The following is a 101,332-nucleotide window of genomic DNA, read 5'->3' as shown; positions in this document are numbered from 1 at the left end:
ACCAACCTAGAAGAGCCGACCGCGTGCGCGTCCTCACATCTCCCACAACACGTCGAAACCTCCACCACACAAGGGGAACCCCGCCGATCAACCCGCCTCGATCACCCACACAAGCGTGAGGAGAGGCTTCTATGTTCGAATCGTTGGAGTCGAAGGCTGTTGGGTACGGCAGCCGCGACATCCTGAAGGCCGTGGACGGGTTGAAGCGTGCCCGGATCGCGGTCGCGAACGAACTCCTGGTCTGGGTTGCAGCCTGGGCGGATGCGCATCCGGCGGAGTCGATCATGGAGACCGGGCCCGGGTTGGCGCGGGCGGTCCGGCCGGGCGGGGAAGGCACGCCCGCGGTCAACGATCTCGCGATGGTGGAGTTGTTCGCGAAGCTGGGCAAGAGTACGGGTTCCGGGATGTTGTTCCTGGGTGATGTTCTTGATCTTCGTCATCGACTGCCACGATTGTGGGCGAAGATGATGGGCTGTGAGGTGGAGGAGTGGCAGGCCCGGCGGGTCGCCCGGATGACGCACCGGCTCTCCCAAGATCAGGCCGGTGAGGTGGATCGGGCGGTGGCTTGGTTCGCCGGGACGCAGCCGCCGGGGAAGCTCTTTGATGCGGTCGAGGCGATGATCTTGCGGATCGATGCTGATCGGGCTCGGGCGGAGTATGAGGAGCGGCGTAGGCAGGTCGGGGTGTGGAAGTCGCAGACCGACGACAACGGGCTGAAGGGCGTGTTCGGCAGGCTGGAACCGTTGGCGGCGGAACGGTTGTATGCGCGGGTGCAGGAGCTTGCCGATTGTCTGAGTGAGGGCACTGCTGATGAGCGGCGTGCTGAGGCGTTCGGATTGTTGGGTGATGCCGCTGCGATCACCAGGTTGCGGGCGAAGCGGCGGCAGCCAGAGTTGTTCGATGAGGAGTTGGCCGAGGCTGTCGCCGCGTTGACGCCGGGTGACGAACCCCAGCTGACGATCGAGGAGTCCGACGTCCATCCAGCCCTCCGGGATCGTCCGGCCGCGGTGGATGTGGAGTCGGTGATCTTCGAAGCCGCGGTGGAACGGCTGGTCGAGAGGTTGGATCCGAAGCTGCTGGTCCCGACCTCGACCGTGGTCGTCCACATCTCCGCCGAGGACCTCGCCCAGGGTGAGGGAGTCTGCCGGGTGCCTGAGATCGGGCCGACCCTGAAGAGTGTGGTCGGTGGCTGGCTACACCATGATCGCGTGATTGTGCGTCCGGTGATCGATCTGAATGATGCGCCGCCGCCAGTGGATGACTACGAGATCCGGACCGGCATCGTGATCATGCGATGCTGCACTGTCCAGGGAGCGTGTTCCCGTGGTCGACCGCGACCCGGAACCTCGACCTTGACCACACGGACCCGTACCGACCGAACGGTCCACCCGGCCAGACCCGAGTCGAGAAGCTCATTCCGCTGTCGAGGACGGAACATCGCGCAGTCACTCACGGTGGTTGGCGACGCCGAAAACCGGACCCGACCACAATGATCTTCCGCTCACCCCACGGCCACGTGTATCTGACCAACCGCACCGGCACCCACGATCTTGGCGCCGGCCCGGTCGCCCACGCCCTCTGGTCCGCTGCCTGACCAACCCTCCGTGCCCTGAGCCTGTCGAAGGGCCAAGCCGGATCGCGCCTTGCCCTCGACAAGCTCAGGGAACGTGTTGCCGAGCGGTTTTGTTGGTGCGCGTAAGCCACCAGCGCCTAGCGTTTGGTCCTGCAATCAAGTCCAGCTCACGAACCGCGCCGGCTCGTGATCTTGGTGCTGGACCAGTCGCCCCGACCTCCGTCCCGCCTGATCAAACCTCCGTGCGGTGTTGCCGAGCGGCTTGTTGGTGGGTGCGTAAGCCGCCAGCGCCGAGCGTGGTCGTGCAGCCAGGTCCTCTCGCGAACTGCGCCGGGACTCGTGATCTTGGTGCTGGCCTGGTCGTCTTCCACTCCCTGGTCTGCCACCTGGTCAACCCTCGGCGCCCTGCGCCGGTCGAAGGCTAAGCCGGATCGTGCCTGGCCCTTCGACAAGCTCAGGGAACGTGTTGCCGGACGGCTTGTTGGTCGGTGCGTAAGCCGCCAGCGCCCCAGCGTTTGGTCGTGCAGCCAAGCCCATCTCGCGAGCCGCGCCGCACTCGTGATCTTGGTGCCGGCCTGGTCGCCCACCACCCCCCGGTCCGCCACCTGAACAACGCTCAGCGCCCTGAGCCTGTCGAAGGGCCAAGCCGAATCGCACCCTGCCCTTCGACAAGACCCAGGGGCGTTCCGCGCGGCTTGCTGGGTGGGTGCGTTGGCCGGTCGGCCACCGGTTGGATGCTGACCGAAATCGACGGGGATCGACCCAGGCCGGCCCGATCGCGAGGTATCTCGTGGGGTCGCCGTCGATCTCGGACATCCCAGACTCGGCGGTGACTGATCGTGCGGCCGCATCCCTCTCATCGTGATCTTGGTGCTGGACCAGTTGCCCACGACCTCTGGCCCGCCCGATCAACCCTCCGTGCCCGCCCTGAGCCCGTCGACAAGCTCCGGGCCGTCGTTGGCGAGCGGCCTGTCGGGTTGGTGCGTTGGCCGGTGGCGTCTGGCGTTGACCGTGCGACCACATCTTCCTCATTGACGGTGCTCACGCTCGTGATCTTGGTGACGGGCCGGTCGCCTACGCCCTGCCGGGTCGCGGCCTGGTAGGCCTTCTGCGCCCTGAGCCTGTCGAAGGGCCAAGCCGGATCGTGCCTTGCCCTTCGACAAGCTCAGGGGCCGGTGGCGATCGTGCGGCTACATCTTCCTCGCCTATCGTGCCGGCACCTGTGATCTTGGTGCGGCCTGGTCGCCCACCCCTGGCATCCCTCAGCGCCCTGAGCCTGTCGATGGGCCAAGCCGGATCGTGCCTTGCCCTTCGACAAGCTCAGGGAACGGGTTGCTGTGTGGTGCGTTGACCACTGGTTGGGGATGCTGACCGAAATCGACGGGGATCGACGCAGACCGGTCCTATCGGGAGGTGTTTCGTGGGGTCGCCGTCGATCTCGGACATCCCCGACTGGACCGATGGAGCACGGCGGTGATCGTGCGACAGGCCACAATCAGCGTCGAGATCACCTGCGCCGCCCCGACAGTGATCGCAGACAACGCGCCCACGGGCTACCGGCACGATCCAACGCATCTCGGCGCCCGGGGCGAATCACGACCGCCGACCCGGGCAGCTACGAGTCAGCCGCTCCACGCCTACTGTCGATTCAGCGCCCCCACAACGATCCCGGGCACAACCCCTAACGGGCTCGGCCGTAGACGAGATGGACCACGCCGGAGTCGAGTGCGGTGGAGTCGAGCAGTGTGAGCGGGACGGACTTGCTGTCGCCGAACAGGGTCTGGCCGCGGCCGGCGACGACGGGGTGGAGCAGCAGGTGTAGTTCGTCGGCCAGGCCCTGCTCGACCAGCCAGCGGACCAGGGTCGGGCTGCCGGCCGTGCCGAGGTTGGTGTCGGCCTTCAGGCTGGTCAGTTCGGCGGCGATGTCGCCGTTGATCACGGCCGTGTTCTGCCAGTCAGGCTCGGTCAGGGTGGTGGAGACGACGTACTTCCGGGAGCCGTTCATCTGCTGGGTGATCGGGTCGTCCGGGTCGGCGTCGGGCCAGTAGGCCGCGAACTCCTCGTACGTCTTCCGCCCGATCAGGGTGGCTTCGGCCTCGCCCATCAGTCGCCCGACGATCTCGCCCATCTGGTCGTCGAAGTACGGGAAGTGCCAGGTGTCGGGGTCTTCGGTGACGCCGTCCAGCGAGATGAACAGACTGGCCTTGAGGGATCCCATGATCATTCTCTCCTTGATCAACCGGGCGGCGGGCGCCCGGCTTGTTGCGCCGTGACTGGGTTGTTCCTCGAGACTCCCCGCGGCGTGACCGGGCGGGTAGTGATGAAAGTCAGGAGCGTCGGCGGCCTTTGCGTGGGACGATCCTGGAATGCCCCCGACCAGCCAGCGCGATGCGTTCGACGAGTCCGCCGCGATCTACCTGTCGGCGCGGTCGCCGTACCCCGCCGCACTGTTCGACGACCTGATCGCCTCCACCGGCCTCCGGCCACCGGCCGAACTGCTGGAGTTCGGCGCCGGCCCCGGCACGGCGACGGTGGACCTCGCCCGTCGCGGGTTCAAGATCACCGCCGTCGAGCTCGGCCCCAACCTCGCCGAGCAGGCCCGGCGCAACCTCGCCGCCTTCCCGCTGGTCACGGTGACCACCAGCAGCTTCGAGGACTGGGAACCGCCGGCCGGGGCCGGCTTCGACCTCGTCTACTCCGCCAATGCGTGGCGCTGGTTCGATCCCGAGCTCCGCTGGTCGAAGGCCGCCAAGCTACTGGCGCCGGGTGGCTGGCTGGCGGTGTTCGGCGCCCGGCACGCCTTCCCGGACGGCTACGATCCGTTCTTCGACCAGCTCCAACCCGTGTACGAGGAGCTCGGCGAAGGGGCGATCGACTGGCCGCCGGCGCCGCCGGGACCCATCAACGGACCGCTGATCGAGGAAGCCGAGTCGTCCGGATCCTTCACCGTAGTCGCCGACCGGCGGTATGTCTGGCCGGTCGAGTACGACGTCGACGGCTACCTCGCCCTCCTCGGTACGTTCGCGAACCACCTCGTCATGGAGCCGGCGAAGCGTGATCATCTGGAGGCTGAGGTCAGGCGCCTGTTCGCCGAGCGGCCCGGCGGTCGGGTGACCCGGCACTGGGTGTCACAGCCCGTCCTGTTCCGCCGCCAGCCAGCGCCGTAGCCGAGACGCCCAGTGCCGGTGCCGGCCGTTGCCGCTGTGGAACCCGGCGGCCGACAGCAGGCCGTAGAGGCCCTGGTACAGCCGGACCCGCGCGGCGAAGGCGTCGTCCGTCGCCACGTGTTCGGCGTACCCGGCGTGGAAGGCGGCGGCCTCCTCGGGCGCACCGTCGAGCAGGCTGCTGTTGATCTTGATGAAGTCGTACGCGGCGTCCCATTCGCGGACCATCTCGAAGTCCAGCAGGACCGTGGCCTTACCCTCGACGAGGAAGTTGCCCGGGTGGAGATCGCGGTGGACCAGGCGGGGCTGGTGCACGGTCGAGAGCAGCGCCGGTGCCTCGTGCTCGATCCGCGCGGCCGTCGAGTCGGCCAGCCGCCGCTCGTCGCCGTCGAGCCAGGTCAACTCGGCCAGCACCTCGTCGAGGGCCGCGCGGAAGACCTCGGCCCAGGTGCCGTGGGCCTGCCCGGTGTCGTCGCGCAGACCGTCCCGGGAGCCAATTCGATGGCGTGCAGCCGACCCACGATCCGCCCGAACTCCCGCAGCAGCTCGGACCGCTCGTCGCCGGAGAGCCGCCCGATCACCGTCGACGCCTCCGTCCCGGCGGCATGGAGCAGCACCGAGAACTGGCGGCCGCCGAGCGCGGCACAGGAGTCCTCGAAGACGAGGAGTTCCGGAGTCGGGAACCCGTCGGCCCGCAACAGCCCCATCGTGTGGACGTACGTCGCGAGCTGCTCCGGATCCTCCTCCGGGATCAGCCGCACCTTGGCGACCACGGGCCCCGCGTCGCTGTCACAGAACCAGACGTCGTTGGCGTACCCGTTCAGGCGTCGAGGCCTTCCCTGCAAGGAGATCGCGGGGCTCGCCGCGGCCAGAGCAGCCGTCATCGCCGCTTCGTCGACCGTCATCCCGCGATCCTGCCAGCCGTGGCGATCGGCCGCACCCGGATTTGTCCCGTCGCTCGGGTGCCGGGCCTTCAGGAGGTCGCGTAGCTGATCATCAGCGCGCCGCCCGCAAACCTCTCCACGCCTACGAGCCGGAGATCCGTGCGTCCGTTCAGGTTCTCGAACAGGTGGCTGCCCTCGTTCATGATCACCGGATGGACCAGGATCCGGTATTCGTCGACCAGACCGGCATTGGTCAGGCTCTGGACGAGCTTCGGGCTGCCGAAGGTGATGATGTCGCCGCCGTCGCCCTCCTTCAGTGCCCTGATCCGCCCCTCGACGTCGGGTCCGGGGAATGACGTCGCCGGTTCGTGCTCGCCCCAGCGGAGGCTCTCCTGCGTCGTCGCCGTGGTCACCACCAGCTTGGGCAGCGTGTTGACCAGGTGGCCGATGCGGAGGGTGACGTCGTTGACGCCGGGCCAGTCCTTGACGCCCGGCCACTTCCGCTCCAGGTCGCGATACGTGCCGCGGCCGAACATGATCGTGTCGACCCCTTCGAAGGAGGCCAGCAGGGCGTCCAGCGACTCCTCGATGCCGGGGTGCGCCCACTGCATGAAGTCGGTGTCGTCGCCGGACGGCGGTCCGGTGACGATGTTGTTGGCGGTGCTGTGGATGGACACGATGATCTTGCGCATGGTGTTCCTTTCTGGGTACGGATCCGGGCGCTCACGACCGGTGATCATGAGGCTGCCGTAGCCGTCGAGCCGGCACCGCGTGCGGCTGTCACGGAATCGCGAGCAGTCTGCAGGTCGGAGATCGGCGGATCCCCGATGTGGCGTGTACGCCGTACCGTACTATGTACGGCGCAGGCGGTCCAGGCATTCCCGGGAACTCGTCAGAGGGCGCGGAAAGGGGCGTCAGCGCAGGGCGGAACTGATCTCGGCGGCCGCGGCGATGGTGTCGCGGGCGAGCTCCTCGGTCATCGGATCGATCCGGTACGAGGGCCCGGACAGGCAGATCGCGCCGACCGGGCCACCCTCGGCCCCGGTCAGGGCGACGGCGATCCGGGACACCTCGTCGCCGTGCTCGATGGTCGCCCAGCCGCGCTGCTGGGCCCGCTCGATCTGGCCGGACAGCTCCCGGCGCTCGGCCGGCGACAACCGATGGTGGGCCGCGGCCAGCGACTCGCGCATCAACTGGGACCGCTCGCCGTGTTCGACCACGGCCAGGACGGCGACACCGACGGCGACCTCGTGGATCGGCCGCGGCACCATCGGGATCTCGGTCCGGACGGCCTTGCTGGTCTGCAGATAGTCGAGGAACAGCATCTCGCCGCCGTTGACCACCGCGAGGTGGATCGCCTCGTCGTGTTGATCATGAAGCTGCTCGAGTCGGGCCCGGGCCAGGCCGGCGAGGTCGAGCACCCCCGGCCGGCGGTGGGCCAGCTTGCTCAGTCGCGGCGTGGAGAAGTAGCGCCGGTTGACGTCCTGCCGGACATAGCCCGCCTCGCGCAGGGTGGCCAGGATCCGGGAACTGCTGGACTTGTCCAGCCCCAGCTGGGCGGCGACCTCGGTCACCGTGGCGCCGTCCTGGCTGGCCTGGGCCACCAGTTCGAGGGCGACCAGGCCGCGCCGCAGCGACGACGTCGCCCGCCCGTCCTCCACTGCTGCCATCGCTCGTGTCTCCTGGTGGTCCGACCCTTGACAGGCTGCGCCCCCGCTGCGCAGGATTAATCAACAGCGTTGCATTCTGCGCAACTCCCGTCAACCGAGGACTCCTCGATGCTGCCGTCCTATGAAGAGATCGTCGCCCTTACACCGTTGTGGGAAGGGGAGCGGTCCGACGACGGACGTCCCCGGGTTCCCGATGATGATCTTGAGGTGCTCGCCGGGGCCACCGCCGAGCACGCCTGGTCCGTTCTTGATCACGCCGGCTATCCGCGGCAGTACGTCGGCAGCTGGGTGCAGTCCCGGCCGGGCCGCCCGTTCGCCGGCCGGGCCCTGACCTGCGGGTTCGTGCCGTTCCGGCCGGACCACAACGAAGCCGTGGTACGCGACGGCCGGGACCACGGCTTCACCGAGGGTGGTCGGCAGAACACCTGGGTGATCGAATCGCTGGGCGCCGGCGACTGCCTGGTCGCCGACATCTTCGGCAAGGTCTTCAACGGTACGGTCGTGGGCGACAACCTCGGCACGGCGGTGGCGACCCGGACCGGGGTCGGCGCCGTGATCGACGGCGGCGTGCGCGACCTGACCGGACTGCGCGAGCTCGACGCCAACTTCTACTTCCGCGACACCGATCCGTCGCCGATCCGTGAGGTCGTGCTGAACACGGTCAACGCCGCGGTCACCATCGGCGGCGCCACCGTGCTGCCCGGCGACGTCGTGCTCGGCACCGAGCTCGGGGTCACCTTCATCCCGCCGCACCTGGTCGCCGCAGTCGTCCAGGAGAGCAAGAAGACGGCCCACCGGGACCGGTTCGGCAAGCTGCGGATCTCGGAGCGGGTCTACACCACGACCGAGATCGACACCGGCACCTGGGCCGACCACATCGAGGCCGACTACGCCGACTGGACCCTCGCCCATCCGATCTGAGGGCAGCCCGATCTGAGGGCCAACCCGATCTGAATCCTCAACGAGAGAAGGAAACCCGCCATGACCACCGTCGGTTCGGGCGTTCCCGTGCTGAGCGAGGACAACGTCAACACCGCCTCTAGGCCCAGCCAGCTGCGGATCACCGATCTCAAGATCGCCAACCTGGTCGGGGTGCCGTTCCCGTCCACGATCATCCGGCTGGAGACCAACCAGGGCCTGGTCGGCTACGGCGAGGTCCGGGACGGGGCCAGCGCCAGCTACGCGTTGATCTTGAAGAGCCGGATCATCGGCGAGAACCCGTGCAACCTGGACAAGATCTTCCGCAAGATCAAACAGTTCGGCGCGCACGGCCGGCAGGGCGGTGGCGTCTGCGGGATCGAGATGGCGCTGATGGACCTGGCCGGCAAGGCCTACGGCGTTCCGGCGTACGCCCTCGTCGGCGGACAGTTCCGGGACCGGGTCCGGTGCTATGCCGACACCCCGAGCGAGGCCGACCCGGAGCGGATGGGGGAGCGGCTGCGGGAGCGGAAGGCCCGCGGCTTCAGCATGCTCAAGATGGACGTCGGGATCAATCTGATCAAGGACGTGCCGGGCGCGCTGATCGCGCCGCCCGGGGCCCTGACCGACAGCACCACCATGCACCCGTTCACCGGGATCCAGGTCACCGACGCCGGGGTCGAGGCGATGGCCGGCTACGTCGAACGGGTCCGCGAGATCGTCGGGTACGACATCGCGCTGGCCGCCGACCACTTCGGCCACATCGCGCTCGACTCCTGCATCCGGATCGGCCGCGCCCTGGAGCCGTACACGCTGGCCTGGATCGAGGACCTGATCCCGTGGCAGTTCACCGACCAGTGGCGCCAGTTGACCGAGGCGGTCGCGGTGCCGACCTGCACCGGCGAGGACATCTATCTGACCGAGAACTTCAAGCCCCTGTTGGATTCCGGAGCGATCCGGGTGGTCCATCCCGATCCGGCGACCTCGGGCGGGATCGCCGAGACCAAGCGGCTGGGCGACTACGCGGAGGAGCGGGGGATCGCAATGGCGCTGCATCTCGCCGCGTCGCCGGTCGCCACCATGGCGAGTGTCCACCTGGCGGCCGCGACGTACAACTTCCTGGCCCTGGAGCACCACGCGGCCGACGTGGAGTTCTGGAACGACCTGGTGACCGGACTGCCGAACCCGATCATCGCCGACGGCCACATCGCGGTGCCGGAGACGCCGGGCCTCGGCTTCACCGACATCAACGAGGAGCTGTTCGCCGAGCACCTCGACCCGAGAGCACCGGTCCTGTTCGCCGACACGGCCGTGTGGGACAACGAATCCGCCCATGATCGTCTCTGGAGCTGACCGATGAAGATCGCTGAAGTCGTACCGGGAGCCGAGGTCGGCGGCACGCTGTCCCAGCTCGTCGCGCAGGCCGGCGTGGAGGACGCGGTGGGCACCCTGCCGCCGGTGGCCCGGCTGGACTCCGGTGGCGGCGACGCGCCCTGGGACTACCTGCCGATGCTGCGCCTGAAGGACCGGTACAACCAGGCCGGCTTCGATCTCGGGGTTATCGAATGGCGGCCGCCGCTCAACCTGGCCAAGCGCGGGCTGCCCGGCCGGGACGAGGAGATCGACGCGGTCTGCACCTTGATCACCAGCATGGGCAAGCTCGGCATCCCGGTCTGGTGCTACGAGTGGATGACCGACCGGAACTGGGTCCGCACCTCCACCAGCACCCCGTCCCGGGCCGGCTCGGTGGTCACGGCCTTCGACCGGACGGCGTTCGAGGCGGGGCCGCCGCCGGAGCTGGGCGAGATCGCGGAAGATCAACTCTGGGAGAACCTGGAGTACTTCCTGCGCCGGGTGATCCCGGTGGCCGAGGATGCCGGCGTCCGTCTGGCCATGCACCCGGACGATCCGCCGCTGTCGCCGCTCGGCGGGGTGGGCCGGATCATGTCCAGCCTGGACGGCTACCGCCGGCTGCTGCAGACCGTGGACTCGCCGATGAACGGGATCACCTTCTGCCAGGGCAACTTCCGGCTGATGACCGATGATCTTCCGGCCGCGATCGACGAGCTCGGTGCCGACGGCAAGATCTTCTTCGTCCACTTCCGCGACGTCGAGGGCACCGTCGAGAAGTTCACCGAGACCTGGCACGATGCGGGGCCGACCGACATGTACGGTTGCGTCAAGGCGTATCGCGACATCGGGTTCGAGGGCCTGATGCGGTGTGATCACGTACCGACGATGTATGGCGAACCGCTCTCCGACGTGGGGTACGGCACCCTGGGCCGGCTCTTCGCGATCGGCTACATGCGCGGACTGATCGAGGCCGCGGGCAAGGAGACCTGATGCGGATCATGATCACCGGCGCGGCTGGCCGGCTCGGCCGCCGGGTGGTCGATGCGGCGGCCGCGGCCGGGCACTCGGTGATCGCCTGCGACCGGGAGGTGTTCGAGGCCGGGCCGCTGGTGCAGTCGGTGATCGCCGACGTCACCGACTACGACGCGGTCCGCGGGTTGCTCGACGGGGTGGACGCGGTGATCCACCTGGCCGCCTGGGCCGGGCCGCAGCCCGGTTGGCCGCGGACCCACCACGACAACGTGACGGGCTCCTACTCGGTCCTGCTGGCGGCCGCTGAGGCCGGCGTGACCAGAGTCTGCGCGGCGTCCAGCGTGAACGCGATCGGCGGCATCTACAGCCGCACGCCGCGGTTCGACTACTTCCCGATCGACGTGGCGCATCCCACCTACGCCGAGGATCCGTACAGCCTGTCCAAGTGGATCCTGGAGGAGCAGGCGCGCTCGCTCGCCCGGCGCTTCCCGTCCCTGTCGGTGGCCAGCCTGCGCTTCTCGGCGATCATGGAACGCGAGGCGCGGGCCGCCCATATCCAGCGCAACGAGGCCGCCGCGGCACCGGACCTGTGGGGCTATTCGCCGCCCGACGCGTGCGCCGAGGTCTGCCTGGCCGCGCTGACGGCCGACGTCCGGGGCGCCGAGGTGTTCTATGTCGTCGCCGACCGGACCGCCAGCGAGGTGCCGAGCGAGGAACTGGCGCGACGCTACTTCCCGGACACGCCGATCCGCGGCGATCTGTCCGGCCAGCGCGGTTTCTACGACTGTTCGCCGGCCCGGGACCGGCTCGACTGGACGTCCTGATTCCCTGCCCCGGTACGGATCCGGGCGATCAACCCGACCGTCCGGGGCCAGCGGATCCAGACGATCACCGCGACCACGACGAGCAGACCCACCGGCAGCAGCCAGGCGCCGCCGACGACGAACTGGGTCAGCACCGCCCCGATCATCAGCAGGCCCAGGCAGAGCGCGGCCAGGCCGGACAGCGGCGGAACCAGCAGCCCCACGGCGCCCAGCAGTTCCAGCACTCCGGTCAGGTAGCGCAGCCAGTCACCGGCCCCGATCGCGTCGAAGGTCTCGACGCTGACCGCGGAGCCGGTGAGCTTGCCGAACCCGGTGAACAGGAACATCGCGGCGGCCAGGACCTGCAGGATCCAGCCGACGACCGAGACCGGGCGCGGGCGGGAGGACTCGGAAGCGGTAGCCATCGAGCCGTTCTACCAGCAGGGAATGACGGGAGCCCGAACGTTGATCGTCAGCCGAGCGAGGTCTTCAGGTCCGCCAGGATCCCGTCGGCGGCGATCACGCCGATCCCGGTCATCCAGATCTCGTCGGAGATCAGGTAGACCCGTCCGCTCTTGACGCCGTTCAGGGTCTGCCAGAGCGGATCCTTCAGCAGCCGATCCTGCTCGGCGGTGGCGTCCGGCCCGTACGCGGTCACGTAGATGATCTTGCCGTCCGCCTTCGGCAGCTCTTCGGCGCTGATCTCGGCGAACCGCCGGTCCTCGGCGCCCTTCAGCTGTTGGAACTCCGGCCGGGAGACGCCGGCCAGCTCGAGCACCGAACCGGAGAAGCTGGTCGGTCCGTAGATCCGGATGCCGCCGTTGATGAACCGGACGATCGACGCCTCGGCCTGGGCACCGTCGACCTCGGCACCGGCGGTCTTCGCGTCCGCCTTGAGTTGATCAAGGAGTTCCTGGCCCTGGTCGGCCCGCCGCAGCGCGCTCGCGTCGAGCAGGAAGTTCTCCTGCCAGGTCAGGCCGACCAGCTCGGTGAACACCGTCGGCGCGATCTGGGACAGCTGGTCGTACAGGTCCGGGGTGCGGAACTTGGAGCCGAGGATCAAATCCGGCTTCAGGCTCGCGATCTTCTCCAGCTCCGGCTCGGCGATCTTGCCGACCGTCGGGACGGCCTTGATCGTCGGGCCGAGGTAGGACGGCTGGCCGCTGTCCAGCGAGATCGTGCCGACGAGCCGGTCCTGGAGCCCGAGGGCGCAGACGGTGTCCAGCTTGTCGCTGTCCAGCACCACGATCCGCTGCGGGTCGTCCGGGACGGTGGTCGATCCCATCGCGTGCTCGATGGCCGTCGGTCCGGCGGCCGGGCGGGTCTCGCCGCAGACGTCGTCGCCGGGCGCGGTGGTCGGGCCGAGCCGCTGCGGCGCCGGCGCGGCGCCGGACGGCGTGCTGCCGCCACTCCCGCAGCCCGTGGCCAACAGGGCCAGGCCGACCATGATCACGACAAGCAGGCGCAACGGGCGCATCGAGGGTCCCCTTCTTTTGGTTAGGCAGACCTTAACTCAGTGGATCTGAAGGGGTTGACACATCTCAGCACTAGATTGCTAGCATAGTAGCCATGGTTGCCGACAAGCCGAGCAAGGTTCAGTTCAACGTCTACCTGCCGCCGGAGCTGGTCCGCCGGTTCAAACACCAGGCCATCGATGAGGGGCGCAGTCTGTCGGCCGTGGTCGAGACCGCGCTCGAGGCCTATCTGACGACGAAGAAGGGACAGTGATGATCACCGTGACCGAGCAGAACAAGGTTGCCGAGCCGGCCTTCGTTGCGCAGGCGTTCCGGTTCTCCGACGAGCCGGCCGCGATGGCGCGCTTTCTGGAGGCGCTCGGACTCGGCGTCCTGATCAGCAAGGGCACCGGTTGGTACGACCTCCGCGGCCGCAGCGGATCCGTCGCCCTGCACGCCTCCGGCGACCGCAGCGATTCCGGCGCGCCGGGCGGCCAGACCGGGCTGGTCATGGTCGCACCGGAGGCCAGGGCGGCCGCCGAATACCTGAAGGGGCAGGGGCTGGAGACGACCGTCTGGGACGAGTCCTTCGGGGTGCAGGCCACGGTCAAGACGCCCTTCGGCGGCGGGCTCTCGATCAACGAGGAGCAGAACGACCTCTACGGTTACGAGCGGCACGAACTGGGCGATCCGAAGCCGGGTCCGATCGACGTGGTCGTGGTCTTCTTCACCAACGACCTGGACGGCGCGGCCCGGTTCTTCGACCGGTTCGGGTTCCGTGCCGACGAGGACGGTTCCGAAGATCATCATCACCTTCGCAACGGCGACCGCGGCGTGATCCTCCTGCATCGGGCCGACACCGAGGAGCAGGAGGGTTCGGTCGGCCTGAGCTTCGAGACCGACGAGCCGCTCGAGGCGGTCGCCGACCGGCTCACGGCGGCCGGCTATGCACCGTCGCTCCTGGATGCCCCACGCCGGATCGCCGTGACGGATCCGGACGGCCAGCTGGTCGAGGTCTGGCCGCCCGAGGCTTCATGATCACCAGGCGTAACTGATCAACTCCGACAGCAGCTCGTCGGCGTCCACCGCCAATCCCTTGCTGACGAACCAGTTCGCGACATTGCGGCAGTCCCGGGCCAGGAAGTCCATGCCCTGGGGGTTTCCGACGATGTCGACGACCTGGGGGAGGTCGATGATCACGACCCGGTCCTCCGTGGCCAGGATGTTGTACGGCGACAGGTCCCCGTGCGCCAGCTGGCGCGAGGCCAGCACACGCATGGCATCGGTGAGCTGCTGCCAGAAGGCGGCCAGCAGGTCCGGGTCCGGCCGGGCCTGGGCCAACCGCGGCGCCGGCCGGCCCTCCTCGTCGGTGATCAACTCCATCAGGATCTCGGTGCCGTCGAGTTGGATCGGGTACGGCACCGGGAGGCCGGCCGACCAGAGGTCGCAGAGGGTGCCCCATTCGGCGGCGGCCCACTGACCGGCCTCGACGGAGCGGCCCCACTGGCTGCCCTTGGCCATGGCCCGGCGGTCCCGGGTGTTCCTGATCTTGCGTCCCTCGACGTACCCGCTGTCCCGGTGGAACTGTCGGTGATCATGGGATCGGTACCGCTTGGCGGCATGGAGTTCGACCCGGTCGTCGGTGGCCCGTTCGACCAGGTGGACGTCGGCCTCCTTGCCGGTCTTGAGGATGCCCAACTCGGTGTCGATCGCCATCTCGGTGATCACCCAGTCGGGCAGGGGTTCGGGCCCGGTCAGGACGCCCATCTCGTCGTAACGAGACCAGCGCTGGTCGGCGGGCAGGTCAGGCTTGGCCTCGAAGGTGAAGTCGAAGCCGTAGTCCGTTGCGGACCGTGGTTCGTGCATGGGTAGGTGCTCCTGTGCTGAGGGTGATGATCACGAGGGCGTGATCAAAGGAGGCGATGGACATGTCACGCCTCCTTCCTCAGGCACCGGGCCGCTCCCGGCACGCACGGGCACTTGCCGGTCGATCGTGACCGATCCGCGTCCGGCCTGGCAAATGATTTCTCTCGCGCGCCGCCCGTCGTCGCCGCGGTGATCGACTTCTTGACGCTCGCCAAAATCCTCTGTTACGGTGAAACCGGTTTCTCGCTGGATCGTTTCAACGTCAGATGATCTTCATACAGAGGGGTATGGGATGGGCGGAATGCGTCAGCTGTTCTCGGGTTCTGTGGTGCCGTCGGCAGGCCGGCTGTGGTTGCCATTGCTGCTGTGTTTGGCGCTGTCCCTGGTGCTCCTGCCGGGTTCGCCGGCTCGCGCCGAAGAGGACGCGCTGCCCGCCTTCCCCGGTGCCGAAGGGCTCGGGGCGTTCGCCCAGGGCGGTCGCGGCGGCGAGGTCTACCACGTCACGAGCCGTGACCTGACCGGTCCGGGCACCTTCCACGATGCCCTCACCACGGCCGGTGACACCCCGCGCACGATCGTCTTCGACATCGGCGGGGAGATCGCGATCCCGCAGATCATCGTGCGGGACAAGTCGCGGATCACCATCGCCGGGCAGACGGCGCCGGGGGACGGGGTGACCATCGCCGGCAACAACATCCGCTTCCACGACAGCAGCGACATCGTCATCCGGCACCTGCGGTTCCGCAACTCCGACCAGGCCGGCGACGACACGCTGTACCTCGAGGACTGCCAGAACGTCATCATCGACCACTCGTCGTTCTCCTGGGGCAGCGACGAGGTGCTGTCGATCAAGAGCAAGGACTACGACCACCCCCGGTCGAAGAACATCTCCGTGCAGTGGTCGATCGTCTCGGAGGGTCTGCTGACCCATTCGATGGGCGGGCTGGTCGAGATGAACACCATCTCGATGCACCACAACCTGTACGCCCACAACAACGACCGCAATCCGAAGACCAAGGGCCCGATGGACTTCGTGAACAACGTGATCTACAACTGGGGCGACTTCGCCTACGTCGCCGGCGGCGAGTCCGGCACCAAGGGGTACGGCAACGTCGTCGGCAACTACTTCATCGCCGGCGCGAACTCCACCGAGCCGCAGTTCGGCGTGTTCCGCGGCAACGAGAACTACCAGGTGTACCTGGACGACAACCGGATCGACGGCAACGTCAACCAGGTGCTGGACGGCGAGGATCCCGGCGCCGGCCTGATGGAGTCCGACCGGCCGAGCGTCGTCGTCGACGAGCGGTTCGCCTACCCGCCGGTGCACACCGAGTCGCCGGAGTCGGCGTACCGGAATGTCCTCGACCATGCCGGTGCCTCGCTGCAACGCGACGCGGTGGACCGCCGGGTGATCGCCGGGGTACGGCATCAGACCGGCGTGATCATCGACCAGGAGGGCGACGTCGGCGGGTTCCCGGAACTGGCTGCCGGCTCAGCGCCCGCCGACGCCGACCGCGACGGGATGCCCGACGGCTGGGAGACCGCGCGCGGGCTCGATCCGAACGACGCGTCCGACCGCAACGGCGACGACAACGGCAACGGCTACCCGAACCTCGAGGAGTACCTGAACGAGCTGGCCGAGCCCGGCTTTCCCGAGGGCTACCCGCTGGCTCCGGTCCCGTGGGACGGCGAGCCGTTCGACCCGCCGGTCCCGCCCGCTGAGGATCCGGCACCGCGGCCCCCGCTGAACGGCGAGGTCGCCCGCAGTGTCGTGGTCAACGACACCTCCGCCAACGGTGCGGTGAGCGCCACCAAGTGGTCGCTCGAGGCGAACCTGCAGGCCGGCGACGTGACCCACGGGGACCGGACCTACCGCTTCGCCGACATCCCGGCCGACCTGCGCGGCGCGGAATGGATCAGGTCGGCGAACGAGTCGCGGGGTGCCACGAACGACGACCTGGTGAGCTTCCACGTCGCCCGGGACACCGACCTCTATGTCGCTCACGACAGCCGGATCTCGTCCCGGCCGGACTGGCTGACCTCGGCGTACGAGGACACCGGGGCGGTGATCACCGACGACCAGCCGGTGAAGTACGCCCTGTTCAAGCGCAGCGTGACCGCCGGGACCCGGGTGGTGCTGGGCCCCAACAGCGGCGGCTCGACGATGAACTACTTCGTCGTCCTCCGGCCCACGGCCGAGGACTCCGAGGTGGCGACACCGACCGCGGTGAGCGGGGAGATCGGCGGCGGCACCGCGAGTCTGCGCTGGGATCCGGTCGCCGACGCCACGGCCTATGTCGTGTACCGGTCCTCGCTGGCGGAGCCGTACCCGCGGTCGGTGGCGACCACGACCGAACCGGCGTTCGAGGAGCAGGACCTGACCGCCGGAGTGCCGTACAGCTATCGGGTCTCCGCGGTGAACTCCGGCGGGGAGTCGGCGCCGTCCGAGCCGGTGGACCTCAGCTACGACGACGGCAGCGCGCCACCGGCGACGCCCGGCACCCCGACGGCCGAGCCGAAGAGCTACTCGGTCGGCCTGAGCTGGCCCGAGGTCGACGGTGCGGTGGGCTATGCCGTCGAGCGGGCCGGTATGGACGGCGAGTTCGCGGTCATCCATCGGACGGACGGGACCCGGTTCTCCGACACCGCGGTGGAGCCGAGTACGAGCTACCGCTACCGCGTCATCGCCCTCGGCGCCGGCGGTGCGTCGGCGCCCTCCGAACCGGTCGGCGCCACGACGAACGGCCCGTTGGAACTGCCGGCCAAACCGGCCATTCCGCGGGTGACGGAGATCGGGCACTCCACGGTCAGCCTGGCCTGGGACGCGGTCACCGATGCGCAGACCTACCGGGTGCAGCGCAAGGCCGACGGCGCCAGTGACTTCACCGAGATCGGGTCGGTGACGAAGACCGCGTACGTCGCCGCGGCCCCGACGTCGGCCACCGGCTACAGCTACCGGATCGTGGCGGAGAACGAGCGGGCCCGGTCCGAGCCGAGCGACGCGGTGCACGCCGCGCTGCCGCGGCCCGCCGCTCCCGCAGGCCTCGCGGTCGGGCTGTCCGGGGAGACGTTCGTCGGTCTGATCTTCAAGCCCGGTGCGGGGAATCAGCGCCACGTGATCTACCGCAGCCAGGGCGGCGAACCGGCCGTCAAGCTCGGCACCGCGGGGGTGTCCACCTTCTACGACCGCACGGCGAAGCCGGGCCAGGAGTACACGTACACGGTCCGTGCCGAGAACGCGGTCGGCGAGTCCGATCCGTCGAAGCCGGTCACCGTCCGGGCCTACGCGGCCGGGCAGAGCGAAGCCGAACCGTGGGCCGCCGGCGAGTCCTACGGCAACGGCGCTCTGGTGCGGTACGAGGACCGGACCTGGGTGGCGTACCGGCGCACGGACGGGGAACGACCCGGCTCGGCGCGCGGGCCGTGGCAGGAGGCCGGCGAACTCGTCACCGGCGAGCTGGGGCTGCAACGCAGCTGGACGGCCAGCTGGCGCTACAGCGGGGCCGAGCTCGTCGCCCACGACGGCCAGTGGTGGCAGGCCCGGCGCCCCACCCGGAACGAGCGGCCCGGCGACGTCGGTGTCGCCTGGCGCCGGGTGAGTTAGCCGGCGGCACCCCCGGAACCGTCCGGGAACCGTTTTCTGAAAAGTCCCAGATCCTCGGGAACTCAAAGGTGAGAGAGGGAGCATGAGCGAACCCATCAAGAACGCGCTGAGTCGACGAAACCTGCTGGCCTGGGGTGGCGGCGCCGCCCTGGTCACCGCATCACTGAGCGGGTGCGGATTTCTGTCCACCGACCCCGACCGGCCCGGCGGCGACGCCGGTGACGGCGGCTCGGTCGACACCAGCGCCAAGGAGTCCCCGATGCTGGCGAAGAAGGTCGAGTCCGGGGACCTCGAGCCGCTGGCGGAGCGTCTGCCGAAGGAGCCGCTGGTGGTCGAGGCCGCCGAACTCGGCAGCTACGGGGGGACCTGGCGCGGCTTCACCCAGGGTCCCGGCGACACCGGGGCGATCCAGCGGATCGCCGGCTACGAACCGATGCTGCGCAAGGACCCGCTGGTGGCGCAGAACCTGCCGGGCGTCGCGTCCGCGGTGGAGGCCTCCGCGGACGCCACCGAGTTCACCATCCGCCTCCGTGAGGGCATGCGCTGGTCCGACGGCAAGCCGCTGACCGCCGACGACCTGATGTTCGTGCTGGAGGACGTCGCCGCCAACCCGGACCTGAACCCGACGCCGCCCGGCTGGCTCAGCCAGGACGGCAAACTGGCCAAGCCCGAGAAGGTGGACGACCTCACGGTCAAGCTCACCTTCCCGCAGCCGAGTGGCCTGTTCCTGGACCTGGCGACCCACTACATCGACCTGGTCGCGGCGCCGAAGCACTACGCGTCCCAGTTCCATCCCAAGTACAACGACCAGGCCGAGAAGGAGGCGAAGGAGGCCGGCTTCGAGACCTGGATCGACTATTACGGCGGCAAGGTGAACGAGTGGGAAAACGCCGACTGTCCGTCGCTGAACCCGTGGCAGGTCACCAAGCCGCTCGGTGAGGGCAGCACGGTCGAGCTGGAGCGCAACCCGTACTACTGGAAGACCGACCGGGAGGGGCGCCAGCTGCCCTACATCGACAAGCTCACCTTCGCCGTGGTGATGGATCCGGAGGTGATGGTCCTCAAGACCAGCTCGGGCGAGGTCGACCTGATGTACCGGCATGTCAATGTGCCGGCGAACAAGCCGGTCTTCGCCAAGAGCCGGGAGGAATCCGGCTATCAGATCGCCGACCTGACGCCGACGTCGATGAACACGATGTGCGTCGCGCTCAACCTGGCGAACAAGAACAAGGACCACCGAGAGCTCTACCAGAACAGGGATTTCCGGATCGGCCTCTCGCACGCCATCGACCGCGAGGAGTTGATCACCGCGGTCTGGCAGCGGCAGGGTGAGCCCTGGCAGGCGGCGCCGACGAAGGAGTCGATCTACTACGACGAGGAATTCGCCAAGCAGTACACCGAATTCGACCTCGACAAGGCCAACGAGCATCTGGACAAGGCCGGGATCACGGCGCGCGACGGCGACGGCTTCCGGACCCTGCCGAGCGGCAAGAACCTGACCATCACGCTCGACGTGGCGCAGGCGATGTTCTCCGAGTGGGCTGCGGCGGCGGCCATCATCAAGAACATGTGGAAGGAGGCCGGGATCCGGCTCAACGTCAACACGATCGACCGGACCCTGTTCTCCGAACGCGTCGGCTGGGAGGCCAACGAGACCGACGCCTGCGCCTGGAGCGGCGACGGCGGTGCGGCGGTGGAGATCGTCGAACCGCGCTGGTACTTCCCGTTCAGCAGCCAGTCGTTCTGGGCGACGCCGTGGGCGGAGTACTTCTCCTCCGCCGGGGCGGCCGGCGAGAAGCCGATCGCCGAGGTGCTGAAGCAGATGGAGCTGTACTGGGAGCTGGAGAAGACCCCGGACCAGAAGGGTCGCGAGGATCTCTACCGGCAGATCGTCGCCATCGCCAAGGAGCAGTTCTGGGTGATCGGGATCGCCTCGGCCCCGGCTCCCTATGTGGTGATCAGCAATCGGTTGAAGAACGTCCAGACGCCCGTCCCGGACACGCCGGTCTACTACACGCCGGCGCACGCCAATCCGCCGACGTGGTTCCTCCAGGAGTGATCAACTGATGGGACGCTATGTCCTGCGTCGGTTGCTGATCATGATCCCGACGCTGTTCGCCATCTCGGTCGCCTCGTTCATCATCATCCAGCTGCCGCCGGGTGACTATGTCTCGACCCTGATCGCCCAGTACGCCGCGCAGGGTGATCAACTCGACCAGTCCAGGATCGCGGCCCTGGAGCAGCGCTACGGGGTGAATCAGCCGATCTACGTCCAGTACTGGAAGTGGATCTCCAACATCCTGTTCCAGGGCGACTTCGGGCAGTCGTTCGCCTGGAAGAAGCCGGTGTCGGAGCTGCTGGCCGACCGGCTGCCGCTGACCATCGCCCTGTCGATCGGCACCCTGGTGTTCATCTGGGTCGTGGCGTTCCCGATCGGCGTGTACTCGGCGCTGCGGCAGTACAGCGTCGGCGACTACGTCGTCACCATGATCGGGTTCATCGGTCTCGCCACCCCGAACTTCCTGATCGCCCTGGTGCTGATGTATCTCGGGATGACCTACTTCGGCACCGGGGCGGGTGGGCTGGTGTCCCCGGAGTGGCAGGGGGCGTCCTGGAACCTCGGCAAGGTGCTGGACCTGCTCAGCCACCTCTGGGTGCCGTTGATCGTGTGGGGTACGGCCGGTACGGCGGGCATGATCAGGATCCTGCGCGCCAACCTGCTGGACGAGGTTCGCAAGCCGTACGTGACGGCCGCCCGGGCCCGTGGCGTGTCCGAGGTGAAACTGACCCTGAAGTATCCGCTGCGGGTCGCCCTGAACCCGTTCTTCTCCACCATCGGGTGGGTGCTGGCCGGCTTGATCAGCGCGGACGCGATCGTCTCCCAGGTGCTGAACCTGGACACGACCGGGCCGCTGCTGCTCGGTGCGCTGCGGTCGCAGGACATGTATCTGGCCGGGTCGATCGTGTTGATCGGCGCGACCCTGACGGTGATCGGCACGCTGATCTCAGACCTGCTGCTGGGCTGGCTGGACCCGCGGGTCCGGCTGGCCCGGCGCTGAGAAGGGGGTCCGACGATGACCCAGGCACTGCCCGGATATCAGGCCGAGCCGGCCGAAGTTGATCTTGCCGAAGGCAACGAGCCGGAGGTGGCGGTCGCCTCCCAGTGGAAGCTGATGTGGTGGTCGTTCAAGCGGCACCGGCTGGCCGTCGTCGGCGCGATCATCACGCTCTGGTTCTATCTGGTGGTCGTGTTCGCCGGCTTCCTGGCGCCGTACTCCGGAGATTTCTACAGCGCCGATCACGCCTACGCCCCGCCGCAGCAGCTGCACGTCGTGGACGGCGGCGACTTCGGGCTCTACGTACACCCGCTGACCGGTAAGCAGGATCCGAAGACCCTGGAGCTCACCTGGGCCGAGGACCGGTCCGCCAAGATCGAACTCGGACTGTTCGTCAAGGGTGAGGAGTACAAGCTCCTCGGGTTCATCCCGGGCGACCGGCATCTGATCGGACCGAAGGACCCGAACGCCCAGCAGCCGGTCTATCTGTTCGGCGCCGACAAGAACGGCCACGACATCCTGTCCCGGATGATCCACGGGACCGTGGTGTCGATGACCATCGGACTGGTGGGCATCGCCATCAGCCTGGTCATCTCGATCATCCTGGGCGGCCTGTCCGGATTGCTCGGCGGCGTGGTCGACACGGTGATCCAGCGGGTGATCGAATTCCTGATGTCGTTGCCGGCGATCCCTTTGTGGATGGCCCTCGCCGCGGCCGTACCGCCTTCCTGGGGGCCGTTGCAGCGCTACTTCGCGATCGTGGTGATCTTGTCCATGATCGGCTGGACCGGTCTGGCCCGCGAGGTCCGGGGCAAGTTCATGGCGCTGCGCGAGGAGGAGTACATCAACGCGGCCAGGGTGGACGGCGCGAGCCGGGGCCGGTTGATCTTCCGCCACATGCTGCCGCAGTTCACCAGTCACATCATCGCGGGGCTGTCGCTGTCGATCCCGGGAATGATCTTGGCCGAGACCTCGCTGTCCTGGCTTGGCCTCGGGCTGCAGCCCCCGGTGGTGAGTTGGGGCGTGCTGTTGCAGGAAGCCCAGAACGTCCGGGTGATCACCACGTCGCCGTGGATCATGATCCCGGGGATCGCCGTCGTGGTTGCCGTACTGGCGCTCAACTTCCTCGGCGACGGGCTCCGCGATGCGGCCGACCCGTACAGCTGATCAGCCCAGGTCCCCGACCCGGTCCAGGCTCAACGGAGGAGAAGGACTCATGGAGCGCGCAAACGACACGGTCCTGCGCATCGCCGGCATGAAGACCCACTTCTTCACCAGGGAAGGAGTGGTGAAGGCCGTCGACGGCGTCGACCTCGAGGTGCCGCGCGGCAAGACCGTGTGCGTCGTCGGCGAATCCGGGTGCGGGAAGTCGATCACGGCGCGGTCGGTCATGCGGCTGGTCGAGCGGCCCGGTCGGATCATCGACGGTTCGATCGAGTGGCGACCCGACCCGGGCACCGACTCGGTCGACATCACGAAGCTGGATCGCAAGGATCCGCGGCTGAGGGCCATCCGCGGTGGCGACATCGGGATGATCTTCCAGGAGCCGATGGCATCGCTGTCACCGATGCACACGATCGGTGATCAGCTCACCGAGGCGATCCGGATCCACCGCAAACTCGGCAAGGCCGAGGCTCGGCAGCACGGCATCGACATGCTGCGCAAGGTGGGCATCCCGCAGCCGGAACAGCGGATCGACAGCTACCCGTTCCAGCTGTCCGGCGGCATGTGTCAGCGCGCGATGATCGCCATCGCGCTGTCCTGCTCGCCGAAACTGTTGATCGCCGACGAGCCGACCACCGCGCTGGACGTCACCACCCAGGCCCGCATCCTCGATCTGCTCGCCGGGCTGCAGGCCGACAGCGACATGTCGATGTTGTTCATCACCCACGACATGGGGGTGGTGGCCGAGATCGCCGACGAGGTGGCGGTGATGTATCTCGGCCGGGTCGCCGAGCACGGCACCGTCGACCAGATCTTCGGTGACCCCAAGCATCCGTACACGCAGGCGCTGCTGCAGTCGATCCCGACGATGCGGGCCGGCGGGCGCCGGCAGACCCTGGCGGCGATCCGCGGGATGATCCCGCATCCGCAGAACCGGCCGGCCGGCTGCCCCTTCCACAACCGTTGTGATCATGCGATCAAGGACGTCTGTGATCAGAAGGTGCCGGAGCCGGCCGACTTCGGCGGCAACCACGTCGCCTCCTGCCACCTGTACGACCGGAACGGTGACCTGGTGCCGCTGGGGAAGCCGGCCCGTCGCGCGGCGGAACCGGCCGCGGCGACCGGGGTCCGGGTGATCGAGAACGAGCCGGTCGCCGGTGATCAGGCTGCGCCCGGTGGACCGGCGCCGGAGGAGGACGGGGCGCCGCTGCTGCAGGTGCGCGACCTGAAGAAGCACTTCCCGATCAAGAGCGGTGCGTTTCGCCGGGCCAAGGGTGCGGTCCGCGCCGTCGACGGCGTCACGCTGGCGATCCGGCCGGGGGAGACCGTCGGCCTGGTCGGCGAATCCGGTTGTGGCAAGTCCACCCTGGGCCGGACGATCGCCAGGATCCTGGAGCCCACCTCCGGCAGCATCGAGTACCGGCGCGGGGACGGCTCGACCGTCGACGTGAGCAGGCTGGGCGGGGAGGGCCTGCTGCGGTACCGCAAGGACGTCCGGGTGATCTTCCAGGACCCGTTCTCCTCACTGAATCCGCGGATGACGCTGGAGGAGTTGATCGGCGAACCGCTGCGGAACAACGGGCTGGCCACGGGCACCGAACTGCGGGATCGGGTCGCCGAGATGCTGAAGGTCGTCGGTCTGCGCCCGGAGTACGTGAAGCGCTACCCGCATGCCTTCTCGGGCGGCGAGCGGCAACGGATCAACATCGCCCGGGCCCTGATCACCCATCCGCGGCTGGTGATCGCCGACGAGGCTGTCTCCGCCCTCGACGTCTCGGTACGGGCCCAGATCCTGAACCTGCTCGGTGAGCTGCAGGACGCGTACAACCTGACCTATCTGTTCATCAGTCACGACCTGTCCGTGGTCGAACACATCTCGGACCGGGTCATGGTGATGTACCTGGGCAAGATCGCCGAACGGGCCGAGACGGCCGAGCTGTACCGGGCGCCGCAGCACCCGTACACGGAGGCACTGCTGCACGCGGTCCCGATCCCCGATCCGGCACAGCGCGGCTCGCGGCACGGCTATACGATCGCCGACGACCTGCCCGACCCGGCCAATCCGCCGGCGGGCTGCCCGTTCCACACCCGGTGCCGTTACGTGCAGGACGGTTGTACGACCCGGCTGCCCGAGCTCCGGCCGATCAAGGGTGACGGGCACGTCGCCGCCTGCCACTACAGCGAGGAGCTCGAACTGTCGGGTCTGTAGAACGGCGCCCCGTGGACTAGCCGGCGGCCGCCGCGGTGGTCTCATTGCAGACGAGTTCCCAGACGTGGCCGTCGGGATCGCTGACGTAGCCCATGTAGCCGCCGTCGGCCTCCCGGGCCGGCCCGGGGATCGAACCGCCTGCGCGTTCCGCCCCGGCCAGGGTCTCGTCCACCTCGCCCCGGGTGCCGATGGCGCAGGAGAACATGCAGGCACCCGGCGTCGGGGCGGCGACCACGTGCGGGCCGATCCGGTCGGTGTACGCCGCGTACTCCCGGACGTCCATCAGGAACAGCGAGAGGTTCGGCAGTTCGATGACGATCATGCCGCCGTCGATGTCGGACGTCTCGACCCCCAGACCCTCGCGATAGAAGCGAAGCGTGCGGTCCAGGTCCGTCACCGGGAGGGCGACGATGATCGTCGCAGGCTTCACGAGGAGGCCTTCGGGGCCTCGAGGTTCCACGCAGCGGCGTAATGATCATGAAGCCGCTGCCAGTCGTACTCGTTCGCGTCGGAGCCGACCACCCGTGCCACCGCGTTGCCGTCGACGTTGACCGTGAGCACGCTGAGGCAGATGTGCCAACCGCCGGCCATCAGGGGGCCGACCGCGGGGTCGCCGGAGAACCGTTGCTCCAGCGTCAGCTTGCAGCCGTCGGGAGCCGGGTCGAGGGTCCAGCGCATCATGTGAGCGCCCCAGCGGTGGATCAGCTCTCGCGGCGGATCGACCTCCAGCACCTCGGTGTCGGCCGGTTCGTCGTCCGGATACTCCCGGGACAGCGCCGCGCCGCGGTCGGTCAGGGCCCGGTCCGGCACGATCGGGGACCACTGCGCCAGCCGGTACGGCTCGGTCAGCCAGGGCCAGACCTGCTCCGGCCCCCGGGGCAGCGACCGGGTCATCGTGAGCACCCAGGTGTCGCCGTCCTGGTTGAGCGTCGCCGCGTCGAAGCCCGCGGCATCGATCGCGTTCTTGATCAGTTCATTCGGCATCGGATTGCTCCTTCTCCTGTTCCAGCAGTTCCGTCAGCCGGTCGAGGCCCCGCGACCACCGGCGGTAATAGGGCGTGATCCAAGCGATCACGTCGGGCAGTGGGCGGTCGCTGAGCCGGTAGACCCGGCGCGGGCCGTCGACCCGCACCGTCACCACGCCGGCGTCCCGGAGCACCTTCAGGTGCTTCGAGGTCAGCGACTGGGACAGCGACAGCCGCTCGACCAGCGAGCCCACGTCGGACTCCCCGGTCGCCAGGGCATCCAGTACGCGGCGGCGGGTGGGATCCGCCATCACCGTGAAGCCGTCCATGGCACGGACATTACTCGCTGTTCATATGAATAGCAAGGCATATTATTCGGATGCGGGATCAGTAGTCGAGGTCGTGACAGTGGAGCCCGACATCGAGTGGACCCGTTTGACCGCGATCCGGCGCCGAAAGCTGCCCTGATCGTCCACTCAGCGATGTGAACTTGCTGTGTCAGGGGTGGTGCTGGGCCGCGGCGGTTTCGATGGCGTCGTTGAGGATGAGCAGGTCGTCGACGAGGGATTCGGGATCGGTGGCGGCGCGCTCGAGGTCGGCGACGATGACCTGTCCGTCGGGGTAGCCGGTGGGGCAGGGGTAGGCGGTCAGTGAGGTGGGCAGCGGGTCGAGGTCGATGCCGTACGGAGCGAGGGACAGGATGCCGAGCCCGAGCGGCGCCAGGTCGACCCTCGCTCGCAGGGCACGGAACACCGATCTGGTGTCGATGCGGGCCTGGTCGGCGTTGACCGACGCAGCGGCCGTGCAGAGTAGCTCGACCAACCAGGCGGGGTCGTGGTCGGACAGGAGCTGGGCTGGCTGGTCGGGCCTCCGAGCCGAGAAGGTGGCCTGGCATCCGATGCTGCTGAATTGGGGGTCGTGGCCTAGCACTGCCCTCAGATTGATCAGTTGTCCGGCTTCGGAGTAGTCGGTCTCAGTTCCGCGGTCGAGGTAGGCCTGAACGACGATTCGTGAATCGGGATTTGGGCCGGCCAGCGTGCCGTCATCGTTGGTGTCCCGCATGGCTAGAAGTTCTTGTTCGACGCGGCCAAGGTCAGGCCAAAGGTCGACGTCCATTTCTTCATAGCTCTTCCAGGACAACTTCTCTCCGTAGGGCCCGGCCTCGACCAGGTCCGACAACGCGTCCATGAAGGCCTTCAGCTGTCGAGCCGATGCCGTCCAGTCGAGCACACGTTCGTGACTCAGTACCTGCAGTTTCCAGTCCTCCCTCGTCACATCCACTCCTTCGGAATCGGTACCCATTTCGCTCGAACCTTCCCACGCGTGCGGTCGTCGCTCTGGAATGCCTCGTCGAAGGCTTCGGCGGTCTCCCGTTCCAGGCACCACCACTCGATCGGCCTGCTCATCGCGGAAGTCTGCCGCTTTGCCTGACGCAGTTCACCGTCCAGGCCCGACTTCTCACTCTTGAGATTGGTCCAGAAGTCCTTGAACTCTCCGGTCTCCCCGTCGATGAACTGGGCGTAGCTCCCCTTGGCGTCGATTCCGATCTCGATCGGTTCCCCGCCGCGCACCTCGACGAGGACGGTATCCAACCAGGCTTGCCTGCCGCCGTTCTCGACCTTGTACTCATGGCCGACAAGACTGTCCCCGTGGTCGCGTCCCGACAACCGGGCGGCTAGCTGTTGCACGTAGATCTCGTAGATCGCATTGATCGTCCTGCCGAAGCTCCGACCGCCCGGTCCGGCCCACGTTCCGGTCGCAGTGGTCGGGCTGACCGGTTCGGGCGGGCTGGGGATGGTGGTGGCGACGGCTTGGCCGATGCCGGTGTGCAGGTAGATCAGCAGGGATCGGTTCGCCGTCGACACGAGGTCCTGCGCGGAGGTCAATTCTGTGTGTTCCTGGAGGAACGCTTGCAGGGCGGTTCGGCCGCCGGGGTGGCCGGTTCCGGCGAGTACGCCGGTGACGTGTTGGTGGGTCTCGCCGGCGCGTCGGGCGGCTTCGGCGAAGACCTGTGGGTCGAGGGTTCGGGTGGCGTCGTGGAGGAAGATCGCGATCCAGAGGAGTTGCGGGCCCTGGCAGGTGGTGGGTTGGCCGAGTTCGGTGTGCCAGGTGCCGTCGCCGGGTGGTTCGCCGGCGCCGTTGGTGCCGATCCAGTCGCTGACGCCGTGATGCCCGGCGGTCTGGCATTCGGCCGCCGCCGAAAGGTGGCGGGCTGCATCGAGATAGCCGGTGGTGGCCTGGGCGGGTTCGGTCCAGCTGGAGCCGGCGAGGGTGTCGGTGACGGCGGCCGCGAGTTGGTCGAGGCGGGTCCGGGCGAGGTCGTGCCAGGCGAGGGCGGGCAGGCCGTGCAGGGCGGCGCGCAGGGCGTCGGCCATCCGGTGCACGGTCGAGGACACCACGGCATTCTCCGGGCAGCCGCCCACGGCGATCAACGACCCGTCCGGTTGGGCTATCGTTCGGCAGGTGTCAGTTGCAGCAGACCTTGTAGCTCCCGTCCGACTCCGGGAGCGGTGACGAAAATGATCACTCGCATGACGGAGTTGTTCGTCCGGACCCTGCGTGAGGACCCGGCGGACGCCGAGGTGCCCAGCCACCGCTGGCTGGTCCGGGCCGGCTACATCCGGCGGACCGCGCCGGGCATCTACTCCTGGCTGCCGCTCGGCTACAAGGTGCTGCGGAAGGTCGAGGCCGTCGTCCGCGAGGAGATGGACGCGATGGGTGCCCAGGAGGTGCACCTGCCCGCGCTGCTGCCGCGGGAACCGTACGAGGCGACGAACCGGTGGACCGAGTACGGCCCGAACCTGTTCCGGCTGAAGGACCGGCGCGGCAACGACATGCTGCTCGGCCCGACCCACGAGGAGATCTTCGCCCTGGTGGTGAAGGACCTCTGCTCGTCGTACAAGGATCTGCCGCTGTCGCTCTACCAGATCCAGACGAAGTACCGCGACGAGGCGCGGCCGCGGGCCGGCATCCTGCGCGGGCGCGAGTTCGTGATGAAGGACTCGTACTCCTTCGACCTCGACGACAGCGGCCTGCAGAAGTCGTACGACGCGCACCGCGATGCGTACATCAAGATCTTCAACCGGCTCGGCCTGCAGTACGAGATCGTCTCCGCCATGTCCGGCGCGATGGGCGGCTCGGCGAGCGAGGAGTTCCTCGGCATCGCGGAGAACGGGGAGGACACGTTCGTTCGTTCGCCCGGTGGCTACGCCGCGAACGTCGAGGCGGTCCGGATCGCCCCCGCCGAGCCGATCCCTTACGACGACGCCCCGGCCGCCCACGTCGAGGACACCCCGGACACGCCGACCATCGAGACGCTGGTCGCGGTGGCCAACGAGCGGGTGCCCCGCCCGGACCGGCCGTGGCAGGCGAGCGACACGCTGAAGAACGTCGTGCTGATGGTCACCGAGCCGGACGGCAAGACCCGCTACCCGCTGGTGATCGGGATCCCGGGTGATCGTGAGGTGGACGCCAAGCGGCTGGAGGCGCAGCTGGAGCCGGCCACTGCGGTGCCGTTCGGCGAGGCCGACTTCGCCGCCCACCCCGGTCTGGTCAAGGGCTACATCGGCCCCGGCGCGCTCGGCGAGAACTCGGTGACCAAGATCAAATACCTGGTCGACCCGCGGGTCGGGACCGGCACCCGCTGGGTGACCGGCGCCGACCAACCGGGCAAGCACGTTTTCGATCTTGTCTGCGGCCGCGACTTCACCCCGGACGGCACGATCGACGTCGCCGACATCCGCGAGGGCGATCCCTCGCCCGACGGCTCCGGTCCACTGCACCTGGCCCGCGGCATCGAGCTCGGCCACATCTTCCAACTGGGCAAGAAGTACGCCGAGGCACTCGGCCTGCAGGTCCTTGATCAGAACGGGAAGCTGACCACGGTGACCATGGGTTCGTACGGCGTCGGGGTGTCCCGTGCCGTCGCCGCGGTGGCCGAGGACACCAGCGACGAGAAGGGCCTGGCCTGGCCGCCCGAGATCGCTCCGTACCGGGTGCACGTCGTGGCCGCCGGCAAGGGCACCGAGATCGCCGAGTACGCCCACGAGCTGGCCACCCGGCTGGACGAGGCTGGCATCGAGGTGCTGCTCGATGACCGCAACGTCAGCCCGGGTGTGAAGTTCGCGGACTCGGAGATCCTCGGCATGCCGACGATCGTCGTGGTCGGCCGCGGCCTGGCCGACGGCATGATCGAGGTCCGGGACCGCCGGTCCGGGGAGCGCTCCGACATCGCGGTCGCGGACGCGCTGGGTCATCTGCTCGCCCTCATTCGTGAGGGCAGCGCCGCGGACCTTCTCGTCTGAACCTTTCAGTGTTGCTTCACGACGGCCTCCAGCTGTCACTGCTCGGGGTCGCACTGTTGATCTTGGTCGCCTTCGCGGCCGGCTGGATCGACTCCGTGGTCGGCGGCGGCGGTCTGCTGCAGCTGCCGGCCCTGCTGATCGGCCTGCCGGACAGCCAGCCGGCGGCGATCCTCGGCACCAACAAGCTGTCCAGCGTCTGGGGTACGGCGGTCGCCTCGATCACGTACGCGATCAAGGTCAGGCCGGACTGGCGGACGATCATCCCGCTGGTGATCACGTCCGGCCTGGGCGCGGCCGGCGGCGCGATGGTCGCGCAGTACCTGCCGAAGTCGATCTTCACGCCGATCGTGCTGGTCGCGCTGATCGGCGTCGGGATCTTCACCTGGCGACGGCCCAAGCTGGGCATGACCAACGAGCGCAAGCACTCCGGAGCCCAGCACTACGGCCGGGCCGCGGCGATCGGGCTCGGCATCGGCTGCTACGACGGGCTGATCGGCCCGGGCACCGGCGCGTTCTTCGTGATCTTGCTGGTCAGCCTGCTCGGGTACGGCTTCCTGGAGGCCAGCGCCAAGGCCCGGATCGCCAACCTGACCACCAACATCGGCGCGATCATCGTCTTCGGGGTGCACGGCCAGCTGATCTGGCAGCTCGGCCTGGCGATGGGGGCCGCCAACCTGCTCGGCGGGCTGCTCGGTGCCCGGATGGCGATCCGTGGCGGGAACGAGTTCGTCCGCCGGGTGTTCCTGCTGGTGGTGCTGGCGCTGGTGATCAAGCTCGGCTACGACACCGTCGTGCAGTTCGTCCCCGGCCTCGGCTGATCATCGTCGCCGCCTCGAACCGGGGCACCAGGTCCGGTCAGCCCATCCGGCTGGTCAACGTCGATCGCAGCCAGCGTCCCGCCTTCCCGACGGCCTCGTCGGCCACCGGGGTCTTTCCGGCCCCCATCTGGAACGTGTGCAGCTGGCCGGCGTACTCCTCGAGCCGCACCTGCACCCCGGCTTCCAGCAGCCGGCCGGCCAGCCGGCGGCTGTCGTCGAGGCAGGCCTCCTCGGTGCCGACCTGGAGATAGACCGGCGGCAGGTCGCGGAGGTCGGCGTGGATCGGCGCGGCCAGCGGATCGTGCGGAGCGGCACCGGCGAGGTAGCCGGCGCCGAGCTGCCGGACCAGGTCGCGGGTGAAGAAGGGATCCGTGCCGGTGTCGTACGAGTCGCCGGTGGCCTCCAGGTCGACCCAGGCCGAGATCAGCATCAGCCCGGCCGGCGCCGGCAGTCCTTCGTCGCGGGCCCGGACCGCCAGGGCCAGCGCCAGCCCGGCACCGCAGGAGTCGCCGGTGACCGCGACCCGGGTCTCGCCCCGGTCGAGCAGCCATCGGTACGCCGCGGTGACCGTGTCGAGCTGGCTCGGGAAGACGTGCTCCGGGACCAGTCCGTACTCAGCGGCGAAGGTGGCGGCGCCGGCGGCCTCGGCCAGCCGGCCGAACAACCGCCGGTGGGTCTGGGTGGAGCCGCCGACGAAACCGCCGCCGTGGATGGCCAGCACCGCGGCGCCGGGCAGCGGGTCCGGCGGTCGCAGCCAGCGCCCGGCCGGGTCGCCGGTGAGCTCGGTCTCGATCGTGTCCGGGTCGGCGCCGAGGTCCTCCCAGACGGGATCCTGGCCGGCGGCGATCGCGGTCCAGAGTGCGCGGTTGGGATCTTCGGTCGTGGTCGTCATGAAGGTCAGACCGCGGCCCGACCGGGAAGGAATCGGTCAGGGCTCGACGTAGCCGGGCCAGCTGAGCAGCGGGCCGCCCCAGCCGGCCGCGGCCGTGCTGGTCGAGCGGAGGGTGGCGACGGCCAGCTCACGGTCCTCGGCGGAGTCGGCGGCGGCGACCCACTGGCCGCAGAACGGCAGCAGGGCGGTCTCCAGCGTCATGATCAACTTCGCCGCCGACGCCGGGTCGGTCGGCCGCACCGGGAGGTCGTAGGCCGGCGCCGCGGGCGGGACGTCGGCGGACGCCTCGACGAGTTCTTCGATCAGCCGGTCGCGCAGGCTGCGGTGCTCCCGCAGCGCGGTCGCGGCCCGTTCGAACCGGTCCTCGGTCAAGTGCCCGATCGCCGTCTGATAGCCGTACGCCACCGCGTGCAGCTGATCGACCATGGCCTTCCGGGCCTGCTCCGGCTCGACCGCCTGGACCGGGCGGTGCGGCCCCGGCTTCGGCGCCTTGGCCGGGCCGGCGCCCTTCGTGGAGGCGCCCTGCTGCCGGAGCGCCTGGCCGTACCCGTCGGCCGCGGCCGCGAGCGACGCCCAGAACAGCGCCGTCACCGACTCCGCGGCGGCGGCCCGCTCGGCGTACTGGCCGGCCGCGGCGGTCTCGCCTGCGGCGAGCTCCTTGAGACCGCCCGGCAGCGCCGCCTTGGTCGGCTTCGGGGTCGGCCGCGGGCTGCCGCCGGAGGTCGGCCGGCCGGTCGGTTCCGGTGCGGTGAGGGCGGCCAGGTGCAGCTGGTGGCCGGCCGCGGCGGCGGTCAGGATCGCGGTGAGCGGGCGGCCGAGGTCGTCCCCGCCGGCCTTCAGCAGCGACCGGGCCTGCCGGGCCAGCTGCTCCTCGACCTTCGCCGCGGCGGCGCCGCCGGCGAAGACCGGCGGCTGGGTCGGTGCCGGCTCCGGCCCCGTGGTCGGCTCGACCGGTGCCTTGGCGTCGCACCCGATCACGGCACCGCCGAGAACGCCGAATCCGGCCAGCAACACGGCGCGCCGGGGCAACGGTGGGTTCATCGGGTTGGTCCCCTGCGTCAGAAAACTACGGGTGTCATGGAACAATGCCTGGTCAGCGAAACTGCGGCCCGCATTATCGGCACTTCAACATATCAATCGAACGGAGCTGGGGGATGAAGGACGTCCACATCGAGCAGTTACTGACCCCCGTGCTCGCGGAACACGGCCTGGAACTCGAGGCCGTCGAGATCGTGCCGGCCGGCAAGCGTCGGCTGCTCCGGCTGGTGGTCGACGGCGACGGACCCGAGGGAACCGGTCCGTTGCTCGACGACATTGCCGAGGCGACCAAGGCCGTGTCGGCCACCCTCGACGCCGACGACGCGGCCGGCGCGGCGCCGTACACGCTCGAAGTCACGTCGCGCGGCGTCTCCCGTCCGCTCACCCTGCCCCGGCACTGGCGGCGCAACGCCGGCCGGCTGGTCCGGGTGAACAACGCCGACGGCACCGAAATCACGGGCAGAATCACCGAAGTCGAGGACGATCAGGTCCTACTGGCGACAGAATCGGAACAGATTTCGGTACGTTTTGCCGATATCGGTAAGGCGCTGGTTCAGGTCGAGCTGAATCGTGCCGAGGAGGATTGACGTGGACATCGACATTTCCGTACTGCGATTGCTGGAGCGGGAGAAGGACATCCCGTTCGACGTTCTGGCAGCCGCGATCGAGGAAGCCCTGCTGTCCGCGTACGACAAGACCGACGGCGCCGTTCCGGGAGCGCGGGTCGACCTGAACCGCAAGACCGGGCACGTCAACGTGATGGTCCCCGAGCTGGACGACGACGGCACCAAGGTCGGCGAGTACGACAGCACGCCGGAGGGCTTCGGCCGGGTCGCCGCGTCCACCGCGCGCCAGGTGATCATGCAGCGGCTGCGGGACGCCGAGGACGAACAGAAGTACGGCCATTTCTCCGGCGTCGAGGGCGACATCGTGTCCGGCGTCGTCCAACAGGGCAGCGACACCCGGACCGTGCTGGTCGACCTGGGCAAGATCGAGGCGATCATGCCGCTGGCCGAGCAGGTGCCGGGCGAGTCGTACTCCCACGGCACCCGGCTCCGGGTCTACGTGGTCTCGGTCCGCAAGGAGGTCCGCGGGCCGCAGGTCGTCGTGTCGCGGACCCATCCCGGGCTGGTCGAGAAGCTGTTCCGGATGGAGGTGCCGGAGATCGCCGACGGGACCGTCGAGATCAAGGCCGTCGCCCGCGAGGCCGGCCACCGGAGCAAGATCGCCGTGGTCAGCAACAATCACGAGGTCAGCGCGAAGGGCGCCTGCATCGGCCCGATGGGGCAGCGGGTGCGTGCCGTCATGCACGAGCTGAACGAGGAGAAGATCGACATCATCGACTACTCCCCGGACCCCGCGACGTTCGTCGGTCACGCACTGTCGCCGGCCAAGGTCTCCTCGGTCACCGTGGTCGACGAGAGTCAGCGCGCCGCGCGGGTCGTGGTGCCGGACTACCAGCTGTCGTTGGCGATCGGCCGGGAGGGCCAGAACGCCCGGCTCGCCGCCAGGCTGACCGGCTGGCGGATCGACATCCGCTCCGACACCGAGCCGGTCAAGGAACAGGCTTGAGCCCAGCGGACCGACCGCTGCTGCTCCTGCTCGCCGGGCGACCCGGCACCGGCAAGACCACCCTGGCCACCCGGCTGGCCCGCGAATTCGATGCCGGGTACGTCCGCGTCGACGCGATCGAGACCGCCCTGCTGCGGACCGGGACCGTCGCGCCGCCGGTCGGCCCGATCGGCTACGCGATCGCGTACGAGATCGCCCTCGGGATGCTCCGGCTCGGCCGCCCGGTCGTCGTCGACGCGGTGAACCCGGTCCCGGAGGCGCGGGCCGGCTGGCTGTCCCTGGCCGAGGTGGCCCGGCCGGTCTTCCTGGAGACGGTCGTCGCCGACCCGGCCGAACACCGGCGCCGGGTCACCGACCGCCGCCCCGATCTCGCCGGCCAGTCCGTACCGACCTGGGACGACGTCCTCACCGGCGACTACGAACCCTGGGACGAGACCCGGGACGGCCCGCGCCACTTGATCGACACCACCGACTCCGAACAGGCTGCCCGCACCGCTGTCCGTCTGCTGTCGACCAGTTGATCGGCTCAGCCGGCTCGCAGTTCGACGTGGAGGAGTGAGCCAAGCTCCGTCACCAGGGCACGGGCATGGACCAGATCGATCTCTCCCGGCACCGGTTCGGCCCCTCCGGTGCGAACTCCTTCGGCCAGAGCATCGAGAAGCAGTGAGCGGGCCAGGGTGGATTCGGGAAGGTGCCGGTCCTTGGCCGCCCGCGCGAGCTGTTCGTACTCTTCGTCGTTGAGTCGGACCTGCAAGGTACGGGTTCGCCCGTGCCCGCGGGTCATCCGCGTGCCGGGTCGGATCGGCGCATCGCGGTCGGCCTCGATCGCGTCGGACTCTTCGGTGAGCAGCTGATCGATGGTCTGTTTTCCCTTGGTCATGATCACTCCTGATCTCCGTACAGCCGAAGGTCGCGGTCCTCGGTGCGCCAGCCGTTGGCCCCATATTCCACGCCGTCCTCGGTGACCACGATCACCGTGACGACGTGGCCAGCCGTTTGGGACCAGCCGATGACTCTCGTGCCCTTGCCGGACCTGCTCGCCGGGTCGGGATCGATCACCAGCCGGTTGGGGTCCATGAGGGCTTCGTTGGCCATGATGACGCTGATCCCGTGTCGAGCCCGCATGTAGTCGGCTCGATGAGTCCAGTCAACATCGTCGAACATGAACGAACTATACTACAACGTAATACGGTCAGAAAGGGCGATCGCATGCCGTCGGCAATGTTCGAGCGCGCTACGGTGACGCGGTGAGTGATCCGGTTCGGACCTGCATCGGCTGCCGTCGGCGTACGGAGAAGCAGACGATGCTGCGGGTCGTCTGGTCCGACGGACGGGTGATCTTTGACGAGCGCCAGGCCGCCCCGGGTCGCGGGGCCTACCTGCATCCGGATCCGAAGTGTCTGGCCCAGGCGGCGAAGAAGCGCGCCTTCGGGCGGGCGCTCCGGATCGAGGGGATCGGCGCCGACCAGCTCGCCGGGCTCACCCTTCCGGCCGACTGACCGGGTTCCGACACCCGGGTCGCGCCGAGGGCACCCGCTTAGGCAGATGCGTACGCTTGGGCATAGAGTAAGTGCTCGGCCGTACGGCCAGCTATCACCTGCCTGCCCGAGACCGGGCGGGCAACCAGCCGAAGCGTGGGCCCTGAGGCACGTCGTGCACCGGGACACCCGCGTCGAACAGAAGGTGGGCTAACGCTCATGACCACTCGATGAGTACACCTCAATGAGCATGCACGACAACTAGCTGGTCCGCGCCTAGCCCAAGGTCCGGACCGAACGAGGAGAGTAGTGGCTAAGGTCCGGGTCTACGAGCTCGCAAAGGAGCTCGGAGTCGAAAGTAAGGTCGTCCTCAGCACCCTGAAGGACATGGGGGAGTTCGTCCGGTCGGCATCGTCGACCGTCGAGGCCCCGGTCGTCCGTCGGCTGACGGAACGACTGGCGAGCGAACAGCCCGCCAAGAAGGCATCCAAGAAGGCTCCCGCCAAGAAGGCGCCCGAGAGCCCGTCCAAGGAAGAGGCAGTGACGGCCAAGCCTGCCGTGCCGGAGGCGCCCGTCGAGGCGGCCCCCGCGCCTGTCACCCCGCCCGTCGAGGCGGAGAAGAAGCCCGAACCCGTTGCCGAGGCACCGGCTCCGCGTGCGGAGACGCCGCCGGCGGAGACTCCGGCACCGGCCCGACCGACGCCGGGTCCTGCGCCCGCGCGCCCCGAGAACCGCTCGGACAATCGCCCGGAGACGCGCTCGGACAGTCGTCCGGAAACGCGCCCGGACAACCGTCCGGAGACGCGGTCGGACAGTCGCCCGGACACGCGGTCGGACAACCGCCCGGACTCGCGTCCGGACACGCGGTCCGACGGCGCTCCGCGGGAGAACCGGCCTCGGCCGACCCCGCGGCCGGCCCCGGGTCGTGCGCCCGGTCGGCAAGAGGGTCGGCAGGAGGGTCGCGGCGACGGTCCGCGTTCCGACCAGCCGCGTCCGGGTCAGCCGCGCGCACCGCGTCCCGGCTCGACCGGCGGTCTGCCGGGCGGTGCCCGGCCCCGTCCGGGCGGCGGCGCACCGCGCCCCGGTAACAACCCGTTCTCGTCGTCCCAGGGCATGGGGCAGCCGCGCGCTCCGCGGCCCGGCCAGGAAGGCGGCGGTCGCCCCGGCGGTCCGCGTCCGCAGTCCGGCCGGCCCGGCGGTTCGGCTCCGGCCGGTCGCCCCGGTGGTGGCGGCGGCGGTGGCGTTCCCGGCATTCCGCGGCCGAACCCCGCGATGATGCCGAAGCAGTCGTCCGGCCAGCTCGGCGGCGCACCGGCCCGTGGCCGGGGTGGCCCCGGCGGCGGTGGTGGCGGCGGCGGTCGCGGCCGTGGTGGCGCTCCGGGCCGTGGCGGCCCGGGTGGCGGCGGTCCCGGTGGCGGCGGCGCTCCGGGCGGTCCGCCCGCCGGGCGTGGCGGTCGCGGTGGTCGCGGCGGGACCCAGGGTGCCTTCGGGCGTCCGGGCGGTCCGGCCCGACGTGGCCGCAAGTCGCGCAAGCAGCGCAAGCAAGAGTTCAACGAGATGGAGGCCCCGTCGCTCGGTGGCATCCGGGTCCGGCAGGGCGACGGCGAGAAGGTGCGGCTGGCCCGCGGCGCCTCGCTGACCGACCTGGCCGAGAAGATCGGCGCGGATCCGGCAGCCCTGGTGCAGGCGCTGTTCCACCTCGGCGAGATGGTCACGGCCACCCAGTCGGTGCCGGACGAGACGCTGCAGGTGCTCGGTACGGAGCTCAACTACGAGATCGAGGTCGTCTCCCCCGAGGACGAGGACCGCGAGCTGCTGGAGAGCTTCGACATCGAGTTCGGCGAGGACACCGGTGGTGAGGAAGAGCTGGTGGCCCGGCCGCCGGTCGTCACCGTCATGGGTCACGTCGACCACGGCAAGACGAAGCTGCTGGACGCGTTGCGCAAGACCAACGTGGTCGCCGGCGAGGCCGGTGGCATCACCCAGAAGATCGGCGCCTACCAGGTGTCGACCGAGGTCGATGATCAGGATCGCAAGATCACCTTCATCGACACCCCGGGTCACGAGGCGTTCACCGCCATGCGTGCCCGTGGCGCCAAGTCGACCGACATCGCCGTGCTGGTGGTGGCGGCCGACGACGGTGTGATGCCGCAGACGATCGAGGCACTGAACATCGCCCGGGCGGCCGAGGTGCCGGTCGTGGTCGCGGTGAACAAGATCGACAAGCCGGGGGCGGATCCGTCCAAGGTGCGCGGTCAGCTCACCGAGTACGGCCTGGTGCCGGAGGAGTACGGCGGCGACACGATGTTCGTCAACGTCTCCGCGATCACCCGCGACGGCCTGGACGACCTGCTCGAGGCGATCGTGCTGACCGCCGACGCGGCGCTCGACCTGCGTGCCAACGATTCGATGGATTCGCAGGGCATCTCGATCGAAGGTCATCTGGAGACCGGTCGCGGTCCGATCGCCACCGTCCTGGTGCAGCGTGGAACGCTCCGGGTCGGCGACTCGATCGTCGCCGGACCGGCCCACGGCCGCGTCCGCGCCATGATCAACGACGCCGGCGAGTCGGTGAAGGAGGCTCCGCCGTCGATGCCGGTCCAGGTGCTCGGCCTGACCGCGGTGCCCGGCGCCGGTGACTCGTTCCTGGTGGTGTCCGACGACCGTACGGCACGGCAGATCGCCGACCGCCGGTCCGCCCGGCTGCGTGCCGCGGCGCAGGCCGCCGGTGCCCGCCGGAAGACCCTGGACCAGCTGTTCGAGCAGCTGGAGAAGGGCGAGAAGCAGGAACTGAAGCTGATCTTGAAGGGCGACGGTTCCGGCTCGGTCGAGGCTCTGGAAGAGGCGCTGTCCAAGATCGACGTGGGCGACGAGGTCGCACTGCAGGTGATCGACCGCGGTGTCGGTGGCATCACCGAGACCAACGTCAACCTGGCGGCCGCGTTCGACGCGGTGATCATCGGCTTCAACGTCCGGGCCCAGGGCAAGGCGTCGGAACTGGCCGACCGGCTCGGCGTCGACGTCCGCTACTACTCGGTGATCTACGCCGCGATCGACGAGATCGAGGCGGCCCTGAAGGGCATGCTGAAGCCGATCTACGAAGAGGCCCAGCTCGGCCAGGCCGAGATCCGGGAGATCTTCCGGTCGTCCCGGGCCGGCGTCATCGCGGGCTGCATGATCACCAACGGGCTGGTCCGGCGCAACGCGTCGGCTCGCCTGATCCGCGACGGCGTGGTGCTCTCCGAGACCACCATCTCCTCGCTCCGGCGGGAGAAGGACGACGTCACCGAGGTGCGGGAAGGCTTCGAATGCGGCCTCACCCTCGCCAACTACTCGGACATCCGGGTCGGTGACGTGGTGGAGACCTTCGAGATGCGGGAGAAGGAGCGGGTGTGAGCTCGCCGCGGGTACTGAAGCTGGCCGACCAGATCAAGGTGATCGTCGCGGAGATGCTGGAGCGGCGGGTCAAGGACCCGCGGCTCGGCTTCATCACGGTGACCGATGTCCGGTTGACCGGCGACAGCCGGGAGGCGTCCGTCTTCTACACCGTGTACGGCAGCGCCGAGGATCGAGCCGGGACGGCGGCCGCGTTGCGGTCGGCAACCGGCCTGATCCGGTCCCAGGTCGGCAAGCAGCTCGGCCTGCGGTTCGCACCGACGCTGGCGTTCATCGAGGACGCGGTGCCGGAGACGGCCCGCCAGATCGACGATCTGCTGGCCCAGGCCAAGGCCGGCGACGCCGAGGTGGCGGAGCGGGCGGCCGGGGCCAGCTACGCCGGCGACCCGGATCCGTACAAGCACGCCGATGACGAGACCGAAGACGAGGGCTGAGGCCGGCGGCGCCTCCGGGACCACCGGCTCGGGCTTGGTGATCATCGACAAGCCTGGTGGCTTGACCTCGCACCAGGTGGTCGCCCGGGTGCGCCGGCTGGCCGGCACCCGCCGGGTCGGCCACGCCGGGACGCTCGATCCGATGGCGACCGGCGTGCTGGTGATCGGGATCAACCGGGCCACCCGGCTGCTCGGCCACCTCACCGCGACGATCAAGCGCTACACGGCGACGATCCGGCTCGGTGTCAGTACGGTGACCGACGACGCCGACGGCGAGGTGGTCGGCCGGCTCGGCGCCGTCGACCCGGCGCCGGACCGGATCGCGGCCGCGATGGCCCGGCTCACCGGCGACATCCAGCAGGTGCCCAGCGCGGTGTCGGCGATCAAGATCAACGGCGTCCGTTCCTACACCCGGGTCCGGGAGGGCCAGACGGTGGAGCTCGCCGCGCGGCCGGTCCGGGTCTCGGAGTTCGCCCTGCTGGACCGACGTGATCATCACGACGTGACCGGGCTGGCCCTGGTCGACCTGGACGTCGCGGTGGAGTGCACCGCCGGCACCTACATCCGGGCCCTGGCCCGCGACCTCGGCGCCGCCCTGGGCACCGGCGGGCACCTGACCGCGTTGCGCCGGACCGCGGTCGGCACGTTCACCGAGGACCGGTCGCAGACCCTCGAGTCCGCCGAGGCGGACGGGCTGCAGGTGATCGGGATCGATCAGGTCGCGGCCGAGCAGTTCCCGACCCGGACCCTGGACGCCGACCAGGCCGAAGCGGTCCGGCACGGCCGCCGGCTGACGGGGCTGGCGTTGCCGGCCGACCCAACGGCCGTGCTGGCCGAGGACGGCCGCTTCCTGGCGCTCTACCGGCCGGCCGGTCCGGACGCCGTCGCTGATGCCGTTTTCGTCGACTGACAGGACTCCGATGCCGTACGAGCCGCCCGAGGGCGCCCCGCGCTGGCAGAGCGCGGCCCATCGACTGGTCAACGCGACCTGGTTCCAGAACCTGATCGTCGCGGTGATCCTCGCGAACGCGGTCACCATCGGGATCCACACGTACCGCGACCTGCCGGCCGGGGTGTACCGGGCGATCGAGCTGATCGACTACGGGTTCCTCGGCATCTTCGTGATCGAACTGGTGCTCCGGTTCGTGTCGTACGGTCTCAATCCGCGCCGCTTCTTCCGCGATCCGTGGAACGTGTTCGACACGCTCGTCGTCGGCGCGGCCTTCGTGCCGGGGCTGTCCAGCAACACCACCGCGCTGCGGCTGATCCGGCTGCTCCGGGTGGTCCGGCTGCTCCGGCTGATGCCCGACGTGCACGTCCTGATGGACGGGCTGCGCCGCGCCGCCGGCCCCGCGGCGAGCCTGCTCGCGCTGACCGGGCTGCTCTGCTTCATCTACGCGATCATCGGCAACCTGCTCTTCGGCGACGTCGCGCCGCAGTACTTCGGCAACCTCGGCGAGGGCGTGCTCACCCTGTTCACGCTGCTCACCCTGGAGGGCTGGAACTCGGTGCTGTACGACCTCCGCGCGGTGTCGCCGTGGGGGCTGCCGTACACGATCTCGTTCGTCCTGATCGGCACCTATGTGGTGATCAATCTCGTCGTCGGCGTGGTGATCAACAGCCTGGACGAGGCGTACCGGAACCGGGTCGACGAGCGGGCCGAGACCAAGGACCTGACCGACACGATCCACGGTCTCCGCAAGGCCCTGGACGAGCTGGAGGCGAAGCTGGCCGACACCGGCCTGACGAAGGACGCGACGGTCGGCACCGACGAACTCCGGCATCGCTTCACCGACCACCCGATCGACCGGTCCCCGGCCACCGACGGGGCTTCAGGACAGGATGGGAGACTTACCGAGTGAGCGACGGCAGCGTCATCATCATCGGAAACTTCGACGGCGTGCATCGAGGTCACGTCGCGCTGATCAAGGCTGCGCGGGAGGCCGAGCCGGGCGCGAAGGTCATCGCCGTCACGTTCTGGCCGCATCCCTGGGTGATCCATCACCCGGAGCGGGTGCCGCCGCTGCTGACCACGCTGAACCGGCGGATCGAGCTGCTCCGCGCCGCCGGGGTCGACGAGGTCGTGGTCGTCGACTACACCCACGAACTGTCCCGGCAGACGCCGGCCGAGTTCGTCGACGGGACCCTCCGGCCGCTGGCGCCGGTGCGGATCGTGGTCGGCGAGAACTTCCGGTTCGGCCGCGACAACAGCGGCGACGTCGGCACCCTGGCCGACCTGGCCGGCGGTGACTTCAAGGTGCAGGTCGTGCAGCTGGTCGGTGACGCCTCCGCGCCCAACTCGGCGACCTTGATCAGGCAGGCGGTCGCGGACGGTGACCTGGAACGGTTCCGTGAGCTGAGCGATCAGGTGTTCCGGTTCTCCGGGGTCGTCATCGAGGGCGATCACCGCGGCCGGGAGCTGGGCTTCCCGACCGCGAACGTCGCCGTCGACCCGACGCTGGCCGTACCCGCCGACGGGGTCTATGCGGGTTGGGTGACCCGGCTGGACATCCCGTCGCCGCGCTGGCCGGCCGCGATCTCGGTCGGCACCAACCCGACCTTCGACGGTGTCGAGCGTCGGATCGAGGCGTACGTGCTGGACCGGACCGACCTCGAGCTGTACGGCATCGAGATCGCGATCGACTTCGACCGGCGGATCCGCGGCCAGGTGAAGTACGAGGGTCGCGAGGCGCTGATCGTCCAGATGCATCGCGACGTCGAGCAGATCCGCGAACTCCTCGCCGCCCAGCGGACCTGACCCGCCCGAGTGAATTTCCGCCGCGAGTAACCGGCGGAAATCCACCGACGAACGCGTGCCTCAGGCGGGCGGCAACCGCACCGTGACGATCAGGCCGCCGGCCGGTCGGGCGATCAGGTCCAGCGTCCCGTCGTGGGCGCGGACGATGCTGTTGACGATGGCCAGGCCGAGGCCGACCCCGGCGTAGTTTTCGGTCCGGGCCCGGTCGGTGCCGCGCTGGAAGGGTTCGAGGAGCGTGGGCAGCAGGGTCGAGGGGACCGGCTCTCCCGTGTTCTCGACCCGTACCACCCGGCCGTCCTCGTGCGCGGCGGTGTGGACCGTCACGGTGCCGCCCTCGGGCAGGTTGTGCACGATCGCGTTCTGGACCAGGTTGGTCACCATCCGCAGCAGCAGCGCCGCCGAGCCGACGGTCCGGCTCGGTTCGCCGGTGACCTCGAGCGCGACCTGGCGTTCCTCGGCGAGCGGCAGCAGGGTCTCGGCGGCTTCCTCGGCGAGCAGCGACAGGTCGACGGACTCGGTGGTGAAGAGCTTGCGGTCGCTCCGGTTGAGCAGCAACAGGCCTTCGGTGAGGTCGATCGCGCGGGTGTTGACCGTGTGCAGGCGATCGATCAGCTCGCCCTGATCCGCGGGACCGGCCCGGGCGACCTCGATCAGGGTCTGCGAGATGGCCAGCGGGGTCCGCAGCTCGTGGGAGGCGTTCGCGGCGAACCGCTGCTGCTCGGTGACGTGTGCCTCGAGCTGTTCGAGCATGCCGTCGAACGCGTCCGCCAGTTCGCGGAACTCGTCCTTCCGGCCCGGCAGCCGGATCCGGCGCGACAGCGAGGCGTCCGTGGTCTGCCGGACGGCCTTGGTGATCTGGTCCAGCGGGGCGAGCATCCGGCCGGCCAGGACCCAGCCGCCGAGCAGGCCGAACACGAGCAGGAACGCCATCACGATGCTCGCGGTCGGCAGCATCACGCCGACCATCAGCCGGAGCGCCGTCAGCACGTCGCCGTTGATCATCATGCGACCCGGGTCGATGCCGGTCGGGGTGGTGGCGACGCCCTCGGGTCCGTACCGGAGCAGCAGGACCCAGACGACGACGAGCACCATGAACCCGGCCAGCATCAGGAGGCCGGCGTAGCTGAGGGTGAGCTTGAGCCGGACGCTCAGACCGGGCCGTCTATCCATCGGCGGCGCCGGGGTCCCCCGGACCCGTGTCGATGCGGTACCCGACGCCGGCCACGGTGGCGATCACCCAGGGCTCGCCGAGCCGTTTGCGGAGGGCCGAGACGGTGATCCGGACGGCGTTGGTGAACGGGTCGGCGTTCTCGTCCCAGGCCCGCTCCAGCAGCTCCTCGGCGCTGACCACGCCGCCCTCCGCCGCGACCAGCACCTCGAGCACCGCGAACTGCTTCCGGGTCAGCGCGACGTAGCGGCCGTCCCGGTACACCTCGCGCCGGAACGGATCCAGCCGCAGGCCGGCGATCTCGCGCACCGGGGGCCGGCTGTGCACTCGCCGGCGGTCCAGCGCCCGCAACCGGAGCACCAGCTCGCGCAGTTCGAACGGCTTGGTCAGGTAGTCGTCGGCGCCCAGTTCGAACCCGGTGGCCTTGTCGTCGATCCGGTCGGCCGCCGTGAGCATCAGGATCGGCATCCCGCTGCCGGACGCGACGATCCGCCGGGCGACCTCGTCGCCGGAGGGGCCGGGGATGTCACGGTCGAGCACGGCCAGGTCGTACGAGTTGATCGAGAGCAGTTCCAGCGCGGTGTCGCCGTCACCCGCGATGTCGGCCGCGATCGCCTCCAGCCGCAGTCCGTCCCGGACCGCCTCGGCCAGGTAGGGCTCGTCCTCCACGATCAGCACACGCATGTCTGAAGCCTAGGCATCCGCGGCTATCGCGGACGTATCCGCGGCGGTGTGCCGTTCGCCGCGTCGGTGCCGCGGGTCCTCGCTCGGGTTCGCGTACAGGGGCGGGTTGCCGTAGCGGGCCGCCTCCGGCCGCAGCTCGAAATGCCACGGTTCGTTGCGGTAGACCCGGCACAGCCCGTACCGGGTGCCGTGCTCGGCCAGCCAGGCCGCGGCCGCCACCGGACCGACGTCGACCGCCTGGCCCGCCACGTGCGCCGACGTCTCGGGCGTCGCCACCCAGCGGGCCGCCTCCTCCCGTGACCCGAGCCGCTCGATCGCGTTCTCGAGCAGCCGCAACTGGCGCGCAGGGGACCGCCAGCCGCCGTTGATCCGGAGCCCGATGCCGTGCAGCGCCGCGGCCCGGGCGGCCCGGCGCAGCGCCTTGAGCAGGTCCCGGTCCAGCCCGCGCACCGCCGGTACGTCGGCGTACACCGACACCGACGTTCCGTCCGGGATCACGCCGTCCGCCTCGCCCACCACGACCTCGACCGTGGCTGTCCGTGCGCTCTGGTCCATGCCTCAACTGAAGCCGGGGAGCCGTTGTGGCGGCGTATCCGGTTTTCGATACGCGCACGATATTTCACTGCAGGGCGGCGGCCCAGTCGTGGTGCAGGGCGGTCAGCCGGGCGACCTCGTCGGGTCGTTCGGCGGCAAGATCATGCTGCTCGCCGGGGTCGCTGCGGAGATCGTACAGGCTGGTGCCGTGGCCCGGCTCGGCCCGCTCGACGGTCCGGATTCCCTGTGCCCGTGGGGATTCGCCGTCGCACCAGCGCAGCTTGAGCCCACCGGCCCGGACCGCCCACTGGAAGTCGCAGTCCCAGTGCAGGACGCGATCATGATCACCGTCGGCGCCGGCCAGTGCGGGACCAAGATCAACTCCGTCCGACTGGGCGACGATCTCGGGCGCCGCTCCGGCGGCTCCGACCAGGGTCGGCAGCAGGTCCAGCGAGCTGACCGGTGCATCGAGGGTACGGCCGCCGGACCAGTTGCCGCCCGGCCAGCGGACCAGGTACGGGACCCGGATGCCGCCCTCCCAGAGCGTGTACTTGGAACCGCGCAGCGGGGTGTTGTCGCCGTAGTTGCAGGGCGAACCGCCGTTGTCGGTCAGGTAGACCACGATCGTGTCGTCGGCCAGGCCGAGCCGTTCCAGCCGGTCTAGCAGCCGCCCGATCTCGCGGTCCATCAGCTCCAGCTGGGCCAGATAGTAGTCCCGGCCATGATCGAGATTCGGCGTGATCGAACCGTCGTACCAGTCGGCATAACCTTGATCATCCGCGTCGTGCCAGTCGGCCCGGACCGGCAGGCCACGGGCGGCCAGCTCGTCCTCCGGCAGCTGCCAGCAGAAGTTGTGTACGGCGTTGAACGCGATCATGGTGAAGAACGGCTGCTCGGACTCGGCCTCGATGAACGCGCCCGCCCGGCGGCCCAGCTCCTCGGTCAGAAACCCCTCCAGCTCGACCTCGGTGTCGCCGGTCAGCATCGGCTGCACCGCCATCCGCCAGCTCGCCTCGGGACCGTACTCCTCGACCGCCGCCGCCGAGTGGTGCAGGTAGTTGAGCCGGCCCTGCTGCTTCCCGGCCAGCCCGTAGTACGTCTCGTCGAAGCCGTGGTGCGGCGGGCAGGCCCGGTCGCCGACATCCTCCGGGCCGTAGTGCACCTTGCCGAAGTAGCCGGTCCGGTAGCCGAGCGCGCCGAGCCGCTCGGCCAGGCTCGGCAGATGATCACCGAACCGGGAATCGTTGAACCAGTGGGCACCCCAGCGCTGCTGGTAGTGACCGGTGATCAGCCCGGCCCGGGACGGGCTGCAGATCGGGGCACTGACATAGCCGTTGGTGCAGTCCACGCCGGTCGCCGCGAGCCGGTCCAGCGCCGGAGTGCGTACCTGTTGATCATGGCCGAGATAGCCGCGGTCGGCGTAACCATGATCATCGGAGACGATCAGGACGATGTTCGGGCGACCGGTCACAGTTCCTCCACCTCGAGTTCCTTGGCGATCCGCTCCACATCGTCGGTACGGAAGCGCGCCGGGCCGGGGATCAGGGCGTTCGCCGTGCCGGCCCCGGTGCCGCGCCGCAACGCCGTCGGCAGATCCGTGCCCTCGTCGAGCGCGCCGAGCAGCCCGCCGAGGAACGAGTCCCCGCTGCCGACCGGGAAGCTGCCGCGCTCCGGTGACGCCGCGACCCGCCAGCGGCCCTGCCCGTCCGTCGCGACCGCCCCGTGCTCGCCGTCGGTGATCACGACCGCGCCGCCGGTGCGCTGCCGTACCGCCTCGGCCCGTTCCACCAGATCGCCCTCCGGCGCCACCTCCAGCAGTTCGGCGGCCTCGTACCGGTTGATCTTGACCAGCTCCGGCCGAGCGGTGATCGCGGCTGCCAGCGCCGGTCCGTGGGTGTCCACCGCGACCCGTACCCCGGCGTCGGCGGCCAGCCGGACCAACTGGGTCAACGCCTCCGGCGGCAGGCCCCGCGGCGCGCTCCCGGTGATCGCCAGCCAGCCCGGCCGGCGGCCCAGCGACGTACCGAGTTGATCATGGAAGGTCTGCCAGACCTCCGCCGGCACCGGCTCCGCCCGTGGATAGAGCTCGGTCAGCCGGCCGGTGTCCGCCGCCGCGATCGACACGCAGGTCCGGGTCTCCGCCGGCGTCGCGACCATGATCACCGAGACCCCCTCGGCGAGCAGGCGCTCCGCGAGATAGTCGCCGGTAGCGCCGCCGAGCAGTGCCACGATCTCCACCTGCGCCCCCAACGCGGCGGCCGCCCGGGCCAGGTTGAGCGACTTCCCGCCCGCACACCGAACCACCTCGCCCGGACGGTGAATCGTTCCCGGCTCCAGCCGATCGACCAGATAGGTCAGGTCGAGCGACGGGCTCAGGCCGGCGACGGTGATCACGCGAGCACTCTACTCACCGCCGACCGGTGATCGCGTGGGTCTCGAACCGGCCGCGCGCCCCTTGCCTGGGTAGCGCGGCGACCGAACTCGCCGCCTACGTGCCGACGGGAACCGTGGCGGTCCGGGCGAGCAACCGCGGGCTTCCGAGCACCGAGGTCTGTCCCGTGATCAGTGAAAGCTGGTCGCCCTCCGGAGGGGTGAGGTCGCGAGTGGCACAGAATTGCACTTCAACGCGTTCTGAGATCGATTTCCCGTCGACCTGAGCGCGTTGAAGTGCAGATCTGTGTCACTCGGCCTCCGATTCCCGCTTCCGCTCCGCGCGCCAGCGCGCCATGGGTCAGCCGCGGGGCACGGGTTGCGGATACTCCGTGTGCCGGTCCTCGTTGAACAGGCGCCGGTAGAAGCTGAAGGTGCGCCAGGCGGTTGCCGCGTGGCGGGTCAGGATCCCGACGGCGACGGGCGGCAGGCCGTCGGGGAGGTCGCCCTCGGCACACCGCCGGACGAACTCGGCCCGGACTCGCCAGTCCTGGCCGGGGGCCTTCGGGTCGGGCACGCCGCAGACGGCGACGGCCAGCCAGTGCACCAACCGCTGGGCGGCGTAGTCGGCGTCGCTGGTGGCGATGGTCGCGAGGAAGTCGCGCTCCGGTTCCGTCACCTCGAACCGCGGCGAGGTGGCCAGCCCGAAGTCGGTGACGTAGAGCCGGTTGCCGCAGCTGCGCATGTTGCCGAGCTGCCCGTCCAGATGCAGCAACTCCCGGCTACGCAGGAACTCCGTGACCTCGAACAGCTGAGACTCGAAGAGCTCCGCCTTGGCGAGCGGATCCTCCCGCAGCCAGTCCGTCACCGGGTACGGCAGCAACTCGCTGAACAGGACGAGGCTGTGGGTCGCGGCGCGCAGTGCCTCCAGCCGGGCCCGTACGGCGGGCGAACCGTCCAGCTCGGCGACCAGGTCCTCCAGCTCCGCGGGGCCGGCACTGAGCGGCGGCCGGCCCGGCAGCACCCGCCAGTGGTGCAGCAGCGGGAAGGCCTGAGTCTCCCCGGCCAGCACGCCGTCGGTGATGATCAAGTTCGCGGCCAGTTCGCGCCAGGCGTTGAGTGACGGACCGCCGAAGCCGAACCGGGTGACGGTGGGTACGCCGAAGAAGAAGTGACAGACCAGCGGCAGGTCGAACAGGTTCGCCGTCGACCGCGGATGCGCCAGCTCCAGGTCGGTCAGTGGGATCCGCTTGACGAACACCGCGGCGCCTGCGACCTCGACGGCCGCCGATCCGCCGGGCCCGGCCAGCTCCGCGAGCTCGGCATCGCTGCGTGCGGCGAGGTGGTCGGAGACTGCTCGATGACGGATCCGCCGGGTCTCCCACTCCATCCCGTTGATCATGCCGGCGACGTGTTGATCATGGTCGGACCAGTGCCGCGAGTCGGTCGCGGGCGGTGGCCGGATCGCCCCACCAGTCGCCGCCGGGGGCCAGTTCGAGCAGCGGCCACACGGCATGGAAGGTCCGCGCCGCTTCGGCCAGGCCGGGGTCCGCGGTCTCCATCGAGGCACAGATCCGGTCCACCGTCTCCGGCCCGAGTTCGCCGTACAGGTGGGCCAGGTCGATGGCCGGGTCGTCGATGCCCAGGTCGCCGAGGTCGAGCAGCCCGGTGAGTTCGCCGTCCTCGGAACCGATCAGGTGATCGACCCGGAAGTCCCGATGGCAGAGGGTACGGATCCGGGTCCGGTCCTCCAGCAGCGCGAGCGCGGACTCCACCCGCCGCAACAGACTGTCGTCGAGCCGCACCACGGCCAGCGCCTCCCGGAACTCGCCGGTCGGATCGTCGCGGGGTACGCCGAGCGAGGCGGCCTCGTCCGGGCCGACGGCGTGCAGCCGGTCCAAGATCATCGCGATCTCGGTCGTCCGCCGGGGATCGGACCGGACCCGGTCGGGATCGAGCGGCGTACCGACGATCCGGCGTTCCAAGATCGCCGACGGCAACCCGCCGGCCTCCTCGATCACGGTGCCGTCGGCCGGCACCGGTACGCCGCGCCGGCGCAGTTCGGCGAGCAGGGCGAGTTCGTGCCTGCGGCCGCCGCGCCAGGTCCACGGCTCGGGGTGGCGGCGCGAGATCCGGAGTACCCAGCCGGGCCAGCCGTACGTCACCGTGCTGATCCCTTCGCCGATCAGCTCCGGTGCCGCGTCACCGAGCTCGGGCCGGCAGCGACGGGCGGCGGCCACCAGGTCGGCCAACGCTGCCGGGGTCAGGGTCGTGTCCCACCGAGTCACCCGCCGAACCTTACGCGGACCCGCCGGCGAGGGCGGGCCAGGCGGCCATCGCACCGTCGATGATCTTGTTCAGGTCCGCGATGCCGGCGCAGTCCCGGGCCCGGATCGAGAGTCCGTACAGCACGGTGGTGTAGAAGTCGGCGATCATCGCGGTGTCGGTGCCGGCGGGCAGGTCCCCGTCGGCGATGCCGCGGTCGAGTCGCTCCCGTACCTGCTCGACGGTCTCGGATCGCTGCTCCATCAGGAAGTCCCGCACGGACTCGCTCCGGGTCGTGTACGTGGAGCCGGCCAGAACGATCATGCAGCCGCGCGGGCCGTCGCCGGACGTGTAGGCGGCGGCGTTGTCGCGCAACATCGCCTCCACCGCCGCGGCCGCGGTCGGCTCCTCGGTCAGCGCGCGCGAGGTCAGCCCGCCCTTCGTCGCGCCGTACAGCCCGACCGCCTCCCGGAACAGTTCCTCCTTGCCGCCGAACGCGGCGTACAGGCTGGGCGAGTTGATCTTCATCGCCGCGGTCAGGTCGGCCAGCGAGGTGCCCTCGTAGCCGTGCTCCCAGAAGACCTCCATGGCGCGCTGCAGGGCCACCTCGCGGTCGAAGGCCCGCGGCCGTCCGCGCTGCGCCATGCTCCGATTCCTTTCTGTATCGATTGCTAAGAATAGCCGTTGACGGCGATGGGCGATCATGTCACGCTATTTATGTGTCAATCACTACAGAAACCTTGAATGCGCCCGTCCACGCCGATCTGACCGGCCGCACGGCACTGGTCACCGGCGGCAGCCGCGGGATGGGGGAAGCGATCGCCCGGGCCCTCGCGGCCGCCGGGGCCGACGTCGCCCTGACCTATGAGCGGAGCCGGGAGCGGGCCGAGGCGATCGCCGAGGAGCTCACCGGTTCGGGTCGGCGCGCGCTCGCCCTCGCCGCCGACAGTGCGGACGCCGACGCGGTCCAGGCCGCGGTGGATCGTACGGTGGCCACGTTCGGCCGGCTCGACATCGTGATCAACAACGCCGGGATCTTCCCGTACGGGCCGGTGGAGGAGTCCAGTCTCGAGGAGATCGACCGGACCATCGCGGTGCACGTCCGGGCGCCGTTCCTTGCCGTCCGGGCGGCGGTCCCGCACCTCGGTCGCGGCGGCCGGATCATCACCATCGGCAGCAACCTCGCCGAGCGCGCGGCCTTCGGCGGCATCGCGCTCTACGTGATGAGCAAGGCCGCGAACAACGGCCTGACCCGAGCCCTGGCCCGCGAACTCGGTCCGCGCGGGATCACGGTGAACCTGATCCAGCCGGGGTCGACCGAGACGGACATGAACCCGGCCGTCGGCGAGAGCGCCGACGAGCAACGCGGGTTCATGGCGCTCGGCGAGTACGGTTCGGTCGACGACATCGCGGCCGCGGTGGTCTTCCTGGCCGGTGACTCCGGGCGGCAGATCACCGGGGCCACGCTGACGATCGACGGCGGCGCGAACGCCTGACCGACCCGCCACCCGGCGGTGCGGACCGCCGGAACCTGGCCGCGATGGCGGTCGCGGCGGGCGGCCGCGTCGGATGATCATGGAAGCACCTGATGACCGAGGAGTGATCATGACCGACACCGATGTCGCCCGCCCGCCGTTCGATCCGGAGCTCGAACCCGTGCTCGCCGAGGTGCTCGGCGGTCAGCCTCACCTGGAGCTCACCGCCGAGACGCTGGCCGCGTTGAGATCCGGTACGACGTTGATCCAGCAACCCTCGATCGAGGAGCGGTTGGCCGGCCGTTCGATCGCGTACGAGGATCGCACGGTGCCCGGCCCGGCGGGTGAGCCGGAGATCACCGTGGCGATCTTCCGGACCACCCGATCGATCAGCGGACCGGCGGCCGGGATCTACCACACCCACGGCGGCGGAATGATCATGGGCGACCGGCTGATGGGCGTGGACGGCTTCTTCGACCTGGTCGAGGCCGGCGACGCGGTCGTGGTCAGCGTGGAGTACCGGCTGGCGCCCGACCATCCCGACCCGGCACCGGTGGAGGACTGTTACGCCGGTCTGCTCTGGACGGCCGACCATGTCGACGAGCTGGGCATCGATCCGGAGCGGTTGATCATCGCGGGCGGCAGCGCCGGCGGTGGGCTGGCCGCGGGCACGGCGTTGCTGGCACGTGACCGCAACGGGCCCCGGCTGGCGGGGCAGTTGTTGATCTGCCCGATGCTGGACGACCGCAACACCACGATCTCCAGCCACCAGTACGACGGCGTCGGGCTGTGGGACCGGCAGAACAACCTGTTCGGTTGGTCCGCGCTGCTCGGCGACGATCATCGCGGCCGCGACGACATCTCGCCGTACGCGGCACCGGCCCGGGCCACCGACCTGGCCGGGCTGCCGCCGGCGTTCATCGACGCCGGGTCGGCCGAGGTGTTCCGGGACGAGGCGGTCGACTACGCGTCCCGGATCTGGGCGGCGGGCGGCCAGGCGGAACTCCACATCTGGGCCGGCGGCTTCCACGGCTTCTCGATGGCCGCCCAGGCCGGGGTCTCGGTCGCGGCGGCCGCGGCGGTGGACTCGTGGCTGCGCCGGGCCCTGCGCCTGTAGCCGCCCGTCCGCTTCGGCACCGGGGTAGATTTCGATCACGATGCAGGAGCTGACGGGCCGGCTGATGTCGCTGGACCCGGAGGCCGGCGAGGGTCTTCGGGTCGTGGCGCACTTCGACGCGCTGGTGGATGCCCAGGTCGGCATCGAGGCGCTGCTCCGGGCCGCCGTGATGCTGAGCGGCTGCCCGGTCGGCTACGCCGACCAGTCCCGTGGGGTACGGATCGCCGCCGACGGCCGCCGTCATGATCATGGCCGGCAGCCGCCGCCGGACGCCTGCACCCGGGCGACGGCGGACGGTGTTGTCTGGCTCGAGCGGTACGGCGGCGGCCGGCACCCCACCGACGCCATGGTGCTGGAACGACTGGCGCTCGCGGTCGGGATCGGCGGCCGGCGGCGCCGGGTGGCCTCCGACCTGGACCCGCTGGCCGTGCTGATCGACCCGGAACCGACCCAAGGGGCGCAGCGGGTCGCGCTGGCCCGGCTCCGGTTGCGGCCGGACCAGCTGATCCGGCTCTGGGCCGTCCCCGATGATCATGAACCGCCGGCCGAACTGCCGTCGGTGATCACCGGCACCGGCGCGGCCCGGGCCCGGCTGGTGCTGACCGACGACCCGTCTCGGCTCGGCGGGCCGCGGCGAGCCGGCCGCGGGATCGAGGTCCCGGCGGTCGACGCGGTGGAATCGGCCCGGACCGCGCTGGTCGCGCTCCGGCTGGCCGGCGACCTGATCACGACCGTCGACGCCGAGTCACTGGGAGTGCTGGTGCGGCTCGCTGACGTACCGGATGATCATGGTGATGTCGCGGCCCTGGCCGAGTTGATCAAGGAACGGCCCTGGGCGGAGGACACCGTCGAGGCACTGATCAACACCGACAGTCTGCGAGCCGCCGCCAAGCTGCTCGGCGTCCATCATGCGACCCTGCAGGCCAGGGTCAAGACCGTGCAGGAGCGCCTCGGCTACGGACCGGACACGTCGCTCGGCGCGCACCGGCTGGCCGCCGCGTTCTTGATCAATCGCCTGCGACGGGGCTAGTGCTGCCGGCGTGTGCGAGCGCGCTGGGGGAGCGGCGGCCGACGATGGCCGGCGCCTCGCCGATCAGGGTGTCGTTGTCGATCGCTTCGATCATGAAGAGTGCGAAGTCCACCCGCCGGGTCAGGTTGCTGGCCAGCACCGGATCGCCCACGTGGCGGCTCCAGACCGGCAGGCCCTGGCTCTCGCCCTCCTCCAGGTCGCTGCCGCGGACGACCGTCCACCGGCGGTCACTGGCGAAGATCCGCCGGCAAGCCTCGACCTGATCATCGATCTCCACGGCGCGGGCCAACTTGGCGAGCACGGCGACGACCCGGAGCGCGGCCCGGAACCACCAGGAGTAGCGGTCCCGCCCGTCCTGGGAGATGTGCCAGCCGCAGGAGAAGATCAGCCGGGCGTCGGGCGCGGCATGATCGAGCACCGCCTGGGCGGTGCCGGACGAATACTGCTGCACGCCCCACGGGACCAGCACGGTCAGCACCGCGTCGCACCCCTCGACGGCCCGCCTGATCACCGCCGGATCGTTGGTCGGGCCGGGAATGATCGTGATCCGATCCGCGAATCGGGCCAGCTTCTCGACGCTGCGCTCCCGGCAGACGCCGACGACCTCGTACCCCCGGTCGAGGGCGTGCCGGACCAGGTATTGCCCGAGCTTGCCGGACGCGCCGACGACGCAGACCTTGCGGCGGTTCTCGTTCTTCATCTCCGTGCTCCTGACCTTGGGACTTACGATGTAAGTAAGAGTAAGCTTACGTCGTAAGTCAGCCGATCGGTAGGAGGGAACGCGATGGCCGGGCAGGCCGGACGAACCAGGGCGAAGCGGCAGCCGCTCAGCCGGACGCGGGTGATCACCGCGGCCGTTGCGCTGGCCGATGCCGACGGAGAGGCCGGGCTGACCATGCGCGCGGTCGCCGGCCGACTCGGCGTCGAGGCGATGTCGCTCTACAACCACGTCGGCGGCCGGGAGGACCTGCTCGACGGCATGGTCGACGCCGTCTTCGCCGAGATTGAGTTGCCGCCCGCGGGCTCGGACTGGAAGCAGGCCATGCGGGACCGCGCCATCTCGGCCCGGTCCGTGCTCCACCGGCACCCGTGGGCGGTAGGGCTGCTGGACTCGCGGAGCACCCCCGGACCGGCGACGCTGCGCCACCACGACGCGGTCCTCGGCGCCCTCCGGGCCGGCGGCTTCTCGCTGCCGATGGCCGCGCACGCGTTCTCGCTGATCGACAGCTACCTGTACGGCTTCGTCCTGCAGGAGTCCAGCCTGCCGTTCTCCGACCGGGCCGAACTGGACCAGGTGGCCGGCGCCATCCTCGACGATCAGCCGGCGGATGCGTACCCGCATCTGACCGAGTTGATCAACGACTATGCGCTCCGGCCGGACTACTCGTACGCGGACGAGTTCGAGTTCGGCCTGACGCTGATCTTGGACGCGCTGCGCCCCGACGGGTAGGTCCGGCGCTGCTAGCGTTGGGTCGGTCGCTCATCGTCGTCGATCCCAGGAAAGGCCCATGTCTCAAGCATTCGAACTCAGGACCGAGTTGTCCGAGCTCGCGGCTGTGACCGACCGCGCGACCGGTGACCTGTTGTCGTTCAAGCAGGCGATGGCCGAGCGGGCGTCCGGGGTCTTCGAGGCGATCGGCGGCACCGCCACCAACACCGACCGGGAGATCGTCCAGCTCCTCCAGGAAGCGATCAGGGCGGCCGACGGCGCCGCGGACGCGCTGGCCGCCGCCTCCCACGCCTGCTCCGACTACGCCAACCAGGTCTGATGGTCGGAAGTTGATCATGGCCTCGGACCTGGAACACCTCGTCGAGCAGCTCGTCGCAACCATCGACACCATCCCTGGGCACGTCGAAGGACTGCACCGGATCTCCCAGGAGCTCCGGCGGCGGGCGGGCCACGTGGTCGATCTGTCCGGGCGAAGTTACGAGGGCATGCACGTTGCCGACCTGCTCTTCCATGCCGCCCAGCGGTGTGACGATGCCGCGAACCGGGTGCAGCCCGCCTACACCAAGGGGCGCGACTGGGCCGTCGCCACCGTCAACAGAGCTGGTGGCGCAGGCGGAAGCGGCGGTACGGCACCCGTCGCCGACCGCCCAGCAGGCTCAGCTCCGGACAATGCCGCCGAGCCGCTGCACCTGTCGACCACCGACTCGAACGACAAACAACTCCTAGCCGATCCGCCGGCCAACTCCACGATCGTGGTTGACGGTCGCTTCAGCTACGACATCGATCACCTCGGCCGAGTGATCAGGGCCCGGGCCACTCTGGATGTCCGTGACGCGACCCATCCTCGGGACAAGGGTGCTCAAGGCAAGGTCCCTGGAAAGCTGCCTGGCGACCATGGCGGCCACCTCTTCGCGAGGATCTTCCGCGGCCCGGGTGACTTGATCAACCTCGTTGCCATGCATGGGGCGAAGGTCAATCTTGGGGAGTATCGGAGACTCGAGAACAAGTGGTCGAGTCTCATCACCCGGGGTATCCCTGTGGAAGTCGAGGTTGAGGTGACTTACCGAGAGGGTGAGATGCGACCCGCAGGCTTCAATGTGGTCTACAGGGCTGGAGACAAGACGTATCCACCAGAGTTCATCAGGAATCGCAAACCGGACCACAAGGAGTCGTCGTGACTTTAGGCGAGCAGGGTGCGTTGATGGACCTGATCGGCCGCGCGGCGGTCGATCAGGCGCCGCCCGGTTGGACGTGGATCACGATCGTGATCGACGCGATGGGGGACAGTGCACGTGTGGATTCGGTCGCTCACACCGATGAATCCGAAACGCCGTTCAACCTCGGTGGGCCTGGCGGGCTCGCGTGCCTTGACCTCCGCGAGGCGATGTATCGGCCGAAGGTTGGCACCTGGTACCGAGCGCATTTCCGTATTGACGTGAGTGGGCAACTCGCCAGCGACTTCGACTACGACAGCAGGCCCTATGATGCCGAGGAGGAAGGCAGCGCGGACGTTCGTGACGTCCTGCTGCACGATCACGAGATGTATCCGCGCGACAAGGAACATCTGCCCGACTGGCATCCCGCGAAGCAACATTAGCGAGAGCGGGAGTGGCGATGGTCCTTGCGGAGAACGAGGCGATCTGGTCTCCGCGTGGCGGTGGCCCCTGCAGCGGTTGAGTCATTAGTTCAGATCAGCCACGCCGGAGAAGGTCGGAGGCCTCGCCGATCAAGGTTGATATCAGCGTGGATGGGTTCCCGGTCAACCCACAGATCATCCGAAATCCGCGTCGGAGCATCTATCCTCGTGGCCTCCGGCCAAGGGGTAGTCAGGCCAGGCCGGCGCCGAAGGTCTCCATTCCGATCAGGGGCTTGATCGTCGCCGTCACTTCCTTGCCACAGAAGGCCTTGCGGAGAACGTCGCCGGCCATCAGGTTGCCCAGGGCGCCCATGATCATCGCCTGGTCCAGCGCCAGGTAGCGGCGGGCGATGGTGCCAGAGCGGACGGCGACCGCGTCGTAGAAGCCGCCGGGGCCGTAGCAGTCCAGGTCGTCGGCGATCTTGATCAAGTTCCGGTAGCCCCCGGCGAGGTCGTACGGCAGCGCCAGGAAGCCGGCGTGCGGCGTGACGACGCCGTCCCCGAAGGTCGTCGCCGGGCCCGGCGGGCGGCAGTTGCCGTAGCCGAGGTCGACGTTGCTCCGCTCGGCGTCGGAGTAGTAGCCGTCGGGGTTCAGGCCGATCGGGTCGACGCCGTACTCGCGATAGCCGCCGCCCGGTTCGCTGGCGGGGGAGAAGCCCCAGTAGCCGTAGTCGGCGTCCTCCAGTCCGTGCAGCCGGTGGGCTCGTACGGTCAGGGGGTGGTTGACGCCCCATGATCTTGGTGCCCAGCGAGCTTCGGGGACGAACAGGTCCGGCATCAGGGCCTCGAACATCGAGCCGCCCCAGCCCGGCACGACGAGCGAGTTGCGGTAGGGGTAGGCGCCTTCGAAGACGTCGATGCCGAGGTAGTTCCTGGTCCGGCCGACCGGCTCCTGTTCCTGCCAGTCCCAGTCGCAACCGGCCGGGAAGGTCCGCCAGGTGGCGAAGTAGTGCTTGGCCGGCACCTGGCCGCGGGCGATCGCCAGGTAGGAGGTGATCCGGGTCTCCGACACCGTCGTGTCGTAGTGGTTCACCGTGTAGTGCACCGGGGTGCCGGTGCCGAGGTAGTCGCCGTCGACCCACGGCTTGTCCGGCGGCACTTCGCCGTCCCAGAAGCCGCCCCGGAGCAGGCCGGTGCCGAACGCGGGCCGCGCCTCGGGGTCGTAGAAGGCGGCGAAGTCCATGCTGTCCAGCAGCCGTTCGGCCTCCCGGCGGTGATCGGTACCGGCGCCGATGATCACCGCCAACGCGGCCGCCAGCCAGCCGTTGTCGACGCTGGACAGGAACGGGTAGACCTTGTCGCCGCTGCCCGGCCAACTGGTCAGGACGTCGCCGGTGCGCTCGTCGTACCAGTTGTAGAACATGCCGCTCGGCTCGTGGCGCACCATCCGGTCCAGCGTGCGCAGCGTCTGCCCGAGCCGGCGCGACCGTTCCCGGTCGGTGATCAGCCGGAGCCGGTGCGCGATCACCGTGCACCACAGATATCCGCCGATGTTGGTCGGCGAGGTGTAGCCGCTCCGGCTGTCCGGGTCCAGGTCGCCGTCGATGTTGTCGGCGGTCAGCCCGGTCCGCTCGTCGGTCATCGCGATCATGGACCGCCAGGTGTCGGCGGCCCAGCGCGGGAACCGGCCGCCGGGGCGTTCGTCGGCCGCGCCGAGCGGGAGCGGGGTCAGGGCCAGCGGGAGAGCCGTTCCGGCAGCTCCGGCGAGCAGCAGTCGTCGCGAGATCGCGTTCATCCCAGACTCCTTCGTCTCGGCCGTCCAACGCGGACCGGCTCAACCTAACACCCGGTCCCGCTGCCGGTCCGGGATCAGCCGGTGAGCTCGGCCGGGAGCGGCTCGGTGTGCACGATCCGGAGCGAGGTGACGGCGCGGGTCAGGCAGACGTACAGCCGGCGCAGACCGGTCGGCCGGTCGGGTTCCGCCTCGACGATCGCGGCCGGTTCGAGGAGCACCACGTGGTCGAACTCGAGGCCCTTGGCGAGCGAGGCCGGCACCACGTCGAGCCGGCGGTCGAAGACGCCGTCCTCGGCCGGGTCCGGCTGCTGGCCGAGCACTCCGTGGGACAGACCGCGATCCTGCAGGATCCCTTGGACGAAAGGTACGGCGGCGTCGGCGGCGATCAGTCCGATGCTGCCCTCCAGGCCCAGTGCCGCCTCGACCGCCTGGCCGAGATCGTGTTCGGCGGTGCTGCTGGCCGTGATCGTCAGGTCGCCACGGGACCGCCGGATCGAGTGCGGCGCGCTGAGGGTCGGCGCAATCGACGGCAGCAGCCGGGCCGCGAAGTCGATCACCGCTGCGGGCACCCGGAAGCCGGTGACCAGTTCCTGGAGCTCGGCCTCCGGCTGGCCGAGATGATCCAACGCCTCGGCCCAGGAGCTGGCCGCCCAGGGCGTGGTGGCCTGGGCCAGATCGCCGAGTACGGTGACCGATCCGGTGCTGGCTCGCCGCCCGATCGCCCGCAGCTGCATCGCGGACAGGTCCTGCGCCTCGTCGATGATCAGATGGCCGAGGCTGGGGGTCCGGGACAGCGCGTCCATGGCCTCGTCGATCAAGATCAGGTCCGCCGCGGTCCAGCGTGCCGACTTCACCGACCGGGGGAGCTTGGCCGGCCGGATCAAGGCCTGCTCGGCCTCGGTCAGCAGCCCGTCGGCGTGCTCGGCCAGGAACTCGGCGTCGGTCAGCAGTCGCAAGATCAACTTCGCCGGGTCAACGGCGGGCCAGAGTGCTTCCGCGTACGTCTTCACGCCGCGACTGCGAGCCACGGCGTTCTGCACCCGGTCGTCCGGGGAGTCGCCGGACGCCTCCATCCGCAGCAGCACCTGGTGCGCCAGGCGCTGCGGCACCATCTCGCGGCCCGCCGCGTAGCGGACGCCCCGGTCCCGGATCGACCGGACCAGTTCGTCGGCGAGATAGGCCGGCACCCGGAACTGGCGCGAACCGCGCTGCACCAGCAGCGTCTCGGTCGCCGGCCGGAGGTGGCTCCAGATCGCCTTCTTGATCACTTCGGCCATCCGGGCGTCGCCCTTGATCACCGCCGACTGGACCGGTTCCGCGCCGGTTGCGGTCAGTTCCGTCGCCCGGGATACCAACGAGGCAACGGTTTCCTGGGTGGCGACCACCTCGCCGAGGGCCGGCAGCACGTCGCCGATGTAGGTCAGGAAGCTGTCGTTCGGGCCGATCACCATCAGGCCGGACCGGCCGAGTTGATCACGGTGGGTGTAGAGCAGGAAGGCGGCCCGATGCAGGCCGACCGCGGTCTTGCCGGTGCCCGGCGCACCCTGGATGCAGACGGAACGCTCCAGGTCGGACCGCACGATCACGTCCTGGTCGGGCTGGATGGTGGCGACGATGTCACGCATCGGCCCGGTCCGCGGCCGGGCGATCTCGGCTTCCAGGATCTCCGAGTGCTCCAGCGCGTCGCCGGCGACCAGGTCCTCGTCCTCGTACGCGGTGAGCTCGCCGTGGGCGTACCCGAACCGGCGCCGCAGCCGGACCCCCATCGGGTCGTCCTTGGTCGCTCGATAGAAGGGGAGGGCGACCGGTGCCCGCCAGTCGATCACCATCGGTTCGCCGCCGGCCTCGCCGGTCACGTGCCGGCGGCCGATGTGGATCCGGCCCGGCAGATCGGGCCGGTCGTAGTCGATCCGGCCGAAGAAGAGCGGCACGGTCGGATCGTCGATGAGCGACTTCGTGCGCCGGTACAGCACCTGCTTGAGATATTCGGTCGAGACGTTCGGCCCCTCGCTGACGGCCGCGGCGCCGACCGCCTTGAGCCCGCCGGCGTGGACGTGCATCCGGTTCAGCGTGGCACGGGACCGCTCGAGATGATCTTGTTCTTCGGTCAGGGCGTTGGGTTGATCGGGCTCACTTTCGGACATGGCAAGACTCCCCCTGCGGGTTCGAGTCGAAAAATGGGCGAAGTGCCGAATCTAGGAGTTCGGGCAGCATCGCGCAACTGGTTTTCCGGAGCCCCTCACGACTGCAGTTGCGCGGCGGCGATGAAGGCGGTGACCGTGCCCGCGATCATGAGCGCGTGCAAGATCATGTGCTCGAGGTTGGGTCTCGGGCGGTCTCCGATCCGGGGTAGCACGATGATCGTCTTCGCATACGTACGGGCGTGCAGGTCCGGCCAGCTGTCGTCGGTCCCGGCAGTGGCCCACGGAACGGCCACGCCGACGAGATAGGGAAGCCACCACAGGGCGAGGCCGGACAGCACGATGATGCCGGCCAGCGCGGCGCCGAGGTAGGCCAACCAGGCAGGCCCCGGCCCGCCGGCGACGGCGAGCAGGACGGCCGGGGACAGAAGGATCGGCGCGTTGACGGCGACCTCTGTGCGGCGCTCGCGCGCGGTGGACGAGTCGAGGTTGTTGAGCGGGGGCAACGGCACGAGGGTCGTGACGAGAAAGTAGATCAGCGCGGTGATGCCGAGCGCGATGGCGGCGATGAGCACGAGGTCAGCTCCCGATTCCCAGGCGAGCCGCGACGCCGTCGAGGAAGACCCCGACCGCGAGCTCGAACCAGTGGTCGTAGTACTCCTGTGGCGCGACAGGAGGGTTCGGTACGTCACCGAACTCGGCGGCGGCGAGCCCGATCACCAGCACGCCGAGCGTCGAGACCAGCAGCAGAGCGTCGTCGTCCGGCAGGCTCGTGTCCGCAAACGCCTGGATGACGAGTCGGACGGCGGGTTCGTACGCGCCCTCGGAGGCATCCGTGACCGCCAGCAACTGTGCTGCGCCGGGGTGTGCCCGCAGCGCGTTGCGGACGCTGACCGCAAGTTGTTCGAGCAGATCGCGCCATCCGCCGTCGGCGTTCAGCTGCTCGACCAGTTCGGTCCAGATCGAGTCGGCCACCAGCCGCTGCAGGTCCTCCCGTCCTGCGACGTGGTTGTACAGCGAGGCCGCGCGGACGCCGAGCCGGGTCGCGAGAGCGCGCATCGACAGTCCGGTCATGCCCTGTTCGTCGAGCAGCTCCAGCGTCGCCTGAACGATCTGGGCACGATCGATGCGTGCTGGTCTGGGCATCCGTCCTCCTCCTCGGGCGATGAGAATAAACTAACACTGTTAGTAAACCATGAGGCTCGGTGCCGTCTGGAACGGGCGGTTAGGGTCCCGTCCTGTGCCCGACCTCGACCCAGGTCCGTTCCTTGCCGCCAACCTCGGGGCCCGCTCCGGTACGGCGAGCCGGGTGCGCCGCGGGGCGATCGGTGCGGTCTGGCGGCTCGACCTGACCGGGCACCGGCACCGGACCCTGGCGGCGAAGGAGTTCATCGCCTACGTCCCGGACGAGGGCGACGTGGCGAACGAGCTCGCGCTCCAGGCGGCCGCGGCCGACGCGGGCGTGCCGAGTCCCGAGGCGGTGGGCTTCGCCGACGGGTACGTCGCTGTCGACCCGCGGACCGGTCGCGGCTGGCGTACGTACGCCTGGATCGACGGGCGTCCCGCCGCGGACGACGAAGCGACCCGACGCTGGCTGATCCGGCAGGTCGCGGCCATCCACCGGCTCGGGCGTACCGAACCGGAGCCGCCGTTGCACTCCTTCTCTCTGACCGTCGATGCCGACTGGCCCGCTCTGGTTGCGGCCACGTACCGGGCCGGGCTGCCCTGGGCGGAGCGCTTCGAGCGGGTGGTCGAGGAGCGGGTGCCGGGCCTGGCCTGGCTCGTCGGCAGTCGCCCGAAGGAGGCGCCGATCTGGTCGCACCGGGACGCCCAGCCGGCCAACGTGATGGTCACCGCCGACGGGCGGCGACTGTTGGTCGACTGGGACAACGCGGGTGGCACCTGGGACCGCCGGGAACTCGGGTCGCAGCTGGCGCCGCTGCTCGACGACCGGGACCAGCTGCGCTCTGCGTACGACCTCTATCGGGAGGCCGGCGGCACGGCCCGGATCACCGGCCCGGACGCGTTCGCCTCGAGTGTCGCCGCCACGCTCAACTTTCTGGCCGAACAGGTGGGACGGTTGACCGATCCGGCCGCAAGCGAGGACGATCGCGACTACGCTGGCGGCTGGCTGCCCGGGCTGCTGGACGACCTGCCGGACCTCGAGCTATTGACCGAGGCCGCGGGGTTGCTGTCCGACCGGGGTTGACGCCGTTGCGCGCCCGTGCCGATTTCGTTCCCGATGGGCCGCGCTGCTAGCCTTTGTCCCGCCGTACGTTCGGCCGCGGATGCCCAAGAGCTCCCACGCACACCGAGTGCAAGGTCTCGATGCTCGAGGCTTCAGGGGGCGCCGCGCACCGGGAAACCGAGAGGAGAGCACGTGTCGATCGACGCTGCTACCAAGAAGAAGATCATCGACGAGTACGCGACGACCGAGGGTGACACCGGCTCTCCGGAGGTTCAGATCGCGATCCTCAGCCGTCGGATCTCCCATCTGACGGAGCACCTGAAGGAACACAAGCACGATCACCACAGCCGGCGCGGGCTGATGCTGCTGGTCGGTCAACGTCGCCGACTGCTCAACTATGTCGCCAAGACCGACATCGAGCGGTACCGGTCGCTGATCGAGCGACTCGGCCTGCGGCGCTGAGCGAGCGAAGCGGTCCTCTTCGGAGGGCCGCTTCACTGACATTTCGACCCAAAACTGAATAGCGCAATCAACCATCGATTGCATCCGGACACACGCCTCGGCGAGCAGGCTCGGTCCTCGGTAGTGATTCTCGGGATTTCCTTCTCAACAAGGGAACGGCCGGGGATCTCGATCGAAGACCGGGCGAGTACCCAGCCCGGGCGGTGCCCCGCGGATGCAATCTTGATCGCCGCGCGTCCCTGCGAGGACGTACGGCAGAACAGGAGAATCCCGTGGAGGGACCCAACCTGAAATTCACCGAGGCCGTGATCGACAACGGCGCCCTCGGTAAGCACGTGGTCCGGTTCGAGACCGGGCTGCTGGCGCAGCAGGCGGCCGGCTCGGCCACCGTCTACCTCGACGACGACACCATGCTGCTGTCGGCGACCACCGCGCAGAGCAAGCCGCGCGACTCGATCGACTTCTTCCCGCTGACGGTCGACGTCGAGGAGCGGGCCTACGCCGCGGGCAAGATTCCCGGCGCGGTCTTCCGCCGCGAGGGCCGCCCGACCACGTCCGCGATCCTCACCTGCCGGCTGATCGACCGCCCGCTGCGGCCGAGCTTCGTCAAGGGCCTGCGCAACGAGGTCCAGGTCGTCATCACCGTGATGGCGCTGAACCCGGACAAGGCGTACGACGTCGTGGCGATCAACGCCGCGTCGATGTCCACCCAGCTGGCCGGCCTGCCGTTCAGCGGCCCGGTCGGCGGCGTCCGCGTCGCCCTGATCGGCGACCAGTGGGTCGGCTTCCCCGACGTCAGCCAGCTCGAGGACGCCACGTTCGACATGGTCGTGGCCGGCCGGGTGCTGCCCGACGGCGACGTCGCGATCATGATGGTCGAGGCCGAGTCCACCGAGCAGACCTGGGACCTGGTGCAGGCCGGCAAGACCGCGCCGACCGAGGAGATCGTCGCCCAGGGCCTGGAGGCGGCGAAGCCGTTCATCAAGGTGCTCTGCGACGCGCAGGTCGAGCTGGCCGCGCAGTTCCCGAAGGAGACGGCCGAGTTCCCGATCTTCCTGGACTACCAGGACGACGTGTTCGCGGCGGTCGAGGAGGCCGCGACCGCCGAGCTGTCCACGATCATGACGATCGCCGACAAGCAGGAGCGCGAGACCTCGACCGAGGTGCTCAAGGACAAGCTGGTCGCCGAGCTCGGCCCCCGGTTCCCGGACCGCGAGGCGGAGATCAAGGGCGCCTACCGGTCGCTGACCAAGGCGCTGGTCCGGAAGAAGATCATCACGGAGAAGGTGCGGATCGACGGCCGCGGCCTGACCGACATCCGGACCCTGTCCGCCGAGGTCGGCGTGGTGCCCCGAGTCCACGGCTCGGCGCTGTTCCAGCGCGGCGAGACCCAGATCCTGGGCATCACCACGCTGAACATGCTCGGTCTGGAGCAGCGGCTCGGTCTCACGCTTGCCGAGAACACCACCAAGCGCTACATGCACCATTACAACTTCCCGCCCTTCTCGACCGGTGAGACCGGCCGGGTCGGGGCGCCGAAGCGGCGCGAGATCGGCCACGGCATGCTCGCCGAGCGTGCCCTGGTGCCGGTGCTGCCGACCCGCGAGGAGTTCCCGTACGCGATCCGGCAGGTGTCCGAGGCGCTCGGCTCCAACGGCTCCACCTCGATGGGCTCCGTCTGCGCGTCCACCCTGGCGCTGCTCAACTCCGGCGTGCCGCTGCGCGCTCCGGTCGCGGGCATCGCGATGGGCCTCGTCTCGGACGAGATCGACGGCAAGACCGAGTACGTCGCGCTGACCGACATCCTGGGTGCCGAGGATGCGTACGGTGACATGGACTTCAAGGTCGCCGGTACGAAGGAATTCATCACCGCCCTGCAGCTGGACACCAAGCTGGACGGGATCCCGGCCTCCGTGCTGGGCGCCGCGCTGAACCAGGCGAAGGACGCCCGGAACACGCTGCTCGAGGTGATGGCCGAGGCGATCGACGAGCCGGACGAGATGAGCCTCTACGCGCCGCGGATCATCACGCTGCGCATCCCGGTCGACAAGATCGGCGAGGTGATCGGCCCCAAGGGCAAGGTGATCAACCAGATCCAGGACGACACCGGCGCCCAGATCACGATCGAGGACGACGGCACGATCTACGTCGGGGCGGAGAGCGGCGAGGCCGCCGAGGCCGCCCGGACCATGATCAACGCGATCGCCAACCCGACCATGCCGGAGAAGGGGGAGCGCTACCTGGGCACCGTGGTGAAGATCGCGGCGTTCGGCGCGTTCGTCTCCCTGCTGCCGGGCAAGGACGGCCTGCTCCACATCTCCAAGCTGCGCACCCTCGCCGGTGGCAAGCGGGTGGAGAAGGTCGAGGACGTGGTCAGCGTCGGCCAGAAGATCCAGGTCGAGATCACCGAGATCGACGATCGCGGCAAGCTGTCGCTGTCCCCGGTGGTCGAGGAAGATAGCTCGGTGGCAGAAGAAGGGGTCGCGGTCTCCTGACCCGGAACAGATCCACCGCTGCCGCTCGGCAGCACCTCGGCGGAGAAGTCCGCCGCACGGTGCTGCCGAGCGGTTTGCGCGTCGTCACGGAACGGATGCCCGGCAGCCACACCTTCAACCTCGGCTTCTTCGCCGCGGTCGGGTCGCGCTGGGAGACCACGCGCCTGCACGGCGCCTCGCATTTCCTGGAACACGTGCTGTTCAAGGGAACCAAGCGGCGCACCCCGGAGCAGATCTCGGCCGAGATCGAGGCGGTCGGCGGCGAGCTGAACGCGTACACGGCCAAGGAGCACACCTGCTTCTACGCCCGGGTGCTGGCCCGCGACGCCGACCTCGCGATCGACGTGCTGGCCGACATGATCACCTCCTCGACCCTGCGCTCGCCCGAGATCGAGTCCGAGCGCGCCGTGATCCTGGACGAGATCGCCATGCACGCGGACGATCCTGGTGAGGTGGCGCACGAACTGATCGCCGGCGAACTGCTCGGCGGGTCCGGCCTCGGCAAGCCGGTGATCGGCTCGCCGGACAGCATTCGCGCGTTGAGCCGGGACCAGATCATGGGCTACTGGAAGCGCCGCTACACGCCCGAGCGGCTGGTGGTCAGCGCCACCGGCCGAGTTGATCATGATCGTCTGGTGGCCCGGCTCTCCGAGTACGAGTCGCTCACCGCAGTCCGGGAACAGGGCCGCTCGCGGTCCGTGAGCCTGTCCAAGGGCAAGCCGGAACCACTCGGCGAGGATCCGCTGGTGATCACCAAGGCCCGCCGGTTCGAGCAGTCGACCGTGGTCCTGGCCCGCCCGGGCCCGGGCCTGTTCGACGCCGACCGGTTCCCGATCGGGCTGCTGTCGGTCATCGTCGGCGGCGGCATGGCGTCCCGGCTCTTCGTCGAGGTACGGGAGCGGCGCGGGCTGACGTACGGGATCGAGGCCGGGGAGACCGGCTACTCCGACGCCGGCCTGTGGAGCGTCGACTGGCAGTGCGCCCCGGACCGGGTGCCGGAGATCCTGACCCTGGTCCGGCAGTGCCTCGCCGACATCGCCGAGCACGGCGTGACGCCGGACGAGCTGGCCCGCGCCAAGGGCCAGATGCGCGGCCAGACCGTACTGTCCTTCGAGGGGCCGCAGAGCCGGATGAGCCGGATCGGCGTCGCCGAACTCCTCGGCGACACCCGCTCCGTCTCCGACCTGCTGGGCCACTACGACGCGGTCACCGGCGAGGACGTCCGCGCCACCGCCGCCGACCTGCTCGGCCGCCGCCAGGTCCTCGCCGTCGTCGGCCCGACCCCCGGGCTCCGCGCCCTCCGCCGCGCCCTGTCCTGATCTCGGGCGGCCCTGAGAGCGCACTGCTCGCGGATTGATCAAGAGAATCGTCGAGCCGGCTCTGCCCGGGTGCCGCACGCGCCGCGACTGATGGGTGTACGTCGTCAGCTGTCCGAAGGACCCGGACTGCACATCTCGGCCAAGGGCAGCGTGTCTACCGGCACGGTCCACCAACTGAAGTGGGCCGACCGGTTCTGCAGTGAGCACGTGATCGTGAAGCGGTGCGGGGTCTCCAGCAGGATTGCTTCGGCCCGGAAGGTGTCCCGGTCCAACCAACCGCCGGCGCACGCGATCGGCGCCGGATGCTCCGTGATCGCCCACTCTGAGAATCCGACTCGCACGCGAAGGGGATGATCGGATTCGAACAGGTCCAGGTGCCAGTCTGTGCCAGTCTCGATGATCTTGACAGCAAACACCCGGTCCGGATCGGCGACGACGAAAGTCGGAGCAGTCCAACGGGCGGCCGGACCGGCCGGAGTGGACGCACCGGTGGGCGGCGCCAGCGCCAGGGACTCGAGCCTGGCCGAGAGCCGGTCCTCGACGGCCGAACCGGGTTCCGGGACGGCCGTGTCGAAGGCAGGCAACAGGTGTGCCCAGACCCCGTCGAGGATGGCCTGCATGTCATCGGTCCCGGCGGTGATCGCGATCACCGCGTCCTGCTCGGGGAGGACCAGGCAGAACTGCCCGTACAGGCCGTCACCGCGATAGCCGTGCCGGGACATCCAGAACTGGTAGCCGTACCCCTGCCGCCAGTCGGGGTTGGACTCGGCGGGGCTGTCCACCTGGGGTCGGGTCGCCTCTCGTACCCACGCGTCGGGCACCAACGGCCGGCCCTCCCAGCGCCCGTGCTGGAGATAGAGCTGGCCGAGACGGGCGATGTCCTCGGTCCGGGCGTGCAGACCGGTGAAACCCTCCTCGCGCCCGGGCCGGTCGGTCAGCCAGCCGACCTCGCCGATACCGAGCGGTTCGAACAGGCGCGGCCGCAGGTATTCGGTGAGCGGCGTGCCGGCTCGTCGCTGAACCACCGCCGACAGGGCATACGTACACGCACTGTCGTAAGCGAACACTCGGCCGGGTTCCAGCTCCGGAGGCTGCAGCAGGAAACCACGGACGACTTCGTGATGATCGGTTTCCCAGGCCGTCTGCAACATGCCTTGGCGGTGACCGGCGGTCATTGTCACGAGGTGCCGGAGCCGGATCGCTCGACTTCTGGGATCGGTGATATCGGCCTCGAACTCGGGGAAATGGGACACCAGCGTGTCGTCAAGGTCGATCAGTCCCTCCGCCGCGGCGATGCCGGCCGCGGTGGCGGCGAAACTCTTGCTCAGGGAGTAGAGCAGGTGCACCCGGTCGGCGCGGTACGGTGCCCACCAGCCCTCCGCCAGGACCACGCCGTGGCGAACCAGCATGAGGCTGTGCAACTCGATCCCGGGCGTGCCATCCATCGCGTCGAGGAACTCAAGCACCCCGGCGGCGTTCACCTGGTGCGCCGCCGCACTGCCCCGGGGAAGACTTGAACTCACCGTCGCAGCATCGCAGGCGGTCCTCGCTGTCGCCAGCGCTTTACCCGTAGACCATGATCATCTTCGACGCGACAGCGGTCAGCCCCGAGTGAGGAAAGCGCTCAGTTCAGGGTGTTCGGCCAGACGGCCGAGGCGAGCCGCGGCCTGATCAGGGGCGCCGAGCCAGATCGCCAGGGCGTCGGCGCCGGCCGCGGCGAAGCCGGCCGCGGTCTCGGCGATCTCGGCCACCGACTGGTCCTCCCACTGGATCCGGGTGGACAGCCGGAGCGGCCGGTCGGTCAGCTCGCGGATCGCGGCGGCGTCGCGGGCGAAGGTCTCGGGGGTGTGGGCGATGCCCTGCCACTCGTCGGCCCGCTCGGCGACCCGGCGGAACGCGCGCCGGCTGAGCCCGCCGACCATGATCGGGATCGAGCGGTGCGGCTTGGGCTCGAAGACGCCGTACTCGAAGCCGAACCGTTCGCCCGCGAAGGTGGTCTCGCCGCGCCACAGGGCCCGGAGCAGGTCGATGCTCTCGTCCAGCCGGGCGCCGCGTTCGGCGAACGGGACGCCGACGGCCGCGTACTCCTGCTCGTTCCAGCCGGCGCCGAGGCCCAGCACGACCCGGCCGCCGCTGAGCCGGTCGATCGTCGCCACCTGCTTCGCGACCACGAACGGGTTGCGCAGCGGCAGCACCAGGACCGAGGTGCCGAGCCGGATCCGGCGGGTCACGGCGGCCAGGTGGCCCAGGGTGATCAACGCCTCGTAGACGCCGCCGAACCCGGAGTCGGTCCCGTACTCGCCCGGCGGCAGCAGATGGTCCGGCAGATAGAGGCCCGCGAAGCCGGCCTCGTCCGCGGTCCGGGCCAGGTCGACCAGCAGGTCGGGCGACTGATCGGGCGACTCGTCGGGCAGAACGATCTCGAGGTTCACGGATTCAGCGTAGGTCAGGGCCGACGGCGCCCTCGCGGCGGTGGAGCAACTCGGTGCGCACCCGCGCCCGGTCCCGTGGATAGACCCAGTAGAGCGCGGTGATCACCGCGGCGTTGATCAACATCAGGACGACGAGCAGCCACCAGAACACGGACTGGATCCCGATCACTCCGGCCAGCGACCCGGCCAGGTAGCTGAACGCGGCCCAGCCGATCGTCTCGAAGATCGCCAGGAAGATCACGAACGCCTGGGCGCGCAGTTCGGGCAGCACGACCGACATGACGATCGGTCGGTTCACGCCCGGGTTGAGGCCCTGCGCGGCGCCCATCAGGGCCCAGAAGATCGCGTACGTCCCGATCGACGCGTAGTCGAACTGGGTGCCGAAGAAGGCGACCAGCGCGAAGATCACCTGCGCCGCCTGCAGGTACGCGATCCGGCCCCGCTCCGGCACCAGCCGGTCCAGCGCCGAGACGGTCAACCCGCCGCCGACGGTGCCGAGGAAATAGCCGATCCCGAACGGCAGCAGGACGACCGCCGCGACGGCGTTGGTGAAACCGCGCTCGGTGACCAGGAACTGCACCCCGAAGACGCCGATCAGCAGATGCCCGGACAGCAACCGGGACACCAGCATCAGACTGAACGACGGGATCCGGAACAGCCGCAGCGCGTCCTGCCAACGCAGCTTCGGCAGTCCGAGATCACCGGCGCCGGCCAGCTCGTCGTCGGCGCCGCCGACCTTCGGTTCCTTGAACAGGACCAAGATCAACAATCCGACCAGGATCAGGATGCCGCCGATCAGCCACCAGCCCCAGCGCCAGCCGTCCGGGATGCCGGACAACTGGCCGAGCACCGGCGCGATGAACGAACCGAGCAAGGAGGTGATGCCGTAGAAGTAGCCGGTCGCGCGACCCCGGTTCTTGTCCGGGAAGGTGTCGGCGATGACGGCGTTGGAGATCGGGCTGATGCCGACGACGCAGCCGGCCTGGAGCGTCTGCAGCACCACCAGCTGCCCGAAGTTCTGCGAGAAGCCGGACAGCAGGGCCAGCACGCCGCCGACCGAGGTGCTGATCACCAGCGCGGCCCGGCGGGAGGTACGGTTCGCCAGCCAGACCCAGAACGGGCCGAACGGGATGGCGACCAGCCGGCCCAGCGCCGACAACAGGCCGAGGGCGCCGGAGTCGAGCCGGAGCGCGGCGGCGATGGTGGGGAACAGGGCGGTGGTGACGCTGCCCTCGCCGTTGTCGATCACCGTGACGCCGGTCATCGTGGCGAGGTTGCGCCACCGGTGCGGGACCCGGTCGGTCCTGGGCTTACCCGCGGTCGGTTCCGTGGCGTCCGTTCGGAGACTGGTCATGATCATCCTTCGGCAGTGGAGGAGTGAGCGAGGCGAGATCATCGGCGACCGCGGCGAGGGTCCGGTACGGGATCGGCACGGACGCCGCGAGTTCATGGATCGAGGTTCCGGCGACGGCGGTGATCAACTCCGTCTGGTGCAGCTGGGGCAGATGCTCGGCGATCACCCCGGCCGCGGCGGGGATCGCAAGCAACTCGGCGATCGGCGTGTGCAGGCCGTACGTCCCGGCGGTGAAGTCGTCCAGCGGCGGCAGCGGCACGACCGCGTCGGCGGCCCGGCCGGCCTGCTCGGCCGCGAGCAGGTGCTCGGTCGTCACCGGGCCCTCGGCGGGCAGGCCGAGCCGTTCGTACTGGCTCGCCGGCGCGTCCGCGGCCCGCAACGCGTCCACCAGCAGGCCGGCCATCCGCAGTTCGATCTCGTCGTCGACCAGCGGGTGCAGCTGGCCGGGGTCGTTCTCGAGATCGAACAGCAGCGTCCCGAAGGCGTACGGATTCAACAGGGTCGACCGGGCCGTCCGGAGGGTGCGCAGCCCCTTGGTGAACCCGAACGGCGGGGCGAGTTCGGCGTCGGCGAGTTCCTCGACGCTCCACCGGCCGCGCATGTGGGTCGGCATCAGGGTGTACTGCTCCAGCGGAGCGTTGTCGGCCGTCCGCGGACCGCGCAGATAGGCGTAGCGGCCGTCGGTGACGTTGACGTGGCCGCCGTGCACGCCGAACAGGCCCGCCTCGCGACGGGTGTCGCCGTCCAGCACCGCGGCAAGATCAAGTCCCTGCCCGTCGGCGGTCGGCTGCAGCCCGAAGAAGTTGATCAAGGTCGGCGCGAGGTCGATCGTCTGGACCAGGGCGTCGCTCCGCTCGCCGGCCTGCCGGCGCCGCGGATCCCAGCAGAACAAGGGCAGATGGACCAGCTCCTGGAACCACGGCTGGACCACCTTGGCCCACCAGCCGTGCTCGCCGAGCAGGAACCCGTGATCGGTGTTGACGATCAGCAGGGTGTCGTCCCACATGTCGTGGGCGTCCATGAAGTCGAGCACCCGGCCCAGCGACCGGTCGCACATGGACAGCAGCGCGGAATACTCCAGGCGCGCGTGCCGTACCTGATCTTCGGGCTCGGTGACCCGGCGATACTCCGGCCAGTCGAACTCCGGCCCGTCGTACTCGTGCGGGTAGAGGTCCTTGTAGGCCTGGTGCGAGAAGAACGGCTCGTGCGGATCGAAGGTCTCGATCTGGAGGAACCAGTGATCAGCATCGACGTTGGTCTCCAGGAACTCCAGGCCGCCGTCGAAGGTCCGGGTCTGGCAGTGATCGGCCTCGGTCGGCATGTAGCGCCGGTTGATCTTGTCCTGCCGCCGCATCCCGCCGCGCGGGCTGTCCGGTCCGCTCGGCTCGTCGACCACGGCCTTCCACGGGTCGCCCTCCTGGCCGCGATGGAACTCCCAGGTGCTGTAGCGGGTGTGATACGTGGAGCCGCCGTCCTCCCAGTAGTGCGGGTGATCGGAGGTCAGGTGGGTGTGGATGCCGGCCTGCCGCAACTGCTCGGGCATCGAGTCGTCGAACGGTTCCAGCGGACCCCAGCTGCGGTGCAGGAAGTTGTACCGGCCGGTGTGCAGTTCCCGCCGGGCCGGCATGCAGGGGAGCGAGCCGGCGTAGCAGTTGTCGAACGTCACGGTGCGTTCGGCCAGCCGTTGGAAGTTCGGCGCATGGATCGTGTCGCACCCGTAGGGCGGCAGGAAATGCCGGTTCAGGCTGTCGAACATGATCATGATCGCTCTCATCGCGTGCTGGCCTTCCGGTCGGGATCGGGATCGGGAGTACGTACGGGAAGCCGGCCGTCGAGCAGGTCGGCCCGCAGTTCGATCAGGTTCTTGATGTGCTGGTCGATCGCGGCCGCACCGTACTGGTGCATTCGATCATTGAGGGCGACCGCCAGCTCGGCATCGAACGGGACTCCCGGCTCGAAGACCTCGGTCCGGTCCCGGAAGCGGTACTTTGCGACCTGCCGCTGCCGGGCCTCCAGTTCGGTGTCCAGCAGCGCCAGAAGTTGATCAACGGTGAGGAAGCCCGCGAAGTGCAGCCGGACGCCGAACTCGGGATCCTCGAACCGGGTCGGCGGATGGTACGGCCCGGTCAGCCAGTCCAGGAACACGGTCGCGCCCTCGGCGGTGACCCGGAAGATCTTGGCGTCCTGGGCACCCGGCCGGCTCTCGGTCCGGTAGCTGACCCACTCCCGGTCCGCCATCGCGGTGAGCGAACGGTAGACCTGGCTCATCTGGGTGTTGGACCGGAGGAAGCGCCCGTGCGCGTCGAGGAACTTCTTCAGGTCGTACCCGGTGCGCGGGCGGCCCAGCAGGACTCCGAGCAGGATGTATTCGAGCTTCATGGCGGTCCCCGTCGTTGGGAAGTAGTCCACAAGTGGAATGGTTCGAGGGTTCCACTTGTGGAGTACTGATGTCAAGAGCCGCGAGGCGGGCCGATTCCGGCGGCGGGACCCTATATCGTGCTGAATCGGACCGAAGTCCGGCGCCCGCACGCGGAGCGGTGCGGGGGATCTCAAGGGGGGCGTCCCCTTGACCGAAACTGACGTGAGGGCGAGATGATCAAGGTAGGGGTCTTCGGGGCACGCGGCCGGATGGGTGCCGAGGTGTGCCGGGCGGTCGAGGCCGCCGACGATCTCGAGCTGGTCGCCGGGATCGATGTCGGTGACGAACGGTCGGTCGTCGAAGCCGCCGACGTGATCGTCGACTTCACCCATCCCGACGCCGTCATGGACAATCTCGCCTGGTGCGTCGAGCACGGGATCCACGCCGTGGTCGGCACCACCGGCTTCACCGACGAACGACTGGCGGCGCTCCGGGACCAGCTGGCCGCGCGGCCCGAGGTCGGCATCGTGGTGGCCGCGAACTTCTCGGTCGGCGCGATCTTGATGATGCACTTCGCGCAGCAGGCGGCGGCGTTCTACGAGAGCGTCGAGGTGATCGAGCTGCACCACCCGGGCAAGGCCGACGCCCCGTCCGGTACGGCCAGCACGACGGCCCGCAAGATCGCCGAGGCGCGGGCCGCGGCCGGCCTGGACGCTCCGCCGGACGCCACCGTCCAGGAGGTGCCCGGGGCCCGCGGCGCCCAGGTCGACGGTATCCGGGTGCACGGGGTCCGGCTGCGCGGCCTGGTCGCGCACCAGGAGGTGCTGTTCGGCGCCGAGGGCGAGACGCTGACGATCCGGCACGACTCGCTGGACCGGGTCTCGTTCATGCCGGGTGTCTTGGCCGCCGTCCGGGCCGTACCCGCGCGGCCCGGGCTGACCGTCGGCATCGAGTCGATCCTGGGCCTCGGCGGATGACCATTCCGCCGATGACGATCCAGCCGCCACCGCCGAAGCCACGGCGGCGGGGCCGGCTGCTGACGGTGTTGATCATCGCGCTGATCGTGCTGATCTGCCTGGTCGTCGCCGCCGACCGGATCGGCGAGCGGGTCGCCGAGGACCAGGTCGGCGCCCGGCTGCAGGAGCGGATCGGCACCCAGGAACGGCCGAAGGTCGAGGTCGCCCAGGTCCCGTTCCTGACCCAGCTGATCGCCCAGCGGTTCGGCCGGGTGAGCCTGAGCGCCGAGCAGATCCCGGTGTCCGGCGCCTCGGCGTCCGGGACGCTGGACCGGCTGGACCTGGCCCTGGACGACGTACGGATCGGGGAGCGGGAACTGACCGCCGGCACGGTGAACGGCACCGCCTTCGCTGACTACGCCTCGCTCAGCTCGCTCGGCGGCGCCGAGATCCGGTACGTGCCCGAGGGTCGGATCACGATCGACTTCACCGCACCGGTCGGCGGCCAGACCGTCTCCGGCACCCTGACCGGCCGGCCGGTGATCGATTCCGGCCGGCTGTCCCTGGTCGACCCGCAGCTGAAGGTCGGCGGCGTCGACCTGCCGCAGACCCTGGTCGACGCCCTGCTCAGCTCGCTGCTGGGCTCGTTCACCCTGCCTCAGCTGCCGTTCGACCTGACCCTGACCGCGGTCAAGGCGTCGGAGTCCGGCCTGGAGTTCGGCCTGGCCGGGCGCGACATCAGCATCGCGCGCTGACGCCGCCCCGGCGCCGGGTCGACGCGAACGCCAGTAGGTCGAGCGCGGAGGCGGTCTGCTCCCAGCCGAGGCAGGCGTCGGTGACGCTCTGGCCGAACACCAGGCCGGCCCGGCCGGCGTCGGTCAGCGTCTGCCGCCCCGGCACCAGGAAGCTCTCGATCATGACCCCGGAGATCGGATCGCCGGCGGCGATCTGGCCGGCCAGCTCGGTGATCACCTCGGCCTGCCGGACATGGTCCTTGCCGCTGTTGGCGTGGCTGGCGTCGACGACCACCCGGCCCGGCAGTCCCGCCTCGGTCAGCCGCGCGGCGGCCGCGGCCAAGGACGCCGAGTCGTAGTTCGGCCCGGTCCGGCCGCCGCGCAGGATCACGTGCCCGTACTCGTTGCCAGTGGTCGACACCACGCAGGTCCGGCCGGAGTCGTCGACGCCGAAGAAGACCTGGCTCTGTGCCGCTGCCCGTACCCCGTCGACGGCGACGCCGACATCGCCGTCGGTGCCGTTCTTGAAGCCGATCGGCATCGACAGGCCCGAGGCGAGCTGGCGGTGCACCTGGCTCTCCGTGGTCCGGGCCCCGATCGCGCCCCAGCTGATCGCGTCCGCGATGTAGTGCGGGCTGATCGGCTCCAGGAACTCGCAGCCGACCGGCAGGCCGAGGCTGGTGATGTCGCGCAGCACGCTGCGGGCCAGCTCGAGCCCCTCGGCCACCCGGTGGGTGCCGTCCAGGTGCGGATCGTTGATCAGGCCCTTCCAGCCGGCGACCGACCGCGGCTTCTCGAAGTAGACCCGCATCACGATCAGCAGCCGGTCGGCGTGCCGCTCGGCCTCGGCGACCAGCCGGCGGGCGTACTCCAGCGCGGCGTCGGGGTCGTGCACCGAGCACGGGCCGACGACGACCAGCAACCGGTCGTCGTCGCCGCGGAGCACGGCCTCGACCTCCTGCCGGCTCGTCGTCACCAGGCCCTCGGTCTCGGTGCTCAACGGCAGCCGTTCGCGCAGTTCGGCCGGCGACGGCAGGGGTTCGAAACCACGGATCCGCAGATCGTGGGTCTTGATCATGACAGTCCCTATCGGTTGTCCGACGGGCTGGTGAGTTCTCTGCTGGCCAACCCGTCGAGGAATGACGAAAGGCAGAGACATGGGTCTCTGCCTTGTTGGCTCTGGAGGTCTCGCAGGCGTGCGTACTAAGCGGCGGGCTCCTCCAGAGCCAACCCAAAATACGCCTGCCAACGACAACTCACGGCGCCGATGTTAGCGCATACGCTGAACCCGTGGCGAGCTGTGACCGAACCGACCGGGCGTGGATCGACGAGGCCGTGCGCCGGGTCGAGGCGGACGCGAACCGGAGTGCCGACACCCATCTGCACGTGTTCCCGCTGCCGGAACAGGTCGGCGACATCCAGCTCTACCTCAAGGACGAGTCGGTCCACCCGACCGGCAGCCTGAAGCACCGACTGGCCAGATCCCTGTTCCTGTACGCACTCTGCAACGGCTGGATCGGCCGGGACACCACGGTGATCGAGGCCTCCAGCGGTTCGACGGCGGTCAGCGAGGCCTACTTCGCCCGGCTGCTCGGGCTGCCGTTCGTCGCCGTGATGCCGCGCCGGACCAGCAAGGAGAAGATCGCCCTGATCGAGTGGTACGGGGGACGCTGCCACTTCGTCGACCGGGCGCCCGAGATGTACGCCGAGGCGGCCCGGCTGGCCGCGGAATGCGGCGGTCACTACCTTGATCAATTCACGTACGCGGAACGGGCCACGGACTGGCGCGGCAACAACAACATCGCCGAGTCGATCTTCGAACAGCTGGCCGCGGAGCCGCATCCGATCCCGGCCTGGATCGTGGTCAGCGCCGGCACCGGCGGCACGTCGGCGACGATCGGCCGGTACGTCCGCTACCGGCGCCACCCGACCAAGATCATGGTCGGCGACCCGGAGAACTCGGCGTTCCTGGACGGCTGGCAGCTGGACACCTCCGACTACACGACCGGGATGCCGTCCCGGATCGAGGGGATCGGCCGGCCGCGGGTCGAGCCGTCCTTCGTCGGCGGCGTGATCGACGACATGGTCCGGGTGCCCGACGCCGCTTCGATCGCGGCGATGCGCTGGACCACGGACCGGCTCGGCCGCAAGGTCGGCGGCTCGACCGGGACCAACGTCTGGACCGCCCTCGGCGTGATCGCCCGGATGCGTGCCCAGGGCGCGACGGGCAGCGTGGTCACCCTGCTCTGCGACGGCGGCGAGCGTTACGCCGGCACGTATTACGACGACGGCTGGGTCGATGATCAAGGTCTCGACCTGACCGAGCCGGCCGCCCGGCTGGCCACCTTCGAGGCGACCGGCGAGTTCGATCCCGAGCTGTCTTGATCAAGCGCCGTCGCGCCGCCTTCGACAGGCTCAGGGAGAGTGTTCCTAGACTGACCGGGTGAAGGACATCGACGTCATCGGCGTCCTGCAGGAACCGGTGCGGCGCCGGTTGTACGAGTTCGTCGCCGAGCAGCGGGAGCCGGTGAGCCGGAACGCGGCGGCGGAGGCGGCCGGCATTCAGCGGACCCTGGCCGCGCACCACCTGGACCGGTTGGTCGAGGCGGGCCTGCTGGAGACCGAGACCCGCCGCCTGACCGGGCGGTCGGGACCCGGCGCGGGACGCCCGGCGAAGTTGTACCGGCGGGCCGAGACCGAGCATGAGCTCTCGGTGCCGCCGCGCGACTACCGGATCGCCGCGGACCTGCTGGCCGAGGTGGCCGAGGAGGCCCGCCTCGACGTCCAGCTGCAGGAGGCCGCCCGGGCCCGCGGCCGGGCACTCCGCGGGTCCGACGTGCCCGAAGCGAACGAAGTGGCCGAGCTCCTGGTCGCGCGGGGCTATCAGCCGTACGACGACGAAGGTGTCCTGCGGCTGCGGAACTGTCCCTTCCACGTCCTGGCCGAGGCGTACCCGCCGTTGGTCTGCGGGATGAATCTCGGCCTGCTCCAGGGGCTGCTCGAAGGTTCGGGGGTCGAGGTCGCGATGGACGCCCGGCCCGGGCTGTGCTGCGTGGCGATCTCTAAAAACCATGATCATTGACATAGAGATCCGGGTGTGTTGAGGTGAGTCGGTGAGCAGCCACCATCTCGCCGAGCTGAACGTCGGTACCCTCAGGTTCCCGCTCGACGACCCGCGCATGATCGACTTCACGGACAACCTGGCGCCGATCAACGCCCTGGCCGAACGCTCGCCGGGTTACGTCTGGCGGCTGGTCGACGACTCGGAGGTGAGTGCGACGTCGGTGCGCCCGCTCGGCAGCGACGTGATCATCAACCTCTCGGTCTGGACCGATGTCGAGTCGCTGCGGAACTACGTGTTCCGCAGCGGTCACCTCGACTTCCTGCGCCGCCGGACCGACTGGTTCGAGCGCCCGCGCCCCGGCGAGCCCTCGATGGTGCTGTGGTGGGTGCCGGCGGGTCAACTGCCGATGGTCGACGACGCCGTGCGGCGGCTGCAATTGCTCCGGCAGCACGGGTCGACGCCGGAGGCATTCTCGTTCCGGGAGATCCATCCGCCGGTTGTCGCCGAGGTGATCGGCTAGCCGGGCGTGATCATGAAGATCGCGCACCGTCCGGCGGCCTGCTCGAAGTCGTCCGGAGTGATTCCCGGGGTGACTCCGGCCTGGACGAAGAAGTCGACCCCGTGCGGCACCTCGGTCGGGAAGGCGCGCAGCACGGCCCGCTGCTCGGCGGGCTCGGTCACCTCGGTGAGGGTGATCCGCTCCGTCCGGCGGCCGCGGGACAGCAGGCCCCAGCCGGCGGCCCGGGCGTTCCTGGCCCAGTCGCTGCCGGGCAGGCCGGCGATCACGTACCGGCGGCCGTCCACGACGAGCGGCGAGACCGGGGTGGCTCGAAGCCTGCCGGACCGGCGACCGGGTACGGCGATCACGCGCATCGTGCCGAGCGAGAGGCCGAGCCGGTTCAGGACCTTGATCAACGGGTTCGCGACCTTCAGATAGGCCGGCAGTTGGCGTGTTGCGGTCATGGTGATCATCCTCAGAATTGTTTCGACGCTCGAAATATTGAACTTCGGCTAGAATAGTTCGAGTGTCGAAGCAATCAAACTCCCGTGCGGAACTGATCGAGACCATCCAGTACGACGTCGCGGAGTTCCAGCACCTGACCGACACCTACGACGACGCGGCGGCGGCGCTGTTCGGGGTCAACCGCACCGACCTGCGGCTGATCGGGCTGCTGTCGCTGCGGGGACCGCTGACGGCCGGCGACCTTGCCGCGGGAGCCGCGCTCAGCCCGGCCGCGACCAGCACGGCGATCCAGCGCATCGTCGAGGCCGGTCACGCCACCCGCGAACCGGGCGCCGAGGACCGGCGGCGGGCCGTGATCACCCTGACTCCGCGGGCTCGGCGGCTGATCGACAAGGCGTACACGACGATCGCCGAAGCGGGCCGGACCCAGCTGGAGGGCTACAGCGACCGGGAACTACGGACCATTCACGACTTCCTGAGCCGGGGCAACGTGCTGCTCGAGGAGTCGGCGCGCTCGTTGCGCCGCTCGACCCGGCCGCGCCGGACCTGAGCTCCGTTGATCACCAGCCGGCCATCAGCAGGTACGGCGGCGCGTGCAGATGATCACGGCGGTTCGGCAGGATCCAGTGCAGGTTCGACACCGCCGCGACCTGGGCACAGCCGCGGACCAGCTCCGGGTCGTACCCGGTGATCGCACAGAGCTGATCCACCCGACGGCGGAGCGAACGGTCGGGATCGCCGGTCGCGGCCGCGTCCGACCAGCGATTGCGCAGTAACGGGATCGGCTCCCATTCGCCGATGCCGATCGTCGGGAACGGGTCGATGCCGATCCAGGCCGGCTCGTCGTCGGGCAGCGCGTGCAGGACATTGCCGAAGTGAAGATCGTTGTGCAACAGGCTCTGCCGGGCCGTCGCCAACTGATTACGGAGTTCGGCGATGCGTTCGCGAGCTCGGTCCAGCTGGTCGACCGGAACCGGGCCGTCGTCGGACAAGCCGTCCTCGATCTGATCCAGCTCCGCGGCCAACGGGCTCGGGCCGGGCACCGGGGGAGTGCCGGCGATGCCGACCAGGATCCGGCCGATGATGTCGACCGCCTCGTCGATGTCCGGATGATCTTCGAGGGACCGGCTCGGGTCGAGTCGGGGGAGCAGGACGACCCGGTCCTCGTCCGAGGTCGCAATCGGAGTGATCATCCTCGGCTCGCCGGGGCGGTGATCTTGACGGGCCCAGGCGTTCAGGGCGGCGGCCTCGCCGTCGATCCAGCTGACCGGTGGCGTGACCTTGAGCACAGCTCTCCGCCCGGCGGAATCGACCACCGGCCAGGCGATCGAGATCCAGCCGTGCATCGCCGCGCCGTCCGGGAACACTCCCCAGCGCTCGGCGTACCGGACCGCGGTGTCGCGCAGACCGGGGAGCCAGCCGGCCGCGCCGGGCATGTCGGCGACCTGCTCCCGGTAGGGCTTCGGGAGCTCCCACGGCGGTCGGCCGAGGTCGGCTTCGGAACCGGTCACCGCGTCACTGTAGCGTCGGGATCGTGAACAACGAGATCGCCGATTCGGTACGACTCGCGCTGCCGGGCGAGGCTGCCGCCATCGCCCAGATCCAGCGCCGCGTCTGGCTTGATCAACTCGGGCCGGAACGGGCCCAGCCGATGCTGGACACGCTCAGCGAGGAGCAGGCCACCGAGGCCTGGCACGCGGCCATCGCCCGGCCGCCGCAGGCCCGCTGCCGGGTCCTGGTCGCGGTCGAGTCCGACCGGCTGACCGGCTTCGCCACCACCCGGCCGAGCGACGACCCGGATGCCGACCTGGCCGGCGACGGCCTGATCGACGAGTTCGGGATCGACCCCGCGGCCCGCAACCGCGGCCACGGCTCGCGGATGCTGAACGCCGTCGTCGACACGCTGCGGGCCGATGGCTTCACCAGGGCCACCCTCTGGATCCTGACCACCCAGGACGACTTCCGCAGCTTCCTCACCGCCGCCGGCTGGGCTCCGGACGGCGGCCACCGGGAGATCGGCACCGACGACGAAGCGGTCCGGATCAAGCAGATTCGGCTGCACGCCGCCATCGCCGAGGAGTGAACCGGCTGGCTCAGGAATTGCTCAGGATTGGCACTTGTGCGATCTGAAGAGACCTGGCAAGATCCTCATCACGAGTCCGCGGTTACCTGAACCCCCGAGCAGGTAACCGCGGACTCACCCCAACTCCCCCTGGTCGCCGCTGATGCGGCATCCCCCCAGGGGGTTCGTTGTTTTTGTGCGGGGGCCGAGCCCCCGCAGGCCCCGCGATCTGGGGTTGGGTTTGGCGGTGGGGTGCGGTTGTTGCGGGGGTAGAGCCCTGCCGGCACCGCGATCTGGGGTTGGGATGGGTGGTGGGGTGCGGTTGTTGCGGGGGTCGAGCCCCGCAGGCCCCGCGATGCGGGGTTGGGTTTCGCGGCGGTGGCACCTTTCGCGATGGTGCTGCGGACTCCCGCTGGTTCGGAGGGTTCACCTCTTCTTGTAACGTTCGTCCTTGTGGCAGCCTCAAGCTTGCAGACCCCGCCGAAGCTGAAGTCGGGAAATCTGCGCATCATCCCGCTCGGCGGCCTCGGCGACGTCGGACGAAACATGGCCGTGCTCGAATACGGCGGCCAGTTGTTGTTGATCGACTGCGGAGTGCTGTTTCCCGAAGACGATCATCCGGGGGTCGATCTGATCCTGCCGGGCCTGGATGCGATCGCCCACCGGCTCGACGACATCGCGGGGCTGGTGCTGACGCACGGCCACGAAGATCACATCGGCGCGGTGCCGTACCTGCTCAAGCAGCGGGCGGACATTCCGCTGATCGGGTCGAAGCTGACCCTGGCGCTGGTGCAGGAGAAGATCAGGGAGCACCGGATCCGGGGTGCCCGGCCGCGCGAGGTGACGGCCGAAAGCACGTTCACGGCCGGGCCGTTCGAACTCGAGTTCATCGCGGTGAACCACTCGATTCCGGATGCCCTCGCCGTCGCGGTACGGACTCCGGCCGGGCTGGTGCTGCACACCGGCGACTTCAAGATGGACCAGCTGCCGCTGGACGGCCGGCTGACCGACCTGCGCGCCTTCGCCCGGCTCGGTGAGGAGGGCGTCGACCTTCTCATGATCGACTCGACGAACTCCGAGGTGCCGGGATTCACCACCCCGGAGAAGGACATCAACCCGGCGCTGCAGCGGGTGTTCAGCACCAGCAAGCAGCGGGTCATCGTCGCCTGCTTCGCCTCCCACGTACACCGGGTGCAACAGGTGATGGACGCAGCGGTCCTGCACGGCCGGAAGGTGGTGTACGTCGGCCGGTCAATGCTGCGCAACATGGGCGTCGCCCGCGACCTCGGCTACCTCAAGGTGCCGGAGAACACGCTGATCGAACTGCGGGACATCGACAACTACCGGCCGGACCAGGTGGTGATCATCTCCACCGGGTCGCAGGGCGAACCGCTCTCCGCGCTGGCCAGGATGGCCAACAAGGAACATCCGGTGATCAGCCTGAAGTCGGGCGACACCGTCGTGCTGGCCAGCTCCCTGGTGCCCGGCAACGAGAACGCGGTCTACCGCGTGATCAACGGGCTGAGCCGGCTCGGCGCCCAGGTGGTGCACCGCGGCAACGCGCTGGTGCACGTGTCCGGGCACGCGTCGGCCGGCGAGTTGCTCTACTGCTACAACATCATCAAGCCGAAGAACGTGATGCCGGTGCACGGCGAGATCCGGCACCTGATCGCCAACGGCGACCTGGCCATCGCGACCGGCGTACCGCCGGAGCGGACGATCATCGCCGAGGACGGCGCCGTGATCGACCTGGCCAAGGGCGTCGCGCGGGTGACCGGCAAGATCGACGCCGGCTACATCTTCGTCGACGGCTCGACCGTCGGCGACATCAGCGAGGACGCCCTGACCGATCGCCGGATCCTCGGTGAGGAAGGGTTCATCTCGGTGATCGCGGTCGTCAACACCCACGCCCAGAAGATCGTTTCCGGCCCGGACATCCACGCCCGCGGCTTCGTCGAGGACGAGAGCGTCTTCGAGGAGGTACGGCCGCTGATCGTCTCCGCGCTCGAGGACGCGCTGCGTGACGGGGTCGACGACATCCACCGGCTGCAGCAGGTGATGCGGCGACAGCTGGGCAAATGGGTCAGCGACACCCACCGTCGCCGGCCCATGATCATTCCGCTGGTCATCCCGACCTGACCATGATCGGGTCCGGCGGCCGGCTGCTGCTCACCGGCGGCGCCGGCGTGGTCGCTCAGCTGCTGCGCCCGATGCTGCGGGAACGGTCCGAGGTCGTCCTCGCCGATCTTCGGCAGCCACCGACCCCGCCGGCCGCGGGCGAGACGTTCCGGCCCGGCGATCTGCGCGACCCCGGGTACGCGGACGAGATCACCGAGGGCGTCGACGCGATCGTGCACCTCGGCGGCCAGGCCAGTCCCGGCGCCGACCCGGCAGAGCTGTACGAGGTCAACGTCGGAGGCACCGCGACGCTGCTCGAGGCGGCCCGGCGGCGCGGCGTGCCGAGACTCGTGATCGCCAGTTCCGTCCATGCCTGCGGCGGCTACAACACGACCGCCGACTGGCCGGTGCACCCGGACCGGCCGGTCCGGCCCTGCTGCCCGTACGGGGCGAGCAAGGGGGCCATGGAGGTGCAGGCCCGGCTGTACAGCGACGAGGTCGCCGACGCCCGCGTGGTCTGTCTGCGGTTCGCCCTGGTCGGCCATCCGCTGACCTGGCGTCCCGACGCGCGCGCCTACCTGGCCGACGAGGACCTGCTGACCCTGATCGCCGCCTCGCTGCAGACCGACCTGGCCTTCGGCTGCTACTTCGGCGCCTCCGACTGCCCGGACCCGCGTTACGACGTCGGGCCCGGCCGGGCCCTCGGCTGGCAGCCGAAGGTATGGGTCTCCGCAACCGGCCTGCCCGGCGGAGCGCCGGCGCCGCAACGCTGCCGCCTCTGGCCGGTGGACCCGGACGGCTGATCATGACGGCGGGGTCCGGGTCGGCGTTGATCACGCGGTGGGAGGGCGAGTCCTGGCGCGCGGAAGCCGCGGCCTGGATCCAGGCCCAACTCCGGGCTGCCGGACTGACGGCGACGGGTCCGGTGCTGCCGCAACTGATCCGGCCGTGGTCGGTCCACCTCACCGTGCCGACCGACCGCGGGCGGTACTGGTTCAAGGAGAGCTGCCCGGCGATCCGGTTCGAGGCCGGCCTGATGGAGTGCCTGGCGCGGCTGGTGCCCGGCCGGATCCTCGAACCGCTGGCCGTCGACGCCGAACGCGGGTGGCTGCTCAGCCCGGACGGCGGGCGGACCCTTGATCAGTCCGAGCTGACCGGCGAGGAGTACGGCCGGGTGCTGGCCGACTTCGGCGAGCTGCAGCGCCTTCTGGCCGGACACCGCGATGATCTTGTCGCCGCAGGGCTGCCGGAACTGCCCGCGACCAGGGCCGCCGATCACTTCGAGCAGCAGCTGCGCTACCTGGTGCGGTTGCCCGATGATCATCCGTCCCGGGTGGACCCGGACGTGGTCGCCGCCGCGCTCCGGAACCGTCCGATGATCATGGAGGCGGCGCGCCGGCTGGCCGAAGGGCCGGTGCCCGATTCCCTGCAGCACAACGATGTCCAGCCGGCGAACACGTTCGAGGACGCCGGTGGTGGGGTGCGGTTCTTCGACTTCGGCGACGCGCTGTGGAGCCACCCGTTCTGTGTGCTCGACGTCGCGGTCTACCGGGTCGCGCAGCACTGGAACTGTGATCGCGACGACCCGAGGATCCGCCGGGCCGTCGACCGCTACCTCGAGGTCTGGACCGCAGCGGCGCCCCTGCGGGACCTGCGTTCCCTGGTGGGGCCGGCGCTGACGATCGCGCGACTGCAGCGCTACAACTCGTGGCACCGGGCGATCCCGTACATGCCGGACGACGAACTGCGCCGGCACGCCGGCTATCCCGAGGCCCTCGCCGGACGGGGCGGTGCGGAATGATCAAGGTACCCGAACGGCTGGCCGAGTCGGTGCTGCGCGACGTCGACGGGGCTGCGGAGTGGATCGACGGGTTCCCGGAGCTCGCCCGCGGCTATCTGGAACGCTGGTCCTGCGAGCCCGACGGCGAGGTCAGGGCGGGTGGCGTGGCCGTCGTGATCCCGGTCCGTTCGCCGTACGGCCCCGCGGTGATCAAGATCTCCCCGCCGCATCCCGGCAACGCCGACGAGCACCGGGCGCTCCGGCTCTGGAACGGCAGCGGCGCGGTCCGGCTGCACGACTGCGACGCCTCCGGCTTCGCCCTGCTGCTCGAACGGGTGACGGACCGAACCCTCGACGTCGACGTGGACGAGGCCGTCGCGATCGGCGGCGAGCTGTCGGCCCGGCTGGCCGTACCGGCGCCGGCGGGCATCAAGCGTCTCGCCGACACCACGGAGGAGTGGGAGCAGCAGCTGCACGATGATCATCGGTCGGCCGGCGTCGAGCTCCCGGCACGGGTGTTCGATGCCGCCGTCGAGACCGTACGTGATCTTGGTCGGGACCGCACCGCGACGATGCTGCACGGTGATCTTCACGAGGGGAACATCCTGCACGCGGAACGGGGCTGGGTGGTGATCGATCCCAAGGGGATGTCCGGCACTGCCGCCTACGACGCGTTGACCGTCTGCGTCTACCGGCTCCCGGCGAGCGAGCTGGTCGCCGAACTGCGGCGCCGGATCATGATCTTCAGCGAAGCCGCCGGAGTGGACCCGGACCTGTCCCGTCGCTGCGTCCAGGCGCGAGCCGTGACCGGCCTGCTCTGGGACCTGGACCGCGGCGACGTGCCGAGGACCAGGAACTACGAGCTCCGCCTCCTGGTGTCCGAAGGCCTGCTCGACTGATCGACTGAGTGCCCTGAGCCTGTCGAAGGGCCAAGCCGGATCGGGCCTTGCCCTTCGACAAGCTCAGGGCGCGACGATGCGTACCCGTCAGCGATCCTGATTCAGCACCCGGACCGTCGCGGCCGGAGTGGTCAGGGTCGGGAAGCCCTCGATCGGATGGTGGCGGCGGATCTCGGGCGGCCACCGGTCGATGAACCACCGGGCCCGGAAGGCGGTCAGGCCGGCGGCCTCCGCGCCGGCCAGTTCATCGCTGCCGCCGTCGCCGACGAAGGCCGTGCGACCCGGCGGGGTGCCGAGGTTGCGGCACGCCAGCCGATAGATCGCCCGGTCCGGCTTGGCGACGCCGGCACGGAAGGAGAAGACGACGTCGTCGAACAATTCCCGGTACGGGCTGTCCGGCCAGCCGGCCACCTCCTCGACCGCGCAGTTGCTCACCACTCCCAGCCTCAGCCCGGACGCCCGCAACTCCCGCAGGGCGCCGACCACCTCGGCGTCGGCCGTCGTCACCGACCGCGCCTTCGTCGCCCGTCGCTCGGCATCCAGCGACTCGACGGTCCGGGGATCGGGCGGAACTCCCGCCGCCCGGCACGCCTCCCGCAGCACGTCCCGGAAATCCAGCGCCGACGTCATCCGGTCCCGCTGCCTGGCCCGCCAGACCCGTTCGAAGACCTCCGCGGGGATCCCGAGTTGCTCGGCCGGGGTCGGCCGGGGGCGCCAATGCGGGTCGAACTCGGTGATCAAGGTCTCGTACAGGTCGAAGATCACCGCGCCGAAGCGTGTCACCGTCGACAGGCTAACCGGCCGGGCACATCAAAAAGGCCCGTTCCGTGCGGGAACGGGCCTGATGATGGAGCGATGGGTCAGCGAGCGACCTTGCCGGCCTTCAGGCAGGAGGTGCACACGTTGACGCGCTTGGTGGCGCCACCGGAAACCGCGGCCCGCACCCGCTGGATGTTCGGGTTCCAACGGCGCTTGGTCTTCTTCTTCGACCAGGGCACGTTGTTGCCGAAGCCGGGGCGCTTGGCGCAGATGTCACATACGGCAGCCACTGGATTACTCCCACAAACGTTTCGGTACGGTCAACGAAGCAGTCGGCCCTCTCGGGCAACCGCTGAATCGTACCCGATCGCCCGATGCCAGAGCGAATCGAGCTCTCGCCTGCGTGGAACCCGCCGCGGCCGCGACCGGCTCAATAAGGTGAGAGCCGTGTCCACCCCGTCACGGCCCATCGTGCCAGAACCGGCGTACGCCGCTCTGGTCGCGTGGCTCCGCCGTGCCCGGGACCTGGTCGCGGCCTCGGCACCGGCGATCGACGCGATCAACGTCTTCCCTGCGCCGGACGCCGACACCGGGACCAACGTGACGCTGACCCTGACCGCCGTGGTCGACGCCGCCGACGCGGGACCGGCCGCGCTGGGCGGCACCGCCGTGGTGGCCGCGCACGGCAACTCGGGGGCGGTGATCGGCCAGATGGTCGCGGTCGCGGCCGCCCGGTTGCCGAACCTCGCGGCCGGCGAACCCTGCGGGCGCTGGCTCGCCGCGACGTTGCGGGAGGCGACCGCGGCGGCGACCGCGGCGGTGGCCGACCCGGTCCGGGGCACCGTGCTCACGGTCGCGGCCGCCGCGGCCGAAGCCGCCGCCGACGCCGGGAACGACCCGCTGCAGGTCGCCCGGGCCGCCGAACGGGCGGCGAGCGAGGCGCTGGACCGGACGACCGACCAGTTGGCCGAGCTGCGAGCCGCCGGGGTCGTCGACGCCGGGGGACTGGCCTTCCTGCTGCTGCTCCGTGCCCTGGTCGAGGTGCTCGGCGGCGAACCCGCCCGCCCGCTTCCCGCGCCGGCGGCGGGCGACCGCACCCCCTCGACCCGCCCGGCCGACACCTGCGAGTACGAGGTCATGTATCTGCTCGACGGCGCCGAACCGGCCGAACTGGACCGGCTGCGGACCCGACTGTCCGAGCTGGCCGATAGCGTCGTCGTCGTGACCGCCCGGACTCCGAGCCGCACGGCCAAGGTCCACGCCCACCTGACCCGGCCGGCGCAGGCGATCGCGCCCGGCCTCGCCGCCGGTACGGTCAGCGCGCTCCGGGTGACCCCGCTCGGCAGGGCCGCAGCCACGACCGGGCGCCGTCCGCTGGTGATCGTCGACGACCCCGGACAGGACGACCTGGTCCGGGCCCACGGCGGCCGGCCGGTGCCGCAGGACGATCTCGATCCGGCCGAACCGCTGCCGGCCCGGCTGGCCGCCGAACTGGCCGGCTCCGGACCGGAAGTGATCATCGTGCTGCCGGCGACCGCCGAGCCGGCCCTCCGGACCGCGATCGCCGCCGCCGGCCAGGACCGCCGGGTCGAACTGATCAGCTGCACCGGATCGGTGCCGGCCCTGTCCGCCCTCGCGGTGCACGAACCGACCGCCGGGCTGGCCGAGGCGGCCGCCGCGATGCGGCTGGCGGCGGCCAGAGTCCGTACCGCCTCGGCAGGATCCGCCGCCGACGCCTGGTCCATGATCACCACGCTGGCGGCCGGCCGGGCCGAGTTGATCACGGTCATCGCGGACCCGGCGGCGGCGTCCGCCAACGCCGATCTCGGCCGCCGGATCGCCGCCGCCTATCCCGGCGCCGAGATCGAACTGCTCACCGGACGGCACCGCGGTGACGCCTTCCTGATCGGGGTCGAACCATGATCGACACCTGGCAGACCGAGACCTTCACCCGGCTGGAGACGAAGCTGTCGTCGGTGATCGGCAAGGCGACCCCGTTCGAGAAGCTCAAGATCAACACCGTCGGCGACCTGCTGATGCACCTGCCGCGCCGCTACATGGACGGTACGGAGCTCAGCGAGCTGTCCACCCTCACCCCCGGCGAGGAGGTGGCCGTCGTCGCCGAGGTGCTGGACGCCCGGGCGTACAACCTGGACAGCGGCCCCGGCTACTCGGCCCGGAAGCCGCGGCTGGAGGCGACGATCACCGACCGGAAGGGCCGGCTCAAGCTCGCCTTCTTCGGCAAGCCGCCGTTGATCATGCACTGGCAGCGGGTGCTGCAGCCCGGTGCCCGCGGGATCTTCGCCGGCAAGGTTCGCGAGTTCAACGGCGCGCTCCAGCTGGCGCACCCCGACTTCGTGATCATCGACGAGAACGGCGCGGTGATCGCCGGCGCCAAGCGGAACGCCGACCTGGCCAAGGTGACCGGGACCAAGCTGCTCGGTCTCTACCCGCAGACGGCCAAGCTGCCGACCTGGTCGATCGCGGCGACGATGGGGCTCGCGCTGGACTTCCTGGACGACGTCGAGGACCCGCTGCCGCCGTCGCTGCGGCTGGAGGCGGGCGTGATCGGCCTGGCCGACGCGTACCGGGCGGTGCACCGACCGACCGCCAAGGCCGAGGCGGCGGACGGTCGCCGGCGGCTCCAGTTCGACGAGGCGTTCGCGCTGCAACTGGCCATGGCCCGGCGCCGCGCCGACGCCCGGTCGCACGGCTCGACGCCGAGGCCGCGGCGGGCGGACGGCCTGCTGGAAGCGTTCGACGAGCGGCTGCCGTACCGGCTGACGGACGGGCAGACCGAGGTCTCCGACGTGATCATGGACGAGCTGAGCCGGCCCTACCCGATGCAGCGGCTGCTCCAGGGCGAGGTCGGCTCGGGCAAGACGGTGGTGGCGCTGCGCTCGATGCTGGCCGTGATCGACGCCGGCGGCCAGGCCGCGCTGCTGGCGCCGACCGAGGTGCTCGCGGCGCAGCACTTCCAGACGATCACCAAGCTGCTCGGCGACCTGGGGCACGGCGGCGGCCTGCTGGCCGGGGCGGCCGGCGGCACCGAGGTCGCGTTGATCACCGGCTCGATGTCGGCCGCGCAGAAGCGGGAGGCGATGCTGCGGGCGGCCTCCGGCGACGCGGGCATCGTGATCGGCACCCACGCCCTGCTCGGCGAGCGGATCCAGTTCGCCGACCTCGGCCTGGTGGTGATCGACGAGCAGCACCGGTTCGGCGTCGAGCAGCGGGCCGCGCTGACCGCGAAGGCGGAGTTGCGGCCGCACGTACTGGTCCTCACCGCCACCCCGATCCCGCGCTCGGTCGCGATGACCGTCTTCGGCGACCTGGAGGTGTCGACGCTCACCGAGGTGCCGGCCGGGCGGGCCGACGTCTCCACCGTCCTGGTCGACGCCAAGGCGAAGCCGGCCTGGGTCGACCGGGCCTGGCAGCGGGTGGTGGAGGAGGTCGGCGCCGGCCGGCAGTCGTTCATCGTCTGCGCCCGGATCTCGGCCGACACCAAGCCGGCCCGCACGGGGGAGGACCTGCCGACCCCCGAGGATGCCGAGCCGGCGATCGCCGCCGAGGACCTGTACGCCGAGCTGACCGCCGGCCCGCTGAAGGACCTGCGGGTCGGGCTGCTGCACGGCCAGCAACCGGCCGACCAGAAGGACGAGACGATGCGGTCCTTCGCCGCCGGCGACCTCGACGTGCTGGTCTCGACCACGGTGATCGAGGTCGGCGTGGACGTACCGAACGCGTCGGTGATGGTGATCTGCGACGCGGACCGGTTCGGCATCTCGCAGCTGCACCAGCTGCGCGGCCGGATCGGCCGGGGCGAGCACCCGGGCGTCTGCCTGCTGCTGACCCGGACCCCGCCGGACACCACCGCCAGGGAGCGGCTGTCCGCCGTCGCCGCGACCCGGGACGGCTTCGAGCTGGCCCAGATCGACCTCGAGCAACGGCGCGAGGGCGACGTGCTCGGCGCCAGCCAGTCCGGGGTGCGGTCGAGCCTCCGGCTGCTCCGGGTGCTGGACGACCGGGACCTGATCGAACAGGCCCGGGAACTGGCCGAACGGGAACTGGCCAAGGACCCCGAGCTGAGCCGGCCGGGCCTGGCCGACCTGGTCGCCCAGGTCGAGCGGCGCGCCGCCGGCGACTGGCTGGACCGGACATGAGCGGAGCGTGCGGATGAGCCGGATCGTCGCCGGACGGTACGGCGGCCGCAGGCTCAAGCAACCCGTCGGCGACCGGACCCGGCCGACCACGGACCGGGTCCGCGAGGCCCTGTTCGCGATGCTCGCCTCCTGGGCCGGTGCCGGCGGCGACGCGGGCGAGTCGCTGGCCGGGCTCTCCTTCCTCGATCTGTACGCGGGCTCCGGAGCGGTCGGGCTCGAGGCGGCGTCCCGCGGCGCCGACCCGGTGCTGCTGGTCGAGGCGGACCAGCGGACCGTGCGCGGCGTGATCCGGCCCAACATCGCCGCCCTCGGCGCCCGGGCTTCGGTCCGGGCCGGCCGGGTCGAGCAGGTGGTGCGGGCTCCGGCACCGCTGGCGTACGACCTCGTCTTCGTCGATCCGCCGTACGAACTCGGCAGCCCGGACCTGTCCGGGGTGCTGGCCGACCTGGTCGGCCAGGGCTGGGTCGCCGACGACGGGCTGATCGTGGCCGAACGCTCCCGCCGGTCGCCCGAGCTGACCCCACCGGGGCCGTACACGGAGGTCGGGACGCGACGCTACGGCGAGACCGTGCTGACCACCTTCAGCCGCCCGGTACCGTGAAGATCGTGGTACGTCGCGCGGTCTGCCCCGGTTCCTACGACCCGATCACGTTCGGGCACCTCGACATCATCGGCCGGGCGGCCGGCCTGTTCGACGAGGTGATCGTCGCGATCGGGCACAATCCGGCCAAGAAGGGCCGGTTCACGGTCGAAGAGCGGGTCGAGCTGGTCGCCGAGTCCTGCCGGGACCTGCCGAACGTCGAGGCGATCCAGTTCACCGGGTTGCTGGTCGACCTCTGCGAGCAGCGGGGGATCGGCACGATCGTCAAGGGCGTCCGTACCGCCGACGACGCTTCCTACGAGTTCCCGATGGCCCAGATGAACCGACGGCTCACGGGTGTCGAAACCGTGCTGCTGCCGTCGGCCCCCGAGTGGTCGTTCGTCTCGTCGTCCCTGGTCCGGGAGATCTCCGGCTACGGTGGTGACGTGACGGCGTTCGTCCCACGGCCGGTGATCGACCGGTTGTCGTGAATGGCGCTACCCGGCCGAAACGGGCGTACCATCACAGTGGGCACGAGTCGGGGGACTCTGCTCGTTTGTATGTTGAGTGGTCATTTGTCGAAAGCGAGCAAGGGGGATCATGGCTGATCGAGAAACGGTGGAGGAGAAACTCACTCTGCTGCGGGAGATGATTGCCCAGGCCCGGGCGATGCCGATGTCGGCGTCCTGTGTGATCAACCGCGGCGAAGTGCTGGGTGCCATCGACGACGTCATCGAACACCTTCCCGACGAGATCGAAGAGGCGCAGTCCGTCATCGACGCGTCCCACGCCAAGGTGGCCGAGGGTGAGGCCGAGGCGGCGCGGATGATCCGTGACGCCCGGGAGAAGGCCCTCGAGCTCGCCCAGCACAGCGAGATCGTCCGGGTCGCCCAGGAGACTGCGGACCGGATCCGGACCGACGCCGAGAACGAGGCGGCGGCGCTGCGCCGGGAGACGGACGGCTTCATCGATTCCCGGATGGCCAGCTTCGAGTCGGTCCTGCACAAGACCACCAGCCAGGTGAAGACCGCCCGGCTCCGGCTGGCCGAGCGCAGCGATCTGGACGCGGAGGAGACACAACTGACCATGCAGATGCCGCGGATCCAGACCGCCGGCTGACCCTCTCTCCCCTGAGTCCCCCTACTCGGCCGCGGTGAGCTGCCCCATCAGGCTCGCCAGATCCGAGCAGATCCACTCCTCGACGATCTTGCCGTCGACCACGCGGTAGATCTCGTTGCTGTCGTAACTCACCGTGCGACCCGTCGCCGGAATCCCCAGGAACTCACCCGTGTGGGTTCCGTGGAAGACCAGCCGGACGGCCACTCGGTCGCCGGCCGCGAAGCAGTCCTTGACCTCGGCGCGGAGGTCCGGAAACGCCTGCATCGCCACCTCGATCCCTTGCCGCCAGGTGTCCAGCCCGTACCGGGGGCTGGGTGCGCCGGCGATGTTGATCGCGAAGTCCTCGATCATCAGCGCGTTGCAGGCCTCGAAGTCCCGTGCGTTCAGGTGGTCGAAGGCCTGCCGGAGCAGGTCGGCGTTGCGGTCGGTGGTCGTGGTGGTCATGATCAACTTCCTTCTCTGTGGTGTTCGTCCATGAGTGCGGCGAGCCGGGTCCTCGCGTGATCGAGGGCCCGTGCCGTGGCGGCCCGATCCCTGGCTGAGATCGGTCCGAACAGGGCGTCCGCGAACTCCTCGTGCTGTACGGCCATCGCGGCCATCGCCGCCGAGCCGCGCTCGGTCAGCGTGATCAGGAACGCGCGCCGGTCCTCCGGATGCCGGTCCCGGGTCACGTGCCCGCTGGCCACCAGCCCGTCCACCAGGGCCGTCACATTGCGTGGGCTGACGTTCAGTACGGCCGCCAGCCGCTGCTGGGTGACCGGGCCGGACCCGTGCAGTTCCCACAACAGGTGGGTCCTGGCCAGGGTCAGCCCGTCCTTCCCGAGCGTGGCCGTCAGGTCCTTGTCGATCATGATCGACAGGGCCAGCAGTTGATCAAGGAGTTCGGTCGGGCTCGCCATATCGTGAGTATAGTTCACTATTACATGCATTCAAGAAGTGGCGGGTTGCCTAGACTGCCGGCCATGGCCGTATCCGATGAAGATCTGGACTATCTCGAGCGGTGCGTCGGACTTGCCAGGGCCGCGCTGGACGGGGGAGACGAGCCGTTCGGCTCCGTCCTCGTCGACCGCGACGGCACGGTGCTCTTCGAGGGGCACAACGAGGTGCAGGGCGGTGACCAGACCCGGCACCCGGAGCTGGCGGCGGCGCAGTGGTCGGTGGCCAACCTCGACCCCGAGCGCCGGGCCGCGGCGACGGTCTACACCTCCGGTGAGCACTGCCCGATGTGCGCCGCGGCGCACGCCTGGGTCGGCCTGGGCCGGATCGTCTACGCCGCCTCGTCGGCCCAGTTGACCCGCTGGCGCGCCGAGTGGGGCCTGCCGGCCGGCCCGGTGGCGCCGCTCCCGATCAACGCCGTCGCCCCGTACCTCGTGGTCGACGGCCCCGCGCCGCGCTTCGAAGCGGAGATGAAGGACCTCTACGCCCGCGCCTGGCGCTGAGTGGACCCAAAGGGCACCGATTCGGATGTCAGCCGTTCCGTTGGGGCCGCACTACGCCAGATTGTGGTCGGCGACGGCCCTGTCCAACCTCGGTGACGGGATCCGGGCTGCGGCGTTTCCGCTGCTCGCGGCGAGCCTGACCTCCAGCCCGGCCCTGGTGGCCGGCGTCGCGGTGGCCGGCCAGGTGCCCGGTCTGTTGTTCGGGCTGCTCGCCGGAGTCGTCGCCGATCGGGTCGATCGGCGCGTCCTGGTCCTGGTGATGGACGTCGCCCGAACTGTCTTGCTGGTCGGGCTGGTGGCGATGCTGGCGACGGGCCACGCGACGATCTGGGTGATCTATGTCGTGGTCTTCACCTCGGGGTTGGCGTCGGTGCTGCGCGACACGGCCGCCGGCACCCTGCTGCCCTCGATCGTCGGCAAAGATCAACTCGACCGGGCCAACGGCCGCATGGTCACGGCCGAGATCGCGGGCAACGAGTTCGTCGGGCCGCCGTTGGGCGCGTATCTGTTCGGCGTCGCCATCGCGCTGCCGTTCGCCGTGAACGGTGGGACCATGGCGATCGCCGCAGCGCTGGTGGCCTCGATTCCGGCGCTGGTGCAGTTGAGATCACCCGTCGGGAACACGGCCCGGCCTTCGAACGTGATCATGGACCTGCGAACCGGGCTCGGCTGGCTGATCAGACACCGAGAGGTCCTGGCCGTCCCCGCGACCAGTGTCGCCCTCGCGATGACCGACAGCGCCTGGTTCACCCTGCTCGTGCTCTACCTCCGCGATGTCGTCGGCCTGCCCGAGCTCTGGTTCGGGATCATGTTGGCCGTCGGCGCCGTCGGCGGCCTGGCCGGGGGACTCGTCGCCGCCCGGATCGGACGCGCCGTCGGGCTGAGGTGGACCATCGTGGGCAGCCTGCTCGTCGCGGCGGCCGGCCAGCTCGCCCTCGGTGTCACCAGCAGCGTGGCCGTCACCGCGATCGTGCTGGCCACCAGCAGTGCGGTCTTCGCCGTCTGGAATGTCGCGGCGCGAACCTTGGTCCAGCGTCAGACGCCCCTGGAGTTGCTGGGGCGGGTCAGCAGCATCAACGGGACCGTCATCACCGCAGCCTCGATCCTCGGTGCCCTGTGCGGCGGAGTCGTCGCCCAGCAGTTCGGTCTCCACCTGCCCTTCCTGCTGGGCGTTCCCCTGCTCATCGCGGCCGCCTCGATCGGCTGGTGGGCCCTACGCCCGCGCAGCTGACCTGTCGTCGCAACTCAGCGCAGCACGTTGCTGTCCCGGCGCGCGTCCACGCGGAGCTTGATCAGGCTCGCGACGACGGCGACGGCCATCGCGCCGACGATCACGCCGAGTGAGGCGAAGGTGCCGATCTCCGGCGCCCAGGCGACATGCTGGCCTCCGTTGATGAAGGGCAGCTCGTTCTCGTGCAGGGCGTGCAGGAACAGCTTCACACCGATGAAGGCGAGGATGGCCGCGATCCCGTACTTGAGGAAGACGAGCTTCTCCACCAGGTCGCCGAGCAGGAAGTACAGCTGCCGCAAGCCCATCAGGGCGAACACGTTCGCGGTGAAGACCAGGAACGGCTCGGTGGTGATCCCGAAGATCGCCGGGATCGAGTCGACCGCGAAGACGAGGTCGGTGGTGCCGAGCGCGATCAGGACGATGATCACCGGCGTGAACACGCGGCGGCCGCGGACCGTGGTCCGGAGCTTGGCGCCGTCGTATTCGTCGGTGATCGGGATCCGCCGGCGCAGGAACCTGATCAAGCCGTTCTCGGAATCGTCGTCGTGCCGGGAGACCGCCTGGTTGATCGCCGTGTAGATCAGGAACAGGCCGAAGACGTAGAAGATCCAGCTGAAGTTCGAGATCAGCGTCGCGCCGAGCAGGATGAAGGCGCCGCGGAAGATGAGCGCCAGGATGATGCCGACCATCAACAGTTCCTGCTGGTACTTCCTGGGCACCGCGAACCGCGCCATGATGATCAAGAACACGAACAGGTTGTCGATCGAGAGGCTGTACTCGGTCAGCCAGCCGGCGACGAACTGACCGGCGTGCTCGGCGTCCCCGAGCAGCAGCAGGGAGCCGGCGAAGATCAGCGCCAGCAGTACGTAGAAGCCGATCCACAGTGCCGACTCCCGGGTGGACGGGATGTGCGGCCGGCGGAACGCCAGCACGATGTCGAACGCGAGGATCAGGGCCAGGACGACATAGGTGCCGATCTCGAACCAGAGCGGGATGGTGAGCTCCACGGGAACCTTTCGGGTGGACGGAACGGACCCGAACGTCTCTCCCGCGCGGCCCCCGCCCGGATCTCTCCGGCGGGCCCGCGGCCGCGACCGGGGTTGCGGCGGCGAAACCCGTCATGACGATCGCGACGAACTGGGATACTCCCCTTCAGGAAGCCACAGTCTAGGGTGTGTCGAAGGGTCGGTCGCACCGCGACTCGGCGATTACCGGAATTCCAGGCAGACCGGGTAAGGTGTCTGGTCGGTCACAGCTCTGCCTGGGGCCGTCTGAGTTGGGAAGGATTTCTGCAATGGATTCGGCGCAACACGGGCTGGATCCGCGGTCCGAACTGGTGCTGGACACCCACGAGCTGGGACGTCGGCCGGGTGCGAGCCGCCACGTGCAGACGACTGCACCGGCTCCGACGGGTCTTGGCCTGGCCGTGATCGGAGTGCCACCCGAGTCTGAGGTCGAACTGGACGTACGTCTGGAATCGGTCGTCGAAGGGGTACTGGTCACCGGAACCGCGGTGGTCCAGCTGCGCGGAGAGTGCGTGCGGTGCCTGGGGGAGGTCAGTCGTGACCTGACCGTCGACCTCCAGGAGCTGTACGTGTACCCCGGCAGCGACGCGGAAGCCGACGAGGCCAGCCGGCTTCAGGGCGACCTGCTCGATCTGGAGCCGATCCTCCGCGACCAGGTGGTGCTTGACCTGCCGTACCGGCCGCTGTGCCGAGACGACTGCGAGGGGTTGTGCGCCACCTGTGGTGCGAACCTCAACGACGACCCGGACCACGGGCACGAAGAGCCGGTGGACCCGAGGTGGGCGGCGATCGCAGGGCTCGCACTCGAGCAGGACGAGCAGGAGCAGAGCAAGGACAGGTGACCCGGAGCGTTCCGGGCCAAGGGCAAGGAGAAGATTCGTGGCCGTTCCCAAGCGGAGAATGTCCCGCAGCAACACCCGGCACCGCCGGTCCCAGTGGAAGGCCAAGCTGCCGACCCTGGTGACCTGCGCGAACCCGGCCTGCCGCGAGAAGCACCTGCCGCACGTGGCCTGCCCGGCCTGCGGTCAGTACGGACCGCGTTCGGCTCGTCGTCAGGTGCTCGCGTCCTGACCGAGTCAGCGGCGGCCCCCGACCAACGACCTGTCCGGGAGCTTCTTGACCAACTCGAGATGCCGGTGCGTCCCGAGTTGCTGGATCTTGCCCTCACCCACCGCTCGTACGCGTACGAGAAGGGCGGGCTGCCGACCAACGAGCGGCTGGAGTTCCTCGGTGACGCCGTGCTCAGCGTGGTCGTCACCGAGCATCTCTACCTGACCCACCCGGACCAGTCCGAGGGTCAGCTGGCGAAGCTGCGCTCCGCGGTGGTGCGGGCGACGACGCTGGCCGAGATCGCCCGCGAACTCGACCTCGGTTCGGCCGTCTACCTGGGCCGCGGCGAGGAGTCGACCGGCGGCCGGAACAAGTCCTCGATCCTGGCCGACACGATGGAGGCCGTCATCGGCGCCGTCTTCCTGGGCCACGGCATCGAGGCCGCGGCCCGGTTCATCCACCACCTGTTCGACGACCTGATGGCCGAGGCGGCCACCCGGGGCGCCGGGCTGGACTGGAAGACCAGCCTGCAGGAGATCGCGTCGCTGTCGAACCTCGGCGTGCCCAGCTACGAGATCACCGAATCCGGTCCGGACCACGCGAAGTCGTTCGAGGCCCGGGTGGTGCTCGGTGACGAGCGGTTCGGTCCCGGTTCCGGCCGGAACAAGAAGGAGGCCGAGCAGAACGCGGCCTCGGTCGCGTTCGAGGCCGTCACCGCCCGGCTGAAACTGACCCAGGCCGAGTCGGCACCGTCGACCGACGGGGTCGGCGGGGTCGTCGCCGCAGACTGAGCCGCGGCCGAGCGTCGAGTCATGCCCGAGCTTCCCGAGGTCGAGGTGGTCCGGCGCGGCCTTTCCAGTGCCGTACGAGGCCGTACGATCACCCGGGTCGACGTGCTGCACGACCGCCCGGTCCGCCGCCATCTCGCCGGCCCGGCCGACTTCGCCGCGCAACTGACCGGTCGTCGCTTCGCCGAGCCGCGCCGCCGCGGCAAGTACCTGTGGTTGCCGTTCGAGGACGGCGACGCCCTGCTGGCCCATCTCGGGATGAGCGGTCAGTTCCGCTCCGACGAGGCGTCCCTGCCGGACCCGCCGAACACCAGGATCAGGTTCGTCTTCGCCGACGACGGGCCGGAGTTGCGGTTCGTCGACCAGCGGATGTTCGGTGGCCTGAGCCTGTCGCCCGACGGTGCCGAACTGCCGGCCGAGGTGGCCCACATCGCCCGCGACCCGTTCGATCCGGAATTCGATCTTGATCGGACCGTGGCCCGGCTGCGCCGTAAGCGGAGCGGCGTGAAGCGGGCCCTGCTGGACCAGGAGTTGATCTCCGGCATCGGCAACATCTACGCCGACGAGGCCCTCTGGCGGAGCCGGCTGCACTACGCCAGGCCCGCCGACCGGCTGTCCCGGAAGGCCGCCGCCGGATTGATCATGGAGGCGACCGAGGTGATGCGGGAGGCGCTCGGCGAGGGCGGCACCTCCTTCGATTCCCTGTACGTCAACGTCAACGGCAGCAGCGGCTACTTCGAGCGGGCCCTGACCGTGTACGGCCGCGAGGGCCTGCCCTGCCTGCGCTGCGGCCGCCCGATCAAGCGGGAACCGTTCATGAACCGCTCCTCGTTCCGCTGCCCGCGCTGCCAGCCCGCTCCGCGGATGATCATCAACGCACGTTGATCAGGACGGCCGGCCGATCAGCATCGGCGGGTGTCCACGGGTGCTGATCAGAACCTGCCCGGGTCCGGTGGTCAGCAGGCTCTGGCGGGACAGCCATGATCCGCCGTACGGCAGCCGGATCCGGCCGGTCTCAGCACCGCTGGCGAAGTCGAAGATGATCACCTGCCGGTCCGGGGGATCTGTGCTCAGCCTGGGTTCAGCGGTGCCTTCAACGACCGCCGCGCCACCTTCGACGAGGACCTGGGCCGGCGCCCCGTCGTTCAACTCGATCGGCAGTTCTCTCTTGGTCCGGTCGGCCAGGTTGAGGACCCAGTCGTCGAACTCCAGGGTCCGGCCGCGCAGCTGCGCGGAGCCGTATCGTCCGACGGCGGTGTCTCCGGGATCCTGATCGACGACCGCGCTGTCGAACGGGTTCGGCTCTTCGGGGGTCTCGGTGGGGGCGATCCCGATGCCGGGCTGCGCGAGGTCGACGGCCAGCAACCCGTCCCCCAGGGCGCGGACGGCTTGGAAGTCGCAGGCCGAGCTGCGGTCGATCTGCTGCCGCCCGATGCGGAGCGTGCAGGGGCTGCCGTCCTCGTTCAGGTCGATCGACACGATGGCGGATTCGGTCGCCATGGCCAGTTCTGCCTCGACGGTGTCAACCACGCGACCGCTGGCCGGATCGAGGACCTGCCAATGAGCGTGCTTCTGGACCAGGACATGGTCGGGCAGGCGCCGCGACCGGACATCGAGCAACCGTTGGGGATTCTCCGCCTGCCAGACCTTCTTCCCGGCGAGGTCATAGCCCACGGCACAGCTCGAGCCCCCGTGACACAACTCGTGTAGCACGGTGACGCCCCCGGCCGCGGCCAGCGGCATGGCCCCGGGGACTTCGGTCGGCCAGAGCGGGCGGCCGGCGGAGTCGTACAGCTGAGATCTTTCGTCGTCCCAGACCAGGAGGTGGTCGCCCGCGATCGTCAACGAGTCGCCTTGGCGCAGCGCCACCTCGCCGAGGAACCGGCCGTCGGCCAGGGCGAGGAAGACGGCGCGATCGTTGTTCTTGAGTACGGCGGTGTCCCCGATCACGCCGACCGTCCAGAGATCGTCCCCGGTCGCCGCCGGGTCGGCCCTCCAGATGACCCCGGTCCCGCCGTACTCGGCCTGTCTGAGCCCCAGAGGTACGGCGATCGTGGCGGCGATCCCGGCCAGCGTGACCAGCGCCGCGATCACGGTGATCACCCGGACGCGGGTCGGGTGGGCCGGATCGTAGGCCACGGTCCGGACCATGATCACGATCAGTGCGCCGGCGGCGAGGAGCCAGCCGACCGTCCCGATCACGTCCTGTTCGCGAAAGCACCACGCGGCGATCCCGATCGCTGCGGCGAGTAGGGCTCCCGCGACGGCGACACCACCGACGGTGGCGCGGTCGAACGTGACGGTGCGGTGCTGCTGCATCGGGGCTCCTGTCGGTGATCAGGCCGGGCGGCCGATGAGCATCGGCGGGCGGTCGGGGAGGCAGATCAGCGCCTGGCCGGGACCGGTGCTCAGGGTGTTGTCCCGCGTCACCGACCCGCTGAGGTTTTCCGGCAACCGGAGTCGAGCCGTCTCGGTGCCGCCGGGGAGGTCGAAGATGATCAGCTGTCGATCCGTGTTGTGCTGGCCCGGTCTGGGTTCGGCAGGACCGTCGACCACGGCGGTGCCGTCCTTGACCAGGACCCGGGCCAAACCTCGGATGGTGTCCGGCTCGATCGGCAGCGGCCCCGTGCTCCGGCTGGCCCGGCCGAGACCGGACGGCCAGTCACCGAACTCCAGCGTCTGGTTCGACAGGCGGGCCCAGCCGAGCCGGCTGAGGCCGATCTCCGGTTCAAGGCCGAGAGCGGTGTCCTCGTCCACCTCCTCGAGTTGCCCGCCGGCGGCGTCGAGCCGGACGAGAGTGCCACGACCGTCCGAGTCTTCGACATATGCCAGTTGATCAGCGACCCAACGGAACCACGGGGGATCGGAACAGTCGAAGGTCTCTCCCGTCGGCTGGTTCTCGCCGGTCACTTCACAACTGCCCTGGTCCACCCTGACGGCGGTGACAGTGGATCCTGACGCCAGCGCCACGTCCGCCTCAACCGTGCCGCGGGCGCTGCCGTCGGCAGCATCCAGGACCGTCCAGTCGTCAGGCCCGGTCTTCGAGGCGATCAGGGCGGGTAACCGGGCCATCCCGGTGGAGATCGTGGTCGAGATCCGTCGCTGCCAGACCTTCCGGCCACCGGGGTCGAGGCCGAAAGCGCAGATGTCGCCCAAACTGCAGGGGGACCCCAGCACAACGACGTCTGGAGTCGCGGCCACCGGATAATCGGCGGCGATCGGCTCCGGCCACAACGGTCGCGCGGCGGCGTCGTAGAGCTGGAATCGGTCGTTCGAGCCGATCAGCAGCCGTTCTCCGGCAACGGCGAGACGATCTCCGATCTGGTACGGCAGCGTGCCGCGGTGATGGCCGGTGGAGAGGTCCAGGAACACGAGCCGGTCGTCGCCCTTGAGCACCGCCGCATCGCCGATCACGGCGTACGGCTCGAGCCGTTCGTCGGTCGCCGGGAGATCAGACATCCAGATGACACCGGTCCCGTGGTACTCGGCCCGCCACGACAGCAGCGGGACGGCGACGCTGGTCGCCACGGCGACGGCCGTGCCGAGCGTGATCATGCCGGCCACGACGGGACGGGTTCGACCGTAGATCGCGACGAAGACGGCGACCACGATCACCAGCCCTCCGGTGATCATCCAGCCGGCCACTCCGGCAAGTGTTGCTCCGAACTGCCCCCAGACCAGGAGTCCGACCGTCAGGGCGAGCAGGACCAGGACGGCCGCCACGGCGCGGACCAGCAGGTGCCGGTCGTTCGGATCGTCGTCGGACATGTGAGATCACCGTAGTGATCAACGGCCCGGGACAGCCGCCGGCGACGGTGCGGGTTTGTTATGCCGTCATGCGGAGATCGGTATCGCGATCAGTCCGGGATCAGGTCGGTGGGGGAGACCGTGCGGCGGTGGATGATCACATCGAACCAGTCGGCGAGGGTGCCGCCGCTCGCCTGGGAGTCGTAGCCCTCTTCCGGATAGCCGCGGGCCAGCAGCGGGGCGGCGAGCCAGTCCCGGACCGGCTGCGAAGCCCGGCCCTGCAGGTCGAGGAGGGACT

Annotated in this window: 102 protein-coding genes (1 of these 102 cut by a window edge); 57 read left to right on the top strand and 45 right to left on the bottom strand. The window is 69.6% G+C overall.

Features of this window, described 5'->3' with window-relative positions; translation table 11 throughout:
• Positions 1–143: 143 nt before the first annotated feature.
• Positions 144–1,493 carry a DUF222 domain-containing protein gene (locus ACFQU4_RS13080; RefSeq protein WP_377492215.1) on the top strand — a complete coding sequence of 450 codons (1,350 nt, stop codon included), beginning with the start codon at positions 144–146 and terminating at the stop codon, positions 1,491–1,493.
• A 1,761-nt stretch (positions 1,494–3,254) separates the two neighbouring features.
• Here the strand turns inward: ACFQU4_RS13080 and ACFQU4_RS13075 are convergent.
• Positions 3,255–3,797, bottom strand: a complete 543-nt coding sequence (locus ACFQU4_RS13075) for a dihydrofolate reductase family protein (protein WP_377492213.1) — start codon at positions 3,795–3,797, stop codon at positions 3,255–3,257.
• Positions 3,798–3,939: 142 nt separating this feature from the next.
• On the opposite strand from ACFQU4_RS13075, the gene ACFQU4_RS13070 reads away from it, so the two are divergent.
• On the top strand, positions 3,940–4,740 hold the full coding sequence (locus ACFQU4_RS13070; RefSeq protein WP_377492210.1) for a class I SAM-dependent methyltransferase: 801 nt from the start codon (positions 3,940–3,942) through the stop codon (positions 4,738–4,740).
• On the opposite strand, the gene ACFQU4_RS13065 is transcribed toward ACFQU4_RS13070, so the two are convergent.
• The 3 genes from ACFQU4_RS13065 to ACFQU4_RS13055 all read right to left on the bottom strand — a co-directional run bounded on the left by ACFQU4_RS13065 (position 4,702) and on the right by ACFQU4_RS13055 (position 7,291).
• Positions 4,702–5,385, bottom strand: coding sequence for a phosphotransferase (locus ACFQU4_RS13065; RefSeq protein ID WP_377492265.1), 684 nt, complete (start codon positions 5,383–5,385; stop codon positions 4,702–4,704). The genes ACFQU4_RS13070 and ACFQU4_RS13065 overlap by 39 nt on opposite strands.
• A gap of 325 nt (positions 5,386–5,710) precedes the next feature.
• Positions 5,711–6,361 (bottom strand): dihydrofolate reductase family protein, encoded by a 651-nt coding sequence (locus tag ACFQU4_RS13060; RefSeq protein WP_377492207.1) that lies wholly within the window; start codon positions 6,359–6,361, stop codon positions 5,711–5,713.
• Between the two features lie 174 nt (positions 6,362–6,535).
• Positions 6,536–7,291 (bottom strand): IclR family transcriptional regulator, encoded by a 756-nt coding sequence (locus tag ACFQU4_RS13055; RefSeq protein ID WP_377492204.1) that lies wholly within the window; start codon positions 7,289–7,291, stop codon positions 6,536–6,538.
• 108 nt (positions 7,292–7,399) lie between these two features.
• Here ACFQU4_RS13055 and ACFQU4_RS13050 point away from each other — a divergent pair, with 108 nt between their 5' ends.
• From ACFQU4_RS13050 to ACFQU4_RS13035, 4 genes are read left to right on the top strand one after another with little or no spacing between them, the layout of a single operon-like run.
• Positions 7,400–8,212, top strand: a complete 813-nt coding sequence (locus ACFQU4_RS13050) for an RraA family protein (protein WP_377492201.1) — start codon at positions 7,400–7,402, stop codon at positions 8,210–8,212.
• Between the two features lie 60 nt (positions 8,213–8,272).
• On the top strand, positions 8,273–9,562 hold the full coding sequence (locus ACFQU4_RS13045; RefSeq protein ID WP_377492198.1) for a mandelate racemase/muconate lactonizing enzyme family protein: 1,290 nt from the start codon (positions 8,273–8,275) through the stop codon (positions 9,560–9,562).
• Between the two features lie 3 nt (positions 9,563–9,565).
• Entirely contained in the window at positions 9,566–10,552 is a 987-nt protein-coding gene (locus ACFQU4_RS13040; RefSeq protein ID WP_377492195.1) for a mannonate dehydratase, read from the top strand.
• Complete coding sequence (locus tag ACFQU4_RS13035) at positions 10,552–11,358, top strand: NAD-dependent epimerase/dehydratase family protein (protein ID WP_377492192.1); 807 nt, start codon at positions 10,552–10,554, stop codon at positions 11,356–11,358. Before ACFQU4_RS13040 ends, ACFQU4_RS13035 begins: the two co-directional genes overlap by 1 nt.
• Here the strand turns inward: ACFQU4_RS13035 and ACFQU4_RS13030 are convergent.
• Both ACFQU4_RS13030 and ACFQU4_RS13025 read right to left on the bottom strand, forming a co-directional pair.
• A complete protein-coding gene (locus ACFQU4_RS13030) occupies positions 11,313–11,762 on the bottom strand; it encodes a DoxX family protein (RefSeq protein WP_377492189.1) in 450 nt (149 codons plus the stop codon). The genes ACFQU4_RS13035 and ACFQU4_RS13030 overlap by 46 nt on opposite strands.
• Positions 11,763–11,809: 47 nt before the next feature.
• Positions 11,810–12,814 carry an ABC transporter substrate-binding protein gene (locus ACFQU4_RS13025; RefSeq protein WP_377492186.1) on the bottom strand — a complete coding sequence of 335 codons (1,005 nt, stop codon included), beginning with the start codon at positions 12,812–12,814 and terminating at the stop codon, positions 11,810–11,812.
• A gap of 92 nt (positions 12,815–12,906) precedes the next feature.
• Here ACFQU4_RS13025 and ACFQU4_RS13020 point away from each other — a divergent pair, with 92 nt between their 5' ends.
• Together ACFQU4_RS13020 and ACFQU4_RS13015 are read left to right on the top strand one after the other, a co-directional pair.
• The gene (locus ACFQU4_RS13020; protein WP_179756515.1) at positions 12,907–13,065 is read left to right on the top strand and encodes a CopG family transcriptional regulator; all 159 of its coding nucleotides are present in this window, start codon (positions 12,907–12,909) and stop codon (positions 13,063–13,065) included.
• Positions 13,065–13,829, top strand: a complete 765-nt coding sequence (locus ACFQU4_RS13015) for a VOC family protein (protein WP_377492182.1) — start codon at positions 13,065–13,067, stop codon at positions 13,827–13,829. The genes ACFQU4_RS13020 and ACFQU4_RS13015 overlap by 1 nt, the downstream gene beginning before the upstream one ends.
• Here ACFQU4_RS13015 and ACFQU4_RS13010 read toward each other — a convergent pair whose 3' ends face one another.
• The gene (locus tag ACFQU4_RS13010; protein ID WP_377492179.1) at positions 13,830–14,657 is read right to left on the bottom strand and encodes a serine protein kinase RIO; all 828 of its coding nucleotides are present in this window, start codon (positions 14,655–14,657) and stop codon (positions 13,830–13,832) included.
• Between the two features lie 301 nt (positions 14,658–14,958).
• On the opposite strand from ACFQU4_RS13010, the gene ACFQU4_RS13005 reads away from it, so the two are divergent.
• The 5 genes from ACFQU4_RS13005 (at position 14,959) to ACFQU4_RS12985 (ending at position 24,690) form a co-directional block, all read left to right on the top strand.
• Complete coding sequence (locus ACFQU4_RS13005; RefSeq protein WP_377492176.1) at positions 14,959–18,261, top strand: fibronectin type III domain-containing protein; 3,303 nt, start codon at positions 14,959–14,961, stop codon at positions 18,259–18,261.
• An 82-nt stretch (positions 18,262–18,343) separates the two neighbouring features.
• Complete coding sequence (locus ACFQU4_RS13000) at positions 18,344–20,320, top strand: ABC transporter substrate-binding protein (RefSeq protein WP_377492172.1); 1,977 nt, start codon at positions 18,344–18,346, stop codon at positions 20,318–20,320.
• A 7-nt stretch (positions 20,321–20,327) separates the two neighbouring features.
• On the top strand, positions 20,328–21,320 hold the full coding sequence (locus tag ACFQU4_RS12995; RefSeq protein WP_377492169.1) for an ABC transporter permease: 993 nt from the start codon (positions 20,328–20,330) through the stop codon (positions 21,318–21,320).
• A 15-nt stretch (positions 21,321–21,335) separates the two neighbouring features.
• Positions 21,336–22,484 (top strand): ABC transporter permease, encoded by a 1,149-nt coding sequence (locus tag ACFQU4_RS12990; protein WP_377492166.1) that lies wholly within the window; start codon positions 21,336–21,338, stop codon positions 22,482–22,484.
• 49 nt (positions 22,485–22,533) lie between these two features.
• Positions 22,534–24,690: a dipeptide ABC transporter ATP-binding protein gene (locus ACFQU4_RS12985; protein WP_377492163.1), complete on the top strand. Its 2,157-nt coding sequence runs from the start codon at positions 22,534–22,536 to the stop codon at positions 24,688–24,690.
• A 16-nt stretch (positions 24,691–24,706) separates the two neighbouring features.
• Here ACFQU4_RS12985 and ACFQU4_RS12980 read toward each other — a convergent pair whose 3' ends face one another.
• The 5 genes from ACFQU4_RS12980 to ACFQU4_RS12960 form a co-directional block, all read right to left on the bottom strand.
• Positions 24,707–25,120, bottom strand: a complete 414-nt coding sequence (locus tag ACFQU4_RS12980) for a VOC family protein (protein ID WP_377492160.1) — start codon at positions 25,118–25,120, stop codon at positions 24,707–24,709.
• Positions 25,117–25,674 (bottom strand): SRPBCC family protein, encoded by a 558-nt coding sequence (locus tag ACFQU4_RS12975; RefSeq protein WP_377492156.1) that lies wholly within the window; start codon positions 25,672–25,674, stop codon positions 25,117–25,119. Before ACFQU4_RS12975 ends, ACFQU4_RS12980 begins: the two co-directional genes overlap by 4 nt.
• Positions 25,664–25,984, bottom strand: coding sequence for an ArsR/SmtB family transcription factor (locus tag ACFQU4_RS12970; protein ID WP_377492153.1), 321 nt, complete (start codon positions 25,982–25,984; stop codon positions 25,664–25,666). Before ACFQU4_RS12970 ends, ACFQU4_RS12975 begins: the two co-directional genes overlap by 11 nt.
• 169 nt (positions 25,985–26,153) lie before the next feature.
• A complete protein-coding gene (locus ACFQU4_RS12965; RefSeq protein WP_377492151.1) occupies positions 26,154–26,957 on the bottom strand; it encodes a hypothetical protein in 804 nt (267 codons plus the stop codon).
• Positions 26,927–28,030, bottom strand: coding sequence for a hypothetical protein (locus ACFQU4_RS12960; RefSeq protein WP_377492148.1), 1,104 nt, complete (start codon positions 28,028–28,030; stop codon positions 26,927–26,929). The genes ACFQU4_RS12965 and ACFQU4_RS12960 overlap by 31 nt, the downstream gene beginning before the upstream one ends.
• A gap of 156 nt (positions 28,031–28,186) precedes the next feature.
• Between ACFQU4_RS12960 and ACFQU4_RS12955 the strand changes: the two genes are divergently transcribed.
• Both ACFQU4_RS12955 and ACFQU4_RS12950 read left to right on the top strand, forming a co-directional pair.
• On the top strand, positions 28,187–29,959 hold the full coding sequence (locus tag ACFQU4_RS12955) for a proline--tRNA ligase (protein ID WP_377492145.1): 1,773 nt from the start codon (positions 28,187–28,189) through the stop codon (positions 29,957–29,959).
• 11 nt (positions 29,960–29,970) lie between these two features.
• Entirely contained in the window at positions 29,971–30,777 is an 807-nt protein-coding gene (locus tag ACFQU4_RS12950; RefSeq protein ID WP_377492142.1) for a TSUP family transporter, read from the top strand.
• A 37-nt stretch (positions 30,778–30,814) separates the two neighbouring features.
• Here the strand turns inward: ACFQU4_RS12950 and ACFQU4_RS12945 are convergent, their stop codons facing one another.
• Together ACFQU4_RS12945 and ACFQU4_RS12940 are read right to left on the bottom strand one after the other, a co-directional pair.
• On the bottom strand, positions 30,815–31,669 hold the full coding sequence (locus tag ACFQU4_RS12945) for an alpha/beta hydrolase (protein ID WP_377492139.1): 855 nt from the start codon (positions 31,667–31,669) through the stop codon (positions 30,815–30,817).
• A gap of 36 nt (positions 31,670–31,705) precedes the next feature.
• Complete coding sequence (locus tag ACFQU4_RS12940; RefSeq protein WP_377492136.1) at positions 31,706–32,710, bottom strand: ferritin-like domain-containing protein; 1,005 nt, start codon at positions 32,708–32,710, stop codon at positions 31,706–31,708.
• A gap of 113 nt (positions 32,711–32,823) precedes the next feature.
• Between ACFQU4_RS12940 and rimP the strand changes: the two genes are divergently transcribed.
• Genes rimP through ACFQU4_RS12925 form a run of 3 tightly spaced genes read left to right on the top strand, consistent with a single transcriptional unit; the run spans position 32,824 to position 34,800 of the window.
• On the top strand, positions 32,824–33,294 hold the full coding sequence (gene rimP, locus ACFQU4_RS12935; RefSeq protein WP_377492133.1) for a ribosome maturation factor RimP: 471 nt from the start codon (positions 32,824–32,826) through the stop codon (positions 33,292–33,294).
• Position 33,295: 1 nt separating this feature from the next.
• Positions 33,296–34,279: a transcription termination factor NusA gene (nusA, locus tag ACFQU4_RS12930; protein ID WP_377492130.1), complete on the top strand. Its 984-nt coding sequence runs from the start codon at positions 33,296–33,298 to the stop codon at positions 34,277–34,279.
• Positions 34,276–34,800 (top strand): AAA family ATPase, encoded by a 525-nt coding sequence (locus ACFQU4_RS12925; protein ID WP_377492127.1) that lies wholly within the window; start codon positions 34,276–34,278, stop codon positions 34,798–34,800. Before nusA ends, ACFQU4_RS12925 begins: the two co-directional genes overlap by 4 nt.
• Positions 34,801–34,805: 5 nt before the next feature.
• Here ACFQU4_RS12925 and ACFQU4_RS12920 read toward each other — a convergent pair whose 3' ends face one another.
• Positions 34,806–35,165: a hypothetical protein gene (locus tag ACFQU4_RS12920; RefSeq protein ID WP_377492125.1), complete on the bottom strand. Its 360-nt coding sequence runs from the start codon at positions 35,163–35,165 to the stop codon at positions 34,806–34,808.
• A complete protein-coding gene (locus ACFQU4_RS12915; protein WP_377492123.1) occupies positions 35,162–35,443 on the bottom strand; it encodes a hypothetical protein in 282 nt (93 codons plus the stop codon). Before ACFQU4_RS12915 ends, ACFQU4_RS12920 begins: the two co-directional genes overlap by 4 nt.
• 83 nt (positions 35,444–35,526) lie before the next feature.
• Between ACFQU4_RS12915 and ACFQU4_RS12910 the strand changes: the two genes are divergently transcribed.
• The 6 genes from ACFQU4_RS12910 to ACFQU4_RS12885 all read left to right on the top strand — a co-directional run bounded on the left by ACFQU4_RS12910 (position 35,527) and on the right by ACFQU4_RS12885 (position 42,345).
• Entirely contained in the window at positions 35,527–35,778 is a 252-nt protein-coding gene (locus ACFQU4_RS12910; RefSeq protein WP_377492120.1) for a YlxR family protein, read from the top strand.
• A gap of 288 nt (positions 35,779–36,066) precedes the next feature.
• The gene (gene infB, locus ACFQU4_RS12905; RefSeq protein WP_377492117.1) at positions 36,067–39,153 is read left to right on the top strand and encodes a translation initiation factor IF-2; all 3,087 of its coding nucleotides are present in this window, start codon (positions 36,067–36,069) and stop codon (positions 39,151–39,153) included.
• A complete protein-coding gene (gene rbfA, locus ACFQU4_RS12900; RefSeq protein ID WP_377492114.1) occupies positions 39,150–39,587 on the top strand; it encodes a 30S ribosome-binding factor RbfA in 438 nt (145 codons plus the stop codon). The genes infB and rbfA overlap by 4 nt, the downstream gene beginning before the upstream one ends.
• Positions 39,562–40,497 (top strand): tRNA pseudouridine(55) synthase TruB, encoded by a 936-nt coding sequence (gene truB / locus ACFQU4_RS12895; protein ID WP_377492110.1) that lies wholly within the window; start codon positions 39,562–39,564, stop codon positions 40,495–40,497. The genes rbfA and truB overlap by 26 nt, the downstream gene beginning before the upstream one ends.
• A 10-nt stretch (positions 40,498–40,507) precedes the next feature.
• The gene (locus ACFQU4_RS12890; RefSeq protein ID WP_377492106.1) at positions 40,508–41,449 is read left to right on the top strand and encodes an ion transporter; all 942 of its coding nucleotides are present in this window, start codon (positions 40,508–40,510) and stop codon (positions 41,447–41,449) included.
• Positions 41,446–42,345, top strand: coding sequence for a bifunctional riboflavin kinase/FAD synthetase (locus ACFQU4_RS12885; RefSeq protein ID WP_377492103.1), 900 nt, complete (start codon positions 41,446–41,448; stop codon positions 42,343–42,345). Before ACFQU4_RS12890 ends, ACFQU4_RS12885 begins: the two co-directional genes overlap by 4 nt.
• Positions 42,346–42,405: 60 nt before the next feature.
• On the opposite strand, the gene ACFQU4_RS12880 is transcribed toward ACFQU4_RS12885, so the two are convergent.
• From ACFQU4_RS12880 to ACFQU4_RS12845, 8 genes are all read right to left on the bottom strand, one after another.
• Positions 42,406–43,515, bottom strand: a complete 1,110-nt coding sequence (locus ACFQU4_RS12880) for a sensor histidine kinase (protein ID WP_377492100.1) — start codon at positions 43,513–43,515, stop codon at positions 42,406–42,408.
• Complete coding sequence (locus tag ACFQU4_RS12875; protein WP_377492098.1) at positions 43,508–44,197, bottom strand: response regulator transcription factor; 690 nt, start codon at positions 44,195–44,197, stop codon at positions 43,508–43,510. Before ACFQU4_RS12875 ends, ACFQU4_RS12880 begins: the two co-directional genes overlap by 8 nt.
• A gap of 9 nt (positions 44,198–44,206) precedes the next feature.
• Positions 44,207–44,752: a D-alanyl-D-alanine carboxypeptidase family protein gene (locus ACFQU4_RS12870; RefSeq protein WP_377492095.1), complete on the bottom strand. Its 546-nt coding sequence runs from the start codon at positions 44,750–44,752 to the stop codon at positions 44,207–44,209.
• 64 nt (positions 44,753–44,816) lie between these two features.
• The gene (locus ACFQU4_RS12865; RefSeq protein WP_377492092.1) at positions 44,817–46,202 is read right to left on the bottom strand and encodes a sulfatase; all 1,386 of its coding nucleotides are present in this window, start codon (positions 46,200–46,202) and stop codon (positions 44,817–44,819) included.
• The gene (locus ACFQU4_RS12860; RefSeq protein ID WP_377492090.1) at positions 46,199–47,125 is read right to left on the bottom strand and encodes a 1-phosphofructokinase family hexose kinase; all 927 of its coding nucleotides are present in this window, start codon (positions 47,123–47,125) and stop codon (positions 46,199–46,201) included. Before ACFQU4_RS12860 ends, ACFQU4_RS12865 begins: the two co-directional genes overlap by 4 nt.
• 337 nt (positions 47,126–47,462) lie before the next feature.
• The gene (locus ACFQU4_RS12855; RefSeq protein WP_377492087.1) at positions 47,463–48,503 is read right to left on the bottom strand and encodes a hypothetical protein; all 1,041 of its coding nucleotides are present in this window, start codon (positions 48,501–48,503) and stop codon (positions 47,463–47,465) included.
• A 16-nt stretch (positions 48,504–48,519) separates the two neighbouring features.
• Positions 48,520–49,389 (bottom strand): phosphotransferase, encoded by an 870-nt coding sequence (locus tag ACFQU4_RS12850; RefSeq protein ID WP_377492084.1) that lies wholly within the window; start codon positions 49,387–49,389, stop codon positions 48,520–48,522.
• 10 nt (positions 49,390–49,399) lie between these two features.
• A complete protein-coding gene (locus ACFQU4_RS12845) occupies positions 49,400–50,011 on the bottom strand; it encodes a TetR/AcrR family transcriptional regulator (RefSeq protein ID WP_377492081.1) in 612 nt (203 codons plus the stop codon).
• Positions 50,012–50,106: 95 nt separating this feature from the next.
• Here ACFQU4_RS12845 and ACFQU4_RS12840 point away from each other — a divergent pair, with 95 nt between their 5' ends.
• The 3 genes from ACFQU4_RS12840 to ACFQU4_RS12830 all read left to right on the top strand — a co-directional run bounded on the left by ACFQU4_RS12840 (position 50,107) and on the right by ACFQU4_RS12830 (position 52,988).
• Positions 50,107–50,862 (top strand): SDR family NAD(P)-dependent oxidoreductase, encoded by a 756-nt coding sequence (locus ACFQU4_RS12840; protein ID WP_377492078.1) that lies wholly within the window; start codon positions 50,107–50,109, stop codon positions 50,860–50,862.
• 109 nt (positions 50,863–50,971) lie between these two features.
• A complete protein-coding gene (locus tag ACFQU4_RS12835) occupies positions 50,972–51,958 on the top strand; it encodes an alpha/beta hydrolase (protein WP_377492074.1) in 987 nt (328 codons plus the stop codon).
• Between the two features lie 40 nt (positions 51,959–51,998).
• A complete protein-coding gene (locus ACFQU4_RS12830) occupies positions 51,999–52,988 on the top strand; it encodes a helix-turn-helix domain-containing protein (RefSeq protein ID WP_377492071.1) in 990 nt (329 codons plus the stop codon).
• Here ACFQU4_RS12830 and ACFQU4_RS12825 read toward each other — a convergent pair.
• The gene (locus ACFQU4_RS12825; protein ID WP_377492068.1) at positions 52,966–53,688 is read right to left on the bottom strand and encodes an NAD(P)-dependent oxidoreductase; all 723 of its coding nucleotides are present in this window, start codon (positions 53,686–53,688) and stop codon (positions 52,966–52,968) included. The genes ACFQU4_RS12830 and ACFQU4_RS12825 overlap by 23 nt on opposite strands.
• Positions 53,689–53,772: 84 nt before the next feature.
• On the opposite strand from ACFQU4_RS12825, the gene ACFQU4_RS12820 reads away from it, so the two are divergent.
• From ACFQU4_RS12820 to ACFQU4_RS12805, 4 genes are read left to right on the top strand one after another with little or no spacing between them, the layout of a single operon-like run.
• Positions 53,773–54,438: a TetR/AcrR family transcriptional regulator gene (locus ACFQU4_RS12820; RefSeq protein ID WP_377492065.1), complete on the top strand. Its 666-nt coding sequence runs from the start codon at positions 53,773–53,775 to the stop codon at positions 54,436–54,438.
• A 58-nt stretch (positions 54,439–54,496) separates the two neighbouring features.
• Positions 54,497–54,757: a hypothetical protein gene (locus ACFQU4_RS12815; RefSeq protein WP_377492062.1), complete on the top strand. Its 261-nt coding sequence runs from the start codon at positions 54,497–54,499 to the stop codon at positions 54,755–54,757.
• Positions 54,758–54,773: 16 nt separating this feature from the next.
• On the top strand, positions 54,774–55,616 hold the full coding sequence (locus ACFQU4_RS12810; RefSeq protein WP_377492262.1) for a DNA/RNA non-specific endonuclease: 843 nt from the start codon (positions 54,774–54,776) through the stop codon (positions 55,614–55,616).
• Entirely contained in the window at positions 55,613–56,035 is a 423-nt protein-coding gene (locus ACFQU4_RS12805) for a hypothetical protein (RefSeq protein ID WP_377492059.1), read from the top strand. The genes ACFQU4_RS12810 and ACFQU4_RS12805 overlap by 4 nt, the downstream gene beginning before the upstream one ends.
• Positions 56,036–56,264: 229 nt before the next feature.
• Here the strand turns inward: ACFQU4_RS12805 and ACFQU4_RS12800 are convergent, their stop codons facing one another.
• The 4 genes from ACFQU4_RS12800 to ACFQU4_RS12785 all read right to left on the bottom strand — a co-directional run bounded on the left by ACFQU4_RS12800 (position 56,265) and on the right by ACFQU4_RS12785 (position 61,096).
• Positions 56,265–57,809, bottom strand: coding sequence for a glucoamylase family protein (locus tag ACFQU4_RS12800; protein ID WP_377492056.1), 1,545 nt, complete (start codon positions 57,807–57,809; stop codon positions 56,265–56,267).
• Between the two features lie 74 nt (positions 57,810–57,883).
• A complete protein-coding gene (locus ACFQU4_RS12795) occupies positions 57,884–59,953 on the bottom strand; it encodes a HelD family protein (RefSeq protein WP_377492053.1) in 2,070 nt (689 codons plus the stop codon).
• Between the two features lie 95 nt (positions 59,954–60,048).
• Positions 60,049–60,525 (bottom strand): hypothetical protein, encoded by a 477-nt coding sequence (locus tag ACFQU4_RS12790; protein ID WP_377492050.1) that lies wholly within the window; start codon positions 60,523–60,525, stop codon positions 60,049–60,051.
• A 4-nt stretch (positions 60,526–60,529) separates the two neighbouring features.
• Positions 60,530–61,096, bottom strand: coding sequence for a TetR family transcriptional regulator (locus tag ACFQU4_RS12785; RefSeq protein ID WP_377492047.1), 567 nt, complete (start codon positions 61,094–61,096; stop codon positions 60,530–60,532).
• Positions 61,097–61,190: 94 nt separating this feature from the next.
• Here ACFQU4_RS12785 and ACFQU4_RS12780 point away from each other — a divergent pair, with 94 nt between their 5' ends.
• The 4 genes from ACFQU4_RS12780 to ACFQU4_RS12765 all read left to right on the top strand — a co-directional run bounded on the left by ACFQU4_RS12780 (position 61,191) and on the right by ACFQU4_RS12765 (position 66,414).
• Complete coding sequence (locus ACFQU4_RS12780; protein WP_377492045.1) at positions 61,191–62,159, top strand: phosphotransferase; 969 nt, start codon at positions 61,191–61,193, stop codon at positions 62,157–62,159.
• 177 nt (positions 62,160–62,336) lie between these two features.
• Positions 62,337–62,600 carry a 30S ribosomal protein S15 gene (gene rpsO, locus ACFQU4_RS12775; protein ID WP_377492260.1) on the top strand — a complete coding sequence of 88 codons (264 nt, stop codon included), beginning with the start codon at positions 62,337–62,339 and terminating at the stop codon, positions 62,598–62,600.
• A gap of 272 nt (positions 62,601–62,872) precedes the next feature.
• Positions 62,873–65,095 carry a polyribonucleotide nucleotidyltransferase gene (locus ACFQU4_RS12770; RefSeq protein ID WP_377492042.1) on the top strand — a complete coding sequence of 741 codons (2,223 nt, stop codon included), beginning with the start codon at positions 62,873–62,875 and terminating at the stop codon, positions 65,093–65,095.
• 59 nt (positions 65,096–65,154) lie between these two features.
• The gene (locus ACFQU4_RS12765; RefSeq protein WP_377492039.1) at positions 65,155–66,414 is read left to right on the top strand and encodes a M16 family metallopeptidase; all 1,260 of its coding nucleotides are present in this window, start codon (positions 65,155–65,157) and stop codon (positions 66,412–66,414) included.
• A gap of 104 nt (positions 66,415–66,518) precedes the next feature.
• Here ACFQU4_RS12765 and ACFQU4_RS12760 read toward each other — a convergent pair whose 3' ends face one another.
• The 5 genes from ACFQU4_RS12760 to ACFQU4_RS12740 all read right to left on the bottom strand — a co-directional run bounded on the left by ACFQU4_RS12760 (position 66,519) and on the right by ACFQU4_RS12740 (position 72,609).
• Complete coding sequence (locus ACFQU4_RS12760) at positions 66,519–67,937, bottom strand: serine hydrolase domain-containing protein (protein WP_377492036.1); 1,419 nt, start codon at positions 67,935–67,937, stop codon at positions 66,519–66,521.
• A 78-nt stretch (positions 67,938–68,015) separates the two neighbouring features.
• Positions 68,016–68,846 carry a TIGR03619 family F420-dependent LLM class oxidoreductase gene (locus tag ACFQU4_RS12755; protein WP_377492033.1) on the bottom strand — a complete coding sequence of 277 codons (831 nt, stop codon included), beginning with the start codon at positions 68,844–68,846 and terminating at the stop codon, positions 68,016–68,018.
• A gap of 4 nt (positions 68,847–68,850) precedes the next feature.
• Complete coding sequence (locus ACFQU4_RS12750) at positions 68,851–70,200, bottom strand: MFS transporter (protein WP_377492030.1); 1,350 nt, start codon at positions 70,198–70,200, stop codon at positions 68,851–68,853.
• Positions 70,157–71,962, bottom strand: a complete 1,806-nt coding sequence (locus ACFQU4_RS12745; protein ID WP_377492027.1) for a sulfatase-like hydrolase/transferase — start codon at positions 71,960–71,962, stop codon at positions 70,157–70,159. The genes ACFQU4_RS12750 and ACFQU4_RS12745 overlap by 44 nt, the downstream gene beginning before the upstream one ends.
• An 8-nt stretch (positions 71,963–71,970) precedes the next feature.
• Positions 71,971–72,609 (bottom strand): PadR family transcriptional regulator, encoded by a 639-nt coding sequence (locus tag ACFQU4_RS12740; protein WP_377492024.1) that lies wholly within the window; start codon positions 72,607–72,609, stop codon positions 71,971–71,973.
• A 183-nt stretch (positions 72,610–72,792) separates the two neighbouring features.
• On the opposite strand from ACFQU4_RS12740, the gene dapB reads away from it, so the two are divergent.
• Positions 72,793–73,536, top strand: a complete 744-nt coding sequence (gene dapB, locus ACFQU4_RS12735) for a 4-hydroxy-tetrahydrodipicolinate reductase (protein ID WP_377492020.1) — start codon at positions 72,793–72,795, stop codon at positions 73,534–73,536.
• Positions 73,537–73,547: 11 nt separating this feature from the next.
• Positions 73,548–74,270, top strand: coding sequence for a DUF2993 domain-containing protein (locus ACFQU4_RS12730; RefSeq protein ID WP_377492017.1), 723 nt, complete (start codon positions 73,548–73,550; stop codon positions 74,268–74,270).
• Here the strand turns inward: ACFQU4_RS12730 and ACFQU4_RS12725 are convergent.
• Entirely contained in the window at positions 74,254–75,327 is a 1,074-nt protein-coding gene (locus tag ACFQU4_RS12725; protein WP_377492014.1) for a 3-deoxy-7-phosphoheptulonate synthase, read from the bottom strand. The two genes, ACFQU4_RS12730 and ACFQU4_RS12725, sit on opposite strands and share 17 nt — an antisense overlap.
• A 212-nt stretch (positions 75,328–75,539) precedes the next feature.
• Here ACFQU4_RS12725 and ACFQU4_RS12720 point away from each other — a divergent pair, with 212 nt between their 5' ends.
• From ACFQU4_RS12720 to ACFQU4_RS12710, 3 genes are read left to right on the top strand one after another with little or no spacing between them, the layout of a single operon-like run.
• The gene (locus ACFQU4_RS12720; protein ID WP_377492011.1) at positions 75,540–76,634 is read left to right on the top strand and encodes a PLP-dependent cysteine synthase family protein; all 1,095 of its coding nucleotides are present in this window, start codon (positions 75,540–75,542) and stop codon (positions 76,632–76,634) included.
• Between the two features lie 58 nt (positions 76,635–76,692).
• Positions 76,693–77,331, top strand: coding sequence for a helix-turn-helix transcriptional regulator (locus ACFQU4_RS12715; RefSeq protein WP_377492008.1), 639 nt, complete (start codon positions 76,693–76,695; stop codon positions 77,329–77,331).
• A 31-nt stretch (positions 77,332–77,362) separates the two neighbouring features.
• The gene (locus ACFQU4_RS12710; protein WP_377492005.1) at positions 77,363–77,833 is read left to right on the top strand and encodes a DUF3291 domain-containing protein; all 471 of its coding nucleotides are present in this window, start codon (positions 77,363–77,365) and stop codon (positions 77,831–77,833) included.
• Here the strand turns inward: ACFQU4_RS12710 and ACFQU4_RS12705 are convergent.
• Entirely contained in the window at positions 77,830–78,276 is a 447-nt protein-coding gene (locus tag ACFQU4_RS12705; protein WP_377492002.1) for a deazaflavin-dependent nitroreductase, read from the bottom strand. The two genes, ACFQU4_RS12710 and ACFQU4_RS12705, sit on opposite strands and share 4 nt — an antisense overlap.
• Before the next feature lie 62 nt (positions 78,277–78,338).
• Between ACFQU4_RS12705 and ACFQU4_RS12700 the strand changes: the two genes are divergently transcribed.
• Positions 78,339–78,827 carry a MarR family winged helix-turn-helix transcriptional regulator gene (locus tag ACFQU4_RS12700; RefSeq protein ID WP_377491999.1) on the top strand — a complete coding sequence of 163 codons (489 nt, stop codon included), beginning with the start codon at positions 78,339–78,341 and terminating at the stop codon, positions 78,825–78,827.
• A gap of 10 nt (positions 78,828–78,837) precedes the next feature.
• On the opposite strand, the gene ACFQU4_RS12695 is transcribed toward ACFQU4_RS12700, so the two are convergent.
• On the bottom strand, positions 78,838–79,788 hold the full coding sequence (locus ACFQU4_RS12695) for an aminoglycoside phosphotransferase family protein (RefSeq protein ID WP_377491996.1): 951 nt from the start codon (positions 79,786–79,788) through the stop codon (positions 78,838–78,840).
• 23 nt (positions 79,789–79,811) lie between these two features.
• Between ACFQU4_RS12695 and ACFQU4_RS12690 the strand changes: the two genes are divergently transcribed.
• The 5 genes from ACFQU4_RS12690 to ACFQU4_RS12670 all read left to right on the top strand — a co-directional run bounded on the left by ACFQU4_RS12690 (position 79,812) and on the right by ACFQU4_RS12670 (position 85,136).
• Positions 79,812–80,360, top strand: coding sequence for a GNAT family N-acetyltransferase (locus ACFQU4_RS12690; RefSeq protein ID WP_377491993.1), 549 nt, complete (start codon positions 79,812–79,814; stop codon positions 80,358–80,360).
• 432 nt (positions 80,361–80,792) lie between these two features.
• Positions 80,793–82,478 carry a ribonuclease J gene (locus ACFQU4_RS12685; protein WP_377491990.1) on the top strand — a complete coding sequence of 562 codons (1,686 nt, stop codon included), beginning with the start codon at positions 80,793–80,795 and terminating at the stop codon, positions 82,476–82,478.
• The gene (locus tag ACFQU4_RS12680) at positions 82,418–83,260 is read left to right on the top strand and encodes an NAD-dependent epimerase/dehydratase family protein (protein WP_377491987.1); all 843 of its coding nucleotides are present in this window, start codon (positions 82,418–82,420) and stop codon (positions 83,258–83,260) included. Before ACFQU4_RS12685 ends, ACFQU4_RS12680 begins: the two co-directional genes overlap by 61 nt.
• 2 nt (positions 83,261–83,262) lie before the next feature.
• Positions 83,263–84,258: a hypothetical protein gene (locus tag ACFQU4_RS12675; RefSeq protein WP_377491984.1), complete on the top strand. Its 996-nt coding sequence runs from the start codon at positions 83,263–83,265 to the stop codon at positions 84,256–84,258.
• Positions 84,255–85,136: an aminoglycoside phosphotransferase family protein gene (locus ACFQU4_RS12670; protein WP_377491981.1), complete on the top strand. Its 882-nt coding sequence runs from the start codon at positions 84,255–84,257 to the stop codon at positions 85,134–85,136. Before ACFQU4_RS12675 ends, ACFQU4_RS12670 begins: the two co-directional genes overlap by 4 nt.
• 87 nt (positions 85,137–85,223) lie before the next feature.
• Here ACFQU4_RS12670 and ACFQU4_RS12665 read toward each other — a convergent pair whose 3' ends face one another.
• Together ACFQU4_RS12665 and rpmB are read right to left on the bottom strand one after the other, a co-directional pair.
• Positions 85,224–85,919: an HAD family hydrolase gene (locus ACFQU4_RS12665; protein ID WP_377491978.1), complete on the bottom strand. Its 696-nt coding sequence runs from the start codon at positions 85,917–85,919 to the stop codon at positions 85,224–85,226.
• Positions 85,920–85,996: 77 nt separating this feature from the next.
• Positions 85,997–86,185 carry a 50S ribosomal protein L28 gene (gene rpmB, locus ACFQU4_RS12660; protein WP_377491975.1) on the bottom strand — a complete coding sequence of 63 codons (189 nt, stop codon included), beginning with the start codon at positions 86,183–86,185 and terminating at the stop codon, positions 85,997–85,999.
• 157 nt (positions 86,186–86,342) lie between these two features.
• Between rpmB and ACFQU4_RS12655 the strand changes: the two genes are divergently transcribed.
• From ACFQU4_RS12655 to ACFQU4_RS12635, 5 genes are all read left to right on the top strand, one after another.
• A complete protein-coding gene (locus tag ACFQU4_RS12655; protein WP_377491972.1) occupies positions 86,343–87,818 on the top strand; it encodes a DAK2 domain-containing protein in 1,476 nt (491 codons plus the stop codon).
• Positions 87,815–90,055 (top strand): ATP-dependent DNA helicase RecG, encoded by a 2,241-nt coding sequence (locus ACFQU4_RS12650; RefSeq protein WP_377491969.1) that lies wholly within the window; start codon positions 87,815–87,817, stop codon positions 90,053–90,055. Before ACFQU4_RS12655 ends, ACFQU4_RS12650 begins: the two co-directional genes overlap by 4 nt.
• Positions 90,056–90,068: 13 nt before the next feature.
• Positions 90,069–90,656 (top strand): 16S rRNA (guanine(966)-N(2))-methyltransferase RsmD, encoded by a 588-nt coding sequence (gene rsmD / locus ACFQU4_RS12645; protein ID WP_377491966.1) that lies wholly within the window; start codon positions 90,069–90,071, stop codon positions 90,654–90,656.
• Positions 90,657–90,661: 5 nt separating this feature from the next.
• Positions 90,662–91,126, top strand: a complete 465-nt coding sequence (gene coaD, locus ACFQU4_RS12640; RefSeq protein ID WP_377491963.1) for a pantetheine-phosphate adenylyltransferase — start codon at positions 90,662–90,664, stop codon at positions 91,124–91,126.
• Between the two features lie 109 nt (positions 91,127–91,235).
• Positions 91,236–91,754, top strand: coding sequence for a hypothetical protein (locus ACFQU4_RS12635; protein WP_377491960.1), 519 nt, complete (start codon positions 91,236–91,238; stop codon positions 91,752–91,754).
• 21 nt (positions 91,755–91,775) lie between these two features.
• On the opposite strand, the gene ACFQU4_RS12630 is transcribed toward ACFQU4_RS12635, so the two are convergent.
• Positions 91,776–92,198, bottom strand: a complete 423-nt coding sequence (locus tag ACFQU4_RS12630) for an ester cyclase (RefSeq protein ID WP_377491957.1) — start codon at positions 92,196–92,198, stop codon at positions 91,776–91,778.
• Positions 92,199–92,200: 2 nt separating this feature from the next.
• Positions 92,201–92,653, bottom strand: coding sequence for a MarR family winged helix-turn-helix transcriptional regulator (locus ACFQU4_RS12625; RefSeq protein WP_377491955.1), 453 nt, complete (start codon positions 92,651–92,653; stop codon positions 92,201–92,203).
• 63 nt (positions 92,654–92,716) lie between these two features.
• On the opposite strand from ACFQU4_RS12625, the gene ACFQU4_RS12620 reads away from it, so the two are divergent.
• Both ACFQU4_RS12620 and ACFQU4_RS12615 read left to right on the top strand, forming a co-directional pair.
• Positions 92,717–93,193 carry a nucleoside deaminase gene (locus tag ACFQU4_RS12620; protein WP_377491952.1) on the top strand — a complete coding sequence of 159 codons (477 nt, stop codon included), beginning with the start codon at positions 92,717–92,719 and terminating at the stop codon, positions 93,191–93,193.
• Between the two features lie 25 nt (positions 93,194–93,218).
• Positions 93,219–94,424, top strand: coding sequence for an MFS transporter (locus tag ACFQU4_RS12615; protein WP_377491949.1), 1,206 nt, complete (start codon positions 93,219–93,221; stop codon positions 94,422–94,424).
• 14 nt (positions 94,425–94,438) lie between these two features.
• Here ACFQU4_RS12615 and ACFQU4_RS12610 read toward each other — a convergent pair whose 3' ends face one another.
• Positions 94,439–95,431: a TerC family protein gene (locus tag ACFQU4_RS12610; protein WP_377491946.1), complete on the bottom strand. Its 993-nt coding sequence runs from the start codon at positions 95,429–95,431 to the stop codon at positions 94,439–94,441.
• 287 nt (positions 95,432–95,718) lie between these two features.
• Here ACFQU4_RS12610 and ACFQU4_RS12605 point away from each other — a divergent pair, with 287 nt between their 5' ends.
• From ACFQU4_RS12605 to mutM, 4 genes are read left to right on the top strand one after another with little or no spacing between them, the layout of a single operon-like run.
• On the top strand, positions 95,719–96,291 hold the full coding sequence (locus ACFQU4_RS12605; protein ID WP_377491943.1) for a YceD family protein: 573 nt from the start codon (positions 95,719–95,721) through the stop codon (positions 96,289–96,291).
• A 37-nt stretch (positions 96,292–96,328) separates the two neighbouring features.
• Complete coding sequence (rpmF, locus tag ACFQU4_RS12600; protein WP_179756658.1) at positions 96,329–96,520, top strand: 50S ribosomal protein L32; 192 nt, start codon at positions 96,329–96,331, stop codon at positions 96,518–96,520.
• A gap of 59 nt (positions 96,521–96,579) precedes the next feature.
• Positions 96,580–97,290 carry a ribonuclease III gene (gene rnc, locus ACFQU4_RS12595; protein WP_377491939.1) on the top strand — a complete coding sequence of 237 codons (711 nt, stop codon included), beginning with the start codon at positions 96,580–96,582 and terminating at the stop codon, positions 97,288–97,290.
• Positions 97,291–97,311: 21 nt separating this feature from the next.
• Positions 97,312–98,172, top strand: coding sequence for a bifunctional DNA-formamidopyrimidine glycosylase/DNA-(apurinic or apyrimidinic site) lyase (gene mutM, locus ACFQU4_RS12590; protein WP_377491936.1), 861 nt, complete (start codon positions 97,312–97,314; stop codon positions 98,170–98,172).
• Here mutM and ACFQU4_RS12585 read toward each other — a convergent pair whose 3' ends face one another.
• From ACFQU4_RS12585 to ACFQU4_RS12575, 3 genes are all read right to left on the bottom strand, one after another.
• Entirely contained in the window at positions 98,173–99,606 is a 1,434-nt protein-coding gene (locus ACFQU4_RS12585; RefSeq protein WP_377491933.1) for a hypothetical protein, read from the bottom strand. It abuts the gene before it with no gap.
• 18 nt (positions 99,607–99,624) lie between these two features.
• Entirely contained in the window at positions 99,625–101,055 is a 1,431-nt protein-coding gene (locus ACFQU4_RS12580; RefSeq protein WP_377491930.1) for a hypothetical protein, read from the bottom strand.
• A gap of 89 nt (positions 101,056–101,144) precedes the next feature.
• Positions 101,145–101,332 carry the 3' end of an erythromycin esterase family protein gene (locus ACFQU4_RS12575; RefSeq protein WP_377491927.1) on the bottom strand. Its footprint extends 1,180 nt past the window's final position, so 188 of the gene's 1,368 nt are visible here — the last part of the coding sequence; its start codon lies off the right edge, out of view; the stop codon is at positions 101,145–101,147.

Origin of the sequence: Microlunatus sp. GCM10028923 (assembly GCF_042666975.1) — a bacterium.
Taxonomy (GTDB): domain Bacteria; phylum Actinomycetota; class Actinomycetes; order Propionibacteriales; family Propionibacteriaceae; genus Microlunatus.
Note: the sequence above shows the minus strand (reverse complement) of the source record. Positions and strands in the feature narration are given on the sequence as shown.

What these genes read in the sequence shown, in the direction of transcription:
- ACFQU4_RS13075 (WP_377492213.1), bottom strand. Translation starts at nt 3,797, where the DNA reads ATGATCATGGGATCCCTCAAGGCCAGTCTGTTCATCTCGCTGGACGGC.
- ACFQU4_RS13070 (WP_377492210.1), top strand. Translation starts at nt 3,940, where the DNA reads ATGCCCCCGACCAGCCAGCGCGATGCGTTCGACGAGTCCGCCGCGATC.
- ACFQU4_RS13060 (WP_377492207.1), bottom strand. Translation starts at nt 6,361, where the DNA reads ATGATCACCGGTCGTGAGCGCCCGGATCCGTACCCAGAAAGGAACACC.
- ACFQU4_RS13055 (WP_377492204.1), bottom strand. Translation starts at nt 7,291, where the DNA reads ATGGCAGCAGTGGAGGACGGGCGGGCGACGTCGTCGCTGCGGCGCGGC.
- ACFQU4_RS13050 (WP_377492201.1), top strand. Translation starts at nt 7,400, where the DNA reads ATGCTGCCGTCCTATGAAGAGATCGTCGCCCTTACACCGTTGTGGGAA.
- ACFQU4_RS13045 (WP_377492198.1), top strand. Translation starts at nt 8,273, where the DNA reads ATGACCACCGTCGGTTCGGGCGTTCCCGTGCTGAGCGAGGACAACGTC.
- ACFQU4_RS13040 (WP_377492195.1), top strand. Translation starts at nt 9,566, where the DNA reads ATGAAGATCGCTGAAGTCGTACCGGGAGCCGAGGTCGGCGGCACGCTG.
- ACFQU4_RS13035 (WP_377492192.1), top strand. Translation starts at nt 10,552, where the DNA reads ATGCGGATCATGATCACCGGCGCGGCTGGCCGGCTCGGCCGCCGGGTG.
- ACFQU4_RS13030 (WP_377492189.1), bottom strand. Translation starts at nt 11,762, where the DNA reads ATGGCTACCGCTTCCGAGTCCTCCCGCCCGCGCCCGGTCTCGGTCGTC.
- ACFQU4_RS13025 (WP_377492186.1), bottom strand. Translation starts at nt 12,814, where the DNA reads ATGCGCCCGTTGCGCCTGCTTGTCGTGATCATGGTCGGCCTGGCCCTG.
- ACFQU4_RS13020 (WP_179756515.1), top strand. Translation starts at nt 12,907, where the DNA reads ATGGTTGCCGACAAGCCGAGCAAGGTTCAGTTCAACGTCTACCTGCCG.
- ACFQU4_RS13015 (WP_377492182.1), top strand. Translation starts at nt 13,065, where the DNA reads ATGATCACCGTGACCGAGCAGAACAAGGTTGCCGAGCCGGCCTTCGTT.
- ACFQU4_RS13010 (WP_377492179.1), bottom strand. Translation starts at nt 14,657, where the DNA reads ATGCACGAACCACGGTCCGCAACGGACTACGGCTTCGACTTCACCTTC.
- ACFQU4_RS13005 (WP_377492176.1), top strand. Translation starts at nt 14,959, where the DNA reads ATGCGTCAGCTGTTCTCGGGTTCTGTGGTGCCGTCGGCAGGCCGGCTG.
- ACFQU4_RS13000 (WP_377492172.1), top strand. Translation starts at nt 18,344, where the DNA reads ATGAGCGAACCCATCAAGAACGCGCTGAGTCGACGAAACCTGCTGGCC.
- ACFQU4_RS12995 (WP_377492169.1), top strand. Translation starts at nt 20,328, where the DNA reads ATGGGACGCTATGTCCTGCGTCGGTTGCTGATCATGATCCCGACGCTG.
- ACFQU4_RS12990 (WP_377492166.1), top strand. Translation starts at nt 21,336, where the DNA reads ATGACCCAGGCACTGCCCGGATATCAGGCCGAGCCGGCCGAAGTTGAT.
- ACFQU4_RS12985 (WP_377492163.1), top strand. Translation starts at nt 22,534, where the DNA reads ATGGAGCGCGCAAACGACACGGTCCTGCGCATCGCCGGCATGAAGACC.
- ACFQU4_RS12975 (WP_377492156.1), bottom strand. Translation starts at nt 25,674, where the DNA reads ATGCCGAATGAACTGATCAAGAACGCGATCGATGCCGCGGGCTTCGAC.
- ACFQU4_RS12970 (WP_377492153.1), bottom strand. Translation starts at nt 25,984, where the DNA reads ATGGACGGCTTCACGGTGATGGCGGATCCCACCCGCCGCCGCGTACTG.
- ACFQU4_RS12965 (WP_377492151.1), bottom strand. Translation starts at nt 26,957, where the DNA reads ATGGGTACCGATTCCGAAGGAGTGGATGTGACGAGGGAGGACTGGAAA.
- ACFQU4_RS12960 (WP_377492148.1), bottom strand. Translation starts at nt 28,030, where the DNA reads ATGGCCGACGCCCTGCGCGCCGCCCTGCACGGCCTGCCCGCCCTCGCC.
- ACFQU4_RS12955 (WP_377492145.1), top strand. Translation starts at nt 28,187, where the DNA reads ATGACGGAGTTGTTCGTCCGGACCCTGCGTGAGGACCCGGCGGACGCC.
- ACFQU4_RS12945 (WP_377492139.1), bottom strand. Translation starts at nt 31,669, where the DNA reads ATGACGACCACGACCGAAGATCCCAACCGCGCACTCTGGACCGCGATC.
- ACFQU4_RS12940 (WP_377492136.1), bottom strand. Translation starts at nt 32,710, where the DNA reads ATGAACCCACCGTTGCCCCGGCGCGCCGTGTTGCTGGCCGGATTCGGC.
- rimP (WP_377492133.1), top strand. Translation starts at nt 32,824, where the DNA reads ATGAAGGACGTCCACATCGAGCAGTTACTGACCCCCGTGCTCGCGGAA.
- ACFQU4_RS12915 (WP_377492123.1), bottom strand. Translation starts at nt 35,443, where the DNA reads ATGTTCGACGATGTTGACTGGACTCATCGAGCCGACTACATGCGGGCT.
- truB (WP_377492110.1), top strand. Translation starts at nt 39,562, where the DNA reads ATGACGAGACCGAAGACGAGGGCTGAGGCCGGCGGCGCCTCCGGGACC.
- ACFQU4_RS12890 (WP_377492106.1), top strand. Translation starts at nt 40,508, where the DNA reads ATGCCGTACGAGCCGCCCGAGGGCGCCCCGCGCTGGCAGAGCGCGGCC.
- ACFQU4_RS12880 (WP_377492100.1), bottom strand. Translation starts at nt 43,515, where the DNA reads ATGGATAGACGGCCCGGTCTGAGCGTCCGGCTCAAGCTCACCCTCAGC.
- ACFQU4_RS12875 (WP_377492098.1), bottom strand. Translation starts at nt 44,197, where the DNA reads ATGCGTGTGCTGATCGTGGAGGACGAGCCCTACCTGGCCGAGGCGGTC.
- ACFQU4_RS12870 (WP_377492095.1), bottom strand. Translation starts at nt 44,752, where the DNA reads ATGGACCAGAGCGCACGGACAGCCACGGTCGAGGTCGTGGTGGGCGAG.
- ACFQU4_RS12855 (WP_377492087.1), bottom strand. Translation starts at nt 48,503, where the DNA reads ATGATCAACGGGATGGAGTGGGAGACCCGGCGGATCCGTCATCGAGCA.
- ACFQU4_RS12845 (WP_377492081.1), bottom strand. Translation starts at nt 50,011, where the DNA reads ATGGCGCAGCGCGGACGGCCGCGGGCCTTCGACCGCGAGGTGGCCCTG.
- ACFQU4_RS12835 (WP_377492074.1), top strand. Translation starts at nt 50,972, where the DNA reads ATGACCGACACCGATGTCGCCCGCCCGCCGTTCGATCCGGAGCTCGAA.
- ACFQU4_RS12830 (WP_377492071.1), top strand. Translation starts at nt 51,999, where the DNA reads ATGCAGGAGCTGACGGGCCGGCTGATGTCGCTGGACCCGGAGGCCGGC.
- ACFQU4_RS12825 (WP_377492068.1), bottom strand. Translation starts at nt 53,688, where the DNA reads ATGAAGAACGAGAACCGCCGCAAGGTCTGCGTCGTCGGCGCGTCCGGC.
- ACFQU4_RS12820 (WP_377492065.1), top strand. Translation starts at nt 53,773, where the DNA reads ATGGCCGGGCAGGCCGGACGAACCAGGGCGAAGCGGCAGCCGCTCAGC.
- ACFQU4_RS12815 (WP_377492062.1), top strand. Translation starts at nt 54,497, where the DNA reads ATGTCTCAAGCATTCGAACTCAGGACCGAGTTGTCCGAGCTCGCGGCT.
- ACFQU4_RS12810 (WP_377492262.1), top strand. Translation starts at nt 54,774, where the DNA reads ATGGCCTCGGACCTGGAACACCTCGTCGAGCAGCTCGTCGCAACCATC.
- ACFQU4_RS12800 (WP_377492056.1), bottom strand. Translation starts at nt 57,809, where the DNA reads ATGAACGCGATCTCGCGACGACTGCTGCTCGCCGGAGCTGCCGGAACG.
- ACFQU4_RS12795 (WP_377492053.1), bottom strand. Translation starts at nt 59,953, where the DNA reads ATGTCCGAAAGTGAGCCCGATCAACCCAACGCCCTGACCGAAGAACAA.
- ACFQU4_RS12785 (WP_377492047.1), bottom strand. Translation starts at nt 61,096, where the DNA reads ATGCCCAGACCAGCACGCATCGATCGTGCCCAGATCGTTCAGGCGACG.
- ACFQU4_RS12750 (WP_377492030.1), bottom strand. Translation starts at nt 70,200, where the DNA reads ATGACCAGTCTCCGAACGGACGCCACGGAACCGACCGCGGGTAAGCCC.
- ACFQU4_RS12745 (WP_377492027.1), bottom strand. Translation starts at nt 71,962, where the DNA reads ATGATCATGTTCGACAGCCTGAACCGGCATTTCCTGCCGCCCTACGGG.
- dapB (WP_377492020.1), top strand. Translation starts at nt 72,793, where the DNA reads ATGATCAAGGTAGGGGTCTTCGGGGCACGCGGCCGGATGGGTGCCGAG.
- ACFQU4_RS12730 (WP_377492017.1), top strand. Translation starts at nt 73,548, where the DNA reads ATGACGATCCAGCCGCCACCGCCGAAGCCACGGCGGCGGGGCCGGCTG.
- ACFQU4_RS12725 (WP_377492014.1), bottom strand. Translation starts at nt 75,327, where the DNA reads ATGATCAAGACCCACGATCTGCGGATCCGTGGTTTCGAACCCCTGCCG.
- ACFQU4_RS12705 (WP_377492002.1), bottom strand. Translation starts at nt 78,276, where the DNA reads ATGACCGCAACACGCCAACTGCCGGCCTATCTGAAGGTCGCGAACCCG.
- ACFQU4_RS12680 (WP_377491987.1), top strand. Translation starts at nt 82,418, where the DNA reads ATGGGTCAGCGACACCCACCGTCGCCGGCCCATGATCATTCCGCTGGT.
- ACFQU4_RS12675 (WP_377491984.1), top strand. Translation starts at nt 83,263, where the DNA reads ATGACGGCGGGGTCCGGGTCGGCGTTGATCACGCGGTGGGAGGGCGAG.
- ACFQU4_RS12670 (WP_377491981.1), top strand. Translation starts at nt 84,255, where the DNA reads ATGATCAAGGTACCCGAACGGCTGGCCGAGTCGGTGCTGCGCGACGTC.
- ACFQU4_RS12650 (WP_377491969.1), top strand. Translation starts at nt 87,815, where the DNA reads ATGATCGACACCTGGCAGACCGAGACCTTCACCCGGCTGGAGACGAAG.
- rsmD (WP_377491966.1), top strand. Translation starts at nt 90,069, where the DNA reads ATGAGCCGGATCGTCGCCGGACGGTACGGCGGCCGCAGGCTCAAGCAA.
- ACFQU4_RS12635 (WP_377491960.1), top strand. Translation starts at nt 91,236, where the DNA reads ATGGCTGATCGAGAAACGGTGGAGGAGAAACTCACTCTGCTGCGGGAG.
- ACFQU4_RS12630 (WP_377491957.1), bottom strand. Translation starts at nt 92,198, where the DNA reads ATGACCACCACGACCACCGACCGCAACGCCGACCTGCTCCGGCAGGCC.
- ACFQU4_RS12625 (WP_377491955.1), bottom strand. Translation starts at nt 92,653, where the DNA reads ATGGCGAGCCCGACCGAACTCCTTGATCAACTGCTGGCCCTGTCGATC.
- ACFQU4_RS12620 (WP_377491952.1), top strand. Translation starts at nt 92,717, where the DNA reads ATGGCCGTATCCGATGAAGATCTGGACTATCTCGAGCGGTGCGTCGGA.
- ACFQU4_RS12615 (WP_377491949.1), top strand. Translation starts at nt 93,219, where the DNA reads ATGTCAGCCGTTCCGTTGGGGCCGCACTACGCCAGATTGTGGTCGGCG.
- ACFQU4_RS12605 (WP_377491943.1), top strand. Translation starts at nt 95,719, where the DNA reads ATGGATTCGGCGCAACACGGGCTGGATCCGCGGTCCGAACTGGTGCTG.
- rnc (WP_377491939.1), top strand. Translation starts at nt 96,580, where the DNA reads ATGCCGGTGCGTCCCGAGTTGCTGGATCTTGCCCTCACCCACCGCTCG.
- mutM (WP_377491936.1), top strand. Translation starts at nt 97,312, where the DNA reads ATGCCCGAGCTTCCCGAGGTCGAGGTGGTCCGGCGCGGCCTTTCCAGT.
- ACFQU4_RS12585 (WP_377491933.1), bottom strand. Translation starts at nt 99,606, where the DNA reads ATGCAGCAGCACCGCACCGTCACGTTCGACCGCGCCACCGTCGGTGGT.
- ACFQU4_RS12580 (WP_377491930.1), bottom strand. Translation starts at nt 101,055, where the DNA reads ATGTCCGACGACGATCCGAACGACCGGCACCTGCTGGTCCGCGCCGTG.